The 111212-nt window shown below is 72.4% G+C and carries 113 protein-coding genes (2 of these 113 running past the window's edge); 83 read left to right on the top strand and 30 right to left on the bottom strand.

Annotated elements, in window-relative coordinates; translation table 11 throughout:
• Window positions 1-632, bottom strand: partial view of a glutamate synthase large subunit gene (gene gltB, locus EU555_RS01065; protein WP_135412596.1) — the beginning only. 4060 nt of this gene lie to the left of the window's left edge; the window shows 632 of its 4692 coding nt (coding positions 1-632); it begins with the start codon at window positions 630-632; its stop codon lies beyond the left edge, outside the window.
• A 694-nt stretch (window positions 633-1326) separates the two neighbouring features.
• Between gltB and EU555_RS01060 the strand changes: the two genes are divergently transcribed.
• Complete coding sequence (locus tag EU555_RS01060) at window positions 1327-2388, top strand: threonine aldolase family protein (RefSeq protein WP_135412595.1); 1062 nt, start codon at window positions 1327-1329, stop codon at window positions 2386-2388.
• A 29-nt stretch (window positions 2389-2417) separates the two neighbouring features.
• Here EU555_RS01060 and EU555_RS01055 read toward each other — a convergent pair whose 3' ends face one another.
• A complete protein-coding gene (locus EU555_RS01055) occupies window positions 2418-3479 on the bottom strand; it encodes an HD-GYP domain-containing protein (RefSeq protein WP_135412594.1) in 1062 nt (353 codons plus the stop codon).
• 850 nt (window positions 3480-4329) lie between these two features.
• On the opposite strand from EU555_RS01055, the gene EU555_RS01050 reads away from it, so the two are divergent.
• Window positions 4330-5703, top strand: coding sequence for an MFS transporter (locus EU555_RS01050; protein ID WP_135412593.1), 1374 nt, complete (start codon window positions 4330-4332; stop codon window positions 5701-5703).
• A gap of 22 nt (window positions 5704-5725) precedes the next feature.
• Here EU555_RS01050 and EU555_RS01045 read toward each other — a convergent pair whose 3' ends face one another.
• The 3 genes from EU555_RS01045 to EU555_RS01035 form a co-directional block, all read right to left on the bottom strand.
• The gene (locus EU555_RS01045; RefSeq protein ID WP_135412592.1) at window positions 5726-5908 is read right to left on the bottom strand and encodes a hypothetical protein; all 183 of its coding nucleotides are present in this window, start codon (window positions 5906-5908) and stop codon (window positions 5726-5728) included.
• Between the two features lie 144 nt (window positions 5909-6052).
• Window positions 6053-6451 carry an SWIB/MDM2 domain-containing protein gene (locus EU555_RS01040; protein WP_135412591.1) on the bottom strand — a complete coding sequence of 133 codons (399 nt, stop codon included), beginning with the start codon at window positions 6449-6451 and terminating at the stop codon, window positions 6053-6055.
• Between the two features lie 167 nt (window positions 6452-6618).
• Complete coding sequence (locus EU555_RS01035) at window positions 6619-7638, bottom strand: aldo/keto reductase (protein WP_135412590.1); 1020 nt, start codon at window positions 7636-7638, stop codon at window positions 6619-6621.
• A 282-nt stretch (window positions 7639-7920) separates the two neighbouring features.
• Here EU555_RS01035 and EU555_RS01030 point away from each other — a divergent pair, with 282 nt between their 5' ends.
• The 5 genes from EU555_RS01030 to EU555_RS01010 all read left to right on the top strand — a co-directional run bounded on the left by EU555_RS01030 (window position 7921) and on the right by EU555_RS01010 (window position 12032).
• Window positions 7921-9099: an MFS transporter gene (locus EU555_RS01030; protein WP_135412589.1), complete on the top strand. Its 1179-nt coding sequence runs from the start codon at window positions 7921-7923 to the stop codon at window positions 9097-9099.
• Between the two features lie 67 nt (window positions 9100-9166).
• Entirely contained in the window at window positions 9167-9823 is a 657-nt protein-coding gene (locus EU555_RS01025) for a sigma-70 family RNA polymerase sigma factor (RefSeq protein WP_135412588.1), read from the top strand.
• Between the two features lie 203 nt (window positions 9824-10026).
• Window positions 10027-10512 (top strand): DUF2721 domain-containing protein, encoded by a 486-nt coding sequence (locus tag EU555_RS01020; RefSeq protein WP_205820729.1) that lies wholly within the window; start codon window positions 10027-10029, stop codon window positions 10510-10512.
• A 78-nt stretch (window positions 10513-10590) separates the two neighbouring features.
• Window positions 10591-11025 (top strand): PRC-barrel domain-containing protein, encoded by a 435-nt coding sequence (locus EU555_RS01015; protein ID WP_135412587.1) that lies wholly within the window; start codon window positions 10591-10593, stop codon window positions 11023-11025.
• A gap of 8 nt (window positions 11026-11033) precedes the next feature.
• Window positions 11034-12032 carry a hypothetical protein gene (locus EU555_RS01010; protein ID WP_245524077.1) on the top strand — a complete coding sequence of 333 codons (999 nt, stop codon included), beginning with the start codon at window positions 11034-11036 and terminating at the stop codon, window positions 12030-12032.
• Between the two features lie 29 nt (window positions 12033-12061).
• Here EU555_RS01010 and EU555_RS01005 read toward each other — a convergent pair whose 3' ends face one another.
• Window positions 12062-12433, bottom strand: coding sequence for a hypothetical protein (locus tag EU555_RS01005; protein WP_135412586.1), 372 nt, complete (start codon window positions 12431-12433; stop codon window positions 12062-12064).
• A 169-nt stretch (window positions 12434-12602) separates the two neighbouring features.
• Between EU555_RS01005 and EU555_RS01000 the strand changes: the two genes are divergently transcribed.
• The 3 genes from EU555_RS01000 (at window position 12603) to EU555_RS00990 (ending at window position 16169) form a co-directional block, all read left to right on the top strand.
• Window positions 12603-13277, top strand: coding sequence for an HAD family hydrolase (locus tag EU555_RS01000; RefSeq protein ID WP_205820728.1), 675 nt, complete (start codon window positions 12603-12605; stop codon window positions 13275-13277).
• An 82-nt stretch (window positions 13278-13359) separates the two neighbouring features.
• Window positions 13360-14502: an alpha/beta hydrolase gene (locus EU555_RS00995; protein WP_425375065.1), complete on the top strand. Its 1143-nt coding sequence runs from the start codon at window positions 13360-13362 to the stop codon at window positions 14500-14502.
• Window positions 14503-15047: 545 nt separating this feature from the next.
• Window positions 15048-16169, top strand: a complete 1122-nt coding sequence (locus EU555_RS00990) for an adenylate/guanylate cyclase domain-containing protein (RefSeq protein WP_135412585.1) — start codon at window positions 15048-15050, stop codon at window positions 16167-16169.
• Between the two features lie 7 nt (window positions 16170-16176).
• On the opposite strand, the gene EU555_RS00985 is transcribed toward EU555_RS00990, so the two are convergent.
• Window positions 16177-17346 carry a DUF2336 domain-containing protein gene (locus EU555_RS00985; protein ID WP_135412584.1) on the bottom strand — a complete coding sequence of 390 codons (1170 nt, stop codon included), beginning with the start codon at window positions 17344-17346 and terminating at the stop codon, window positions 16177-16179.
• Window positions 17347-17735: 389 nt separating this feature from the next.
• Here EU555_RS00985 and rpsF point away from each other — a divergent pair, with 389 nt between their 5' ends.
• From rpsF to EU555_RS00940, 9 genes are all read left to right on the top strand, one after another.
• A complete protein-coding gene (gene rpsF / locus EU555_RS00980; protein ID WP_135412583.1) occupies window positions 17736-18221 on the top strand; it encodes a 30S ribosomal protein S6 in 486 nt (161 codons plus the stop codon).
• 3 nt (window positions 18222-18224) lie between these two features.
• Window positions 18225-18476 (top strand): 30S ribosomal protein S18, encoded by a 252-nt coding sequence (gene rpsR / locus EU555_RS00975; protein ID WP_012332436.1) that lies wholly within the window; start codon window positions 18225-18227, stop codon window positions 18474-18476.
• 105 nt (window positions 18477-18581) lie between these two features.
• Window positions 18582-19532, top strand: coding sequence for a DUF2232 domain-containing protein (locus EU555_RS00970; RefSeq protein ID WP_135412582.1), 951 nt, complete (start codon window positions 18582-18584; stop codon window positions 19530-19532).
• 108 nt (window positions 19533-19640) lie between these two features.
• The gene (gene rplI, locus EU555_RS00965) at window positions 19641-20213 is read left to right on the top strand and encodes a 50S ribosomal protein L9 (protein ID WP_135412581.1); all 573 of its coding nucleotides are present in this window, start codon (window positions 19641-19643) and stop codon (window positions 20211-20213) included.
• A gap of 287 nt (window positions 20214-20500) precedes the next feature.
• Window positions 20501-21988: a replicative DNA helicase gene (locus EU555_RS00960; RefSeq protein WP_135412580.1), complete on the top strand. Its 1488-nt coding sequence runs from the start codon at window positions 20501-20503 to the stop codon at window positions 21986-21988.
• 93 nt (window positions 21989-22081) lie between these two features.
• Complete coding sequence (gene alr, locus EU555_RS00955; protein ID WP_135412579.1) at window positions 22082-23179, top strand: alanine racemase; 1098 nt, start codon at window positions 22082-22084, stop codon at window positions 23177-23179.
• A 143-nt stretch (window positions 23180-23322) separates the two neighbouring features.
• Window positions 23323-24573 (top strand): acyl-CoA dehydrogenase family protein, encoded by a 1251-nt coding sequence (locus EU555_RS00950; protein ID WP_135412578.1) that lies wholly within the window; start codon window positions 23323-23325, stop codon window positions 24571-24573.
• A 157-nt stretch (window positions 24574-24730) separates the two neighbouring features.
• Complete coding sequence (locus EU555_RS00945) at window positions 24731-24985, top strand: hypothetical protein (RefSeq protein WP_245524076.1); 255 nt, start codon at window positions 24731-24733, stop codon at window positions 24983-24985.
• A 29-nt stretch (window positions 24986-25014) separates the two neighbouring features.
• Complete coding sequence (locus EU555_RS00940; RefSeq protein WP_135412576.1) at window positions 25015-25485, top strand: opioid growth factor receptor-related protein; 471 nt, start codon at window positions 25015-25017, stop codon at window positions 25483-25485.
• Here the strand turns inward: EU555_RS00940 and EU555_RS00935 are convergent.
• Together EU555_RS00935 and EU555_RS00930 are read right to left on the bottom strand one after the other, a co-directional pair.
• Window positions 25482-26744, bottom strand: coding sequence for an acyl-CoA dehydrogenase (locus EU555_RS00935; RefSeq protein ID WP_135412575.1), 1263 nt, complete (start codon window positions 26742-26744; stop codon window positions 25482-25484). The genes EU555_RS00940 and EU555_RS00935 overlap by 4 nt on opposite strands.
• A 100-nt stretch (window positions 26745-26844) precedes the next feature.
• Window positions 26845-27783, bottom strand: coding sequence for a protein-methionine-sulfoxide reductase heme-binding subunit MsrQ (locus EU555_RS00930; RefSeq protein ID WP_135412574.1), 939 nt, complete (start codon window positions 27781-27783; stop codon window positions 26845-26847).
• 112 nt (window positions 27784-27895) lie between these two features.
• Here EU555_RS00930 and EU555_RS00925 point away from each other — a divergent pair, with 112 nt between their 5' ends.
• The 10 genes from EU555_RS00925 to ugpA all read left to right on the top strand — a co-directional run bounded on the left by EU555_RS00925 (window position 27896) and on the right by ugpA (window position 38153).
• Window positions 27896-28210: a hypothetical protein gene (locus EU555_RS00925; protein WP_135412573.1), complete on the top strand. Its 315-nt coding sequence runs from the start codon at window positions 27896-27898 to the stop codon at window positions 28208-28210.
• 48 nt (window positions 28211-28258) lie between these two features.
• Window positions 28259-28786, top strand: coding sequence for a Uma2 family endonuclease (locus EU555_RS00920; protein ID WP_135412572.1), 528 nt, complete (start codon window positions 28259-28261; stop codon window positions 28784-28786).
• A gap of 40 nt (window positions 28787-28826) precedes the next feature.
• A complete protein-coding gene (locus tag EU555_RS00915; protein ID WP_135412571.1) occupies window positions 28827-29378 on the top strand; it encodes a Uma2 family endonuclease in 552 nt (183 codons plus the stop codon).
• A 75-nt stretch (window positions 29379-29453) separates the two neighbouring features.
• Window positions 29454-30449 carry an adenosine kinase gene (locus tag EU555_RS00910; protein ID WP_135412570.1) on the top strand — a complete coding sequence of 332 codons (996 nt, stop codon included), beginning with the start codon at window positions 29454-29456 and terminating at the stop codon, window positions 30447-30449.
• Between the two features lie 143 nt (window positions 30450-30592).
• The gene (gene ugpE / locus EU555_RS00905; protein ID WP_425375076.1) at window positions 30593-31408 is read left to right on the top strand and encodes a sn-glycerol-3-phosphate ABC transporter permease UgpE; all 816 of its coding nucleotides are present in this window, start codon (window positions 30593-30595) and stop codon (window positions 31406-31408) included.
• Between the two features lie 28 nt (window positions 31409-31436).
• On the top strand, window positions 31437-32489 hold the full coding sequence (locus EU555_RS00900) for an ABC transporter ATP-binding protein (protein ID WP_135412568.1): 1053 nt from the start codon (window positions 31437-31439) through the stop codon (window positions 32487-32489).
• Window positions 32490-32589: 100 nt separating this feature from the next.
• Window positions 32590-33762, top strand: coding sequence for a CaiB/BaiF CoA transferase family protein (locus EU555_RS00895; protein ID WP_135412567.1), 1173 nt, complete (start codon window positions 32590-32592; stop codon window positions 33760-33762).
• Between the two features lie 340 nt (window positions 33763-34102).
• A complete protein-coding gene (locus EU555_RS00890) occupies window positions 34103-35779 on the top strand; it encodes a thiamine pyrophosphate-binding protein (protein WP_135412566.1) in 1677 nt (558 codons plus the stop codon).
• Between the two features lie 162 nt (window positions 35780-35941).
• Window positions 35942-37261: a sn-glycerol-3-phosphate ABC transporter substrate-binding protein UgpB gene (ugpB, locus tag EU555_RS00885; protein ID WP_135412565.1), complete on the top strand. Its 1320-nt coding sequence runs from the start codon at window positions 35942-35944 to the stop codon at window positions 37259-37261.
• Between the two features lie 7 nt (window positions 37262-37268).
• Window positions 37269-38153 carry a sn-glycerol-3-phosphate ABC transporter permease UgpA gene (ugpA, locus tag EU555_RS00880; protein WP_135412564.1) on the top strand — a complete coding sequence of 295 codons (885 nt, stop codon included), beginning with the start codon at window positions 37269-37271 and terminating at the stop codon, window positions 38151-38153.
• A gap of 49 nt (window positions 38154-38202) precedes the next feature.
• Here the strand turns inward: ugpA and EU555_RS00875 are convergent, their stop codons facing one another.
• The gene (locus EU555_RS00875) at window positions 38203-38733 is read right to left on the bottom strand and encodes a CAP domain-containing protein (RefSeq protein ID WP_425375064.1); all 531 of its coding nucleotides are present in this window, start codon (window positions 38731-38733) and stop codon (window positions 38203-38205) included.
• On the bottom strand, window positions 38730-41384 hold the full coding sequence (locus tag EU555_RS00870) for a DUF3772 domain-containing protein (RefSeq protein ID WP_135412563.1): 2655 nt from the start codon (window positions 41382-41384) through the stop codon (window positions 38730-38732). The genes EU555_RS00875 and EU555_RS00870 overlap by 4 nt, the downstream gene beginning before the upstream one ends.
• Window positions 41385-41999: 615 nt before the next feature.
• Here EU555_RS00870 and EU555_RS00865 point away from each other — a divergent pair.
• From EU555_RS00865 to EU555_RS00850, 4 genes are all read left to right on the top strand, one after another.
• Window positions 42000-42548, top strand: coding sequence for an HNH endonuclease (locus EU555_RS00865; protein ID WP_135412904.1), 549 nt, complete (start codon window positions 42000-42002; stop codon window positions 42546-42548).
• 120 nt (window positions 42549-42668) lie between these two features.
• On the top strand, window positions 42669-43007 hold the full coding sequence (locus EU555_RS00860) for a hypothetical protein (protein ID WP_135412562.1): 339 nt from the start codon (window positions 42669-42671) through the stop codon (window positions 43005-43007).
• 110 nt (window positions 43008-43117) lie between these two features.
• Window positions 43118-43516 (top strand): hypothetical protein, encoded by a 399-nt coding sequence (locus EU555_RS00855; protein WP_135412561.1) that lies wholly within the window; start codon window positions 43118-43120, stop codon window positions 43514-43516.
• A 270-nt stretch (window positions 43517-43786) separates the two neighbouring features.
• Window positions 43787-44464 (top strand): DUF4142 domain-containing protein, encoded by a 678-nt coding sequence (locus tag EU555_RS00850; protein ID WP_135412560.1) that lies wholly within the window; start codon window positions 43787-43789, stop codon window positions 44462-44464.
• Window positions 44465-44586: 122 nt separating this feature from the next.
• Here EU555_RS00850 and EU555_RS00845 read toward each other — a convergent pair whose 3' ends face one another.
• Complete coding sequence (locus EU555_RS00845; RefSeq protein WP_135412559.1) at window positions 44587-45183, bottom strand: DUF4142 domain-containing protein; 597 nt, start codon at window positions 45181-45183, stop codon at window positions 44587-44589.
• Between the two features lie 281 nt (window positions 45184-45464).
• On the opposite strand from EU555_RS00845, the gene EU555_RS00840 reads away from it, so the two are divergent.
• From EU555_RS00840 to EU555_RS00820, 5 genes are all read left to right on the top strand, one after another.
• Window positions 45465-45650, top strand: a complete 186-nt coding sequence (locus EU555_RS00840; protein ID WP_135412558.1) for a hypothetical protein — start codon at window positions 45465-45467, stop codon at window positions 45648-45650.
• 83 nt (window positions 45651-45733) lie between these two features.
• Window positions 45734-46282, top strand: coding sequence for a Spy/CpxP family protein refolding chaperone (locus tag EU555_RS00835; RefSeq protein WP_135412557.1), 549 nt, complete (start codon window positions 45734-45736; stop codon window positions 46280-46282).
• A 282-nt stretch (window positions 46283-46564) separates the two neighbouring features.
• Window positions 46565-46909: a hypothetical protein gene (locus EU555_RS00830; RefSeq protein WP_135412556.1), complete on the top strand. Its 345-nt coding sequence runs from the start codon at window positions 46565-46567 to the stop codon at window positions 46907-46909.
• 240 nt (window positions 46910-47149) lie between these two features.
• On the top strand, window positions 47150-48031 hold the full coding sequence (locus EU555_RS00825) for a branched-chain amino acid aminotransferase (RefSeq protein WP_135412555.1): 882 nt from the start codon (window positions 47150-47152) through the stop codon (window positions 48029-48031).
• An 87-nt stretch (window positions 48032-48118) separates the two neighbouring features.
• The gene (locus EU555_RS00820) at window positions 48119-49216 is read left to right on the top strand and encodes a calcium:cation antiporter (RefSeq protein ID WP_135412554.1); all 1098 of its coding nucleotides are present in this window, start codon (window positions 48119-48121) and stop codon (window positions 49214-49216) included.
• 5 nt (window positions 49217-49221) lie between these two features.
• Here the strand turns inward: EU555_RS00820 and EU555_RS00815 are convergent, their stop codons facing one another.
• Window positions 49222-50757 (bottom strand): sensor histidine kinase, encoded by a 1536-nt coding sequence (locus tag EU555_RS00815; RefSeq protein WP_135412553.1) that lies wholly within the window; start codon window positions 50755-50757, stop codon window positions 49222-49224.
• A gap of 271 nt (window positions 50758-51028) precedes the next feature.
• Between EU555_RS00815 and EU555_RS00810 the strand changes: the two genes are divergently transcribed.
• Genes EU555_RS00810 through EU555_RS00790 form a run of 5 tightly spaced genes read left to right on the top strand, consistent with a single transcriptional unit; the run spans window position 51029 to window position 55542 of the window.
• The gene (locus tag EU555_RS00810; RefSeq protein ID WP_135412552.1) at window positions 51029-51484 is read left to right on the top strand and encodes a (2Fe-2S)-binding protein; all 456 of its coding nucleotides are present in this window, start codon (window positions 51029-51031) and stop codon (window positions 51482-51484) included.
• A gap of 13 nt (window positions 51485-51497) precedes the next feature.
• A complete protein-coding gene (locus tag EU555_RS00805) occupies window positions 51498-53699 on the top strand; it encodes a xanthine dehydrogenase family protein molybdopterin-binding subunit (RefSeq protein WP_135412551.1) in 2202 nt (733 codons plus the stop codon).
• 40 nt (window positions 53700-53739) lie between these two features.
• On the top strand, window positions 53740-54429 hold the full coding sequence (locus EU555_RS00800) for a uracil-DNA glycosylase family protein (RefSeq protein ID WP_135412550.1): 690 nt from the start codon (window positions 53740-53742) through the stop codon (window positions 54427-54429).
• 59 nt (window positions 54430-54488) lie between these two features.
• Window positions 54489-55199, top strand: coding sequence for an orotidine-5'-phosphate decarboxylase (gene pyrF / locus EU555_RS00795; protein ID WP_135412549.1), 711 nt, complete (start codon window positions 54489-54491; stop codon window positions 55197-55199).
• 31 nt (window positions 55200-55230) lie between these two features.
• Window positions 55231-55542 carry a DUF1330 domain-containing protein gene (locus EU555_RS00790; RefSeq protein WP_135412548.1) on the top strand — a complete coding sequence of 104 codons (312 nt, stop codon included), beginning with the start codon at window positions 55231-55233 and terminating at the stop codon, window positions 55540-55542.
• A gap of 36 nt (window positions 55543-55578) precedes the next feature.
• On the opposite strand, the gene EU555_RS00785 is transcribed toward EU555_RS00790, so the two are convergent.
• Window positions 55579-56334 (bottom strand): GntR family transcriptional regulator, encoded by a 756-nt coding sequence (locus EU555_RS00785; RefSeq protein ID WP_342636456.1) that lies wholly within the window; start codon window positions 56332-56334, stop codon window positions 55579-55581.
• Between the two features lie 160 nt (window positions 56335-56494).
• Between EU555_RS00785 and EU555_RS00780 the strand changes: the two genes are divergently transcribed.
• Both EU555_RS00780 and EU555_RS00775 read left to right on the top strand, forming a co-directional pair.
• The gene (locus tag EU555_RS00780) at window positions 56495-56698 is read left to right on the top strand and encodes a hypothetical protein (RefSeq protein WP_135412547.1); all 204 of its coding nucleotides are present in this window, start codon (window positions 56495-56497) and stop codon (window positions 56696-56698) included.
• A 343-nt stretch (window positions 56699-57041) separates the two neighbouring features.
• On the top strand, window positions 57042-57305 hold the full coding sequence (locus EU555_RS00775) for a GNAT family N-acetyltransferase (RefSeq protein WP_135412546.1): 264 nt from the start codon (window positions 57042-57044) through the stop codon (window positions 57303-57305).
• A 62-nt stretch (window positions 57306-57367) separates the two neighbouring features.
• On the opposite strand, the gene EU555_RS00770 is transcribed toward EU555_RS00775, so the two are convergent.
• Both EU555_RS00770 and EU555_RS00765 read right to left on the bottom strand, forming a co-directional pair.
• Complete coding sequence (locus EU555_RS00770; protein WP_135412545.1) at window positions 57368-58783, bottom strand: M20 family metallopeptidase; 1416 nt, start codon at window positions 58781-58783, stop codon at window positions 57368-57370.
• Between the two features lie 105 nt (window positions 58784-58888).
• Complete coding sequence (locus EU555_RS00765) at window positions 58889-59521, bottom strand: 2-hydroxychromene-2-carboxylate isomerase (protein WP_135412544.1); 633 nt, start codon at window positions 59519-59521, stop codon at window positions 58889-58891.
• A 24-nt stretch (window positions 59522-59545) separates the two neighbouring features.
• Here EU555_RS00765 and EU555_RS00760 point away from each other — a divergent pair, with 24 nt between their 5' ends.
• Window positions 59546-60997, top strand: a complete 1452-nt coding sequence (locus EU555_RS00760; RefSeq protein WP_135412543.1) for an FAD/NAD(P)-binding protein — start codon at window positions 59546-59548, stop codon at window positions 60995-60997.
• Window positions 60998-61004: 7 nt separating this feature from the next.
• Here EU555_RS00760 and EU555_RS00755 read toward each other — a convergent pair whose 3' ends face one another.
• Window positions 61005-61232: a SlyX family protein gene (locus EU555_RS00755; protein ID WP_135412542.1), complete on the bottom strand. Its 228-nt coding sequence runs from the start codon at window positions 61230-61232 to the stop codon at window positions 61005-61007.
• Window positions 61233-61307: 75 nt separating this feature from the next.
• Window positions 61308-62597, bottom strand: a complete 1290-nt coding sequence (locus EU555_RS00750) for a L,D-transpeptidase family protein (protein WP_135412541.1) — start codon at window positions 62595-62597, stop codon at window positions 61308-61310.
• 217 nt (window positions 62598-62814) lie between these two features.
• Here EU555_RS00750 and EU555_RS00745 point away from each other — a divergent pair, with 217 nt between their 5' ends.
• The 6 genes from EU555_RS00745 (at window position 62815) to EU555_RS00720 (ending at window position 68760) form a co-directional block, all read left to right on the top strand.
• Window positions 62815-63243, top strand: coding sequence for a hypothetical protein (locus EU555_RS00745; RefSeq protein ID WP_245524075.1), 429 nt, complete (start codon window positions 62815-62817; stop codon window positions 63241-63243).
• Window positions 63244-63300: 57 nt separating this feature from the next.
• Complete coding sequence (locus EU555_RS00740) at window positions 63301-64284, top strand: copper chaperone PCu(A)C domain-containing protein (protein WP_135412540.1); 984 nt, start codon at window positions 63301-63303, stop codon at window positions 64282-64284.
• A 344-nt stretch (window positions 64285-64628) separates the two neighbouring features.
• Window positions 64629-66740 (top strand): TonB-dependent receptor family protein, encoded by a 2112-nt coding sequence (locus tag EU555_RS00735; protein WP_135412539.1) that lies wholly within the window; start codon window positions 64629-64631, stop codon window positions 66738-66740.
• A gap of 321 nt (window positions 66741-67061) precedes the next feature.
• Window positions 67062-67622 (top strand): single-stranded DNA-binding protein, encoded by a 561-nt coding sequence (ssb, locus tag EU555_RS00730; protein ID WP_135412538.1) that lies wholly within the window; start codon window positions 67062-67064, stop codon window positions 67620-67622.
• 305 nt (window positions 67623-67927) lie between these two features.
• Window positions 67928-68131, top strand: coding sequence for a hypothetical protein (locus tag EU555_RS00725; protein ID WP_135412537.1), 204 nt, complete (start codon window positions 67928-67930; stop codon window positions 68129-68131).
• A gap of 251 nt (window positions 68132-68382) precedes the next feature.
• Entirely contained in the window at window positions 68383-68760 is a 378-nt protein-coding gene (locus EU555_RS00720) for a DUF4440 domain-containing protein (RefSeq protein WP_135412536.1), read from the top strand.
• Between the two features lie 247 nt (window positions 68761-69007).
• Here EU555_RS00720 and EU555_RS00715 read toward each other — a convergent pair whose 3' ends face one another.
• Window positions 69008-70672, bottom strand: a complete 1665-nt coding sequence (locus tag EU555_RS00715; protein ID WP_425375075.1) for a patatin-like phospholipase family protein — start codon at window positions 70670-70672, stop codon at window positions 69008-69010.
• Between the two features lie 375 nt (window positions 70673-71047).
• Entirely contained in the window at window positions 71048-71302 is a 255-nt protein-coding gene (locus EU555_RS00710) for a hypothetical protein (RefSeq protein ID WP_135412534.1), read from the bottom strand.
• Between the two features lie 152 nt (window positions 71303-71454).
• Between EU555_RS00710 and EU555_RS00705 the strand changes: the two genes are divergently transcribed.
• Window positions 71455-71691 (top strand): hypothetical protein, encoded by a 237-nt coding sequence (locus EU555_RS00705; RefSeq protein ID WP_135412533.1) that lies wholly within the window; start codon window positions 71455-71457, stop codon window positions 71689-71691.
• Between the two features lie 112 nt (window positions 71692-71803).
• Here the strand turns inward: EU555_RS00705 and EU555_RS00700 are convergent, their stop codons facing one another.
• Window positions 71804-72691 (bottom strand): branched-chain amino acid aminotransferase, encoded by an 888-nt coding sequence (locus EU555_RS00700; protein WP_135412532.1) that lies wholly within the window; start codon window positions 72689-72691, stop codon window positions 71804-71806.
• 192 nt (window positions 72692-72883) lie between these two features.
• On the opposite strand from EU555_RS00700, the gene EU555_RS00695 reads away from it, so the two are divergent.
• From EU555_RS00695 to nadC, 10 genes are all read left to right on the top strand, one after another.
• Window positions 72884-73525, top strand: a complete 642-nt coding sequence (locus tag EU555_RS00695) for a MarR family winged helix-turn-helix transcriptional regulator (RefSeq protein WP_205820727.1) — start codon at window positions 72884-72886, stop codon at window positions 73523-73525.
• A complete protein-coding gene (locus EU555_RS00690; protein ID WP_135412530.1) occupies window positions 73522-74253 on the top strand; it encodes a response regulator in 732 nt (243 codons plus the stop codon). Before EU555_RS00695 ends, EU555_RS00690 begins: the two co-directional genes overlap by 4 nt.
• 20 nt (window positions 74254-74273) lie before the next feature.
• The gene (locus tag EU555_RS00685; RefSeq protein WP_425375074.1) at window positions 74274-75635 is read left to right on the top strand and encodes an ATP-binding protein; all 1362 of its coding nucleotides are present in this window, start codon (window positions 74274-74276) and stop codon (window positions 75633-75635) included.
• A 99-nt stretch (window positions 75636-75734) separates the two neighbouring features.
• Window positions 75735-76751, top strand: coding sequence for a glycosyltransferase family 2 protein (locus tag EU555_RS00680; RefSeq protein WP_135412528.1), 1017 nt, complete (start codon window positions 75735-75737; stop codon window positions 76749-76751).
• Complete coding sequence (locus EU555_RS00675) at window positions 76748-77440, top strand: class I SAM-dependent methyltransferase (RefSeq protein ID WP_135412527.1); 693 nt, start codon at window positions 76748-76750, stop codon at window positions 77438-77440. Before EU555_RS00680 ends, EU555_RS00675 begins: the two co-directional genes overlap by 4 nt.
• Window positions 77437-78636: a glycosyltransferase family 87 protein gene (locus tag EU555_RS00670; protein ID WP_135412526.1), complete on the top strand. Its 1200-nt coding sequence runs from the start codon at window positions 77437-77439 to the stop codon at window positions 78634-78636. The genes EU555_RS00675 and EU555_RS00670 overlap by 4 nt, the downstream gene beginning before the upstream one ends.
• An 84-nt stretch (window positions 78637-78720) precedes the next feature.
• On the top strand, window positions 78721-79665 hold the full coding sequence (locus EU555_RS00665) for an NUDIX hydrolase (RefSeq protein ID WP_135412525.1): 945 nt from the start codon (window positions 78721-78723) through the stop codon (window positions 79663-79665).
• Between the two features lie 141 nt (window positions 79666-79806).
• Window positions 79807-80808, top strand: a complete 1002-nt coding sequence (nadA, locus tag EU555_RS00660) for a quinolinate synthase NadA (protein WP_135412524.1) — start codon at window positions 79807-79809, stop codon at window positions 80806-80808.
• Window positions 80805-82322, top strand: a complete 1518-nt coding sequence (locus tag EU555_RS00655) for an L-aspartate oxidase (RefSeq protein WP_135412523.1) — start codon at window positions 80805-80807, stop codon at window positions 82320-82322. The genes nadA and EU555_RS00655 overlap by 4 nt, the downstream gene beginning before the upstream one ends.
• On the top strand, window positions 82319-83182 hold the full coding sequence (gene nadC, locus EU555_RS00650) for a carboxylating nicotinate-nucleotide diphosphorylase (RefSeq protein WP_135412522.1): 864 nt from the start codon (window positions 82319-82321) through the stop codon (window positions 83180-83182). Before EU555_RS00655 ends, nadC begins: the two co-directional genes overlap by 4 nt.
• Window positions 83183-83384: 202 nt before the next feature.
• Here nadC and polA read toward each other — a convergent pair whose 3' ends face one another.
• Window positions 83385-86447 (bottom strand): DNA polymerase I, encoded by a 3063-nt coding sequence (gene polA, locus EU555_RS00645; RefSeq protein ID WP_135412521.1) that lies wholly within the window; start codon window positions 86445-86447, stop codon window positions 83385-83387.
• Between the two features lie 262 nt (window positions 86448-86709).
• Between polA and EU555_RS00640 the strand changes: the two genes are divergently transcribed.
• A complete protein-coding gene (locus tag EU555_RS00640) occupies window positions 86710-87183 on the top strand; it encodes a hypothetical protein (RefSeq protein WP_135412520.1) in 474 nt (157 codons plus the stop codon).
• Window positions 87183-87836 carry a ribonuclease T2 family protein gene (locus EU555_RS00635; RefSeq protein ID WP_135412519.1) on the top strand — a complete coding sequence of 218 codons (654 nt, stop codon included), beginning with the start codon at window positions 87183-87185 and terminating at the stop codon, window positions 87834-87836. The genes EU555_RS00640 and EU555_RS00635 overlap by 1 nt, the downstream gene beginning before the upstream one ends.
• Before the next feature lie 179 nt (window positions 87837-88015).
• On the opposite strand, the gene EU555_RS37440 is transcribed toward EU555_RS00635, so the two are convergent.
• Window positions 88016-88147, bottom strand: a complete 132-nt coding sequence (locus tag EU555_RS37440) for a hypothetical protein (RefSeq protein ID WP_281041265.1) — start codon at window positions 88145-88147, stop codon at window positions 88016-88018.
• Window positions 88148-88403: 256 nt separating this feature from the next.
• On the opposite strand from EU555_RS37440, the gene EU555_RS00625 reads away from it, so the two are divergent.
• The gene (locus EU555_RS00625) at window positions 88404-89249 is read left to right on the top strand and encodes a 23S rRNA (adenine(2030)-N(6))-methyltransferase RlmJ (protein WP_135412517.1); all 846 of its coding nucleotides are present in this window, start codon (window positions 88404-88406) and stop codon (window positions 89247-89249) included.
• Window position 89250: 1 nt separating this feature from the next.
• Here the strand turns inward: EU555_RS00625 and EU555_RS00620 are convergent, their stop codons facing one another.
• On the bottom strand, window positions 89251-91005 hold the full coding sequence (locus EU555_RS00620) for an SWIM zinc finger family protein (protein ID WP_135412516.1): 1755 nt from the start codon (window positions 91003-91005) through the stop codon (window positions 89251-89253).
• Entirely contained in the window at window positions 91002-92435 is a 1434-nt protein-coding gene (locus EU555_RS00615; protein ID WP_135412515.1) for an FAD-linked oxidase C-terminal domain-containing protein, read from the bottom strand. The genes EU555_RS00620 and EU555_RS00615 overlap by 4 nt, the downstream gene beginning before the upstream one ends.
• 261 nt (window positions 92436-92696) lie before the next feature.
• On the opposite strand from EU555_RS00615, the gene EU555_RS00610 reads away from it, so the two are divergent.
• The gene (locus EU555_RS00610) at window positions 92697-93053 is read left to right on the top strand and encodes a c-type cytochrome (RefSeq protein WP_135412514.1); all 357 of its coding nucleotides are present in this window, start codon (window positions 92697-92699) and stop codon (window positions 93051-93053) included.
• Window positions 93054-93177: 124 nt separating this feature from the next.
• Here the strand turns inward: EU555_RS00610 and EU555_RS00605 are convergent, their stop codons facing one another.
• Window positions 93178-93624: a PaaI family thioesterase gene (locus tag EU555_RS00605; protein ID WP_245524074.1), complete on the bottom strand. Its 447-nt coding sequence runs from the start codon at window positions 93622-93624 to the stop codon at window positions 93178-93180.
• 137 nt (window positions 93625-93761) lie between these two features.
• Here EU555_RS00605 and EU555_RS00600 point away from each other — a divergent pair, with 137 nt between their 5' ends.
• The 6 genes from EU555_RS00600 (at window position 93762) to EU555_RS00575 (ending at window position 98213) form a co-directional block, all read left to right on the top strand.
• Window positions 93762-94187, top strand: coding sequence for a PaaI family thioesterase (locus tag EU555_RS00600; protein ID WP_245524073.1), 426 nt, complete (start codon window positions 93762-93764; stop codon window positions 94185-94187).
• A 43-nt stretch (window positions 94188-94230) separates the two neighbouring features.
• Window positions 94231-94845, top strand: a complete 615-nt coding sequence (locus EU555_RS00595; protein ID WP_135412513.1) for a DUF1285 domain-containing protein — start codon at window positions 94231-94233, stop codon at window positions 94843-94845.
• Window positions 94842-95531 carry a CoA pyrophosphatase gene (locus EU555_RS00590; RefSeq protein ID WP_245524072.1) on the top strand — a complete coding sequence of 230 codons (690 nt, stop codon included), beginning with the start codon at window positions 94842-94844 and terminating at the stop codon, window positions 95529-95531. The genes EU555_RS00595 and EU555_RS00590 overlap by 4 nt, the downstream gene beginning before the upstream one ends.
• Before the next feature lie 60 nt (window positions 95532-95591).
• Window positions 95592-95849 (top strand): DUF6111 family protein, encoded by a 258-nt coding sequence (locus EU555_RS00585; protein WP_135412512.1) that lies wholly within the window; start codon window positions 95592-95594, stop codon window positions 95847-95849.
• Window positions 95846-97117 carry a CCA tRNA nucleotidyltransferase gene (locus tag EU555_RS00580; protein ID WP_135412511.1) on the top strand — a complete coding sequence of 424 codons (1272 nt, stop codon included), beginning with the start codon at window positions 95846-95848 and terminating at the stop codon, window positions 97115-97117. Before EU555_RS00585 ends, EU555_RS00580 begins: the two co-directional genes overlap by 4 nt.
• Before the next feature lie 322 nt (window positions 97118-97439).
• A complete protein-coding gene (locus EU555_RS00575; protein ID WP_135412510.1) occupies window positions 97440-98213 on the top strand; it encodes a DUF4198 domain-containing protein in 774 nt (257 codons plus the stop codon).
• A gap of 13 nt (window positions 98214-98226) precedes the next feature.
• Here EU555_RS00575 and EU555_RS00570 read toward each other — a convergent pair whose 3' ends face one another.
• Complete coding sequence (locus EU555_RS00570; protein WP_135412509.1) at window positions 98227-99834, bottom strand: GMC family oxidoreductase; 1608 nt, start codon at window positions 99832-99834, stop codon at window positions 98227-98229.
• Between the two features lie 233 nt (window positions 99835-100067).
• Between EU555_RS00570 and EU555_RS00565 the strand changes: the two genes are divergently transcribed.
• Genes EU555_RS00565 through EU555_RS00535 form a run of 7 tightly spaced genes read left to right on the top strand, consistent with a single transcriptional unit; the run spans window position 100068 to window position 104210 of the window.
• Window positions 100068-100550 carry a hypothetical protein gene (locus tag EU555_RS00565; protein ID WP_135412508.1) on the top strand — a complete coding sequence of 161 codons (483 nt, stop codon included), beginning with the start codon at window positions 100068-100070 and terminating at the stop codon, window positions 100548-100550.
• Window positions 100547-100801, top strand: a complete 255-nt coding sequence (locus tag EU555_RS00560; protein ID WP_135412507.1) for a monovalent cation/H+ antiporter complex subunit F — start codon at window positions 100547-100549, stop codon at window positions 100799-100801. Before EU555_RS00565 ends, EU555_RS00560 begins: the two co-directional genes overlap by 4 nt.
• The gene (locus EU555_RS00555) at window positions 100798-101091 is read left to right on the top strand and encodes a monovalent cation/H(+) antiporter subunit G (protein ID WP_245524071.1); all 294 of its coding nucleotides are present in this window, start codon (window positions 100798-100800) and stop codon (window positions 101089-101091) included. The genes EU555_RS00560 and EU555_RS00555 overlap by 4 nt, the downstream gene beginning before the upstream one ends.
• Window positions 101088-101333, top strand: coding sequence for a hydrogenase subunit MbhD domain-containing protein (locus EU555_RS00550; RefSeq protein ID WP_135412506.1), 246 nt, complete (start codon window positions 101088-101090; stop codon window positions 101331-101333). The genes EU555_RS00555 and EU555_RS00550 overlap by 4 nt, the downstream gene beginning before the upstream one ends.
• Window positions 101330-102106: an MnhB domain-containing protein gene (locus EU555_RS00545; RefSeq protein ID WP_135412505.1), complete on the top strand. Its 777-nt coding sequence runs from the start codon at window positions 101330-101332 to the stop codon at window positions 102104-102106. The genes EU555_RS00550 and EU555_RS00545 overlap by 4 nt, the downstream gene beginning before the upstream one ends.
• On the top strand, window positions 102103-102468 hold the full coding sequence (locus EU555_RS00540) for a sodium:proton antiporter (RefSeq protein WP_135412504.1): 366 nt from the start codon (window positions 102103-102105) through the stop codon (window positions 102466-102468). Before EU555_RS00545 ends, EU555_RS00540 begins: the two co-directional genes overlap by 4 nt.
• On the top strand, window positions 102465-104210 hold the full coding sequence (locus EU555_RS00535) for a complex I subunit 5 family protein (RefSeq protein WP_245524070.1): 1746 nt from the start codon (window positions 102465-102467) through the stop codon (window positions 104208-104210). The genes EU555_RS00540 and EU555_RS00535 overlap by 4 nt, the downstream gene beginning before the upstream one ends.
• Before the next feature lie 67 nt (window positions 104211-104277).
• Here EU555_RS00535 and EU555_RS00530 read toward each other — a convergent pair whose 3' ends face one another.
• The 3 genes from EU555_RS00530 to EU555_RS00520 form a co-directional block, all read right to left on the bottom strand.
• Complete coding sequence (locus EU555_RS00530; protein WP_135412503.1) at window positions 104278-104784, bottom strand: CYTH domain-containing protein; 507 nt, start codon at window positions 104782-104784, stop codon at window positions 104278-104280.
• Between the two features lie 107 nt (window positions 104785-104891).
• Window positions 104892-105635: a histidine utilization transcriptional repressor HutC gene (gene hutC, locus EU555_RS00525; protein ID WP_135412502.1), complete on the bottom strand. Its 744-nt coding sequence runs from the start codon at window positions 105633-105635 to the stop codon at window positions 104892-104894.
• Between the two features lie 269 nt (window positions 105636-105904).
• Window positions 105905-107263, bottom strand: a complete 1359-nt coding sequence (locus EU555_RS00520) for a formimidoylglutamate deiminase (RefSeq protein ID WP_135412501.1) — start codon at window positions 107261-107263, stop codon at window positions 105905-105907.
• Between the two features lie 112 nt (window positions 107264-107375).
• Between EU555_RS00520 and hutI the strand changes: the two genes are divergently transcribed.
• From hutI to hutU, 3 genes are all read left to right on the top strand, one after another.
• Entirely contained in the window at window positions 107376-108599 is a 1224-nt protein-coding gene (gene hutI / locus EU555_RS00515; RefSeq protein WP_135412500.1) for an imidazolonepropionase, read from the top strand.
• Window positions 108596-110131: a histidine ammonia-lyase gene (hutH, locus tag EU555_RS00510; RefSeq protein ID WP_135412499.1), complete on the top strand. Its 1536-nt coding sequence runs from the start codon at window positions 108596-108598 to the stop codon at window positions 110129-110131. Before hutI ends, hutH begins: the two co-directional genes overlap by 4 nt.
• A 402-nt stretch (window positions 110132-110533) precedes the next feature.
• A protein-coding gene (gene hutU, locus EU555_RS00505) for a urocanate hydratase (RefSeq protein ID WP_135412498.1) crosses the window boundary here: on the top strand, window positions 110534-111212 show its beginning. Its footprint extends 986 nt past the window's final position; only the first 679 of its 1665 coding nucleotides appear in the window; the start codon lies at window positions 110534-110536; its stop codon lies off the right edge, out of view.

Raw genomic sequence — 111212 nt, 5'->3', positions numbered from 1 at the left:
TCCTTCAGCCGCGCGTCCTTGAGGGTGTAGACGGCGTTCGAGATCACCTTGCGGACGAGGTAGAGCCGGCGCTCGAAGGCGTCCTGGTCGGCGCTCGAGGCCGGGCGGCCGATGAACACCTGGCGGTGGCGCGGCTCGCTCTGCCGCACGCTCTCGCCGAGGTCGCTCGAATCGACCGGCACGTCGCGCCAGCCGAGCAGCGTCAGGCCCTCGTCGGCGATCGCCTTCTCGACGATCCCGGCGACGAGCTGGAAGCCCTCCTCGTCCTGCGGCATGTAGAGCTGGCCGACGCCGTAATGGCCGGCCTCCGGCAGGCTGATGCCGAGGCGCTCGGCCTCCGCCGCGAAGAAGCCGTGCGGGACCTGCACCAGGATGCCGCAGCCGTCGCCCATCTTCGGGTCGGCGCCGACGGCGCCGCGATGGTCGAGATTCTCCAGGATCTGCAGGCCCTGCTGCACGATGGCGTGGCTGGCCCGGTTGTGCATGTCGGCGATGAAGCCGACGCCGCAGGAATCCTTCTCGCGGCCGGGATCGTACAGGCCCTGGCGCGCCGGCAGGGCGGGGTCGCGCACGACGAGGGCGGGGACCGCCTGACCGCGGGTGGGGTGCTGGGACTGGTCCGTGCCGCTCATCGTGTGGTCTCCAAGGTCTCGTCTTCCATGTGGCTCGCGGGCGAGCGCGTTCGTTCACGGCGAAGGCGACCGGGCATGCCGGCCGGACAAGGACTGCCTGCTTGGCAACCGGGCGGGCCTGCCGCAGAGGCAGGCCCGCGGTTCCGGGCAGGTATACCCGCCTCATCAGGCGGGCGAAGTGGCGCGGACGGCCGCAGGGGCGCCGCGGAGGCGCGCGCCGAGGGCACGGCCGCCGCCTCTTTGTCGTTTCAGTCCGCGGGAGGTTCGGTCGCGTCTCGCGAAGGGAGCGCCCGCACCTCGCGAGCGCCCGGCAGGCTGGGTGTCAGCCGGCGTGCGCCCGCACCGCCCGAATGGCGGCGCGTTTCCAATCTCGTTTGGCCGTCGTGCAAGCCACAAGCCAGCGCCCTTGCGACCCGGAGGCGCGGGGCCCGACCGGGAAAATGGGACAGCGGTACTGTCCTAACTCGCGGAACCTGCCAGATTTCAACCGCTCCAGCAAGAGGCCATTCGGCCGGGCCTTGTGCTTTTCTTGCGTTTCGCGGCCGCGCCCCGCAACGAAACGCCGAATCCGCGCGGGCTCGCGCATCTTTTCCCCGCCGCCGGCGCGCATGACCGGCATGAGCGGCGGCGCCTCGCGCAGGGATGGGCCGCCCGGCATGATGCACGCCACCGGGATCGAGGGAGCGTCAGTCCGATGAATTTTTCGAGCGACAACGTGGTGGGCGCCAGCGCTCCGGTCCTGGAGGCGATCGTGCGCCACAACGGCGGCACGATGCCGGCCTACGGCGCCGACCCGCTGACGCTCGGGCTGACCCCGCGCTTCCGCGACCTGTTCGAGCATGCCGACCTCGCGGTCTTCCCGGTCGCCACCGGCACCGCGGCGAACGCGCTCGCCCTCTCGGTGATGGTGCCGCCCTTCGGCCTGTGCCTCTGCCACGAGGAGGCGCACGTGATGGAGGACGAGTGCGGGGCGCCGGAATTCTACACCCACGGCGCCAAGCTCCAGGGCCTGCCCGGCCCCGGCGGCAAGATCGCGCCCGAGACCCTCGACGGCTTCCTCTCCGGCCTCACCCGCCACGTGAAGCAGATGCCGCCGCGGGCTCTCACCCTGTCGCAGCTCACCGAGAGCGGGCAGGTCTACACGGTCGAGGAGATCGCGGTCCTGAGCCGGATCGCCCACGCCCACGGGCTCACCGTCCACATGGACGGGGCGCGCTTCGCCAACGCCCTCGTGGGCCTGGGCTGCACGCCGGCCGAGATGACCTGGCGCGCCGGCATCGACATCCTCTCGTTCGGGGCGAGCAAGAACGGGGCGCTCGCCGCGGAAGCCATCCTGGTCTTCCGGCCGGACCTCGCCGAGACGCTGGAGTACCGCCGCAAGCGGGCCGGCCACATCCTGTCGAAGGGCCGCTTCCTCGCCGCCCAGCTCGATGCCTACCTGGCGGACGGCCACTGGCTCGCGAACGCCGCCCACGCCAACCGGATGGCGGCGCGCCTGGCCGCGGGCCTCTGCGAGATCCCGGGCGTGCGCCTGGCCTGGCCGGTCCAGGGCAACGAGCTCTTCCCGATCCTGCCGGCCGGCCTCGATCGGGCCCTGCGCCGGGGCGGCGCGCTCTACTACGACTGGGCGAGCCGCAGCCTGCCGGAGGGCGAGGCATTGCGCGAGGGCGAGGCGATGATCCGCCTGATCGCGGCGTTCTCGACCACCGAGGCGGAGGTGGAGGCCTTTCTCGCGCTGGCGCGCCGGGCCGGCTGAGCCCTCGCGCCGTCACCCGCGCGGCCGCCTCACGCGGCGGCCGCCATCGCCTCGCCGAAGGACTGCACCAGGCGCGCCTCCAGCTTGCCGTGCATGCCGGCCAGGATCCTCAACGCCTCGGCCATCGGCATCGGGTCCTTGTAGGGGCGGCGCTCGGTGAGGGCGGCGTAGATGTCGCAGATGGTCAGCAGGCGCACCATGTCGCCGATCGCGCCGCCGACGAGCCCATCCGGGTAGCCCGAGCCGTCGAGCATCTCGTGGTGGTGGCGGACCGCCGAGAGCGTCATCGGGTCGATCTCGCCGCCCGCGAGCAGGATCTCGTGGCCCAAGGCCGCGTGGGTGCGCATCACGGCGAACTCGTCCGGCGCGAGGCGGCCGGGCTTGTTGAGGATCTCGAGCGGGATGCGCGCCTTGCCGACGTCGTGGATCAGGGCGGCGCGCACGAAGCGGAACTGGTCCTCGTGGCGGAAGCCGAGATGCAGGGCGAACTGCGCGGCGAGGCCGGCCACCAGCAGGCAGTGCTGGTAGGTGGCGTCGTCGTGGGTCCAGACCGTGTCGAGCCAGCGGGCGAGGCCGCCTTCCTGCACCGCCGTCAGGATCGGGCCGAGGCCGGCCTCGACGGCGCCCATGCGGACCTGCTGGCCGGCCCTGGCCTCCGCCAGGAGCCCGGTCAGCGCCTCGCCGGCCCGGACCACACCCAGACCGACCGCCCGCTCCGCACTCTCCGCGAAGATGCCGGCCTGGTTGGCGAGGGCCGCCACGATGGTCTCGGGCGGCGCGTAGGCCGGCATGCACACCGTCGCCCCGAGGGTCTTGGCGTGCCGCAGGGTTTCGCGGGTCGTCTTGCGCAGGAGGCAGACCACCGGCAGGTCGCGGTCGCGGAAACGGTGCTGCAGCGCGCGCAGGCAATGGTCGGTCTCCGGCCGCGACAGCGTCACGTCGGAGATCACGCCGGCGAGGCCCCGCCGGTGCTGCCAGGTTTCGTCGGGGCCGACGACGTCGCAGGCTCCGATGACCTGCAGGGCCGCGCTGATCGCGGCACTGCGGTCCGGCCTGTCGGTCACGAGGACGAAGGTCCTCTCGTCGGGCATCGCATCCCTCCCGGCGGCCGTCCGGCCCCTCTGCATTCCCGCATTACAGCGTCACTCCCGAACAAATGCTTACGGCAAAGTCGGAGGGTCGGGACAGGTGATGCCAGGCCAAATGATGCCTGCCCACATGAACACAGCTCGAGTGAGGACGGCCGGCATGGAGGCAGAGGAAGAGAGAACGGTGATCGGCCCGGCCACCGTATTCGGCCAGTGCGGGACTTTACCCCCCGACACAGGTACAAGCCGCGAGATAAGCCGCGAGACAAGCCGCTCGTCATAACCGTAAGACGGCCGTCGCCTTCGACAGGTGACGTCCTTGGCCAGCCCCAGGGCCGGGGATCGGGCGGCGCGCAGGACGGCCCCTGGCGCCACGGGCCGGCGGTGGGCCACGGCGCCCGATAAAAGCGTCCCTTGCGAGACGCGGCCGGCCCCGACGGCGCGGTCGATCGGCCGTGAGTGCCGCTCGGCATGGGGTTGATGCCTGGACGGGGCGGCGGGGCCGAGACGGGCCGCCCCGGGCGCTCCAGACACCTCCGGAAGGGCGTGTCGCCGCATCCGCGCGTCCCGGAGGGACACCGGATCTCCGCCTGCGGCGCAGGGCCGGGATGAGGCCGGGGCCAGGTGCGACGGGCGCAGCTTTGGGCTAGGCCTCCGGCGAGCGCGCGGCGCTCGCCATGAGCGCGCGGCGCTCGCCATGAGCGCGCGGCGCTCGCCATGAGCGCGCGGCGCTCGCCATGAGCGCGCGGCGCTCGCCATGAGCGCGCGGCGCTCGCCATGAGCGCGCGGCGCTCGCCATGAGCGCGCGGCGCTCGCCACGAGCGCGGACGCGCTGGACAGGAGCGCGGGACGGATGACGGGAGCGGTGAGGCCGGTGGCGGCGGAGGTGGCCGACGGCCTGCCGGGCCGGGAGCGGCTGTGGGCGATGCTGGCGATCGGCATCGCCATGAGCATGGCGGTGCTGGACGGCGCCATCGTCAACGTCGCGCTGCCGGTGATGGCCCGGGACCTCCAGGTCGCGCCGGGTGCCGCGATCTTCATCACCAACGGCTACCAGCTCGCCGTCACCGCGGCCCTGCTGCCTCTGTCCTCGCTCGGCGACATCCTGGGCTACAAGCGTGTCTACTGCACGGGGCTCGCGCTGTTCACCCTCGCGTCGCTGGCCTGCGCGCTCGCCGGCTCGCTGCCGGTGCTGGTGGCGGCCCGCATCGTCCAGGGACTCGGCGCGGCCGGGATCATGAGCGTCAACATCGCGCTCGTGCGCTTCGTCTACCCGCACCGGATGATCGGGCGCGGCGTCGGCACCATGGCGCTCATCGTGGCGGTCGCCTCGGCGGCGGGCCCGAGCGTCGCGGCGGCGGTCCTGTCGGTGGCGAGCTGGCCGTGGCTGTTCCTCGTCAACGTGCCGCTCGGCCTGACGGCGCTGATCCTCGCGGCCCGGATGCTGCCGGTGACGCCCCGCAGCGGCGCCCGCTTCGACGGCTTGAGCGCATTCCTCAACGCCCTGTTCTTCTGCCTGCTGATCACCGGGGTGGACGGGCTCGGCGAGCCGGGCCGCAGCGGGACGGCGCTGGCCCTCCTGGCGGCGGCGGCGATCGTCGGCGGCGCCTTCGTGTGGATGCAGGCCCGGCTGCCGGCGCCGCTCCTGCCGATCGACCTCCTGCGGATCCCGGTCTTCGCGCTGTCGATGGTGAGCTCGGTCTGCTCGTTCTCGGCCCAGATGATGGCCTACGTCGCCCTGCCGTTCTACTTCCAGGACGTGCTGCACCTCTCGAGCACGCAGACCGGGGTGCTGATGACGCCCTGGCCGATCGCCATCGCGGTGATCGCCCCCTTCGCCGGGCGGCTCGCCGACCGCTACCCGCCAGGGCTCCTGGGCGGCATCGGCCTTGTCGCCCTGTCGGCCGGCCTCGCCCTGATGGCGACGGTGCCGCCGGACGCCTCGTTCCCGGCCATCGCGGCGCGGCTGACCCTGTGCGGCCTCGGCTTCGGGCTTTTTCAGTCGCCCAACAACAAGGTCATCATCACGAGCGCGCCGCGGGAGCGCAGCGGCGGCGCGAGCGGCATGCAGTCGACCGCGCGGCTGCTGGGCCAGTCCCTCGGGGCGGCCGTGGTGGCGGTGATCTTCGGCTATCGGCACACCGGCGGGACCGTCGCGGTGCTCTGGCTCGCGAGCGCCCTGGCGCTCGGCGGCGCCGTCGCGAGCGGGCTCAGGGTGCGGCGCTGACGACCTCGCCGCCGGCGAGCCCTCAGCGGGTCGTGTCGAGCGCGGCGCAGTCCCGGCGGCCGCTCATGAGGCAATCCTCGCGCACCGATTCACGCCGGAGCGTGTTGGCGAGCCAGACGCCGCCGATGACGAGGGCGGCCAGGAACAGGATGGCGGCGAGGGCGCGGCGGCGGCCCGCCTCGTCCGGATCTCGGGAAGGCGGCATCGGATCAGACCGGCGGGACGACCTCGGGCCTTTGGCGCGGCCGGCACCGCCCCCCGCTTCCGCTCCGAGCCCTCACGTCGCGAGGGCCGGTGGCCGCCCGGCGCGGGCGGCCATCCGGGGGGAGCACGGAGGAGGCCGTCCGCCCTACTTGAGATGCTGGGCGAGGTACTTGTTCATCTCGAACATCGTCGCCTTGTCCTTGCCGAAGACCTTCTTGAGCTTGTCGTCGGCCAGGATCTCGCGCTTGTTCTCCGGGTTCTGGAGCGAGTGCTTGCGGATGTAGTCCCAGACCTTGCTCACCACCTCGCCGCGCGGGATCGGCTTGTCGCCCACGATGGCGCCGAGCTCGGGAGTGGGCTGCAGCGGCTTCTGCAGGGCGTTCGGCTTGTCGCCGGATTTCGGCGCCGCGACCTTCTTGCCCTTGCCCTCGTCGCCGGCGTCCTTGGCGGCCGCCTTCTTCGGAGACGCTTCCTTGGCGGCGGCCTTCGGGGCGGCTTCGGGCTCGGCTTTCGTCTCGGCCTTCTTGGTGGTCTTGGTCGCCATGGGTCTCCTCCGGTCTGCAACCCGTCTCCCAGGGCCGAACAGTGGACATGCCTGGGCACATAGCGTCAACAACTAAGCCGTGCGCGGCGCGTTCCAAGAGGAAATCGCCATCGGGCCGGCGTCATCCACATCGGATGCGCTGTTAGCCTGACGCGACAGAGCGTGACTCAGTCGAGAGGCGCCGTCCAGGTGGTTCGCCCCTCGAGCGGGTAGGCCGGGTCGGTGTAGCCCGGGGTCGAGGGATGGCCCGCCGGCACCAGGCGGTCGACCAGGGCCTCGTCCTCGGGCGTGAAGCGGTAGGCCAGGGCCCCGGCATAGGACCGCCACTGGTCGAAGGTACGGGGTCCGGCGATCACCGCGGTGACGGCGCGGTTGTTGAGCACCCAGGCCACCGCGAAGTCGATCACCGAGGCGCCCTTCCCCTCCGCGTGGCTCTTGAGCTCCGCGGCGATCCGCAGGCTCTCGGGCCGCCACTCGGTCTGCATCATGCGGGCGTCGCCGCGCCCGGCGCGGGTGCCCTCCGGCGGTGCCTCGCCGGGGCGGTACTTGGCGGTGAGCACGCCGCGGGCCAGCGGCGAGTAGGGCACGACGCCCAGGCCGTAATGGGCGCAGGCCGGCAGGTGCTCGACCTCCGGCATCCGGTTGAGGGCGTTGTAGTAGGGCTGGCTCGCCGCCGGCCGGTCGATGCCGTGCTCGTCGCAGAGCCGGCAGATCTCCGCGACCCGCCAGGCGCGGTGGTTGGAGACCCCGAAATACCGCACCTTGCCGGCCCGGATCAGGTCGGCCATCGCCCGCACCGTCTCGGAGAGCGGCGTGTCGTGGTCCTCCTTGTGGAGGTAGTAGAGGTCGATCCGGTCGGTGTTGAGGCGCTTGAGGCTGGCCTCGCAGGCCTGCACGATGTGGGCCCGCGACAGGCCGCGGTCGTTCGGGCCCTGGCCCATGGCGTTCGCCACCTTGGTGGCGAGCACCCAGGCGTCGCGGTCGCGGGCGATGGCGCGGCCCACCACCTCCTCCGAACGCCCCTCGGTGTAGGCGTTGGCGGTGTCGATGAAGTTGATCCCCTGCTCGCGGGCATCCGCGACGATGCGCCCGGCCTCGTCGTCGGGAGTGGGACCGCCGAACATCATGGTGCCGAGGCAGAGCGGCGAGACCTTCAGGCCGGACCGGCCGAGCGTGCGGTACTCCACAGGCGTTCCTCCCCAGATGATGGCGTTTGCGTGACCGTGGCGGGGATCACGCACCCGCCCGCATACGCATTGTGGATGCCGGGGTTTTCCCCTTCTTCACCCTGTTCGGCAAGCTCGCGTTAAGCACGGAATCGCGACAGTCGCGCCATGATCATCGCAGCCCTCTCCCTCGCCTTCTGCGCCGCCGGCGCCCTCGTCCTCGGCCTCGGCGCCATCGTCACCATCGAGCCGCGGCGGGACGACCCGCACGGCGCCGGCCTGCTCTGACGCGACGGCGGCGGCGTGCCTCCCGCGCTGCCGCGCTTCCTCCTCGTCTACGCCGCGCTCTACGCCGGCTACGGCCTCACGACGCCGTTCCTGCCCGCGCTCCTGTCCGAGCGCGGGCTCTCCCCGACCGAGGTCGGCCTGGTGCTCGCCGCCGGCACCGGCATCCGCCTCGCCGCCGGTCCCCTGGCGGGCCGGATCGCCGACCGGCTCGCGGCCGGCCGGGGCGTACTCGCCGCCTGCGCCCTCCTGTCGGCGGCGAGCGCGCTCCTCTACGTCGTCGGCCACGGCTTTCCCGGGCTCCTCCTCGCCGGCCTCGCCCACGCCGCCGCGACGGCGCCGCTCGCCCCGCTCGCCGACGCCCTGGCGCTGCCGGCAGCGAGCGCGGCGCGCTTCGCCTACGGCACCGTCAGGGGGGCGGGCTCCGCCGCCTTCATCGCCGGCACGCTGGCGGCCGGGCAGGTCACCGGGCTTGCCGGCCTCGCGGCCCTGCCGCTCGCGGGCGCCGCCGCCTTCGCGGTGCTGGCCGGGGCGAGCCTGCGCCTGCCGGCCGCCGCCGCCGCGCCCGGCGCCGGGACGCCCGCCGCCGCGGGCGCGGGCGCGCTCCTCCGCTCGTCCGCGTTCCGCCGCCTCGTCGCGGTGGCGGCCCTGGTGATCGGCAGCCACGCGGTGCACGACGCCTTCGCGGTGATCCGCTGGCGCGAGGCGGGCCTCGCACCCGCGACCGCAAGCCTGCTCTGGGCCGAGGCGGTGGCGGCGGAGGTGCTGGTCTTCCTCGGGCTCGGCCCGCCCCTCGTCGCCCGCCTCGGGCCGGCGGGCGCCCTGGCGCTGGCGGCTTGCGCCGGGATCGTGCGCTGGTCGGTGGCGGCGCTCACGGTCGCGGTGCCGGTGCTCGCCGCCATCCAGGCCCTGCACGGGCTGACCTTCGCGCTCCTGCACCTCGCGGCGATGCGGGTCCTGGCCGGGACCGTGCCGCCATCGCTCGCGGCGACGGCCCAGACTCTCTACGGCACCCTCGGCCTGGGGCTCGCCACCACCCTCGCGACGCTCGCCTCGGGCCCGCTCTACGCCGCCCTCGGCCCGGGGGCGTTCTGGGTGATGGCGGGGACCTGCGCGGCGGCGCTGCCGCTGGCGCGGGGGCTCGGCGCGAGCCCGCCGGGGGACGACGGGTCCGGGCCGCCTGACCGGAAGAACTAGTACGTCGGGCTCATTGTAACGGTAGGCCGGGACGTGCCTTAAGCCGTCGGTCACCGGAGACCGCACGATGCCGCTGCCCCTGAAGGACACGGAGCGCGCCGAGGCGCCGGCCCTGCCGTCCGGCATCCAGGCCCATCTCGGGGCGGCCCTGCGCGCCGCCTACGACGAAGCCGCCGTCCCGCCCTCGGACCGCCTGCAGGAGCTGCTCGCCCGCCTCACGGCGGCGCTGGCGGGCCTCGACGCCGCGCCCGCGGAGGCCTTCCGCCGCGACCTTCTCGAGGAGGTGCCGCGGCTGCGCCGCCGCGCCCTGACCCTGTGCAACGACCGCGCCCGGGCCGACGACCTGGTGCAGGAGACCCTGCTCAAGGCCTGGGCGGCGCAGGACCGCTTCGCCCCCGGCACCCACCTGTCGGCCTGGCTCTACACCATCCTGCGCAACAGCTTCTATTCCGAGCACCAGAAGCGGGCCCGCGAGGTCGGCGACCCCGACGGGCTGTTCGCCGCGAGCCTCGTCTCCCTGCCGGCCCAGCACGGCAGCCTCGACCTGCGCGACGTCCAGGCCGCCCTCGACCGCCTGGTGCCGGACCAGCGCGAGGCGCTGCTGCTCTCCGCCGTCCACGACCTCTCCTACGAGGACATCGCGACCGCGATGGAGTGCCGGGTCGGCACGGTGAAGAGCCGGATCAACCGCGCCCGGGCGCGGCTGGCGGAACTCCTGGGCTGAGTGCGGCCTGACCCAGATCGGGCTCGACCATCCGGGCTATGCCGATCGGCTGCGGCAGGTCGCCGGCCCCCGCAGGCGCGGGCGCCGGCTGCCGGGAACCGAGGCACCCCGTCCGGGCGCGGGGGTGGGATCCGTCCCCGGGCCCTGACCGTTCGTCGGAACGACCTTCCCTCCCTCCCGGAATCCGGCACGATCCCGCCCGCATGATCCCCTCCCCGGACCCGTCCCAGGTCGATTCGACCGCCCACATCATCCAGGTCGCCCTGACGCCGGTCTTCCTGCTGTCCGGCATCGCGACGCTGCTCAACGTCTTCTCGACCCGGCACGCCCGCATCGCCGACCAGGTCGAGAAGCTCTCCGACCGCATCGCCGAGCGGCCCGGGGACCAGGCGCGGCTCCGCGACCTGCGCCGGCGCAGCCTCGCCCTCGACGTGGCGGTGGTGATCGCGGCGCTCGGCGGGGTGGCGATCTGCGGCGCGGTGCTGACCCTGTTCCTCGGCACCCTGCGGGATGCCGCGGTGGCGAGCGTGCTGTTTTCCCTGTTCGGCGCCTCGATCGTCTGCACGCTCGCCGCGCTCACCGCCTTCGCGGTCGAGATGATGCTGGCGAGCCGCACCGTGCGCACCGAGGTGGCCGAGCAGCAGCAGGAGGAGGCCGAGGGAGAGGCCGGGCGTGGCGCGGCGGGCTGAGCGCGGAACCGGCGCCGGACCGGCCGGTTCCCCAGAGACGTTCCCTCGAGCCCCTCCCCTCACGCGCCGGAGCCCGCCATGCCGACCGAACTCCCCAACGAGCGCGCCTTGCGCGAGCCCGGCTCGATGGAGCTCGACCCGTCCGGCGACGGCATCGCCCGCGACGAGACCCGCCGGCTCATCGCCTCGAACAAGGTCGAGGGCACGGCGGTCTACGACCGCACCGGCGAGCATCTCGGCAGCGTCTACAACTTCATGGTCGACAAGGTCTCGGGCCAGGTCGCCTACGCGGTCCTGTCCTTCGGCGGCTTCCTGGGCTTCGGCGAGAGCTACCACCCGGTGCCCTGGAAGGCCCTGACCTACGACCTGCGCCTCGGCGGCTACGTCATCGACATCGACGCCGACACCCTGGCGGGGGCGCCCCGCCACGGCCCGGGCGAGGACCCGTTCACCGACCCGGCCTATGGCGGGCGCCTCGACGACTATTACGGCGGCCGCGCCCCGACGCTCTGAGGCGGGCCATGTCCGACGCGGGCCAGGAGACGGACCAGGACGGAGGGACGCCGCAGGCGCCGGCCGGCGAGGTCGCCCGCGGGGCGGGCTTCGCGGTGGCGCCCGGCACCGCCAAGCGTCCCGGCGTGCTGGTGGCGATGCCGTTCGACCGCGCCCTGCTCGCCCGCTTCAAGGAGACCTTCCCGACCGCCCGCTGGCGGCGCAAGCTCCGGCGCTGGTTCGTGCCCGGCACCACCGCCGAGCAGCGGGCCGATGCCTGGATCGCCCGGGAGATCTCCGCCCTCGACGCCTACGGCGACGACAAGGGCCGCGACGCCTACGCGTTCGAGCCCCTGGAGAGCCCCTACCTGGCGGCGGGCGACGACGCGCTCGTGGTCCGCACGCCCTATTCACGCAGGGTGGTGGAGACGCTGCGCACCATCCCGTTCGCCGCCTGGGCGCCGGAGATCCGCGCCTGGCGGGTGCCCTGGCGCTCCTACGAGGCGCTGAAGGAGGTCTGGCCGATCATCGAGGAGGCGGCCATCTTGAGCGAACCGGCGGCGCGGCGGGCCCGGCGCGAGGCCGCCCGCGACCCCGCCGCCGAGGCGGAGCGTCGCCGCCGGCGCCACCCGGTGCCGCGGGGCGATCCCCCGCCGCTCGGGGCGGCGGTAGAGGTGGCGGGAGCCGGCGTCGTGGTGTTCGAGGCCCTCGACGACGCGGCCATCGCCGAGCCTGAGGCGCTCGCCCACTACCCCGCCGTCACCGCGCCGGGGCCCCTGGTCTGGGGCTGGTGGCGCATCCCGACCTTCGGGGAGGTCGCCGAGACGGTGCCGGCGGCCGCCCCCGACGCGCCCGGCCGCGGCTGGTGGCCGGCGACCCGCACCGGCCTGGAGGAGCGCCTGCGGCGCCTGCGCGAGACCGCCCGGGCTCAGGAGACCCGGGCCAGGAACGAGACCCGGCCCCGGCAGGAGGCCCGGTCCGACGCGCCCGAGGCGAAGGCGGCCGGGACGGAGAGCCGCGGGCCGTGAGGCGTCAGGGCCCCCGGGACCCGGAGGTCTCAGAACTTGCCGCCGAGCCCGACCGAGCCGCCCGACCCGATGGTGGGCGACAGGCTGCTGCCCCCGCTGCCGCTCGACCCGCCCTCGCCCTCGATGTCCTCGCGGCGGATGCGCCGGGGCGGGGCGCTCAGGGTGTCGCTGCCGGCCCGGCTGTTCGTCGGGACGTTGAGGCGCCGGGTCGGCTCGGTCGTCGCCTGGGCGAGGTCGCCGCTGCTGCGGGCCGGGGCCTTCACGTCGCCGCGCAGGGAGGGCGGCGGGCCGACCTCGCCCGCCGGGAGCACGCCGCCGACCTGGCCGAGGGGATTCTGGATGCAGCCGCCCGCGAGCGCGGCCACGGCCACGACGAGGCAGGCTCTGGACAGGACGGACATCGGCACTTCCCACGGTTCTCGTCAGGGGCGTCCCGCGCGGTCGGCGGGGACGGCGTTGACGAACCTCTAACGGCCGAGGCGCCCGAAGGCCAGCCGCCGGGGCCTCGGCCCGCGGAACCCCAGTGCTTTGCGCCGCTTTCGTGCTCGGCTGCAACAGAGGGCGCCCGCCATGATCCGCAACCTGATCTTCGACATCGACGGGACCCTGCTCGACAGCGTCGACCTGCACGCCGCGGCCTGGGCCGAGGCGTTCCGGCACTTCGGCATCGACGTCCGGGAGGACGCGGTCCGCGGCCAGATCGGCAAGGGCGGCGACCAGCTGATGCCGGTCTTCGTCCCGCCCGAGCGGCTCGCGCGCGAGGGCGAGGCGATCGAGCGCTTCCGCTCCGATCTGTTCAAACGACAATACCTGCCGCGGGTGAAGCCGTTCCAGGGCGTCCGGGCCCTGTTCGCGCGGCTGAAGCAGGAGGGGCACGTCCTGGCGCTCGCCTCCTCCGGCAAGGCCGACGAGGTCGAGCGCTACCAGGAGATCGCCGGCATCAGCGACCTCGTCGACGTGGCGACGAATTCCGACGAGGCCGAGCGCTCGAAGCCGCATCCCGACATCTTCGAGGCGGCGCTCGCGCGGCTCGGGCATCCGCATCGCGGCCAGGCGATCGTGATCGGGGACTCGCCCTACGATGCCGAGGCCGCCGTCAAGGCCGGGCTGCCGGCGATCGGCGTCCTGTGCGGCGGCTTTCCCGAGGCCGACCTGAGCGCCGCGGGGTGCACGGCGATCTACCGCGACCCGCAGGACCTCCTCGACGGCTACGCGAGCTCGATCCTGCGGCGCGGTCTGCCCTAGGGGAATTTCCCCGGTTCGCCTTGCCGGGGGGCGCGGGGCGTGCGAAGCGTGCGGCACCGATCGCAGACAGGATTCGACTCCCGTGTCCGGCCCGCGCCGCCTCGCCGCCCTGCTCCTGGTCGCCGCGTCCCTGGCCGGCCCCGCCGCCCTCGCGCAGCAGCCGGCGCCGCCGACCGCCGACGCATCGGACTTCGCCCGCCTGGAGGCGGCCCAGAACGCCGCCAACGCCAAGGCCGGCGCGCGCACCGTGCCGGGCCGGCGCATCCCGGTGCCGGAGACGGTGAGCCCGGAATTCCAGGCCACGATCGCGGCGCCCTACCGGGTGCCGTCCTGGAACGCCGACCCGGGCAGTGCGGCGGAGTGGAAGGCCCTCGTCGCCAAGCTCGCGGCCCAGACCGCCGCCCCCCTGCCGGCCCTGCGCGAGCGCCTCGGCGTGGTCTCGACCCCGGAGGTGATCGGCGGCGTCAAGGCCTGGATCATCGCCCCCAAGGAGGTGCCGGAGCGCAACCGCCACCGGCTGCTGGTCCACATCCACGGCGGCGGCTACGTCTACAACCCGGGCGAGGCCGGCACCCTCGAGGCGGTGCTGATGGCGGCCTTCGGCGGCTTCACGGTGATCTCGTTCGACTACCGCATGCCGCCGGACGCCCCCTACCCCGCCGCGATGGACGACGCGATGGCGGTGTGGAAGGCGGCGCTCAGCCTCCAGCCGGCCGAGAACATGGCGGTGTTCGGCACCTCGACCGGCGGCGGGATGACGCTGGCGCTGATGCTGCGCGCCAAGCGCGAGGGCGTGCCGCTGCCCGCCGCGATCGCGCCCGGGACGCCGTGGTCCGACCTGACCGAGACCGGCGACAGCTACAAGGCCAACGAGTGGCTCGACAACGTCCTGGTCTCCTACGACGGCTACCTGACCCGGGCCGCCCAGCTCTACGCCGCCGGCCACGACCTGCGCGACCCCCAGCTCTCGCCGATCTACGGCGACCTGCGCGGCCTGCCCCCCACGATCCTGACCACCGGCACCCGCGACCTCTTCCTCTCCAACACCGTGCGCACCCACCGCAAGCTGCGCCAGGCCGGCGTCGAGGCCTCGCTCCAGGTGTTCGAGGGCATGAGCCACGCCCAGTACCTGTTCAACCCGGACGCGCCGGAGACCCGCGAGGTCTTCGGGGAGATCGCGACCTTCCTCGACAAGCATCTCGGGACGGCGGCGAAGAAGCCATGAGGACGGGGCCGCTCTCCGGCCGGCCCGTGAAAGTGGTCCGGGGCGGTGAGCCCTCCGCGCTTGATACGGTCTTCGCTTGATCTGTTCGAAACAGGGAGAGCGCACCTCCCCTCTTCCGTCTGGGCGGTTGCATTCACACGACGCGGTCTGATTGCTCTCCCCGTTGAAGGTCGCGCGCCTCCCCTCCCCCACACCTTGCAGCGGATCCGGGCAAGCCCGGGATCGCCTGCAGAGGGGATCCCGCGCCTTGCTCGTTTGAGAACAGTTCATCCGGAAGTCGCGTGACCCGCCGCAGGCCTCGAAGGCAGCGGGACATTGCGTTGTAACGTCCCAATCACCTTGACGGCACGCTCGCCTGCCGCAGCTTACGAAGGCGGATCGCGATCCGCGCGGCACCACCGCCGGCAGCGTCGACCGAGCGGTGCCGCACGACCCCGGGACGGGCCGAGGCCGTCAGGTATCCGGGTGTCACGCTGCCGCCGTGATCGTCCGGCCTGCTCGCGCGACGGCGCGCGCGACCTTGAGTCCGCGACCTGGAGACGACGATGTCGAACGGCACCGCAACCTTCTGGGTCACGATCGCGGCGATCTGCGCCGCGTCCGGCGCCCTGCACGGGATCCTGTTCTACGACGGGCCGTCACCGATCGGGATCATCTACGGGACATGCATCGGCGTCCTGGTGATCGCGTATGAACGCGGCGTCTTCCTCGCCGGATACAGCCGGCGCCTGCGACGGCTCCCGAGCCTCGCCTACCTCGCCGCCGCAGAGATCAGCATGGTGGTGGTGATCCTCGTCGCCATGGCGCTGACCGGCGTGGTGTTCTGGGCGTTCGGCACCGTGCACAAGACGCTGCTGGAGGCCGTTACGCCCAAGCTCCACACCACCCTGTTCGCGGTGGCGGCCTCGGCGCTGATCGTCACCGGCCTGCGGGTGCGCGACCTGATCGGCAGCGAGACCTTCACGAACCTCATCCTCGGACGCTACCACCGCCCGGTCAGCGAGGAGCGGATCTTCCTGTTCCTCGATCTCGTCGGGTCGACGGCCTATGCCGAGCGCCATGGCGACCTGGCCGCCCAGGAACTGCTGAAGGCCGTGTTCGCGGCGATCGCCCAGCCGGTCCGCCGGTACCGGGGCCAGATCGACGATTATGTCGGCGACCAGGTCATCGTCTCCTGGCCGATCGCGCGCGGCCTCGACGAGGCCCGGTGCGTCGCCTGCGTCTTCGCGATCCGCCGGAGCCTCGCGGCCGATCGGGACCAATGGATCGCGCGCTTCGGCCTCCTGCCCGAGCTGCGCGCCGCGCTGCATGGCGGCAGCGTGGTCACGGCGGAGGTCGGCGTCGACCGGCACAAGATCGCGTATTTCGGGGACGTCATGAACGCGACCGCGCGGCTCGAATCCCTGTGCCGGGAGACCGGGCGCCCCGTGCTGATCTCGGACGCCGTCCTGGCCCGGCTTCCGGCGCTGCCCGCGGGCATCGACGCCGAGCCGCTCGGGTCGCACCGCCTGCGCGGGCGCAGCGAGACGATGGTCGTGCATGCCCTCGCGGAGACGGCCGCGCGCGAGACCGCCGGCGGCCGCGCAACGGCGGAAGCCGGGCTCAGGCGCCCCGTGCCGGGCGGCACGGCACGGCCGGCGATGCTCGGCGCAAAGCCGGCCGCGTGAGCGCCGCTCACAAGACGCGCGCTGCACCGAGGCGGGCGACGGGATGGTGCGCGACAGGCAGGCGGCCGGCCGCCGCCTCGCTTCTCCGCGGCGCCTCGACGGGATCGCCGAACAGGATCACGTCGCTCGGGTCCCGCTCCGAGACGGGGTTCATGACGGCCTTCGGCCGCTCGGCGACCAGGTCGCGGGCCTGCGCCACCGTCACGGCCCGGAAGTGCCGCACCGCCTCGCCGGCGGCCTCCGGGGTCAGGAGCGGGCCCGGGCGGGCGCGCAGGTAGGCGCCGAGGGTGGAGAGCCTGAGATCCGCCGCCCGCACGATCAGCGCCAGCGCCCGCAGGCCCGCGGAGCGATGCGCGGCCTGCGCCCGCGCGGCGGGGCAGCCGGCGAGATGGGCGAGGCCCAGCAGCGCCTCGGTGACACGGCCGTTGGCGAGCCAGTGGCGGAGATCCGCCTCCTCGAGCCCGAGCCGGACGCGCAGAGCCACGGCCTCGGCGGCCCGCCGCGGCGGGGCCGGAGGGCCGGAGGGCCGGGCCTGCAGGAACGCCGCGCGCTGGTGCGGCGGCAGGGTGCCGCGGGCCTCGAGCGCCGCCGCGAAGGCGGAGCGGTCCTCGACGCGCTGGGCCAGGACCGCCAGGGCGGCAAGCGAGAGCTGCGCGCCCCGGTTGCCCAGGAGCGTCGCCATCACCGCCTGGTCGCCGCGATCCGCCAGGATGTCGGCCACCCGGGCCGCGACGCGCTCGCGCCGGGCGATAGCCGCGAGATGCGCCTGGCCGCTCGTGCGGGCGACGCGCAGCAGCACCTCGTCCGGCAGGGTGGCGCAGGAGGCCAGGACCGGCACCGCCACGCCCGGGTCGGGATCGCAGGCGAGCTGGCGCGCCAGCTTGTGCGGGGGGCGGGGCAGGCCGCTCACCCGCCGGGCGAGGCGCCCGCGCGACTCGGCGCCGGCGCCCTCGGCCAGCACGGTCATGACCTCGTCGAAGGCGCTGACCTGCGGCGGCGACAGCCGCCCGGACCGGGCCACCAGCAATTCCGTGACGTCGCGCAGGGCCCGGCGCTGGCGCGCCGCATCGGTGCCGGCGACGACCCGCTCGGCCTCGTCGACGAGGTCGGCGAGCGCCGCCGCCCCCTGCCGGGCGGGCGGGAACCTGTCGAGCCGGGGGGCCGCTGCCGACGCCATCGCGATTCGACTTCCTTGCGAGAGACTGCCTGGCCGTGCGCCGGCGCCAGGATGCGCGGAACATGGTTACTCACTTCTTAGCAGCCCGCCTGAGCGGCCCGGCGGCGCCCGCAATCCGCGTTTCCGCCTTGCCGTTCCGTGAAAACCTGCTATAGGCCGCGCCTCGCGTTCGCTCCGGCCGGGGGCTGAACGGACGGTGTCGGGCCAGTCGGCCCGCCACAGGGGTCCGCCCCGTCGTCCCGTGTCTCCGCCTTCGAACAACCGCTCGGGCCTTTGCAGGCTCGAAGGGCTTGGCGCCGTGCGACGCGAGGACGAACCGGCCCGACGCTAGAACCCCGCACCCCGCGTTGTCTGGCAGCGGGCCTCTGTCTCCCTGAGAAAGGCCCATCATGGCTCTCTACGAGCATGTGTTCCTGGCTCGCCAGGACGTGACCTCGCAGCAGGTCGAAACGATGGTCGAGACCTACAAGTCCGTCATCGAGCAGAACGGCGGCAAGGTCGAGAAGACCGAGATGTGGGGCGTGAAGTCCCTCGCCTACCGCATCCGCAAGAACCGCAAGGCGCACTTCACCCTCCTCAACATCGACGCTCCCCCGGCGGCTCTCGCCGAGATGGAGCGCCAGATGCGCATCTCCGAGGACGTGCTGCGCTTCATGACCGTGCGGGTCGAGGAGCTTGAGAGCGAGCCCTCCGCGATGATGCAGAAGCGCGACCGCGACGAGCGCAAGGACCGTGAGCGCGGCCGGCGCCGGGACGACGACGGTTTCGGCGGCGGCTTCGGCGGCGACCGCCCGGAGCGCGGCGATCGCCCGGAGCGCGGCGACCGTCCGGAACGCGCCGAGCGCGCCGAGCGCAACACGAACGAGGAGCAGTAAGCCATGGCTTTCGGTGCTGGTGGCGGCGGTGGCCGTCGTCCGTTCTTCCGTCGGCGCAAGACCTGCCCGTTCTCGGGCCCCAACGCCCCGAAGATCGACTACAAGGACGTGAAGCTGCTCTCGCGCTACGTCTCCGAGCGCGGCAAGATCGTGCCCTCGCGCATCACCGCGGTGTCGGCCAAGAAGCAGCGCGAGCTCGCCCAGGCGATCAAGCGCGCCCGCTTCCTGGGCTTCCTGCCCTACGTGATCCGCTAATCCTCTGATCAACAACCCGGCGGCCGCATGCCGCCGGGTCGCTGGGGCGGATCCCTCCGCCTCTAACCCCGCCCGGACGGGCGGCGGGACAGCGGACAGGTTGCAATGGTTCGTCACACCGGCATCGGCGTCGTCGCCGGCCTCGCCTCGGCGCTCCTGATCGGGGTCGTCGTCCAGGCGACGCCGCTCGCGCTCGCGCTCTACCTGCTCGCCCCGCTGCCGATCCTGATCGTCGCGATGGGCTGGAGCCACCGGACCGGCCTCGTCGCCGCCGCCTCCGGCACGCTCGCCCTCGCGATCGTCGCCTCCCCCTTGCGCGGCCTCGCCTTCCTGGTCTCGACGGCCTTGCCGGCCTGGTGGCTTGGCTACCTGGCGCTGCTCGGCCGCGAGCGGGCGCCCGGGCAGATGGAATGGTACCCGACCGGGCGGCTCCTCGCCTGGGTCGCCGTCACCGCCGCCATCGCCCTGATCGTCGTGGTGATGCTGTCCTCGGGCGACCACGCCGCCTACCAGGAGCGGGTGCGCCGCCTCGCCCGGGCGATGCTGCAATTGCAGATGCAGGAGGCCCCCTCCCGCGGCGCCGGGCTCGAGGAGGACGACCTCGCCCGCATCAGTGAGCGCGTCGCCGGCATCGCGCCGGCCATCATGGCGACGACCTTCACGCTGCTCCTGACCTTCTATCTGTGGGCCGGCGCCCGGGTGGTGCAGATCTCCGGCCGCCTGGCCCGGCCCTGGCCGGACCTGCCCGCCACCACGCTGCCGCGCCGGGCCCTGTGGGGGCTGGCAATCGGCGGCGGCCTCACGCTCGCGCCGGGCTATGCCGGCGCCTTCGGGGTCGCGCTCATCGGCGCCTTCGCGGCCGCCCTCGCGCTCCAGGGGCTGGCGGCGATCCACGACCGCAGCCGCGGCCGGCCCGGCCGCACGCCGCTGCTGATCGGCCTCTACGTGCTGGTCTTCCTCACGCAGGGGGTGGCGCTCGCGGCACTCGCCCTCTTCGGCCTGGTCGACGCCCTCACCGGGCGGCGCCGGCCGGTGCAGGCCCCGCCGATGGCCTGACCCGAATCCCCGGTCCGCCTCAAGGGCGGTCCGGTTCCCCGACGGCGGATCTCTCTCCGCCATCACCAACCCGGGCCCCGCAAGGCCCTCAATTCTAGGACGACGACGATGGAAGTGATCCTGCTCGAGCGCGTGGCCAAGCTCGGCCAGATGGGCGAGACCGTGAAGGTGCGGCCGGGCTTCGCCCGCAACTTCCTGCTCGCCCGCGGCAAGGCGCTGCGCGCCACCGAGGCGAACAAGAAGCGCTTCGAGGACCAGCGCGCCCAGCTCGAGGCCCGCAACCTCGAGCGCCGCTCGGAGGCCGAGAAGGTCGGCGAGACCCTCAACGGCAAGAGCTTCGTGCTGATCCGCCAGGCGGGCGAGACCGGCGTGCTCTACGGCTCGGTCTCCCCGCGCGACCTCGCCGAGGTGGTGACCCAGGAGGGCTTCACCGTGAACCGCGACCAGTTCAACATCGCGCAGCCGATCAAGACCCTCGGCCTGCACACCGTCCCGGTGGTGCTGCACCCCGAGGTCGAGGTCACCGTGACGGTCAACGTCGCCCGCAGCCCCGAGGAGGCCGAGCGCCAGGCCCGCGGCGAGTCGACCACCACCCGCGAGGAGTTCAACCTCGACGACCTCGGCCTCGAGGTCGGTGCCGCCCTGGCCGAGGCCGGCCCGGACGCCGACAGCGACCGCTGATCCGTCCACCCCGATCCCGCCCCTCGGGCGGGATCGCGCGATCCCGCCCGAGGGGCGGGATAGCCGGGAGAGCGGGGACAAGCCCGCAAGCCGGGCTTGACTTGTTCTTATTTTGTTCCAGCATGACGGGGCCTGCGGCGCGAGTCGCGGGCCCCGTCGTCGTCTCGGAGGCCGGCATCGGCCCTTCGGTCAAGGTTTGGTCAACGATGCCGGTGCGATGGTCGCCGCGAGCGTTATGATCTGACACCCGACTCGCATCCTCACGAGAGAGCCCGGAGCCCCGCCGGATGGCCATTCCCAGCACCCTGACGGCGAATCTCGAGCCCGTGCCGCAGGAGTACCGCGTCGCGCCGCACAACATCGACGCGGAGCAGGCGCTGCTCGGCGCCATCCTGGTCAACAACGACGCGTTCTACCGAGTGTCGGACTTCCTGCTGCCCGAGCACTTCATGGAGGAGGTGCACCGGCGGATCTACGAGGTGACGGTCAGCCTGATCAAGGCCGGCAAGCTCGCGAGCCCGATCACCCTCAAGACCTATCTGGGCGATGCCGATCTCGGCGGCCTCACGGTCGGCCAGTACCTCGCCCGGCTCGCCGCCGAGGCCTCGACGGTCATCAACGCCGAGCATTACGGCCGCACGATCTACGACCTCGCGCTCCGCCGACGCCTGATCACCATCGGCGAGGACCTGGTCAACGGCGCCTACGAGGCCCCGGTCGAGACCTCGCCGCGCGACCAGATCGAGGCGACGGAGCGCCGGCTCTACGAGCTTGCCGAGACCGGCAAGTACGACGGCGGCTTCCAAAAGTTCTCCGACGCCCTGACGGCGGCGGTGGACATGGCGGCCAAGGCCTATCAGCGCGAGGGTCGGCTGTCGGGCATCGCCACCGGCCTGTCCGACCTCGACGCCAAGATGGGCGGCCTGCAGGCCTCGGACCTGATCATCCTGGCCGGCCGGCCCGGCATGGGCAAGACCTCGCTCGCCACCAACATCGCGTTCAACATCGCGAAGGCCTATGTCGGCGAGAAGCAGCCCGACGGCACCATCGCGACCAAGAACGGCGGCATCGTCGGCTTCTTCTCCCTCGAGATGTCGGCCGAGCAGCTCGCCACCCGCATCATCGCCGAGCAGTCGGGCGTCGCCTCCTACAAGATCCGCCGCGGCGACATCCGGCCGGAGGAATTCTACAAGATCACCGACGCCGCCCGGGACATGCAGACGATCCCGTTCTACATCGACCAGACCGGCGGCATCTCGATCGCCCAGCTCGCCGCCCGCGCCCGCCGGCTCAAGCGCCAGCGCGGCCTCGATCTCCTGGTCGTCGACTACCTCCAGCTCCTCTCCGGCGCCTCGAAGAAGGGCGAGAACCGGGTGCAGGAGATGACCGAGATCACCACCGGCATGAAGGCGCTCGCCAAGGAGCTGGCGGTGCCGATCATTGCCCTGTCGCAGCTCTCGCGCCAGGTCGAGGCCCGCGACGACAAGCGGCCTCAGCTCTCGGACCTGCGCGAATCGGGCTCGATCGAGCAGGACGCCGACGTGGTGATGTTCGTCTTCCGCGAGGAATACTACGTCAAGAACAAGAAGCCGCGCGAGGGGACGGAAGAGTTCTTCACCTGGGAGGCCGAGATGAACCGCGTCTACGGCAAGGCCGAGGTGATCCTCGGCAAGCAGCGCCACGGCCCGACCGGCACGGTCGAGCTCCAGTTCGACGCCGAGATCACCCGGTTCTCGAACCTGGCGCAGGGCGACCGGCTGCCGGACAGCCATTGACGAGCGCTTCGGCAGGGGCTGCCCGACATATCAGCCGGGCGCCCGACCGCCTCTGCCTTGGCGGGGCCCCGTTCGGGCGGTAGACCAACGGCCATGACCGAGCCCACCTCCATCGGCCATGGCGGCCGTCTCACCATCGACCTCGCTTCCCTGCGGGCGAACTGGCGGCACCTCGCCGAGGTGGCGGATTGCCCGGAGACCGCTGCGGTCATCAAGGCCGACGCCTACGGGTGCGGGATCGCGAAGGCCGCCCCGGCCCTGTGGCGGGAAGGCTGCCGCACCTTCTTCGTCGCCCACCTGTCGGAGGCGCTGACCGCGCGCGAGGCCGTGCCGGACGCGGCGATCTACGTGCTCAACGGCTTCCCGCCCGGCAGCGCGCCGGCCTACCGCAGCGCCGACCTGCGCCCCGTGCTCGGCTCATCGGACGAGATCGCCGAGTGGGCGGCAGCGAACCGCAATGAGGGCGTGATCCGCCCGGCGGCGTTCCACGTCGATACCGGCATGAACCGCCTCGGCCTGTCGGTGCCGGAGGCCCTGTCGCTGGCCGGCGACCCGGTGGTGGCTGAGGCCGGCATCGACCTCCTGATGAGCCACCTCGTCAACGCCGAGGTCGAGGGCGACCCTCTCACCGGCCGGCAGGTCGCGGATTTCGCGAAGCTGCGCGCGGCCTACCCGAACCTTCGGGCCTCCCTCGCCAATTCCTCCGGCGACTTCCTGCCCGCCTGCCGGACCGATCTGGCGCGGCCGGGCTACGCCCTCTACGGCGGCAACCCGCGACCCGGGCACGACAACCCGATGCGGCCGGTGGTGCGGCTCGACGCCGGCATCCTGCAGGTCCGCGCGGTCGAGGCGGGCGCCACCGCCGGCTACAACGCCCGCTGGACCGCGCCCGGCCCCCGGCGCCTCGCCACCCTGTCGCTCGGCTACGCCGACGGTTTTCCGCGCTCGTCCACCGGCCGCGGCGAGGCTCTGGTCGGCGGGGTGCGCTGCCCCTTCGTCGGCACCGTCTCGATGGACCTGATCATCCTCGACGTCACCGCGGTGCCGGAGCACGCCCTGTACCGCGGCGCCCCCGCGACGCTGATCGGCGATCGCCTCGACCTCGACACGGTGGGGCGCAACGCCGGCACGATCGGCTACGAGATCCTGACCGGGCTCGGGCGGCGCTACGAACGGGTGTATCGCGACTGAGGCTTCGAAAACCCGGTACGGAGCCGTTGCAGCGCATGTCTCCCGGCCCTTTCGAAAAGGCGGTTTTGCTCGCGCGCCGTTGGCGCTAGGCTGACCTGCGGCAAGGCCGGGGCGCGAGACCCCGGCCACGGGAGGACTTTCGCATGGACTTCACCCTCTCCGAGCGGCAGCGCCACTGGCGCGACCGGGTCCGGGCCTTCATGGACGAGCATGTCCGCCCCATGGTGCCGACCTACAAGGCCGAGATGGAGGCCTTCGGCACCGACCGCTGGCAGCCGGTGCCGGTGATCGAGCGCCTGAAGCCCAAGGCCCGCGAGGCGGGGCTGTGGAACCTCTTCCTGCCCCCCTCGCCCGAGCACGACGACGGCGAGTTCCGCGGCGCCGGCCTGACCAACCTCGACTACGCGCTCTGCGCCGAGGAGATGGGCCGGATCCAGTGGTCCTCCGAGGTGTTCAACTGCTCGGCGCCGGACACCGGCAACATGGAGGTGCTGCACCGCTACGGCACCAAGGCCCAGAAGGAGCGCTGGCTCAGGCCGCTCATGGCGGGCGAGATCCGCTCGGCCTTCCTGATGACCGAGCCGGACGTGGCCTCGTCGGACGCCACCAACATCGAGACCCGGATCCGCCGCGACGGCGACCACTACGTCATCAGCGGCCGCAAGTGGTGGTCCTCGGGCGTGGGCGATCCGCGCTGCGCCGTCGCGATCGTGATGGGCAAGACCGACACCAGCGCGCCCCTGCACCAGCAGCAGTCGCAGATCCTGGTGCCCCTCGACACGCCCGGGGTGGAAGTGGTGCGGATGCTGCCGGTCTTCGGCTACGACGACGCGCCGCACGGCCATGCCGAGGTGATCCTGAACGACGTCCGGGTGCCGGCCGAGAACCTGCTGCTCGGCGAGGGCCGCGGCTTCGAGATCGCGCAGGGCCGCCTCGGACCGGGGCGCATCCATCACTGCATGCGCACGATCGGCGTGGCGGAGGAGGCGCTGGAGAAGATGGCCAAGCGCCTGCTCGGCCGCGTCGCCTTCGGCAAGCGCATCGCCGACCACTCGGTCTGGGAGCAGCGCATCGGCGAGGCCCGCATCGACATCGAGATGACCCGCCTCCTCTGCCTGAAGGCGGCCGACATGATGGACAAGGTCGGCAACAAGGGCGCCAAGCTCGAGATCGCGATGATCAAGGTCGCGGCCCCGCGCATGGCGCTCAAGATCATCGACGACGCGATCCAGGCCCATGGCGGCGCCGGCGTCAGCAGCGATGCCGGCCTCGCCTACGCCTATGCCCGCATCCGCACGCTGCGCCTCGCCGACGGGCCGGACGAGGTCCACAACCGCTCGATCGCCCGGCTGGAGCTGGCGCAGTACGGCAACCGCGAGCGGCCGAAGGCCTGACGGGGCCGGCCGACATCGACAACCGCGCGGGAGGCCTGCTCCCGCGCGGGCGCCGCGCGCGCCCTGGAGCGGGACGCCGCGATGATGAAGCGCAATTTAATCGACCCGTTCCCGGGTTGACCGGATGCTGACCGCCAGACGAAACGGCGGCCCGGTCATGATTGTTCTACGCTCCTGCACGACGGCGCTGCTCCTCGCGGGCCTCGCCGTCCAGGCTGCCGCCGCGGAGGAGACGGGCCGGGCGCGGGCGCTGATCGACCCGGTCTATGTCCGGCCGATCTACGGCGCCTACCGCCAGTGCGGCGGCGCCTGCCTCAAGAGCGGCAGCCTGTCGTGGTTCTGCGGCGCGCGCCAGCAATGCAGCCTCGATTGCGCGACCGCGCCGCCTGTCCGCCGCTGCGCGACGCCATAGATCGGGAGGGGTGGCGAGAGGAGGCGGGCATGGACGAGGCGATCGCGGGACCGATCCACGCCTTTCTCGCCTCTCAGGGTCGCGACGCGCGAGGGCGGACCCTCGCGACGGTGCTGGATTTCGACGACGCCCGCATCGAGAGCACGCACGACTTCATCCAGTGGCTGTTTCCGCTGCGGGAGGCGAGCCAGGCGGTGCCGGGCTCGCCGGTCCTCGGAGAGGCGGAGGCGGAGGCGATCCGGCGCGATCGAATGGCCCAGGCCGGCCTGATGGCCGCCCGGGTCCGGATGATGCGGTTCTACGTCCTGACACGAGGATGGCTGACGGCCTTCGACCACAACCACCTGCGCATCACCCGCATCCTCACGTCCCTGCGCGACCTCGTCGGGCTGGAGGAAGCCAGGGCCTTCCTGGCGGACATTCTCCGCCTCAACGAGGCGGCGGGCTCCCCGGTGAACCCGGAGAGCCTCGCGTATTGGCGGCGCGCGGTCGAGGACTAGAAGAACGCCTGCAAGCCCGTCTGCGCCCGGCCCAGGATCAGGGCGTGGACGTCGTGGGTGCCCTCGTAGGTGTTCACCGTCTCGAGGTTCTGGGCGTGGCGCATCACGTGGTACTCGCCCATGATGCCGTTGCCGCCGTGCATGTCCCGCGCCTCGCGCGCGATCGCCAGCGCCTTGCCGCAATTGTTGCGCTTGACGAGCGAGATCATCTCCGGCGCCATCCGGCCCTCGTCGAACAGCCGGCCGACCCGCAAGCTGCCCTGGAGGCCCAGCGCGATCTCGGTCTGCATGTCGGCGAGCTTCTTCTGCACCAGCTGGGTCTGGGCGAGCGGCCGGTTGAACTGCTTGCGGTCGAGCGTGTATTGCCGCGCCCGGTGCCAGCAATCCTCCGCCGCGCCCATGGCGCCCCAGGAGATGCCGTAGCGCGCCCGGTTGAGGCAGCCGAACGGACCCTTCAGCCCCGAGACGTTCGGCAGCAGCGCCGATTCCGGCACCTCGACGCCGTCCATCACGATCTCGCCGGTGACCGAGGCGCGCAAGGACAGCTTGCCCTTGATCTTGGGCGCCGAGAGCCCCTTCATCCCCTTCTCGAGGATGAAGCCGCGGATCTGGTTGTCGTGGGCCGGGGACTTCGCCCAGACCACGAACACGTCGGCGATCGGCGCGTTCGAGATCCAGGTCTTGGCGCCCGAGAGGCGGTAGCCCCCGTCGATCTTGTCGGCCCGGGTCTTCATGCCCGCCGGGTCCGAGCCGGCATCTGGCTCGGTCAGGCCGAAGCAGCCGACGAACTCGCCCGAGGCGAGCTTCGGCAGGTACTTTTTGCGCTGGGTCTCGTCGCCATAGGCGTAGATCGGGTACATGACGAGCGAGGATTGCACGCTCATCATCGAGCGGTAGCCGGAATCGACCCGCTCGACCTCGCGGGCGACGAGGCCGTAGGCGACGTAGCTTGCTCCGGCGCAGCCATACTCCTCCGGCAGGGTGACGCCGAGGAGACCCAGCTCGCCCATGGCGTTGAAGAGCGCGCGGTCGGTCTTCTCCTCGGCATAGGCCTCGACGATGCCGGGCAGCAGGCGCTCCTGCGCGAAGCTGCGGGCGGAGTCGCGGATCAGGCGCTCATCGTCGGTGAGCTGGTCGTCGAGCAGGAACGGGTCGTCCCACCGGAAGGCGCCGCGGGTCCCCTGATTGACGGTGCCCTCGTGGGGCTTGACCGGGCTGAGGTTGGTCTGGGTCGCGACCGCGGCGGACGGGGGGTTCATGACGTCTCCTCCTTGGATTTCGGGGCGGACGTTACCTCGGGTGCGCCGCGACCGCCAGAATGCGAAACCGCATTCCGCACGCGTCAGCCATGCGGGACGGTCAGCGCGCCGGCACCGGGGGTGCGGCGGGCGCGGTGCGCCGCGCCGCAACGCCATCCTTCCTCATCCCCTTGCCGGCCCCGCGGCCCGTATCCTGGCCCCAGCCCCGCCACAGGTTGAGCGGCACGATCAGGACCACGACGCCGAGCACCCACCAGGCCGGGCGGATGTCGTAGGAGAAGTCGAGGTTCGCGGCGAGCACGGCGTCCGCCGGCACGCCGGTGGCGAGCGCGTACCAGGCCGTCTCGAGCCCGGCGGTGGCGAGGCCGGCCGCGACGCTCAGACCCAGGAGCGGCAGCGGGGCGGTCGGCACCTTGAGGTGGTGCATCAGCCGCCAGCCCATCAGGGCCAGGAACAGGCCGCTCCAGAACACCGGCTTCGAGACGTCGATCTTCGATTGCAGGAAGAAGTGCGCCAGGGCCAGCACCGTGAGCGGATAGACCAGCCGGTGCAGCCGCGGCCAGGCCTTGCCGAGGCGGCGGATCATCCCGTCGGTCGAGGTGACGCCGAGCACGACGAGGCCGAGGAGACCCGCAAAGCCGATGGTGAGATAGATGCGAAACACGATTTCGCTCGCCACCCGGGCGAGGTCGACCTTCTGATCGACGATGTAGAGCGTGAAGTGGATCAGCGCGTAGGCGAGCGCGGTGAGCCCCAGCATCCGCCGCACCAGGATGAGCTTGGGCGCGTTGGCGATGCGCCGCATCGGCGTGACCGCCAGCGACAGGATCAGGAACCGCACCGACCAGTCGCCCATGGCGTGCAGGTAGGCGGTGAGGGGCTTCGCACCCAGGAGGTCGAGGGCGTAAGCCGCGGTGAACCACAGGCCCGGTGCGAGGGCGAGCAGGAAGACCGCGAGCTTGAACCGGGACAGGCGGCCGGCGCGGTCGAGCCAGGGGTACGCGATCGAGGGATAGGCGGTGGCGGGTCGGGCGGGCATTCGGGAACCGGGTGCGGTGCGCAATGCGCCACAGATAAGCCGTGAGCGGAGGTTTGACCCGGGCGGCCAACCACACGATGGCGTGAGAGGCCGCTCGAAGGAGACCCAGCCCATGCCGCGCACAGCCCTCGCCGCCTTCCTGCTGCTGCTGTCGCCGGCAGCCCAGGCCGCCTGCGCCGCGCCCCCGGCGCCGCCCCCGGTGAGCGAGAAGCCGGCCAAGCCCGCCCTGCCCCAGAAACCCGCCTGCCTCGACGCCAAGGGCGGCTGCCCGGGCTGGGAGGCCTATACCTACAATGACGGGATCAAGGCCTACAACGCGCAGCTCGGCCCCTACCGTACCAGCGCCGAGGCCTATGCGCGCAAGCTCAAGGCCTACGCGGACGGCAGCGTGGCGTATGCGAATTGCGAGATGCAGTCGATGCAGTAGCGGCGGCGTGGTAGGCTGACGCCCATGGCCGGCCTGCCCCGATCCCGCATGGATGTCGACGCGTTCCTCGCCTGGAGCGCCACGGTGCCGGGCCGCCACGAGCTCGTTGACGGCGAGGTGTTCGCGATGGCGCCGGAGCGGGCGCGGCACGCCCGCGTCAAGTTCGCCGTCCAGGCCGCCCTCGACCGCGGCGTGCGGGCGCTCGGCTCGTCCTGCGAGATGCTGCCCGACGGCATGACGGTGCGGATCGACGCCCACACCGCCTACGAGCCGGACGCCCTCGTCTATTGCGGCCCCCGGATGGATCCCGACGCGGTCGAGGCGCCGCCGCCGGTGATCGTGGTCGAGGTGCTGTCGCCCGGCACCCGGTCGGTCGATGCGGGGGCGAAGCTCGCCGGCTACTTCCTGCTGCCGAGCGTCGTGCACTACCTGCTGGTTGATCCCCGGCGCGCCTGCGTGATCCATCACCGCCGCACCGTCGCGGCGATCGATACCCGGATCGTGACCGAGGGGAGCCTGTTTCTGGATCCGCCGGGGATCACCCTCGCGGTGGGAGATCTCTTCGGCGAAAGCTGAGCGGCGTGGTACGCTCCTCGCGACTGGCGGGTTCGGGTTGATGACGACGCTTCCGCAGGTGCGCATGAGCGTGGACGAGTATCTGGCCTGGAGCGAGGCCAATCCGGGGCGTTACGAACTCGTGAACGGCGAAGTCTTCGCGATGGCACCGCAACGGATGCTTCACGCGGAGGTCAAGGTTGCGGTCTACGATGCGCTGCGGCGCGGCATTCGCGCGGCTGCCCTGGCCTGCGAGGCGATGCCCAATGGTCTGGCCGTCCGCATCGACGCGCATACCGCCTACGAGCCAGACGCCCTGGTCTCTTGCGGCCCGCGCATCGGCCCCGACGCGGTCGAGGTGAAGAACCCGGTCATCGTCGTCGAGGTCGCATCGCCGAGTACCCGCCGGACCGACGCGAGCGAGAAGCTCACCGGCTACTTCCGGGTGCCGAGCATCCATCATTACCTGATGGTCGACCCCGACCGGCGCACGGTGATCCATCATCGCCGGGCCGTGGATGGAATGGAGACTGCCTTCGTGCACGAGGGCACGCTGATGCTCGAGCCGCCGGGCCTCGAACTTCCCGTCTCCTCGCTCTTCGAAGAACCGTGAGGCCACCGGCCCGAGCTTGACCCTCCGGGCAACGGATGTCACAGGCGGCCCAACATCTTGTCCGCGAGCCGCCGCATGACCGCCTCCCTCGACGTCCTCGTCCTCGGCAACGCCATCGTCGACGTGATGGCCCGCACCGACGAGGCCTTCCTGGTCCGGGAGGGCGTGCACAAGGGCGCGATGCAGCTCATCGACGAGGCGCGGGCCGAGCACCTGTTCGGGGTGATGGGCCCGGCCACGGTCATCTCGGGCGGCTCGGGTGCCAACACGGCGGTCGGCGCGGCTTTGCTCGGGGCGCGGGCGGGCTTCATCGGCAAGGTGCGGGACGACGAGCTCGGCCGCCTCTTCACCCACGACCTCACCGCCACCGGCGTGCGGTTCGGCGTCGCCCCGGCGACCGAGGGCCCGGCGACGGCGCGCTGCTTCGTGCTCGTCACGCCGGACGGCGAGCGCACCATGAACACCTATCTGGGCGCCTGCCAGGGCCTCTCCGCCGCGGACGTCGACGAGGAGACGGTGAAGGCGGCCCGCCACGTCTACCTCGAGGGCTACCTGTGGGACCCGCCGGCCGCCAAGGAGGCGTTCCGCAAGGCGGTGCAGATCGCCCACGGCGCCGGCAACATGGTGGCGCTGACCCTGTCGGACGCGTTCTGCGTCGACCGCTACCGCGACGAGTTCCTGGGGCTCATCCGTGACGGCAGCCTCGACATCCTGTTCGCCAACATCCACGAGCTGAAGAGCCTGTACCAGACCGCCGACGCCGACACGGCGCTCGCGGCGCTCCGCCAGGAGACGGGGCTGCTCGGCGTCGTCACCCGCTCCGAGGAGGGCGCCCTGGTGGTGTCGGGGAACGAGACCCGGTCCGTCCCGGCCTCGCCGGTGCGCGAGGTGGTCGACACGACCGGCGCCGGCGACCTGTTCGCGGCGGGCTTCCTCGCCGGCCTCGCCCGCGGCCTGGACCACGCCGATTGCGCCCGCCTCGGCGCCGTGGCGGCGGCGGAAGTGATCTCGCATCTCGGCGCCCGGCCACAGGCCGATCTCAAGGCGCTGGCGCAGCAGGCCGGCCTGTGAGGCGCACCGGGCGGGCGACGCTTCCGTCAGAGCTTGACGGCTGCTAGGAGCGTCGCACGCCCGTCACGCCGGTGCGGCACCGAGACAAGACGCCATCCGCCAGGGAGCGGGCCCCATTGGTCGAGAACCGACGCTTCGGCAACCTGATCCCCCACCTCGTGCTCTGCCTCGGGGTCGGCGTCGTCGTCTTCCCGGTCTACCTGGCGCTGATCGGCTCGACCCACGACGCCGCCACCATCGCCAACGGCCAGATGCCGCTCTGGCCCGGGAGCAACGGGCTCGAGACCTACCGGCGCGCGCTCACCGAATCCGGCATGGCCGGCGTGCCCGTCGGGCGGATGCTGATCAACAGCACGATCATGGCGCTCGCCATCGCGCTGGGCAAGATCTTCATCTCGCTGCTGTCGGCCTACGCGCTGATCTACTTCCGGTTTCCGTTCCGCCAGACCGCCTTCTGGGCCATCTTCGTCACCCTGATGCTGCCGGTCGAGGTGCGCATCTACCCGACCTACAAGGTCGCGGCCGATCTCCAGCTCCTCGACACCTATGCGGGCCTCGCCCTGCCGCTGATCGCCTCGGCGACCGCGACGCTCTTATTCCGCCAGTTCTTCCTCACGGTGCCGAACGAGCTCGTTGAGGCCTCCCGCATCGACGGGGCCGGGCCGGTGCGGTTCTTCCTCGACACCCTGCTGCCGCTCTCGCGCACCACGATGGCGGCCCTGTTCGTGATCCAGTTCCTCTACGGCTGGAACCAGTATCTCTGGCCGCTCCTCGTCACCACCCGCGACGACATGCAGACGGTGGTGATCGGCCTGCGCAAGATGACCTCGATCACCGACCAGCTCACCGAGTGGCAGATCGTCATGGCGACCGCCGTGCTGGCGATGCTGCCGCCGGTCGTGGTGGTGTTCGCGATGCAGAAGCTGTTCGTGCGCGGCCTGGTGGAGACCGAGAAGTGACCCCTTCCCAGACATTCGGGTGCCCGTGATGGCCGGCCTCGCCCTCGATCAGTTGCGAAAGACCTATGCCGGCGGCGTCGAGGCGGTGCGCGGCGTCTCGCTCGAGGTGCCGGACGGCGCCTTCTGCGTCCTCGTCGGCCCGTCCGGCTGCGGCAAGTCCACGGTGCTGCGGATGATCGCCGGCCTCGAGACCGTGACCTCGGGGGCGATCACCATCGGCGAGCGCAACGTCAACCAGGTCGAGCCCGCCGACCGCGACATCGCGATGGTGTTTCAGAACTACGCGCTCTATCCGCACATGCGCGTCTACGACAATTTGGCTTACGGGCTGCGCAACCGCGGCACACCGAAGCCCGAGATCGAGACCCGGGTGAAGGAGGCGGCCCGCCTCCTCGGCCTCGAGGCGATGCTGACGCGCTATCCGCGCCAGCTCTCCGGCGGCCAGCGCCAGCGCGTCGCCATGGGCCGGGCGATCGTGCGCAAGCCGCAAGTGTTCCTGTTCGACGAGCCCCTGTCGAATCTCGACGCCAAGCTCAGGGTGCAGATGCGGGTCGAGATCCGCCGCCTCCAGCGCCAGCTCGGCGTCACCACGGTCTACGTCACCCACGACCAGGTCGAGGCGATGACCATGGCCGACCGGCTGGTGGTGATGAATGGCGGCCGGATCGAGCAGGTCGGCAGCCCGATCGAGATCTACCGCCGCCCGGCCACCCGCTACGTCGCGACCTTCATGGGCTCGCCGCCGATGAACATCCTGGCCGCGGAAGCCGTCGCGGGGGGCGTGCGGATCGACGGCACGGTGGTCCCGGTCGCCGGGATCGCTCCCGGCACGGCGGTCGAGGCCGGCATCCGGCCCGAGGACCTGCGGATCGCCGAGGACGGGCTGCCCTTCCGCATCGCCTTCGTGGAGGAGTTAGGGGCCACGCGCCTGCTGCACGGGCCGCTCGCCGGCACCGACGTGGCGGTGCAGGTGCCGGCGGGCTCCGCGCCCCAGGAGGGCGACACGGTACGGCTCGCGATCGAGCCCGCCGCCCTGCACCTGTTCGATCCGGCCACCGGACGGCGGCTGGCGCAGGTCTGACCGGAGGCCTGCGGGCTTTCCCGCTGCCCGAGCCGCGTCGTATGCAAGGTAAGGCGCGATCCCGCAAACGGGAGGCGCAAAGATGGGAGGCTCGTTCTTCGTGCACAAACCGCTTGCCGGCATCAAGGTGCTCGAACTCGCCCGCATCCTGGCCGGGCCCTGGATCGGCCAGCTCCTCGCGGATCTCGGCGCCGACGTGGTCAAGGTCGAGCGGCCGGTCGTCGGCGACGACACGCGCTCCTGGGGCCCGCCCTTCGTCGAGGGTGCGGACGGCGAAACGCTCTCGGCCTCGTATTTCCACTCGACGAACCGCGGCAAGCGCTCGGTCGCGGCGGATTTCGAGACCGCGGAGGGACAGGCGGTGGTGCGCAGGCTCGCCACCCATGCCGACGTGGTGATCGAGAACTTCAAGGTCGGCGGTCTCAAGAAGTACGGCCTCGACCACGAGGCCTTGAGCGCCCTCAACCCGCGGCTCATCACCTGCTCGGTCACCGGCTTCGGCCAGGACGGCCCCTACGCGCCGCGCGCCGGCTACGACTTCATGATCCAGGGCCTCGGCGGGATCATGTCCCTCACCGGCGAGCCGGCGGGCGAGCCGGTCAAGACCGCAGTCGCCTTCGCGGACGTCTTCACCGGGGTCTACGGCACCGTCGCGATCCTCGCCGCCCTCCAGGGCCGGCACGCCACGGGCAAGGGCTGCCACATCGACATGGCGCTCCTCGACACGCAGGTCTCGGTGCTCGGCAACCAGGCGCTGGTCTACCTCGTGTCGGGCCTCCTGCCGCCGCGGATGGGCAACGAGCACACCAGCATCGTCCCCTACCAGGTCTTCCCGACGTCCGATGGCCACATCATCGTCGCCTGCGGCAATGACGGCCAGTTCCAGAAGCTTTGCAGCGTGCTCGGCACCACCTGGCACCTCGACCCGGACTATGCCACCAACCCGGGCCGGGTCACCCGCCGCGACGTGCTGATCCCGCTCATCGCGGCCGAGACGCGCCGCCACAGCAAGGCGGACCTGCTGGCGCGGCTCGGCGCCGTCAACGTGCCGGTCGGCCCGATCAACGACCTCGCCGAAGTCTTCTCCGACCCGCAGGTGGTCCATCGCGGCCTGCGCCTCGACCTCCCCGACCCGCGGGCGAAGGGCGGCACGATCCCGAGCGTGCGCTCGCCGATCGTCATCGACGGCGTGCCGATGGCGGCCGGGACGGCCTCGCCGCAGGTGGGGGACCATACGCAGAACGTGCTGGCGGATCCGGCCTGGGGTGGGTGACGCCGCCCCGATTCTGAGGCGAACACGACGCGTGAGCCTGTTCTCTCCTGCCCGCGACCTCATCCTGAGGTGCCGCGTAGCGGCCTCGAAGGAGGGCTCCAGAAGTCTCCGCGATCCCTGGAGCCCTCCTTCGAGGCTCGCTGCGCTCGCACCTCAGGATGAGGTCGCGGTTTGGATGGTTGTACACAACGCCAAGCATCATTCCGCCGGTCGCGAACGACCGGTGCCGAAGTGGTCATCGGTTCGGCTGCGAAAATGATGCAAAAACAAGAAACCATGCAGAGTTGCGCCATGCAACTCTGCTTAGCCAGGCTCTGAGAGATCACCGGAGGACACACCCATGACCGACGCCCCCCGCCCCCGCACCGGCGGGCAGATCCTGGTGGACCAGCTCGCCCGCCACGGCGTCGGCGACATCTTCTGCGTCCCCGGGGAGAGCTACCTCGCGGTGCTCGACGCGCTGCACGACGCTGAGATCCGCCTCACGGTCTGCCGGCAGGAGGGCGGGGCCGCGATGATGGCGGAGGCGCACGGCAAGCTGACGGGCAAGCCCGGCATCTGCTTCGTCACCCGCGGGCCCGGCGCCACCAACGCGGCGCCCGGCCTGCACATCGCCCGGCAGGATTCGACCCCGATGATCCTGTTCGTCGGCCAGATCGAGCGGGCGGCGCGCGAGCGCGAGGCATTCCAGGAGCTCGACTACCGGGCGGTGTTCGGCACCATCGCCAAGTGGGTGACCGAAATCGACAGCGCCGACCGGCTGCCGGAGCTCGTCGCCCGCGCCTTCCACGTCGCCACCGCCGGACGGCCCGGCCCGGTCGTGATCGCGCTGCCCGAGGACATGCTGACCGAGACCGCGACGGTCCCGGACGCCCCCGCCTTCCGGCCGGTCGAGACCCATCCGGCGCTGGCCCAGATGGTCGAGCTCCAGAACCTCCTGGCCCGGGCCGAGAAACCCTTCGCGATCCTGGGCGGCAGCCGCTGGTCGGAGCAGGCCGTGCGGCGCTTCGCCCGCTTCGCCGACCTCTTCTCGCTCCCGGTCGCCTGCTCGTTCCGGCGCCAGGGCACCATCCCGGCCGACCACCGCTGCTACGCCGGCGACCTCGGCCTCGGCGTGAACCCCAAGCTGCTCGCCCGGATCAAGGAATCCGACCTCCTTCTCCTCGTCGGCGGGCGCCTGTCGGAGATCCCGTCGCAGGGCTACACGCTTCTCGATATACCGGGCCCGCGCCAGACGCTCGTCCACGTCCACCCGGATCCGGAGGAGCTCGGCCGCGTCTACAGCCCGGCGCTCGCGATCAACGCCAGCCCGACCGCCTTCGCGGCGGCGATCGAGACGGTGCAGCCGCCCCGCGCCCTGCCCTGGGCCGCAGGCACCGAGGCCCTGCATGCCGATTACCTGACCTGGAGCGACCCGACCCGGATCACCACCCCGGGCACGCTCCAGATGGGCGGCGTGATGGCCCATTTGCGCGAGGCGCTGCCGGCCGACGCGATCCTGTGCAACGGGGCGGGCAACTTCGCCACCTGGGTCCACCGGTTCTGGCCGTTCCGCGCCCATGACGGCCAGCTCGCCCCGACCTCGGGCTCGATGGGCTACGGCGTGCCCGCCGCCATCGGCGCCAAGCGCCTCAAGCCGGAGCGCACCGTGGTGGCGGTGTCGGGCGACGGCGACTTCCTGATGAACGGCCAGGACTTCGCCACCGCCGTGCAGTACGACCTCCCGGTCATCATCATCCTGGTCGATAACGGCATGTACGGCACGATCCGGATGCACCAGGAGCGGGACTATCCCGGCCGGGTCTCCGGCACCGCCCTGCGCAACCCCGACTTCGCGGCCTACGCCAAGGCCTTCGGCGGCTACGGCGAGCGGGTCGCGCGCACCGAGGACTTCCCGCCGGCCCTGGCGCGGGCGATCGCCTCCGGCCTGCCGGCGATCCTGCACTGCCCGATCGACCCCGAGGCGATCACCCCGACGACCACGATCCAGGCCCTGCGGGACAGGAAGCGGCCGTAGCCCCGACACCCTCTCTTGTCCGGCGGGCACGGCTGTGCTTAGCCAGCGAACAACAAGCGCCCGCCACCGAGACGGTGCGGGCCGCGTGTGCCCCGGCCGTCTGTCGTCGGAGTGTCACGCGGGCCCCGCATGAGAGGCCGCGCAAGAGGAGAGGACACTTCGATGGCCCCCACCACGACCATCCGCATCGCGCTCGCCGGCCTGGGGCTGGCGGCGGCGACCCCGGCGCTCGCCGTGACCGAGCTGCAATGGTGGCACGCGATGACGGGCGCCAACAACGACGCCGTCAACCGCCTCGCCGAGGAGTTCAACGCCGCGCAGGGCGACTACAAGGTGGTGCCCACCTACAAGGGCAATTACGGCGAGACGCTCAATGCCGGCATCGCGGCCTTCCGGGCCGGCACCGCGCCGCACATCATGCAGGTGTTCGAGGTCGGCACCGCCACGATGATGTCGGCCAAGGGCGCCGTGAAGCCGGTCTACCAGCTGATGAAGGACGCCGGCGAGCCCTTCGACCCGAACGCCTACCTGCCGGCGATCACCGGCTACTACTCGACGACCAAGGGCGAGATGCTCTCGTTCCCGTTCAACTCGTCGTCGATGGTGATGTGGGCGAACCTCGATGCCCTGAAGGCGATCGGCCTCAGCGAGCCGCCGAAGACCTGGCCGGACCTGTTCGCGGCGGCCAAGAAGCTGACGCAGAACGGCTTCCCGAATTGCGGCTTCTCGACCACCTGGGTCACCTGGCTCAACATCGAGCAGCTCTCGGCCTGGCACAACCTGCCGGTGGCGACCAAGGCCAACGGCATGGACGGCCTCGACACCACGCTCGAGATCAACGGCCCGCTGCAGGTCAAGCACATCGGCAACCTTGCGGAAGCCCAGAAGGACAAGACCTTCGACTATTCGGGCCGCTATGACAGTGGCTTCGGCCGCTTCACCGCCGGCGAGTGCCCGATCATGTTCGGCTCGTCGGGCTCCTACGGCAACGTCCGGTCGGCGGCCAAGTTCGCCTGGGCCTCGGCGCCGATGCCCTACTATCCCGACGTGCCGGGCGCGCCGCAGAACAGCATCATCGGCGGCGCCTCGCTGTGGGTGATGGGCGGCAAGAAGCCCGACGAGTACAAGGGCGTGGCGAGGTTCTTCACCTTCCTGTCCGACACCGACCGGCAGGCCAAGCTCCACCAGACCACCGGCTACATGCCGATCACCAAGGCGGCCTACGAGAAGTCGAAGGCGGACGGCTTCTACGACAAGAACCCGGCCCTCGAGGTGCCGATCAAGGAGCTGACCAACAAGCCGCCGACCGAGAATTCCCGGGGCCTGCGCCTCGGCAACCTGCCGCAGATGCGCGACCTGTGGGCCGAGGAGATCGAGGCGACGCTGGCCGGCAAGAAGACCGCCAAGCAGGCCCTCGACGAGGCGGCGAACCGCGGCAACGCGATGCTGCGCCAGTTCGAGAAGCAGGCCGGCGGACGATAGGACGGTCATGAGCCCCGAGCGCGTCACCTTCGGAGGCCGGCTGCTGCCGGCGGCGCTGATCGCGCCGCAGCTCCTGATCGTCGGCCTGTTCTTCTACTGGCCGGCCGTCCAGGCGGTCTGGCAGTCGTTCCAGATGCAGGACGCGTTCGGGCTCTCGACCGAGTTCGTCTGGTTCGAGAACTACCGGGCCCTGTTCACGGATCCGGGCTACTACCAGGCGCTCGCCACCACGCTGGTCTTCGCCGCGGCGGTGGCGGGTCTCTCCCTCGGCTTCGCGCTGCTGCTGGCCGCGATGGCGGACCGGGAGATCCGGGGAGCCGGGCTCTACCGCACCCTCCTGATCTGGCCCTACGCGGTCGCTCCCGCGGTGGCCGGCGTGCTGTTCGGCTTCCTGTTCCAGCCCGGCCTCGGGCTGATCGCCCGCGGCCTCAACCAGATCGGCATTCCGTGGAACCCGCTCCTCGACGGGAACCACGCCATGATCCTGGTGGTGATGGCGGCGGCCTGGAAGCAGGTCTCCTACAATTTCCTGTTCTTCCTCGCCGGCCTGCAGGCGATCCCCGGCAGCGTGATCGAGGCGGCGGCGATCGACGGCGCCCGCCCGTTCCGGCGGTTCTGGACCATCGTCTTCCCGCTGCTCTCGCCGACCACCTTCTTCCTGATGGTGGTCAACGTCGTCTACGCCTTCTGCGAAACGTTCGGCGTTATCGACGTGCTCACCCACGGGGGCCCCGGCCGGGCGACCCAGACGCTGGTCTACAAGGTCTACCAGGACGGCCGCATCGGCGCCGACCTCGGCGGCTCGGCGGCGCAGTCGGTGGTGCTGATGGCGATCGTGATCGGGCTGACCGCGATCCAGTTCCGCTACGTCGAGAAGCGGGTGGCGTACTGAGCCAAGCGAAGCGCATTCTGGCAACCGGCCCCGCTCGCGGCTGTGTCGCCTACTTCGCCACCAGCAGCGCCCAGTACACCTTGTACTTCGAGCCGGGCGCGTAGGCGGTGGCGATCCCCATCCGGGTCGCCGTGGGATCGAGCATCACCGCGTTGTGGGCCGGGCTCTCGCGCCAGCCGGAAAACGCCTCCGCGAGGGTGTGGTAGCCGGCCGAGAGGTTGGCGCCGGGCTGCGGAAAGCCCATCCGGGCCGCCACCGACTTGACGATGTCGGCCTGGCTCGGGCGGCCGGCGGCGGCCATCGCGGCGGTCTCGGTCTCGGCCAGGCGCTGCAGGCCGGGATCGAGGGCGAGCGGGGCCAAGCCCTTGTTGCGGCGGTAGGCGGCGATCATGTCGCGCGCGGCGCCCGCGTCGATCTGCGCGCCGGCGGCCGTCATCGGCCAGTACAGGCTCGGTCCCGCCGGGCCGACCGGCGCCCGCGTCGCCTCGGTCGCCGAGCAGGCGGCGAGGCCGGCGGGCAGGACCAGCAGGGCCACGCGCTTCAGGGCGAGGCGCTTTCGCACGGCGGGACGGGTCTTCACGGCACGGTCTCGGGGGTTCGGCGACGCTCGGCCTCGGGCTCGTGACGGGCTTCGGGGCGGAAGGCGGCAGGGCTCGCCATACGGGCGATCTGCCCCATGGCGTCCTGCATCGCGTCCAGCCCCTGAACCGTGACGATGCTCGCTCCTGGCCCGAGATTGGGGATGAGACCCTCCTCGGACAAGGTCTTGAACACCGCAAAGTTGAGGTCGCTCTGAACCTTCAGCTGCGACCCGACGTCGGTGATCATCGCGATCAGCTCGAATTCCAGGAAGGGATCGCCGATCTTGCGGAAGACCACCCGCGGCGGCGGCTCCTTGAGGATGTCGGGATGGGCCTTGGCGCAGCCGACGATCAGCTCGGCGGCGTGGACCGGGTCCTGGTTGCGCAGGACGCTGACGGTGATGGCGACCCGGCCGGTGCGGTCGCCGCGCACCCGGTTCTTCACCACGCCGGAGATCAGGTTCGAGTTCGGCACGATCACGGCCGAGCGGTCGAAGGTCTGGATCTCGGTCGAGCGCACGCTGATGCGGCGGACATAGCCCTCGTTGTCGCCGATCACCACGAGGTCGCCGACCCGGATCGGCCGCTCCCAGAGCAGCAGCAGGCCGGAGACGAAGTTGTTGACGATCGATTGCAGGCCGAAGCCGATGCCGACCGACAGCGCGCCGGCCACGATGGTGAGCTTCTCGAGGCTCAGGCCGAGGTAGGAGAAGGCGAGCGCGAGGGTGAGCAGGAAGCCGACATAGCCGCTCACCGTCGAGATCGAGTTGCGCAGGCCCGGATCGAGGTCGGTCGCCGGCAGGTAGGTGTTCTCGAGCCAGCGCTGCACCGCCTTGGTGATGACGAGGCCGAGCGTGAACAGCCCGACGGCGATCGCGATCGTCGAGAGCGAGATCGTCACCCCGCCGACCGTGAAGCCGAAGAACGCGGCCTGGGCGGAGGCGTAGATGTCGGTCGAGTCGACGCCCCAGGAGGCGAGCAGCAGCACCCCGGCGGCGGTGAGCAGCACCACCCGGACGAAGCCCGAGATCAAGACCGCGATCTGGTTGAGCGAGCGCTTGCGCAGGCCGGTATTGGCCTGGAGCGCGGTGGCGATGCGGGACTCGTCCTGCAGCGCCGAGCTCACCACGGCATCGACGCTCGAGATCGCCAGGTAGAGCATGGACGCGGCGATCGCCGTCCACATCAGCTGGTCGATCAGGAACGACGACAGGGCGATGTAGCCGATCAGCGCCGAGGTCGCGATCGCCGCCACGACGATCCAGCCGAGGATGCGCAGCGGCCCGCCGATGCCGCTCGAGGCGTCGGCCGCCACGTAGGGGCCGAGGCAGGCCTCGTCGGTCTCGGCGCGGGCCGCGAACCGGCGCAGGCCCTCGGCCAGCACCACCGCGACCACGGCGGCGAACACGCCCTTGGTGACGATGGTGATCGGCAGGCTGACCGAGATGCCCTCGTTCAGGCCCTCGATGGTGCGGCCGACCGCGATCACCGAGGCGATGGCGAGGACCAGGCGGTTCAGCCGCTCGGCGGTGGCGTCCGTCATCGCGACGAGGCGCCAGGCCGGCCGGTCGGGCGAGAGCAGGGCGTCGGCCATCGCCTCGACCACCGCCACGAAGGCGAGGGAGGCGACGATCCGGTGGGCGACCGGGAGCAGCCGGACCGGCAGGAGCCCGGTGACGTCGAGGGTGTAGCCGACCAGGAAGCTGCCGAGCACCGCCGGCACGGCGCCGACCAGAAAGACCCGCCAGGCCGCCAGCACCCGGGCGTAGCGCGTGGGCTGCGCGGCCTTCGACGAGCGGTGCCCGACCCGCGGGGCGATGTGGCGCCGGCCGACATAGAGCGCCACCGACACCCCGATCGCCAGGGCGAGCAGGAGCAGGTTGAGCGGCGTGCCCCGGCGCTGGACCTGGGTGACGGAGTCGTCGACGGAGCTCGTCAGCGCCCGCAGGTCGCGGTCGAGATCGTTGGCGGCGCGCAGCCACAGATTCGGGCTGACGAGGCCGTCGGTGCGCTCGAACAGCGCCCGGGTGAAGGCGGAGCGGCGCCGGTTGCTGATCTGGTCGGTGATCTGGTCGCTCTGGACCAGGAGCGAGCGGGCGAGCCGGAGCGTGTCGTCGATCTCGGCGACGCCGGCCTCGCGCTGGGCCCGCTCCTGGGCCACGTCGGCCCCTTCCGGCTCCTTCGGCTTCGGGCCGAGCTGGGTCAGCCGCTCCTTGGCGGCCTCGAGCCGGGGGCCGAGATGGTCGACGACCTGGCGCAGCCGGTCGGCGACCGGGGGGATGCCCTCGCGCAGCATCGCGAGGTCGTCCTTGTTCAGCTCGCGGTGCGTCAGGGCCTGCTCGCGCTGGTCGAGGTCGGCCTTCTCGGCGTCGAGCTGGGCGCGGATCTGCTTGATCTGCTCGGAGATCGGGGTCTGGGGCGGGGGCTTCGGGGGCTCCTTGGCCGCCTCGGCCGGCGCCGCGGCGGCGGCGGGCTTCGCGTCCCCCTTCGCGTCCCCCTTGGCATCTCCCTTGGCCTCGCCCTTCGTCGCGGCCGGCGCCTGGGCGACGACCGCCCGCTCCGGTTTCGCCGCGGCTCCCTGGGCCGCCGCGAGCCCGGGGCTCAGCAGGGCGGCCACCAGGGCGATCGTCCATCGGCGAAGCTGTCTCATGCGCAATCCTTCTCACCCGCGTATCAGGCTCGTCCCCCGGCGGCCCGCGGGCCGTGACGGGATCATGGCGGGGCGGCCCGGCCCGGCGGCCGGCTTGCCCAGCGTCGATGGTCGGTTCGAGCGGTCTACCTAGGTCATCCGCCCGGAAGGGGGAACGAGGCGAGACGCGGGATCGCGGATCAATGGGGCGAAAATCGGGGGCGAAAATCGGGGGCGGCCATCGGTGCCGGTCCGCCCTGCCGGGGCCGCCGGGGGCCCGCGGGCGGCGGATTCGTGTGGGGCGTGACGAGACGCCCCGGCCCGAAACCTTCACAACCCTGTCATGCTGCTATTAGACTAAGCCCCAATGGACACGGCCTTTTCGTACTGCTGCGGGAGGATGTCGGTGATCGTCCCTCATCAGCAGCCCAGACGGCGCCCGGATCGCATCCCGGCCGCGCCCCACGGCGTCCGCTCCCCGAGCGGCCGTGGCGGGCATCCGCCGTGTCCCCCCACTCTCCCCGACCGGCTCGGAGGATAGGCGATGGCCCCCATCCCCTCTCCTGGCGAGCGACGCGAGGACCGGCATGGCGCCGGCTCCCCTCGTGGCGGTCGGCCCGTCGCCAGGGCAGGATGATGCTGGATCTTCAAACCCTCGTGCTCAACGCGGATTATCGGCCCCTCTCCTACAATCCGCTGTCGCTGTGGTCGTGGAAGGATGCGTTCACGGCCCTGTTTCTCGATCGCGTCACGCTGGTGGCGAGCTACGACGTCGAGGCGCGCTCGCCGAGCCGCTCGCTGAAGGTGCCGAGCGTGGTGGCGCTCAAGAGCTACGTCGCCATGGCGCGCAGCCCGGCCTTCACCCGCTACAACATCTACCTGCGCGACACGTTCTCGTGCCAGTATTGCGGCCTGCGGCTGCCCTCCGGCGGCCTGACCTTCGACCACGTGGTGCCGCGCTCGCGCGGCGGGCTGTCGAGCTGGGAGAACGTCGTGGCGGCCTGCAGCCCGTGCAACCTGCGCAAGGCCAACCGCACGCCCGAGGAGGCCGAGATGCCCCTCCTCAACGAGCCGCGCCGGCCGAGCCGCTACGAGTTGCACCGCCGCCAGCCGGAATTCGACCACCGCCAGTACCACCACACCTGGATCGACTACCTGTACTGGGACAGCGAGCTCGAGACCTGAGGCGCGCCACGCGCCGGGGCGCCGCCGCGCGGCGACGGCCCCGGCTTGCCCTCTCCTCGCGCGTCGGACGAAGGAGCGTGCCGAGCGCCGCGCTCGGGCGCGAAGCCCGGATACGACGCCTTGCTCGAGGGCAAGCGGTTCACCGACGCCGCCTGCCTGCTCGCCGAGATCGTCTCGATCACGGACGAGGACCGGACGCCGGTCAGCGGCGAGCGCTGGATCGACGTGAAGGTCCGGCTCTACCGGGAACACGGGCCCTGCGAGACCATGGTGGTCGCCGAGCAGGAGCGGGTGCACGTGTCGGTGTATACCCGGGATGCCGGCGGCTGGACGTGCCGGGTGCTGACCGACCTCGAGGCCGATCTCGCGATCCCCGCGGCCGGCCTCGCCTGCACGGTCGGCGACCTCTACCGGGACACGCGCCGGCGGCCGCGCCCGGGCCGCGACCGCCGGCCCTGACCTCAAGGAAACCCGACGGCCCTGGAGACGGCGGGGCGGATTGCGCTACACGCTGGAGGCTTGACCCATAAGGCCGCGCCGTCGCGCGGCCGGCCAGCGCCGTGACCCGCATGACGCACTCGACCGCGACCGCCACCGCGCCTGAGCGCACCCGCACCGCGCCTGCGCGCACCCGCCGGGACTGGCCCGGACTGTTCCTGCGCGCCGTCCTCTCGCTGTTCCTCGGCCTGCCGCTCGGGGGCCTGCTCTTCGGCCTCACCGGGCTCGGGCTCGCCTTCGTCAACGACGACCCGATCCTGCAGCACCCCTGGCTCCTCGCCTTCCGCACTCTGGCGGCCGCCGTGTCCTACGTCTTCCTCGGCGGCTTCGCCTGGACGCCGGACGGGGGCTACGCCAGCCTGCACGGCTGGTACGCTGCCGGGGTGGTGCTCGCCTTCGGGCTCCTGAGCCGGCCGTGGCGGCGCTGGACGCAGCGGGTCCGGCCGGAGCCGTGGCCGCGGCGGGGCTGAGACCGCCGGGCCTTCGAACGGACTCGTTCGCAGGCGCTGGCTGCGCCCGAACGGATTCACGCCGACAGGCGCCAGGCGCTGATGCGCCGAACGCCTTCGCAGCGATGCGTCGACGCGACGGCGCAAGGGCATGGGACCCCGAACCTGCGCGTTAGTGCCGCGGTTGCGGACCGGAGGGCCAAGGAACGTCGATGGGGCGAGAAAATTACTCCCCCCAAGCATCCAGGCCCGCGAGTGCCGGGATGCGTGCCCTCCATCGGAGCCACATCCATGCATCGTCGCGACGTCCTCGTCAGCATGCTCTCGGCCACCGCGGCCCTCGCGGTCACCCGCACCGCGGTCGCCCAGCCCACGCCGGCCGGCGCCATGCCGACCCCCGTCTACCTGGCCATGGCCACCAGGGGCGGCCTCTTCCTCGAGAACACCGCGCGCGACGCCTTCGCCAAGACCGGGAACCCGCGGGTCAAGCGGTTCGCGCGGGCGGAGGTGAACGAGCAGGTCAACCTCGCCAACAAGATCGACGCGGTCACGGGCGGCAGCGTGCCGGTGGCGGGCGGTCCGGGCGGACCCGGCGGCCTCGTCGGCGGCCTGGTGACCGCCCCCCTCGCGGTCGCGGGCGGCGTGGCGGGCGCGGCGGTCGGGACCGTCGGCGGCGTGCTCGGCGCGCCGGGTGCCGGCGGCCCCGGCGGGATGACCTCGGACGAGCAGAAGGCGCAGATCCTGGCTCAGATCTCCGGCCTGCAGGGCGGGCCGCAATACGACGCCACCTTCGTCAGCGCCTCGCTCCAGGGCCATCGGGAGGCGCTGACGATCCACGGCTCCTACGCCCAGAGCGGCGAGGACCCGGCCCTGCGCCGCGTCGCCCGGGGCGCCATCCCGCTGATCCAGCTGCACATCTCGCAGCTGAGCCAGATGCAGCGAATGATGGGCGGCGCCGCCGAGGGCTGAGGCCAGGCCGGAGCGGGCCCCGGCCACGAGAGGCCGGGGCGCTTCATCTGGGGTGCTTCACGCAGAATCGTCATCGGAACGCCGTCGCGCCCTCGAACACCGTTCGAGGGCGCTGTCCTTCGTCAGTCCTTCAGATCCTTCTCGATGTCGGCGAGCAGCGCCAGGTGCTCGCGGATCTGGCCGCGGGCGAGCTTGGCGACGCCGAGACTCTCGCGGTCCTTGCCGGTGGCCAGGTAGGCCTCCTGGATCTTCAGCAGCGCCTGGTGGCCCTCGATCTGGCCGCGGATGTAGTCGAGGTCGAAGGCCTTGCCGGACCTGGCCTGGTCGAGCTTGTCGAGCATCGCCCTGCCCTTCGGGTCGAGCTGGCCGGTGACCTCGGGATCGGCCGGCGGCTTCACCTGGCCGCTGGCGGGCTGGGCCGGATCCCGCATCGCCTTGAGCACGTCGGCGATGGTCTCCTGCTCGGCGACCTCGAAACGGGCGAACTGCTTCACGTCGTCGTCGGACGCCTTGGTCAGGGCGACGCGGCTCGCCGCCAGGGAGGCCGACCCGGCCGCGAGGGTGTCGGCGGCGTACTTGGCCTCGGCCTCGCCCATCCGGGCGCCGCTGTTGCCCGTGGCCGCCGCGGTCGGGCCGGCCTGCTGCGCGAAGGCCGCCGTGACGAGGGACGGGATCGCCACGGCCGAGGCGATGGCGGTCAGTGCGAGACGACGATGCATGGGAAAACCTCGACGGAGACGCGGTGGGGGCGCCGGAGCGCAGGCACTAACGCCGCCGCGAAAGACGGGGTTTCAGCGTCGCCTTTCGGGAATCGCGACGGTCCCGACCAAGGACGATCGCGGCCGGGGACGATCGCGGAAAAGTCCGCGTGGTGCCGCCCCGCACCGATCGCGCCGGCCTCCTACCGCTATCGGAGAGCTTACGGCGGCCGGCGCGACCGTGTCGTCTGCTCGCGGCAGCGGGACTGCCCGGGCGCCGGCGGCCGTCACGGAGGCGGGAGATGACCACGATCTTCTTCGGAACGCTCCGGGCGGCACCGGGCGCCGCGCCGGTCTCCTGCTCGGCGATCGTGGTCTGCCACGTCGCAGGCAGCTCCGCCGGGCAGGTCTTCGGTCATGTCGCCGGTCATGTCGCCGGTCGTGGCGCCAGCCCGTTCGCGGCCCGGCGCCGCGTGACGAATCCGTAATCCTCCGGCGAGGTCCGGGCCATCCGGCGGCCCGCATTCTCCTGCCTCGGCGGCCCGGCACGCGGCCGCGCGAGGACCGTGTCATGCGACGCACGCTCACCATCGGCGCCCTGGGGATCTTGAGCGCGGGGCTGCTCGGCACAGTCCTGGCCGCGAATGCGGCGCCGGCCCAGGCACCGGACGGGCCGCGGCCGATGCAGGTGGCCCATGCGGGCGACGGCGAGCGCATGGACGGCCGGCGCCGCCTGAGCGCCGAGGACATCCAGGCCTTCACCGATGCCCATATCGCCGCCCTGCATGCCGGCCTGAAGCTCACCCCCGACCAGGAGAAGCTGTGGCCGCCGGTGGAGGACGCGATCCGCAGCCTCGCCAAGCTCACCCGCGACCAGCACGAGGCCCGGCGCGGGCGCGACCGCGATCCCCTGGCCGAGACCGCCCCGGAGGCGATCCGCGCCCGGGGCGACGCCCTGACGGCGCGCGGGGACGCCCTGCGCAAGCTCGCCGACGCCTCGCAGCCGCTCTACGCCACCCTGGACCAGGCGCAGAAGCAGCGCGCCGCGCTGCTGAGCCGGCCGATGGGCGGGCCGCGCGGCCCGCATCCGGGGATGCACCGGCACCACCACGACGACTGAGCACCCGCGCCTTCTCCGCCCTCCCGGTCTTTCGCCGCCCCGGCTCCCGCCGCGGGCGGCGCTGCCGCATGCAGCCGGCGCAACATTCCGCGCAATCCGCACGCAATCCGGCCATGCGATACCAACCTTCGCGGTGACGCCCGGCCCCCGGGCCACCGCGGAGGAAACGCGCCGCGGAGGGGGCGCTCGCAGCCGATCCGGGCTCATCACGCCCGGCGATGCGAGCGGCCCGACCGCAAGAGCAGCGATGGCAGATTGAGCGGCATCCAGCGGGAGAGGCAGATGGACAACGTGATCCGTCCGGATTTCCGTCGTGCGGCCACGATTCGCGCCGGCAAGGATCGTGACGCCAAGCACCGTGAGGCCAAGAGGCGCGCCAGCCCGGCGCAATACGTCAAATCCTACGGCGAGATCGGGCACCACGCCGTCTCGCTGGTGCGCGAGCGGTCGAGCCCCCAGGGCGACGTCTACAAGGTCGTGATCGACAGCCTGGGCGGCCGGTCGGAGCCGGTCGGGGTCGAGCCCGCGACGCCCGACGGCCTGTTCGACGCCGATCTCGTCGGCATGGCGGTGGTCCGCACCCTCGAGATCCTGGCCCAGCGCTCCGGCGACTTCGACGTCGCCTGAGCAGGTTTCGCGGAAGCGGCCGCCGGTTCTGCGATGAAAAGCCTGCGGCGGAACGAGAGCCCTGAGCGGACGAAGCGTTGGCGTGCCGATGCGAGTCCGCTTGGGCAAGTCCGCTTGGGCAAGTCCGCTTGGCACGCGGCGGGCTCAACCCTCCCTCGACGCCAGCGACGGCCTCCGCGCATGGACTCACGGCGCCGGCCCGCGCCATCATGCGGGCGGACCGACGGGGAGGAGCGCGCGATGGCCGAGGCGAGGGGTGCGGAAGAGACTCGGGCCGAGGACACCTGGACCTACTTCGAGGGCGCCTGGCACCCGGGCAACGTGCGGATGATGGGGCCGCGCACCCACGCCGCCTGGCTCGCCTCGACGGTGTTCGACGGTGCCCGGGCCTTCGAGGGGGTGACACCGGACCTCGACCTCCACCTCGCCCGGATCAACCGCTCGGCCGCCGCCTTCGGCCTCGAGCCGGTGGTGGCGGAAGGCACCTGGGCCGAGCTGGTCCGCGACGGCCTGAGGCGGTTCGCGCCGGACGCGGCGCTCTACATCCGGCCGATGTACTGGGCGGAAGGGGGCCTCGGCGGCGCGGTGCGGTTCGACCCGGCCTCGACCAACTGGTGCCTGTGCCTCTACGAGGCGCCGATGCCGCCGCCGACCGGCTTCACCGCCACCCTGTCGCCGTTCCGGCGCCCGACCCCGGACGCCGCGCCCCTCGACGCCAAGGCCGGCTGCCTCTACCCCAACAGCGCGCGGGCGATCGCGGAGGCCGCCTCCCGCGGGTTCGGCAACGCCCTGATGCGGGACGCGCTCGGCAACGTCGCGGAGTTCGCCACCGCCAACGTGCTGATGGCCCGCGACGGCGTCGTCTACACGCCGGTGCCGAACGGCACGTTCCTGGCCGGCATCACCCGCGGCCGGGTGATCGCGCTCCTGCGCGAGGCCGGGGTCACGGTGGTGGAGGCGACGCTCACGGTCGACGACCTGATGGGCGCCGACGAGGTCTTCTCCGTCGGCAACTTCGCCAAGGTCGTGCCGGTGACGGCCCTCGACGGGCGCACCTTCGGGCCCGGGCCGATGTTCCGGAAGGCGCGCGAGCTCTACTGGGCCTTCGCCCATCGGGGCTGAGCCGCCTTTCCGCACGTCGCCCCCTGCCCGCCCCCCTCCCCTGCCCTACCCTTGAGGCAGCGAGGCGGTGCAGGGGGCAGCAGGCTCATGATAATCGTGCGGTTGGCGGTGGCGTGGGCGACGGTCGCGGCCTTCGCGGTGTTCGGCGGCGGGTGGCTCGGCGGGCTCGCGGCGCCGCTGGTGGCGGCCGGGCTCTTCGCCTGGCTCTTCGCGGTCATCCTGTGGTCGGCCTTCGGGGTGGTGCACGAGGCCGAGGAACTCGCCCACCGCCTCGGCGAGCCCTACGGCACCCTGGTCCTGACGCTCGCCATCGTGATCATCGAGGTGGCGCTCGTCGCCGCCGTGATGCTGGGGGCCAAGGCGGCGCCGACGCTCGGGCGCGACACGATGTTCGCCGTCATCATGATCGTGATGAACGGCCTCGTCGGGCTCGGGCTGATCCTCGGCGGCCTGCGCCACCACCGCCAGAACTACAACCTCGACGGCGCCGGCGCGTATCTGGCGGCGATCATCCCGCTCACCACCATCGCGCTCATCATCCCGAACTTCACCCGCTCGACCCCGGACGGCTCGCTGACGACCCTCCAGGCGGTGGCCTTCTCGGTGCTGACGGTGGTGCTCTACGGCATCTTCCTGCTGCTCCAGACCGGCCGGCACAGCGACTTCTTCACCGATGCGGCCAAGCCCGGCGATCCCGTCACGCAGGCGGCTCCCCACCCGGATGCGGGCCGGGGGGCGATCCTGCGCCATGCCGGGCTCCTCATCGTCAGCCTGGTGCCGATCGTGCTGCTCTCGAAGAGCCTGGCGGCGATCCTCGACCACGGCATCGCGGCCCTCGGCGCCCCCCCGGCGCTCGGCGGCGTCATCATCGCCGCCATCGTGTTCACGCCGGAGGGCATCAGCGCCCTCAAGGCGATCCGGCGCGACCAGCTCCAGCGCGCGATCAACCTCTGCCTCGGCGCCGTGACCTCGACCGTCGGCCTCACCGTGCCGGCGGTGCTCGGCATCGGGCTCCTGTCGGGCCAGCGGGTGGTGCTGGGCCTGGCGCCGGCCGAGATGGCGGTGCTCGCCATGACGCTGCTCCTCAGCGTCATCACCTTCTCGCGCCAGGGCACGACGGTGCTCGAAGGTGCGGTCCACCTCGTGGTGTTCCTGACCTACCTGACGCTGATCTTCAGCCCCTGAGCCCGTCAGGCCGCCCGCACCGGCCGGGCCGGGGCGACGCCCTCCTCGGCCACCGGCGGCAGGGCGTCCATCACCCGCGTCGCCGGGAAGGTCACGATCACCTCGGTGCCCTCGCGCGGCCGCGACTTCAGCTGGAAGCCGCCGCCATGCAGGTCGACCAGGCCCTTGACGATCGGCAGGCCGAGGCCCGAGCCCTGCTCGGCGGTCTTGATCGCCAGGGACCCGCGGCCGAAGGACGACATCACGGTCGGGATCTCGTCCTCCGGGATGCCCGGGCCGGTATCCTTCACGCTGACATACTGGCCACCGGACGAGGTCCAGCCGACCTTGATGGTGATCTCGCCCCCCGGCGGCGTGAACTTGATGGCGTTCGACAGGATGTTGAGGACGATCTGGCGCAGCGCCCGCTCGTCGGCCCAGAGCCGCGGCAGGGACGGGTCGATCAGCTCGCGGAAGGTCTGGTTCTTGGCCCGCGCCCGCAGCGCCATCATGTGCCGGCCCTCCTCGACCACGTAGGCGAGCTGCAGGGCCTCCTCGTTGAGCTCGTAGCGTCCCGCCTCGATGCGCGAGAGGTCGAGGATCTCGTTGATCAGGTTGAGGAGGTGCAGGCCGCTGTCGTGGATGTCGGTGGAGTATTCCCGGTAGGAGGCGGAGGAATGGGGGCCGAACACCTCGTTCTTCATCACCTCCGAGAAGCCCAGGATGGCGTTGAGCGGCGTGCGCAGCTCGTGGCTCATGGTCGCGAGGAAGCGGGACTTGGCGAGGTTGGCCTCCTCCGCACGCCGGCGCGCCTCGTCGGAATTGGCCTTCGCCTGCTCCAGCTCGCCGAAGATCGCGTCCTTCTCGGCGCGCGACTGCAGCGCCGCGACCGTCGAGGCGTGCAGGTGGTTCGACAGGAACAGGAAGAACAGCTGCGCGCACACCGCCATGCCGACGAGGAGCACCGTCTCGGCCTCGCGCGACAGGACCAGGAGGGCGGCGGTGGCGGCGCTGAGCGGCAGCAGGCCCGCATAGGCGCCGAGCGGCACGGTGGCGGCCAGCATCGTGGTCACGGCGGCCACGATGACGAGGACGAACATCACGAAGGTGCGGGCGTTCGCCGCCTCGACCTGGACCAGCATCAGCACCAGGAGAGCCCAGGCGATGCTCTGGACGATCTCGCCGGCGATCACCCGCCGGCGCGAGACCCTGAGCGAGATCGCGTCCGGATCCTGGCGCAGGAAGGCGCGCGAGAGCGCAGTGTTGCCGGCGACCGCGACGAGCACCGCGGCGCACCAGGCCCCGCTGAGTATCACGGGAGCCCAGAACACCGACGCCGCGGCGATGCAGCAGGCGAGGAGCACGAGCGGCAGGAAGGCGCCGAGCCGGTACTGGGCGTAGACGCGCAGCAGCTCGTAGTCGAAGGCGCGCTCGAGCCCGATCGACGAGGTCAGCCGTTCGCGGGCGGAGCGGACGTCCCGCGCGACCTTGCGCCGCCGGGCCACCTCCTCCGCCGTCGGGCCGCGCCCGCGCTGCACCATCTGTGCCGTGACTTCGGACATCGCGATCGGGTCGTGCCGCTCCCTCGCCGCCGCGGACCGTCGGCCGGTCCGGGAAAGGCTCGCCGAAATTCGTTAAGGTCCCCCTGCCGCGATCCCGCGAATGCGACGCATCGGGCCGTCCGGCCTGCCGCTGCGGCACGCGAGGGCGGGTGCGCTGGCGCACATCGGCCCCGCTTGCCGGCGGTGCAGGAGCGGACGAGACCTGTCGGGCTGGAACCGCTCCAGCCTCTCGTCCCCGCCTCTCGTTTCCGCCTCTCCTGGGAAGCGCACGATGACGAAGCTCACCCTCAACGGCCGGACCTACGAGGTCGACGCCGATCCCGAGATGCCGCTCCTCTGGGCGATCCGCGACCACCTGAACCTCACCGGCACGAAGTACGGCTGCGGCATCGCCCAGTGCGGCGCCTGCACGGTCCATCTCGACGGGCAGCCGGTGCGCTCGTGCCAGACCCGCCTCGGCGATGTCGGCGACGCGAAGATCACCACCATCGAGGGGATCTCCGGCCCGGTGGCCGAGGCGGTGCGCACCGCCTGGCGTCAGCTCGACGTGGTGCAGTGCGGCTACTGCCAGTCGGGCCAGATGATGTCGGCGATCGGGCTCCTCTCCGAGAACAGGAAGCCGAGCGACGCCGACATCGACGCCGCCATGGACGGCAACGTCTGCCGCTGCGGCACCTACCAGCGCATCCGCGCGGCGATCCACGACGCCGCCCGCTCCCTCGCCTGACCGGGACGCCGCCATGCTGAACCGCAGCCTCAAGATGCGCGACCGCGCCGTGACCTCCCGCCGCGCCTTCCTGCGCGGCACCGCCGCCGCCGGCGGCGCCCTGGTGATCGGGCTCCACCTCGAGAAGGGCGCCCGGGCCGCGGGCGGGCCCGACTTCTCGAAGGTGCCGGCCAGACCCAACGCCTTCGTGCGCATCGCCGCCGACGACACCGTCACGGTGGTGATCAAGCACCTCGACATGGGCCAGGGCAACACGACCGGGCTCGCCACCATCGTGGCGGAAGAACTCGACGCCGACTGGGGGCAGATGCGCGCGGACTTCGCGCCGGCCGATGCCAGCCTCTACAACAACCTCGCCTTCGGGCCGATCCAGGGCACCGGCGGCTCGACCGCGGTGGCCAATTCCTGGATCCAGCTGCGCAAGGCGGGTGCGGCCGCCCGCGCGATGCTGGTCGCGGCGGCGGCCCAGGAATGGAAGGTGCCGGTCGGCGAGATCACGATCGAGAAGGGCGTGCTGCGCCATCCGAGCGGCAAGGAGAGCCGGTTCGGCGCCTTCGCCGCCAAGGCGGCGACGCAGGCCGTGCCCGAGAACCCGACGCTCAAGGACCCCTCCGCCTTCCGGCTGATCGGCACCAGGCTGCCGCGGCTCGATTCGAAGGCCAAGACCGACGGCAGCGCGCAATACGCCCTCGACGTGCGCCGGCCGGGCCAGCTCACGGCGCTCGTCGCCCGCGCGCCCCGCTTCGGCGCGACGCTCAAAAGCGTCGACGACTCGGCCGCGAAGGCGGTGCCGGGGGTCGTGCAGGTGGTGCGCATCCCGAGCGGCGTCGCGGTGGTGGCGCGTGACACCTGGTCGGCGATGAAGGGCCGCGAGGCCTTGACGCTCACCTGGGACGATGCCGGCGCCGAGCGTCAGTCGACCGAGTCGCAACAGGCCACCTACAAGGCGATGGCCGACAAGCCCGGCCTCGTCGCCTCGAAGCAGGGCGATGCGGCGGGCGCCATCAAGGGCGCCGCCAAGGTGCTGGAGGCGGAGTTCAACTTCCCCTACCTGGCGCATGCGCCGATGGAGCCGCTCAACGCCACGATCGAGCGCGCCGGAGACGGGTCCTACGACATCTACGCCGGCTCGCAGTTCCAGACCATCGAGCAGGCGGTGGCCGCCGGCATCCTCGGCACCACCGCCGACAAGATCCGCATCACGACCCTGTGGGCCGGCGGCTCGTTCGGCCGGCGCGCCACGGCTTCGGCCGACTACATCGCGGAGGCCGCCGCGATCCTGAAGGCCACCGGCGAGAAGGCCCCGATCCACCTCGTCTGGACCCGCGAGGACGACATCACCGGCGGCTATTACCGCCCGGCCGCCTATCACCGCATCCGCGCCGGCCTCGACGCCAAGGGGGCGATCACGGGGTGGGAGCACCGCATCGTCGGCAAGTCGATCATCATCGGCACCGCCCTCGAGGCGATGATGGTGAAGGACGGGGTCGACGCCACCACCGTCGAGGGCGCGTCCGACACGCCCTACGCCCTGCCGGCCTACCGGTTCGAGGTCCACAACGCCCGCGAGGGCGTGCCGGTCCTGTGGTGGCGCTCGGTCGGGCACTCGCACACCGCCCAGGCGATGGAGGTGTTCATCGACGAGCTGGCGCATGCCGCCGGCCAGGACCCGGTGGCCTACCGCCTCGGCCTCCTGAAGCAGGCTCCGCGCCTCTCCGCGGCGCTGACGCTCGCCGCCGAGAAGGCGGGCTGGAACGCCCGCGCGCAGAAGCCAGGGCGCGGCTACGGCGTCGCCGCGCACGAATCGTTCGGCTCCTACGTGGCGATGGTGGCCGACGTGACGGCGGAGGCCGGCAAGGTGAAGGTGAACCGGATCGTCGCGGCGGTCGATGTCGGCGTGGCGGTGAACCCGGACATCATCCGGGCTCAGGTCGAGGGCTCGGTCGGCTTCGCGCTCTCGGCGGTCCTGCGCAACAGGATCACCTTCAAGGACGGCGAGGTGCAGGAGAAGAACTTCGACGCCTACGAGCCGACCCGGATGAGCGAGATGCCGAAGGTCGAGGTCCATATCGTGCCCTCCGCCGCCGCCCCCACCGGCATCGGCGAGCCCGGCGTGCCGGTGCTGGCCCCGGCGATCGCGAACGCGGTCTTCGCCGCCACCGGCCAGCGCCTGCGCTCGCTGCCCCTCGACCTCACGGCTTTGCGCGGCGTGTGATCGCGCACCACACGCTTAACCACCGCCCTATATGGAGGGGATGACTTCCAGTTTTGGACCCGAGACGACTTCAGGGTGCGGCGCGAGCCGCACCCTTTTTTCATCCGCGCCCCCGGACTTCGCCGCGACGGCCGAGCGGGTGCGCGCCTGCCGGCTCTGCCGCGAGGCGCCGCGCCACGGCCCTCCCCTGCCGGTCGAGCCGCGGCCGATCGTGCAGGGCACGTCGCGGGCCCGGATCTGCATCGCCAGCCAGGCCCCGGGCAACCGGGCGTTCCAGAGCGGCGTGCCGTTCCAGGACCCCTCGGGCAAGCGCCTGCGCGCGTGGCTCGGCCTCGACGAGCCGGCCTTCTACGACCCCGACCTCGTGGCGATCGTCCCGATGGGCGCCTGCTTCCCGGGCCACGATGCCAAGGGCGGCGACCTGCCGCCGCGGCGCGAATGCGCCGAGACCTGGCGCGCGCCGCTGCTCGCCGGGCTGCCCGACCTGGAGCTGATCCTGCTGATCGGGCAGTACGCGCAAGGCTGGCATCTCGGCCGCCGGCCCGGCGGCCTCACCGGCACGGTGGCGGGCTGGCGGGAGATTGTTTCGCAGGAGCGGCGCCCCCGGCTGCTGCCGCTGCCCCACCCGTCCTGGCGCAACACGCCGTGGCTGAGGAAGCACCCGTGGTTCGAGGCGGAGCTGCTGCCGGTGCTGCGGGCCGAGGTGGCGCGGCTGGCGGAGCGGGCTTGATTCCCGGGCACGGTCCCGTGATGGGGATGCAGACGACATATCTGCGTGACGGAGGTCCCGTGCCCGAGCCCATCAGCCCCCGCGACCGCCTGATCGTCGCCCTCGACATGGCGGGCACCGACGAGGCCGAGCGCCTGATCGAGCGGATTGGCGACGCCGCGAGCTTCTACAAGATCGGCTACCGCCTCGGCTACGCCGGCGGCCTGAACCTCGCCGAGCGGCTGGTGCGGGGCGGGCACAAGGTCTTCCTCGACCTCAAGCTCCACGACATCGGCAACACCGTCGAGGAGGGCGTGCAGTCGCTGGCCGGGATCGGCGCCACCTTCCTCACCGTGCACGCCTATCCGCAGACGATGCGGGCGGCGGTAAGCGGGCGTGACAAGGCGGGCGGCGGCCTGAAGATCCTCGGCGTCACGGTGCTGACCTCCTACGACGATGCCGACGCGCGCGAGGCCGGCTATGCGCTCGGCGTGGCCGACCTCGTCGCCGTGCGGGCCGCCGCCGCCCGGGCGATCGGCATCGACGGCATCGTCTGCTCGGCGGCCGAGGCCGCGCAGGTCCGGGCGGTCGTCGGGCCGGACCGCCTGATCGTCACCCCGGGCATCCGCCCGGCCGGCGCCGAGATCGGCGACCAGAAGCGGGTCGTGACCCCGGCCGAGGCGATGCGGGCGGGCGTCGATCACGTCGTGGTCGGCCGCCCCATCACCGCCGCCGCCGACCCGCGTGAGGTCGCGCGCCGCATCGTCGACGAGATGGCGGCGGCGCTCTAGAAGGCAAAGCCTGACAACACGGGAGGACAGGATGGCGAAGGGATACTGGGTCGGCCGCGTCGACGTGACGAATCCGGAGGCCTACAAGAACTACGTCGCGGCCAACGGCGTCGCCTTCGCCAAGTTCGGCGGGCGATTCCTGGTGCGCGGCGGCACCTTCGAGGCGGTCATCGGGTCGAGCCGGGCCCGCAACGTGGTGATCGAGTTCCCGAGCTACGACCAGGCCATCGCCTGCTGGCACTCGCCCGAGTACCAGGCCGCCCGCGCCAAGCAGGAGGGCGGCGCCGAGATCGATCTCATCGTGATCGAGGGGTATGACGGGGTGCAGCCCGGCGGCGCGTAGAGGCGCGAGGCCGAGTCCCCCAAGGGCGTGCGGGCCTCACGGGCGCGGCCCGGCCGCCCGGCCGATGCCCTCGAAATAGTCGGGGTTGAGGTCCGCGATGTCGTCGAGATCGGCAAGCAGCGCGCCGACATGGGCGCCCATCCGGCGCGCCGCCGCCTCGGGATCGCGGGCCGCGATCGCGTCGCGCACCGCCCCGTGCTCGTCGATGACGCGGGCGAGGCGGCCGGCCTGCGGCAGGGTGAGCCGCCGGAACCGGTCGACCTGCACCTTCACCTGCTGGACCAGCCGCCAGATGCCCGGATAGCCGGCGGCCTGGGCGACGCGGGCGTGAAACGCCTCGTCGGCCTGGTGGAACGCCTCGCGGTCGCCCGCCCGGGCCGCCCGGGCCAGGGCCTCCATCGCGCGATCGATCGCCGCGAGGCCCGCCGTCTCGCCGCGCTCGGCCGCCAGGCGCGCGCTCGTCTCCTCCAGCGAGCGGCGGACGATGATCGCCTCGGGCAGGTCGGCATAGGGGATCAGGGCCACGAAGGTCCCGGATTGCGGGAAGATCGCGACCAGGCCCTCCTCGGCGAGCTTCAGCACCGCCTCGTGCACCGGCGTGCGGCTGACGCCGTACTGGCGCGCCAGCGTCTTCTCGCTGATCGGCTCGCCCGGGCGCATCGCGAGCGAGGCGATGCGCGCGCGCAGCTCCTGCCGGATCACTGCCGAGGCCGGCGGCGGCCGCTCGGGGTCGCGGCGCGGCATACGGGTCTGCGCCTTGCGCAGGCCGGTGTGGATGGCGTCCATGCTCATGCCCCTCACCCGCGGCGCGTTGAGCTCGCACCCGTCCCGGAGGGCCTTCCCGAATCCTACCATATGTTGATATATCAGCCCTGCAAAGGCACTCGTCCGACGCGGCGGATGATCGGTCGCGACGACGTGGCGGCCCTCACCACCAGGCGCTGAGGGGACGATGGCGACGGGCAGATCATCTGGGTGGGGCTGGCGCAGGATCCTGCGCCTCGTCCTCACGGTCGTGCCGCCCCTCGTCGGGGTGGTGCTGATCGGGCAGGCCGTCGTGGTGTCGATCGGCGGCGACATCCGCCGGTGGCAGTTCGTGCTCGGGGCGATCTGCCTGTGCCTGACCTTCGCCGGACGGTTGGTGCCGGAGGAGTGAGGGTGCGTCAGCGCGATGCCGCATCGTAAAATGAAACGCGGGATCCCCTCTCCCGTGTGGGAGAGGGGTAGGGGTGAGGGTGGCTCGGCTTCCGCAATGACCATGAACCGTCGAGCTGCGAAGCTCGACGCTTGGTGTCTCATCCGGAACCCGAGCCACCCTCACCCCCGACCCCCTCTCCCACACGGGAGAGGGGAGAGACCTGCGCCTCGACCTCGGATGTTGGCGTGAATCTGAAGCCGAGGTGACGGAATGGCATCGGGGCATGCACGGATTCGAAAGCGGGAACCGCCCCGACCTCCCGCCTCTTGCCCTTCCACAGCCCGCAACCCGAAGGTCCCCCATGCGCGACAACCCGGAGCGGAGCCGGTTCGAGCTCGAGGTGAACGGCGAGGTCGCCTACGCCGATTACCGCCGCCAGCCCGGCACCCTCGTCATCGCGTACGTCTACGCGCCACCGGCCCTGCGGGGCACCGGTACCGCCGACCGGCTGATGCAAGGCGTCGCCGAGGCCGCCCGGGCGGAGGGCGCGCGCATCCGGCCGCTCTGCGGCTACGCGGCGACGTGGATGCGCCGCCACCGCGAGCATCGCGACCTGCTGGGGTGACCGAAGCCGCACTGTCACCCCGGCAAGCCATCACCCGGCCAAACCACTACCCGGCCAAACCACTACCCCGCCATGTCGAGCGGCGGGGCGAGCCCCGCCGGCAGCGGGCTGACATAGGGCGTGCGCGCCAGGCGCTCGGCGTGGTCGGCCTTGGCGCGGGCGAGGAGGTCGGGGTCGCGCAGGACGTCGACGGCGGTGCCGGCCATCGCCTTGGCGACGTGGATCATGCCCTTGTGGGCCGCCGGGGTCTTGCCCTGCGCGGTCATCTGCCAGGAGTGACCCGGCGTGCCGATGGCGTAGGTGGCGCCGCGGGCCTGGACCGTCGGCACCGCCCAGCTCACGTCGCCGACATCGGTCGAGCCCATCATCCGCTCGCCCTGCGCGCGCAGCGGCACGACCGTGTCGCAGAGCGGCGCCTCGGTCACCGGCACGCCGAAGCGGCGATGGGCCGAGACGATGTCCTCGCGGGTCAGCGTCGCCCGGATCTGCTCCGCGAAGGCGCGGTCCTCGGCGTCGAAGGGCGGGGGACCGAGGCGCATCAGGTTGGCGTGCAGCGCCTCCTCCAGCGGCGGGTTCGCCAGGAGGTTCGACATCGCGCTCACCACCTGGCTCGTCACCGTCGTCTCGGTCATCAGCGCGGCGCCCTGCGCGATCTTGCGCACCCGCTCGGCGAGGTCGAGGAGGCCGGGCAGGTCGGCGGCGCGCACGAGGTAGCGCACAGTGGCGGCGGCCTGGACGACGTTCGGGGCGATGCCGCCCGCGTCGAGATAGGCGTAGTGCACCCGCGCGTCGCTCGGCATGTGCTCGCGCAGGTAGTTGACGCCGACATTCATCAGCTCGACCGCGTCGAGGGCCGAGCGCCCGAGATGCGGGGCGGCTGCCGCGTGCGAGGCCTTGCCGGCGAAGGTGAAGTCGAGGAGCTGGATCGCCAGCGACAAAGGCTCCCAGATCGCCGCGAACGGCCCCGGATGCCAGGTGATCGCCACGTCGACGTCGGAAAAGACGCCGTCGCGCACCATGAAGGTCTTGGCGGCGCCCCCTTCCTCGGCCGGGCAGCCGTAGTAGCGCACGCGGCCGGGCACGCCTTGCGTGGCGAGCCAGTCCTTGACGGCGGTGGCGGCGAGCAGCGCGCCGGCGCCGAGCAGGTTGTGGCCGCAGCCGTGGCCCGCGCCCTCGCCGGGACGGGGCCGGTGCTCGGCAACGCCCGCCTCCTGGCTCAGGCCCGGCAGGGCGTCGTATTCGCCCAGGATCGCGATGACGGGACCGCCCTCCCCGGCCTCGCCCATCATGGCGGTCGGCATGCCGTCGATGCCCTCGGTCACCCGGAAGCCCTGCGCGCGCAGCATCGCGGTGTGCTCGGCCGCCGAGCGCGCTTCCTGGAAGTTGAGCTCCGGCGTCTCCCAGACCCGGTCCGAGAGGGCGACGAACGCGGGCGCGTGCTCGTCGACGTGCCGCCAGATGGCCTCGCTGTTGTGCATGTTTCCTCGCGCGTTCGGGGTCTTGTCAGGCTGTGAGTCCCCACCCCTTGTCGCACGATGGGGGCCGGGCGCCATGCGCCCGGATCGGCTCAGGGCTGCGCCGGGTTAGACCCTGGCGGCCACCGAAAGCCGCGCCAGCGCCCGGTCGACGAAGTCGAGCCGGTCCTGGCCCCAGAAGAGCTCGCCGTCGAGGACGATCGTCGGCGAGCCGAACACCCCGAGGGCCTCTGCCTCGGCGCCGTTGCGGCGGTACTCGGCCTGGACGGCCTCGCTGCCTTCGGCGGCCACCAGGGCGGCGCCGGGAAAGCCGTTCTCGTCCGCGATGGCGCGGCGCACCTCCGGATCGGCGATGTCGCGCTCCTCGGCCCACAAAGCCCGCAGGATCGCGTGCGAGAGCAGGAACGCGTCGAGGCCCCTCTGCTGAGCCGCGATCACGGTCCAGCCGGCATGCTTGTTCCAGTTCGGCGCCGGGTTCTGCATCGGGTAGTGGCGGGGCGTCACGTTGAGCGGCAGGCCGAGATAGTCGCGCCAGCGGGCGAGCTCGACGGCATGATAATCGCGACGCGGCTGCGGCCGGGTCCGGATCGGCACGCCGCCGGTCCTCGGCACCACCTCCTGGAAGTCGAAGGGCTTCAGCACCAGCCGGGCGCGGTGGCGGCGCACGATGTCCTGGAGCTTCGGCCCGCCGAGATAGGCCCAGGGCGAGGACAGGCTGTAGAAGCAGGACAATTCGACCATCGGGTGCCTCCGGAAGGGACGGGCATGGATATCCACCAGGACAGCGCGGCCGTGAAGGGTCTGACGGCGTTGGCGGCGGAGGTGCGGCGCGACCTCGCCCGGCTCAACCACCCGCCGGCGTCCTGGACCCTGCCGGTGGAGGGCCCGGACGGGCGCCCCACCCTCGACGTGCTGGTGGTCGGGGCCGGCATGTGCGGGCAGACCGCGGCCTTCGCGCTCCTGCGCGAGGGCGTCTCGAACATCCGGGTCATCGACCAGGCGCCCCGGGGCGCGGAGGGGCCGTGGGGCACCTTCGCCCGGATGGAGACCCTGCGCTCGCTCAAGCACCTCACGGGCCCGGACCTCGGCATCCCCTCCCTCACCTTCCGGGCCTGGTGGGAGGCGCAAGGCGGCGAGGAGGGCTGGCGCAGCCTGTACAAGATCCCGCGCCTCGACTGGCTGCGCTACCTGCTGTTCGTGCGCGACACGGTCGGCGTGCCGGTCGAGAACGACACGCGGCTCGCGCGGCTGTGGCCGGCCGGCGGGCTGATCGGTGCGGCCATCGAGGGCCCCGGCGGCCCCGAGACGGTCCATGCCCGCAAGGTGGTGCTGGCCTGCGGCCGCGACGGCTCGGGCGGGCGGCGGATGCCGCCCTTCGCGACGGGGGCCGAGGGCCGCCTGTTCCACTCCTCCGACGCCATCGACTTCTCGCGCTTTCGCGGCGGCCGGGTCGCGGTGCTCGGCGCCTCGGCCTCGGCGATCGACAATGCCGCCACGGCGCTCGAGGCCGGCGTCGCGGAAGCGACGCTGTTCGTGCGCCGTGCGCATTTCCCGCAGGTCAACAAGTCGAAATGGGCCGCCTTCCCGGGCTTCCTGCGCGGCTACGCCGCCCTCGACGACGCGCGGCGCTGGGCCTTCACGCAGTACATCATGGGCGAGGGCACGCCGCCGCCGCACGAATCGGTGTTGCGCTGCACCCGGCACCCGGGCTTCGCGGTGCGCTTCGGCGAGGGCTGGACCGGGATCGAGGAGCGGCCGGACGGTCTCGTGATCGAGACACGGAAAGGACGCTACCCCGTCGACGCCGCCGTGGTGGCGGTGGGCTTCGACGTCGACCTCGTCCGGCGGCCGGAACTCGCGGCATTCCGCGACGCGGTGCTGACCTGGGGCGACCGGGTGCCCGCCGCCGAGGCCGAGGCTCACCCGGAGGCCGCCCGCTTCCCCTATCTGGGCGACGGGATGCAGATGCTGGAGCGCGTGCCCGGTCAGTTGCCGGAGCTGACCCAGCTGCACGTCTTCAACTGGGGCGTCACGCTCAGCCACGGCGCGCTCGCCGGCGACATCCCGGGCCTCGGCATCGGGGCGACGCGGCTCGCCCACGCGCTGGTGCGCGACCTGTTCGTCGCGCAGGCCGACGCGCATTTCCCCCGCATGGTGGCGCACGAGGACGCGGAGCTCGCACCGACGCCGTACTTCGTGCCGCGGGAGGCGCGATGACACGCCCTCAGTAATGCGGCGGCGGGGGCTCGTCTTCGGCTCCGGCCGGGCGCTCGGCCATCTCGCGCACCCGCTCGCGCAGGGCGGCGACGTGGCGCGTCAGGACGTCGAGGGCGCTCCACTGCTCGGTGACGATCCGGTTCAGGTCCTCGATCGTCGCGTCCTGGTGGGCGATGCGGGCTTCCAGCGCGTCGAGGCGGGATTCGGGATCCGGAGTCACGGGATCCGGGGTCATCGGGGGCCTCCGCTCACGCGAAACGGCCCGGGCGCGGGCCCGGGCCGTCGTCACAGCGCGAAACGCGCGCGGCGATCAGTTGGTCTGGTCGTCGTCGGCGTCGGGGTTGAAGTTGCGCGGGCCGGCGGCGGCGGCGGCCATCGAGGCGGTCGGGGCGCCGGCGCCGTCGCGCTTGTAGATGTCATCGCGGAACTGCACGAGGCCGTCCGGGGTCGACCAGGCGGTGATGTAGGTCCAGTAGACCGGGATCGGCGCCACCGGGCGGGCGTCAACCCGCTGGCCGCTCTGGATGATCGACTCGATCGTCTCCGGGTTGGAGTTCGGCGTGCCCTGCAGGATCCAGGACACGTAGTCGCGCACGTTCTGCACGCGCACGCAGCCCGACGACACGAAGCGGAAGTCGTCGCCGAAGATGCCCTTGGCGGGCGTGTCGTGCATGTAGACGCCGTGCGGGTTCGGGATGTTGATCCGCACGAAGCCCATCGAGTTCAGGTCGACCCCCGGATCCTGGCGGAAGCGGTAGCGGGTCGCCTCGTCCGAGTGCCAGTTGACCTGCGACGGCGGGATCTCGCGGTCGCCGTTGAAGATGCGGATCTTGTTGTCCGTCAGGTAGGACGGATCCTTCTGCATCTTCGGGATCAGGTCCTTCTTGATGATCGAGGCCGGCACGGTCCAGTAGGGGTTGAAGTTCACCTCCTGGATCTTGGCGTTCATGATCGGCGACTGGCGGTCGATCTTGCCGACGCCGGCGGCGTGGCGGGTCGCGACGTGGTCGCCCTCGACCGTCTCGACCAGGGCCGCCGGGATGTTGACGATGACGTAGCGCTCGCCGAGGCTGCCCGAGTAGGAGCGCAGGCGCACCGCGTTCAGCTCGAGCTGGCGCAGGCGCACCTCCGCCGGGACGTTCATCGCCTGCACGGTGGTGATGTTCATCGCGCCGGTCTGGTTCAGGCCGTGGCGGGCCTGGAAGCGGCGCACGCCGGCCTCGACGTAGGAATCGTAGACCGGCGAGGAGCCGGCGGCCGGGTCGAGGTCGCCCGAGGCGATCAGGCGCTGGCGCAGGGCCGTCACCGCCGGGTTCTTCGTGCCGACGCGCAGGCGGTCGGCGCCGGAGAGCGGCTGCCAGCCGCCGCGGGCCACGATGTCGCGGTAGCGCTCGACCATCTGCTCGGTCGCCGCCAGGGTCTGGGGCGACAGGATCGGCGTGTTGGAGCGCTGGACCCGCATGGTCGCGGCGGAATCATAGTTCTGCGCCCACTCGGCCTGGGCGAGCGCGCCGCCCCGGTCCTGCGCCAGGGCCGGGAGGACGGCGGTGGCCAGGAGAGCGAGGCCGAGCGAACCGGTGAGGGAAACGCGTGTCAGCATGGGAGATATGCTCTCGAACCTGTGAGGCGCGGGACTGCGAACGCGGCGGATCACTCACGCCGCCGCGTTGCGCCCCATTCTATGGCCCGTGACGGTGCCGGGGTGCGGTTAAGACTCCATGAGGAGCGGGCCAGATTGTGGCGCCGGGCGGGCGCTGCTGTGGAGCCTGCAGCTGGGCTGTGGACTGCGGCAATTCTGCAACGCGCGCGGAGCCGCGATGCCCCCGCGGATCATCGCGCCCGTAGCGGAACCGGGCCGCCTCGGCTATGTCTCGGGCATGAGCGATCGGCGGCACGAATCGGGCAGGAGGACGGCGCGCTGGCGCGCGGCCGCCGCCGTGCTGTCGCTCTACGGGCTCCTGCTTCAGGCCTTCCTGGTCGGGCTCAACCCGGCTCCCGTGATGGCGGGCGCCGGCATCATCTGCCAGTCCCACCAGGATGCCGGGACGGGGAGCGGGGCGCCCGCCCACGGCCATGCCTGCTGCACGGTCGCCTGCCCGGGACCCCTCGCCCCGCCGGAGCCGGTCGCCGGCCCGGGCTGGCCGCCCCGGGCCGCGATCGGCCTGTCCTGGCGCATCGACGCGGCCGCCCCGCCGCGCGGGCCGCCCAGCCGGCCCTCCTCCGCCCGCGGTCCACCGGCCGCGTGACGCGCCTTGCGGGCGGCCCTGCCGCCCGTCCCCGTCACGCCTCCAGGACCCGACACCATGACGCTCCCGCTCCGCGCCGGCCTCGCCGCCGCCCTCTCCTTGCTTGCCGCCCCCGTCTTCGTCTCACCCGCCTCGGCCCACGCCGTCCTCGCCGTCACGCAGGCGAGCCCGAACCAGGGCTATCGCGGCGTGGTGCAGATCGGCCATGGCTGCGACGGCCGGGCCACCACCGCCGTCACGGTCACGATCCCCGAGGGCGTGATCGCCGCCAAGCCGATGCCGAAGCCCGGCTGGCAGCTCGCCACGGTCAAGGGCGCCTATGCGCGGGCCTATCCGTCCTACCACGGCACGGTCGCGGAGGGCGTGAAGGAGATCACCTGGAAGGCCGGCTCCCTGCCGGACGACCAGTACGACGAGTTCGTGTTCCAGGCCCGGATCACCGACGCCTTCGCGCCCGGCGCCACGGTCTACTTCCCGGTCCGGCAGGATTGCGACGGCGCGGTCGCCGACTGGCGCGAGGTGCCGGCGGCCGGCCAGTCCGCCCGCGACCTGAGATCGCCCGCCCCGGGCGTGCGCATCGTGGCCGCCGCCGGGCCCGCGCCGGCCGCCTCCACCGGCGCCGTCGTGAAGGCCGGCGACCTGACCATCGCGAGCCCCTGGATCCGCGCCACTCCCGGCGGCGCCAAGGTGGCGGGCGGCTACCTGCAGGTCACCAACACCGGCACCGAGCCCGACCGGCTGGTCTCCGCCGCGATCCCCCTCGCGGCCCGGGCCGAGGTGCACCAGATGTCGATGGACAACGGCGTGGCCAAGATGGCGCCGGTCGAGGCCGGCCTCGTCATCAAGCCCGGCGAGACCGTGGTGCTCAAGCCCGGCGGCTACCACCTGATGTTCATGGATCTGAAGGGCCCGGTGAAGGCCGGCGACGCGATCGAGGGCAGCCTCACCTTCGCCCGCGCCGGCACGGTGCCGGTTCGCTTCGCGGTCGGTGCCATCGGGGCCTCGGCCCCGGAGGCCGGGGGCGGGCACCAGCACCATTGATGGGCTGGGCGGGGACGCGCGCCTCCCGCCGCTCCGTGCGAGCCGACCTCTCAAGGTGACCCGTGTCCCCCCTCTCCCGTGTGGGAGAGGGGCTAGGGGTGAGGGTGACACGCTTCAGTATGAAGCACTGGGCGTCGCGCGGGCAGCGGGACCGTCGGAGCTAGAGTCAGAACCGTAGCACCCTCACCCCTGCCCCTCTCCCACACGGGAGAGGGGATCCCGCGCTTTGACTTGAGATGTCGGCTCGCCTCGACCGAGCCGCATCACCGTCGAATTCAAAAAATCTTTTCTCGTCCGCGCCGTCGAGCCGCCGCGTGCTCCGGCCTGCGAAAGGTCGCATCGTCATGTCCCGTGTCCATCGCGGCAGCCCCGCGCTGCCGGCCCTCCTCGGGGTCCTCCTGCCGCTCGCGGCCGGCGCGCAGGAGGCCGGCACCATCGCCCTCGAGCAGATCGACGTGGCGGGGCCGGCCGCCGCCAAGCCGGCTGCCGGCTCGCTCACCGTTCCGGGCATCCCGGAGCAGCGGCGCGCGCTCGTCCAGACCGTCGGCTCCGTCGCCTTCGTGGACGCGGCCGACATCCAGGACCGCTACGCCAACACCCTGCGCGACGTGCTGAAGGACGTGCCGGGCGTCACCGTGCAGGAGCGCTACGGCCAGGAGCTGCGCCTGTCGGTGCGCGGCTCCGGCGTGGCCCGCGGCTTCCACCTGCGCGGGATCGAGCTGTTGCAGGACGGAATCCCGCTCAACCTCGCCGACGGCAGCGGCGATTTCTACCAGGTCGACCCGCTGAGCCTGCGCTCGGTCGAGGTCTACAAGGGCGGCAACGCGCTCACCTTCGGGGCGACGACCCTCGGCGGGGCGGTCAACCTCGTCACGCCGACCGCCCGGACGGCGCTGGCGCCGACCATCGTGCGCATCGACGGCGGCAGCTTCAACGCGGTGCGCGAGAACGTCCAGGTCTCGCGGGTGAGCGGCCCGGCGGACTTCCTGGTCAACGGCACGATCACCAACGCGGACGGCTTCCGCCAGCACGAGGTGCAGCGGACGCAGAACGTCAACGCCAATCTCGGCTACCAGATCGCACCGGGCATCGAGACCCGGTTCTATGCCGGGATCTATCTCACCGACCAGAAGCTGCCGGGTGCCCTTACCTTAAGCGAATCCCTGACGACGCCGCGGATCGCCAACCCGGCGGCGATCACCGGCAACCAGTCGCGCCAGGTCGCGACCGAGCGCATCGCCAACCGCACCTCGTTCCTGCTCGATGTCGGCAAGCTCGACATCGATTCCTGGGCGATCCACAAGTCGCTCTACCACCCGATCTTCCAGGTCATCGACCAGGACGGCTGGACCTACGGCGTCGCGCCGCACTGGGCCGGCACCTTCGACGTCGCGGGCTTCCGCAACGACGCGATCCTGGGGTTGCGCGCCTATGCGGGCCAGAACACCGCGCTGCAGTTCATCAACGTTGCGGGCAACCGCGGGGCGCAGACCCGCAACAGCCTGCAGAGCGCGTCGAGCCTCGAGGCCTATGGCGAGAACCGGTTCTGGTTCCTGCCCGAGGTGGCGCTGATGACCGGCGCCAAGCTGTTCTCCGCCAACCGGACCTACAGCGACAAGGGCGGCCTGCCCGGGAACCTCGGCGCCCAGTTCGCCAACCGCACCTACGAGGGTGCGAACCCGAAGATCGGCCTCCTCTGGCAGCCCCTGCCCGACCTCCAGGTCTTCGGCGACGTGACCCGCTCGCGCGACGTGCCGGACTTCTCCGACCTGGTGCAGACGAACCTGAACAGCACCACCTTCGTGCCGCTCCAGGCCCAGCGCGCCTGGACGGTCGAGGCCGGCACCCGCGGCCGGATCGACCGGCTGGCCTTCGACGTCACCCTCTACCGGGCGGAGGTGCGCGACGAGCTCATCAACTTCTCGACCAATGCCGGCCTCGGCATCCCGGCCGCGACCTTCAACGCGCCCCGCACCCGCCACCAGGGCGTCGAGGCCGCCATCTCGCTCGACCTCGCGCGCGACCTCACGGGTGCGGGCGACACCCTGACCCTGGCGCAGGTCTGGACCCGCAACGACTTCCGCTTCGTCAACGACCCGGTCTACGGCAACAACCGCATCGCCGGCCTGCCGCGCGACATCCTGCGCACCGTGCTGACCTATGCCCGCGGCTCCGTCACGCTGGCCCCCTCCCTCGACTGGGTGCCGCGCGGCGCGTTCGCCGACCACGCCAACACCCTGCGGGCCCCGGGCTACGCGCTCGTCGGCCTCCAGGCCTCGGTCGGCCTCGATCCGGGCCTGACCCTCTTCCTCGATGCCCGCAATCTCACCGACGCCCGGTACGTCTCCGACGTGTCGGCGGTGACCAACGCCGCAACCCTCACCGGCAGCGCCGCCCGGATCTTCTACCCGGGCGACGGGCGCAGCGTGTTCGCGGGGCTGCGGGGCACCTTCTGAGGACGCGTCCGCCGTCCGGCCCCACCAATGCCCGTCCGATCCACGTGGTCATCCCGGAGACCGCCCCAGGCGGGAGACCGGCGAGACGCTGGAAAGACCCCGGGGTGGCCGGCGAGACGGTGTGCCCCTCGAGACGATGCTTGCCTCACCGCTCGAACAAATGTAGAACACACTCCGGCCCCGGCATGTGTGTAGCGGGAACAAGGTGCCGCTTGCCCTTGCCGGTCCCGGCCGGTTCGGCCCAACTCGCGAGACCGAAGCGGTGGTCCGCGGCGTCGGCCGGGCGTGCGCCCGAGTGAGATGGAACGAGAGGAGAGCGTGATGGCGGGCAGCGTGAACAAGGTGATCCTGGTGGGCAATCTCGGGCGCGACCCCGAGACCCGCCGGCTGGCCTCCGGCGATCCGGTGGTGAACCTGCGCCTCGCGACGTCCGAGTCCTGGAAGGACAAGGCGACCGGCGAGCGCAAGGAGAAGACCGAGTGGCACTCGGTCGTGATCTACAACGAGAACCTCGCCCGCGTCGCCGAGCAGTACCTGCGCAAGGGCTCGAAGGTCTACGTCGAGGGCCAGCTCCAGACCCGCAAGTGGCAGGACCAGTCCGGCGTCGAGAAGTACACGACCGAGGTGGTGCTGCAACGCTTCCGCGGCGAATTGACCATCCTCGACGGCCGCGGCGGCGGGGCCGAGGGCGGCATGGCCGAGATGGGCGGCGACGACATGGGCCAGATGGGCGGCGGCCAGATCAGCCGCGGCAGCGACTACGGCGGCGGCGGCCGCAGCAGCGGCGGCCGGTCCTCTTCCGGCGGCGAGCGGCGCCCGGCCCCGTCGGGCGGCGGCAACCAGAAGCGCTACGACGACCTGGACGACGACATCCCGTTCTAGGGTTGCGACCCTCCGACCCTGACGCGTCGCGGACGGCCCGGATCGCCCGATCCGGGCCGTCCGTCGTTTGCGGCAGGGTGGGGTCACCGCGGACAGGTGGACACCTCTGCATCATTCCGCCGGCCACGAACGACCGGTGCCGACGCGGTCACCGGCTCGGCGACGAAAACGGCGCAAAGACAAGGAGTTCGGCCGGGTCGTAGCGTGCGACTCCGCCGCGCCGCTGACCACAGCCGCAGCAGGGCGCAGGCCGCAGAACCGGCACCGGGTGGCAAGGAGCCGCCTCGATGCCTATATCCCTCCTCATGCAAGACACCACTGCCACTCCCTACACGATCGAAATCTCTCCCATCACCAAGCCGGGCGGCCAGTACCAGTGGGCCATCCGCAAGAACGGCAAGCTCCTCGAGCGATCCGATCGCCCGCACCCGACCGAGGCCAAGGCCGAGGCCAGCGCGCTCGCCGCCCTCGAGCGGAGCATGCACGCCGCCCCTGGCGGGCGCTGGTAGGCGCGTCGCCGCGATGGCCAGCCATCGCCGCGATGCTTGAGCATCGCCGCGATGGTGCCCATCCTTGGACCAGATCTCCAGCCGTCGCGGCGAACGAGTGCGGAATGCACGCGCGACGTTGCGCCTCGGCACGGCCGGACGATCCGTAAATTGATGATCCATGACTTGATGATCCATCACTTGGATCGGCTCTGACCTGGAACGATCGCATCCTCACGGTCTTCTCTGACGCGAGACGAGAGGAGAACGCGATGGATGACGATCGGGTCTGGTCCTTCGAGAAGAGCCTGTGGACCGGTGATGCGGATCACTACCGGGACCTCGTCGACGATGCGTGCCTGATGGTGCTGCCGCAGCCGCCATTCGTCATGAGCGGGAAGCAGGCGATCGAGGCGGTGGCCCATACCCCCCGATGGTCGGACATCGCGATCTCACAGGAGCAGATCGCGCGACCGCAGGAGGGGCTGATCGTCATCGCCTACCACGCGAAGGCCTCGCGCGGGGGCGAGGCGTATGAGGCTCGCTGCACCTCCACCTACCGGCGGCTCGCGCACGACACGTGGCGCGTCGTGCAGCACCAACAGACACCGCCCATCGTGAGCCGCCCCGCCGTGGAAGCGGCGGGGTGACGCCGACGACGCCCCCTTGCACGCAGGCCGGTCGGCCCGGAATCCGATCGATCGCTTCGCGATGCGGCTTTCGGCTTCGCTCAGGCGTGCGGAGCGAAGCTCCGCCGTCGCGGGCTGGTGAGACCGGATCCGGCATCCCCGTCAGCATGGAAGCCCGGGTGTCATCCCAGTCTCTCGACGCCCGACCCGAGGCGACCGGCTTTCGCTCGACCGGGATCGCTTCTCGGCCCCGGCCGCGGGACCGTGCTCAGCCCGAGGGAGGATCGAGCCAGCGCGCGAGCGCCCCGGCCGCGATGCTCGTCCGCGTCTCGCGATAGCCGAGCTCGGCCGCTTCCTGGAAGCGGGACCACGCCCGCAGGTCGATGCTGGCGAGCGGCGGCTTGAGCACGGCCGTGGCGGAGGCCGCCGCCATCAGGCTCTGGGCGTCCCCCGACACGGTGGCGGCGCGCAGGAGCAGCGGCGCGAGCCCCGGCATCGCCGGCGGCGATCCGATCAGCCTGCGCACGAGCCGGGTGCTCCAGCCCCGCACCGGCATGGTCTGGAAGGCGCGGTCGGTGCCGACATCGATGGCCAGGACCGGCCCGCGCTTCAGCCCGGCGGCGATATCGGCCGGAAGGTTGTTCATCATGCCGCCATCGACCAGGACGCCCTCGTCGCACAGGACCGGCGGCAGCAGCCCGGGGATCGCGATGCTGGCGCGCAGGGCCGTCGCCAGGTCGCCCGACCGGTGGACCATGGTGTTGCCGGTGGTGAGGTTCGAGGACACGCAGAAGAACGGCAGCCACAGATCCTCGATGCGCACGCCGCCGAAGCGCGCGGCGAGGCCGGCATCGACCTTCGCGCCGCGGGTCAGGGCATGGAACGGCAGCGTGTAGTCGTTGATCGGGTTGCTGGCGAAGAACCTCTCGATCTGCGCCTGGATCTCGGCGGTGCTCCACCCCATCGCCAAGCTCGCCGCCACGATCGCCCCCATGCTGGTGCCGCCGACGAAGTCCGGCGGGCAGGCGACCTCGTCGAGGGCCCGCAGGACCCCGAGATGGGCGAGGCCGCGCGCCCCGCCTCCACCGAGCACGAGGCCCCGGGCCGTGCCGCTGACGAGCCGGGCCAGCCGGTCGAGATCCGCCTGCCGGCCGTCGCGAACGTGGATCCGCATGGCCACCGGGAATGCGGTCATCGCGGGATGCGGAGGCTTCGGGCGCCGCGCCCCGGCACTCTGCCGGATCACCAGGTCCATGCGGATCCAGTCGGAGCGCACCTGCTCGAGCTGCGCCCCGATCCCGGGCCGCGGCGGCGCGCCGGGTTCGGCGAGGAGGAGCACGTGATCGCCCCAGCGGTGGCGCGGCGGAGCCGGGGGAGCGTTGATCCCGCGGGCGGCGAAGATCGTGCGCGCGTGCCGGCCTTCGAAGGCCTGGAACCACGCTTCGTCGGCGCCCTCCGGCCATTCCGTGAGGCAGCCGGTCTCGCCGGGCAGGATCGCGTCGAAGGCGGCCGCGAGCCGCCGGGCGAAGAGCTCCGGGTCGGGGCCCTCGGTGACCGCCAGGATCGTGAAGATCCGTGGCCCGTGGTGCAGCAGGTGGCCGTCGTAGATGGCACGCAGGCGGTCGGCGAGCATGCGGGCGAAATAGAGGAGCGCGCGCGGATGCTCGGCGGTGACCGCCTCGAAGGCGTCGCGGGTCAGCGTCAGCAGCTGGGAATCGCGCAGGGCCGTCACGGTGGCCGCCCTGGGCGCCCCCGACAGCAGGGCCATCTCGCCGAAGACCTCGGGCGGGCGCAGCCGGGCGATGCGCGTCACGACCCCGGCGGCGTCGCGCGCCGAGACGCCGACCGCCCCGGAGACGAGCAGGTAGAGCGCGTCACCGGCCTCGTCCTGCGCGAACACCGTCTGGCCGCCCTGTACCGCGACCGGCACCATGCGGGCGCGCACCGCCTCGATCACCAAAGGGTCCAGCCCGGCCAGGAACGGGATCACGTGTGTCGTCACTCCCCACGCCGCCGGAACCAAGCCGTCGGAACCACAGGCCCTCTCTCATGGTGCGGCCGTGTGCGTGGACAAGGGCCGGGTCTCGTCCGCCCGTTCGGCGCCGACGGGCGGCACGGTCCACGACACGGCCGAGGCCCGGAGGCCCGCATCCCTCCCACCCTGGACCTCGTCCCGAGGTGCCGGCGATCGACGATCGCAGACGGAAAGGAGCCTCGAAGGAGGGTTCCAGATACCGCAGTGATTGCTGGAAGCCCCCTTCGAGGTCAGTCGATCGGTAATCGCGCGCTCTCCCCGATCGCCGACACCTCAGGATGAGGTTGAGGGTGGGATGAATGTGCCAGGCACGTCAAACAGGCTCTGAGTCATCGGGCGGGCCTGCAGGACGGCGAAGGCTTCGTCGGTGTCGGTGTGGCGCTCTCGACATGAAATACGGGTGCGCTGCCGCACGACGAAACAATTCGCGTTGCCGCACAACACACGCACGCAATCATCGATGGGTACGAACACGCCCATCGCCGGCTGAACGCAGTCGCACTCGTCTTCGGGGGCTTCCATGATCACGTCGAACCAGTTCCGCCGCATGGCCGTCGCCGCCTTCGTCCTCGGCCTGGCGCTGGCGCCGGTGCTCAACCCGCTCCTGCCCTGATCCGGAAGCGCCGCACCGTGGCGGGGGCGCACTACCGGGCCGAGGCCCGGGGCGGATACAAGCGGCCATGCTCTGCGTCCTGAAGCACGTCCTGATCGAGTACGGCCCCGACCGCGAGGCGCATATCGATGCGGCGGCCCGCGCCATCCTGGAGGCCTTCCCGGAGGCGACGCTCGAGGTCGCGCAAGGCCTGCTCGACGACGATCTCCTGATCGAAGCCCGGATCCCGCTGCGCCGCGCCGGCGAGTGGCCGGCCGTGAGCCGGCGCGCTCACGCCCTGCAGTTCGACACCCTCGCGGCGTAGCCGTCGGCATGATGGGCGCTGCCGGGACGGTGCCGGGGCACGCTCATGACAAAGGCCCCGGGCGGTCTCCCGCCCGGGGCCTTTCGCGTCGCATCACCGCGCGGGCGGTGGCTCAGGCGGCCTTGGCCCGCGGCTGCACCTCGGCGCTGTAGTCGTCCATCAGGGTCTTGGTCATCGCGGCCGGCGTGAAGCGGTACTGGGCGACCTCCGAGACAGGGGTGACCTCGGCGGCCGAGCCGGTGATGAAGCACTCGGAGAAGCCCGCCATCTCCTCGGGACGGATGCGCCGCTCGACCACCTCGTAGCCGCGCCGCCGCGCCAGCTCGATCACGGTCTGGCGGGTGATGCCGTTGAGGAAGCGGTCGGCCGCCGGGGTGTGGATCACGCCGTTCTGGATGAAGAACACGTTGGCGCCGGTGCACTCGGCGACGTTGTCCTCCCAGTCGAGCATCAGGGCGTCGGCGTAGCCCTTGTTCTCGGCCCGGTGCTTGGAGATCGTGCAGATCATGTAGAGGCCCGCCGCCTTCGAGGCCGACGGCGCGGTGCGGGGATCGGGCCGGCGGTACTCGGCGAGGTCGAGGCGGATGCCCTTCATCTTGGTCGCCGGGTCGAAGTAGCTCGGCCACTCCCAGGCGGCGATGGCGAGATGGATGGTGTTGGCTTGAGCCGACACGCCCATCATCTCCGAGCCGCGCCAGGCGACCGGGCGCAGGTAGGCGTCCTTGAGGCCGCTCTCCTTCAGGACCAGCCGCTTGGCGGCGTCGATCTCGGCCACCGCGTACGGGACCTCGAAGTCGAGGAGCTCGGCCGAGCGGCGCAGGCGGACCGAGTGCTCGGTGCACTTGAAGATCTCGCCGCCATAGGCCCGCTCGCCCTCGAACACGCAGGAGCCGTAATGCAGGCCGTGGCTGAGTACGTGAATCTTCGCGTCCGCCCACGGCACCATGCGGCCGTCGAACCAGATGTGGCCTTCACGCTGGTCGAAGGGAATGACGGACATGACGATGATCCTCGTATGCGTTCGTTTCCGCCAGGCTGGTTCTCGCGCAACGTTCGTGCTTGAGCGGGGCGCGGGGCGTACGTTCGTTTCGCCGGCGGGGTTGACGCGTATCAACGGGGCTGAGATATGTCAACAAGACTGACATAAATCACGAGGGCCCCGGCGGGGCCCGATTCCGTGGAGGTGCGACCCGTGACCCAGGCCGCCCGGACCCGTCCGGCCCCCATCCCGGACGCCGCCAACGAGGACGCGCCGATCGGAGACTCGCCCGTCGGAGATTCGCCCGTCAGAGACCTGCCGGAGGCAGGCTACTCCCAGGAGAGGCCGGATCAAGAGCCGAACTACGACCTGATCGAGCTCCTGTTCTTCGCCTACCGCGACTTCGTCGCCGATCCGGACCGGATCCTCGCCGAGTACGGCTTCGGCCGCGCCCACCACCGGGTGCTGCATTTCGTCGACCGCCATCCCGGCCTCACCATCGCCGAACTCCTGGATATCCTGCGGATCACCAAGCAGAGCCTCAACCGGGTGCTGAAGGAATTGATCGAGCAGGGCTACATCGCGCAGCGGACCGGCACCAGCGACCGCCGCCACCGCCTCCTCACCTGCACGCCGGAGGGCCGGAGCCTGGCGCAGCGCCTCGCCGGCGTCCAGGGCCAGCGGGTCCGCCGGGCGCTCGCCGAGGCCGGCCCTGCCTTGCGCGGGCCGGCGAGCCGCTTCCTCCTGGCGATGATCGAGCCGCAGGAGCGCGAGGCGGTGAGCCGCCTCATCGCGGGCGGCGAGCCCGCGGCCGACGCGGCCGGCGGAGCCCACGCGGGCGGAGCCCGCCCGTGAGCGCCGGCGCCGCCATCGCCCCCCGGGCGGAGCTCCCCGACCACGCCCCCCACATCCTGGTCGTCGACGACGACCGCCGCCTGCGCGACCTGCTGGCGCGCTTCCTCGGCGAGAACGGCTACCGCGTCACGGCGGCCGCGAGCGCCGCGGAGGCGCGGGCGCGCGGGCGCAGCCTCGTCTTCGACGCGGTGGTGCTCGACGTGATGATGCCGGGCGAGACCGGCTTCGACTATGCCCGCCAGATCCGGCAGACCTCGCAGGTGCCGATCCTGATGCTCACCGCCCGCTCGAACCCGAACGACCGGGTCACCGGGCTCGAGATCGGCGCCGACGACTACCTGCCCAAGCCCTTCGAGCCGCGGGAGCTGATCCTGCGCCTCAACAACATCCTGCGCCGCAACGCCCGCGGGCCGGGAGAGGGCGGGGCCGCCCCCCTCGACGCGGTGCGCTTCGGGCCGTTCCAGTTCCGCATCGAGCGCGGCGAGCTCACCCGCGACGAGGAGGTGATCCGCCTCTCCGAGCGCGAGCGCGAGATCCTGACCATCCTGGCGCTCGCCCGCGGCGGCAACGTCGAGCGCGAGGCGCTCACCGGCGCCAACGGGGCGGCCAACGAGCGCACCGTCGACGTGCAGATGAACCGCTTGCGCCGGCGCATCGAGGACGACCCCGCCAACCCGCGCTACGTGCAGACCGTGCGCGGCGTCGGCTACCGGCTGGTGCTGGACTAGGCGCCGTGCCGGCTCCGCCCCTGCCCCTCGCCGGGCCGCTGCCGACGCCCCGGCGCGCCTGGCGCCGGCTCGGGCGCATCATCGGCGACCGGCTGCCGAAGGGGCTCTACGCCCGCTCGCTCATCATCATCATCGCCCCGATGGTGCTGCTGCAGTCGGTGATCGCCTACACCTTCATGGAGCGGCACTGGCAGCTGGTGACCCGGCGCCTGTCGGCCGCGGTGACCGCCGACATCGCCGCCCTCATCGACATCTACGAGAGCTACCCGAAGGAGAAGGACACCGAGACCCTGGAGCGGATCGCCGGCGAGCGCCTGAACCTCGACATCGACGTGCTGGAGGGGGCCAGGCTCCCCCCGCCGGGCCCGCGCCCGTTCTTCTCGCTCCTCGACGAGGCCCTGTCCGAGGAGATCCGCCGCCAGATCAACCGGCCGTTCTGGATCGACACCGTCGGGCGCTCGAGCCTGATCGAGATCCGCATCGAGATCCCGGGCGGGGTCATGCGGGTGATCGCCCGGCGCAGCCAGGCCTACGCCTCGAACTCGCATATCTTCCTGCTCTGGATGGGCGGCTCGTCGCTGGTGCTGCTCGGCGTCGCGATCCTGTTCCTGCGCAACCAGATCCGGCCGATCCTGCGCCTCGCCGACGTCGCCGAGAGCTTCGGCAAGGGCCGCGAGCTCGATTTCCGCCCCCGCGGCGCCCGCGAGGTGCGCAAGGCCGGCCACGCCTTCATCGAGATGAAGCGGCGCATCGAGCGGGCGATGGAGCAGCGCACCACGATGCTCAACGGGGTGAGCCACGACCTGCGCACCATCATCACCCGCTTCCGCCTCTCCCTGGCGCTGCTGGAGCAGAATCCGGAGATCGACGACCTCCTGCGCGACGTCGACGAGATGAGCCGGATGCTCGAGGCCTACCTCGCCTTCGCGCGGGGCGATTCCGGCGAGCCGGCCGCGGCCATCGACCTCCGGGCGCTGCTCGAGGACGTGCGCACCGACGTCGAGCGCTTAGGGGGCCACGTCTCGGAGGTGACGCTCGAGGGCCAGGCCACCGTGACGGTGCGGCCCGACGCGTTCCGGCGCTGCCTGTTCAACCTCGCCTCCAACGCCGCCCGCTACGGCGACACCATCGCGATCACCGCCCGCCAGGAGGCGCGCTGGCTCGCGGTCTCGATCGACGACGACGGGCCGGGCATCCCGCCCGAACTGCGCGAGGAGGTGTTCAAGCCCTTCGTGCGCCTCGACGACGCCCGCCAGGATGCCGGCGGCTCGGGCCTCGGCCTCGCCATCGCCCTGGACATCGCCCGCGCCCATGGCGGGGACGTGGCGCTCCACGATTCACCCCTCGGGGGCCTCAGGGCGACGGTGCGGGTGCCGGCCTGATCGAACATCCCTCGAGACGAAACCGCCCGTTAAGGGCATGATCCTTAACGTTCCGCCAGGGGCCTGGCGCATGCGCGCGCCGCCCCGGCGGGAACGTCCATGAGTCAAGCCGCCCGAATCCAGGAATCCCAGCTCCGCCGCGAGCTGATGGACCTGCTGCCGCAGGCCACCCTCGTGCGCAACCGCGCCATCGCGGTGCTGCTGCCCTGCCTCAACGAGGAGGCGACGATCGGGGAGGTGGTGGCGGAGTTCCGCCGGGTCCTGCCCGGCGCCACGGTCTACGTCTACGACAACAACTCCACCGACCGGACCGCCGCGGTCGCGGCGGCGGCGGGCGCCGTGGTGCGGCGCGAGCGGCGGCCGGGCAAGGGCAACGTCGTGCGGCGGATGTTCGCCGACATCGAGGCCGACCTCTACGTGCTCGCCGACGGCGACCTGACCTACGACGCCGCCGCCGCCGGCCGGCTGATCGACGCGCTGGTGACCGAGCAGGTCGACATGGTGGTGGGCGCCCGCGAGGGCGCGGCCGGCGCCTTCGCGCGCGGCCACCGCTTCGGCAACTGGCTGTTCAACCGGCTGGTGATGCGGCTGTTCGGCGACGGCTTCACCGACATCCTGTCGGGCTACCGCGTCGTCTCGCGGCGCTTCGCCAAGTCCTTCCCGGCCTCGTCGTCGGGCTTCGAGATCGAGGCCGAATTGTCGGTCCACGCCCTCGACCTGCGGCTCGCCACGGTCGAGATAAGCCTGCCCTACCGGGCGCGGCCGGAGGGCTCGGCGAGCAAGCTCAGCAAGTGGCGCGACGGGGCGCGGATCCTCGGCAAGATCGCCCTGATGTACAAGGCGGTGCGGCCGCTGCGCTTCTTCAGCGCGCTCGCCGCGCTGATGGCCGCCATGGGCCTCGCCCTCGGCCTGCCGGTGGCGGCGACCTTCCTGGAGACCGGCCTGGTGCCGCGGCTGCCGACCGCCGTGCTTGCCGCCGCGCTGATGCAGCTCGCCTTCATGAGCCTGACCTGCGGCATCGTCGTCGACGCGGTCGGGGCGAGCCAGCGGGAATTCAAGCGCATGCGCTACCTCGACCTGCCGGCGCCGGAAGCCCCGCGGGAGGCCCAGCCGTGAGCGCCGACGCCGCCCTCGACCGCAAGTACTACGAGGCGGCGGCCCCCCGCTCCCTCGGCGAGCGCCTGACGGCCGCCGCCCGCGACCGGATCTACGCCGACTTCCTTCGCCTCGCCCGGCCCGGCCCGGACACGACGCTCCTCGACATCGGCGTCTCCGACGTGGTCAACGACGCCGCCAACGTCCTCGAGCGCCGCTACCCCCACCCGCACCGGATCACCGCGGCGGGCCTGGGCACCGCCGAGGATTTCCGGACCGCCCATCCGGCGGTGGCCTACCGGCAGATCGCCGCCGATTGCCGGCTGCCCTTCCCCGACCGCAGCTTCGGCATCGCCACCTCGAACGCGGTGCTGGAGCATGTCGGCAGCCCCGACAACCAGCGCCTGATGCTCGCCGAGATGCTGCGGGTCGCCGACAGCGTCTTCCTGACCGTGCCGCACCGCTACTTCCCGGTCGAGCACCACACCGCGATCCCGCTGCTGCACTGGAGTGACGTTGCGTTCCGCCTCGCCTGCCGGCGCCTCGGCAAGGCGGAGTGGGCCGAGGAGCGCAACCTGATCCTGATGACCCGGGCCCGCCTCGCCGCCCTGGTGCCGCCGGGCCGGCGGGCGCGGATCGGGTGCACCGGCCTGCCCCTTGGGCCGTTCAGCTCGAATCTCTACCTCCACGTCGAGGCCCTCGCCCCGTGACGCGCCGCCTGCCCTCGGATGCGGTGCTCCTCGTCGCGGCCGGGCTCCTCGCCGTGCTGCCGATCCTCGCCGTCTTCTACCGGCCGGACGGCACGACGGGGCTCGACGTCACCGGCCACCCGATCGGCCGCGACTTCATCAACATGTGGGTCGGGCCGCGCCTCGCCTTCTCGGGCAGGCTCGCCACTCTCTTCGACCTCGACGCCTACCACGCGGCGATCGGCATCGAGTTCGGGCAAGCCCTGCCGTTCCACAACTGGGGCTACCCGCCCTTCACGCTGCTGCTGCTGCGGCCGCTCGGCGGCCTGCCCTACGTCGCGGCGCTCGCGCTCTGGACCGCCGGGCTGTTCGCGGCCTTCGCGGGCGTGACCCTGAGCCAGGTGCCGCCCGAGCGACGGCGTGCGGCGCTCCTGGCGCTGGCGCTGGCGCCGGCCTGCCTCATCAACGCGGCCGGCGGCCAGAACGGCTTCCTCACCGCCGCCCTGCTCATCGGCGGCCTCCTCGCCCTCGACCGGCGGCCGGTCCTCGCCGGGATCCTGTTCGGGCTCCTCACCTGGAAGCCGCATCTCGGCCTCGTCCTGCCGCCGGTGCTGATCGTGCTGGGGGCCTGGCGCACGATCGCGGCGGCGGTCGCGACCACGCTCCTCCTCGTCGCCGCGTCGGTCCTGGTGCTCGGGCTCTCGCCCTGGCAGCATTTCCTGACCGAGACCAGCGCCTACCAGTACGCGCTGCTGCAGCAGTTCCGCGGCTTCTATCCGGTGATGATGGCCTCCGCCTTCGTGGATGCGCGCAATCTCGGCCTGCCGATGGGGGCGGCCTGGGGCCTGCAGCTCGCGGTCGGCCTGCCGGTGCTGGCCGCCGCAATCTGGGCGGCGCACCGCGCCCGCGATCCCGTGCGGCGGGCCGGCGTGATCGCCACCGCGGCGCCGCTGCTGACGCCCTACGCCTTCAACTACGACCTGACGGGGGTCGCGGCGGTGCTGGTCTGGCGCCTGTTCGCCGCGCCGCCCCGGACGGCGCCGATCGTCGTCACGGCCCTCGCCTGGACGGCGCCCGCCCTCCTGATGCTGGTGCGCTTCGCCGGCGGCGGCGGCGCCTGGCTCGTGGTCCTGGCCCTGTTCGCCGTGCTGGTGCGCGAGGTCGCCGCGGAGGCGCCGGCCCGGTCAGGCGCCGGCGGGCTGGCAGCGGCGGAATGAGGCCCTGACGACGGCACTCGCGGTCGCGGCCGGCCGTGCTAAAGCCCCGGCGGACCGGGGAGAGGAGCCGGAGAGAGAGAGGCGATGAGCGAGGGGGCGTCGGCACCCATGGTCGGCCTCGCGGCGGTGATCCTGGCGGCCGCCCTGGACTCGACCTCGGTCGAGCCCCGCGTCCTCACCGTGCCGGTGGCGGGCCAACCCGCCGGGCATGGCGAAGGCCTGCCGGCCGGCCCGCTCGAGCCGGCGCACCCGACCTTGGAGCGGGGCCTGCGCGCCTGGGTCGAGCGCCAGACCGGCCAGAGCCTCGGCTATGTCGAGCAGCTCTACACCTTCGGCGACCGCAACCGCCGGCCCGGCGGCGACGGGGAGCGGCACGCCCTCTCGATCGCCTACCTGGCCCTGGTGCGGGAGGCCCGGCCCGCCGCCGATTCGGCCTGGCAGAGCTGGTATCGCTACTTCCCCTACGAGGACCGCCGGGCCGGCCGGCCGGCCGCCCTCGAGGCGATCGCGGAGCGGCTCAACGCCTGGGCCCGCGCCGCGCCCGGCCCCGACGCGCAGCGCCGCCGCCTCGACCGGATCGGGCTCACCTTCGGGGCGCCCGGGAGCGGCTGGAACGAGGAGCGGGTGCTGGAGCGCTACGAGCTCCTGTTCGAGGCCGGCCTCGTGCCGGAGGCGGGAGCACCCGATACCCTCGCCGGCCAGCCGATGGCGCTCGACCACCGCCGCATGCTCGCCACCGCCCTCGGGCGGCTGCGCGGCAAGATCAAGTACCGGCCCGTCGTGTTCGAGCTGATGCCGCCGGCCTTCACCCTGGGCCAGCTCCAGCGCGTGGTCGAGGCCCTGTCGGGCATCGTCCTGCACAAGCAGAACTTCCGCCGCCTCGTCGCCCAGCAGGGCCTCGTCGAGGAGACCGACGCGGTCACCGCGGAGACCGGCGGCCGGCCCGCCCGCCTGATGCGCTTCCGCCGCGAGGTGCTGCTCGAACGCCCCGCCCCCGGCCTGCGCCTCTCCCCGGGCCGGCTCGCCTGACCTGAGTCCGCCGCTCCATTGCCCGCCTAATGCGGCGCGATGCCGCACTTATGCTCAATCGCAGCATATCTGGACAGGCGCGCTGTCGCGGGATTAGCCTAGCCGGGTAAATGCTCATCTTGAGCATAAATGGAGGCTTGGATGGACGCGGCGATCCGAGAGGCGGGCGAGCGATTGCCCCTGGCGGACATCCACGCCCGGGTGCGGCATCACGTGCCGGCGGCCGAGTGGCCGGCGCTCGCCGGCGACGTGGCGGCGATCCAGGCGCTGAAGCGGGCGCGCAACGCGGTGGTACTGGCCCACAACTACCAGGCGCCGGAGATTGTCCACACCGTGGCGGACATCGTCGGCGACAGCTTGGCTCTCGCCCGGGAGGCCGCCCGCACGGACGCCGACGTGATCGTGCTGGCGGGCGTGCACTTCATGGCCGAGACCGCCAAGATCCTGAATCCCGACAAGACGGTACTGATCCCCGATCCGGCGGCCGGGTGCTCGCTGGCGGACTCGATCACCGCCGCCGACGTCCGGGACTTGCGCCGCCGCTACCCGGGCGTGCCGGTGGTGACCTACGTCAACACCTCCGCCGCCGTGAAGGCGGAATCAGACATCTGCTGCACCTCCGGCAACGCGAAGGCGGTGGTCGAGTCCCTCGGCGCCAAGCGCGTGCTGATGATCCCGGACGAGTACCTGGCGCAGAACGTCCAGGCCGAGCTGCCGGGGATCGAGATCCTGACCTGGGCCGGGCATTGCGAGGTGCACGAGCGCTTCACCGCCGCGGACATCCGGGAGGCGCGGGAGGCCTATCCGGGCGTGACGGTGCTGGCCCACCCCGAATGCCCGCCCGCCGTGGTGGCGGAGGCCGATTTCGCCGGCTCGACCGCGGCGATGCAGGCCTATGTCGAGGCGCGCCGGCCTGCGCAGGTGGTGATGATCACCGAATGCGCCATGGCCGACAACCTCGCGATCCGCAATCCGGACGTGGCGTTCGTCAAGCCGTGCAACCTCTGCCCGCATATGAAGCGGATCACCTTGGGAAAAATCCGGCGCAGCCTGGAGACCCTGACCCACGAGGTCACGGTGCCGGACGACCTGATCGCCCCGGCCCGTCGCGCAGTCGCGCGTATGCTGGCGGTGCGGGCATGAGCCCGGATCGGGTCGTCGTGGTCGGGGCCGGCGTCGCCGGCCTCGCCACGGCCCTGCGGCTGGCGCCGCTGCCGGTCGTGCTGCTCACCGCCGCGCCCCTCGGCGAGGCGACCGCGACGGGCTGGGCGCAGGGCGGCATCGCGGCGGCGCTCGGCCCCGACGACGCGCCGGCCCTCCACGCCGCCGACACGCTCAGCGCCGGCGCCGGCCTCACCGACCCGGAGGTCGCGCAGGGCGTCGCCGCGGCCGGCCCCGGCCTGGTGGCGTGGCTCGCCGGGCTCGGCCTCGCCTTCGACCGCGGGCCCGACGGCGCCCTGGCGCTCGGCCTCGAGGCGGCGCATTCCCGCCGCCGCATCGTGAGGGCGGGGGGCGACGCCACCGGCGCCGCTGTGCTGCGAACCCTCGCCCGGGCGGTGGCGGCCTGCCCGTCGGTCACTGTCGTGGTCGGGCGGGCGACGGGGCTGATGCAGGACGGGAACCGCCGGGTGACCGGCCTCGCCGCCCGCACCGAGACGGGCACCGTTGACGTGCCGGCGCGGGCGGTGGTGCTGGCGACCGGCGGCCTCGGCGGGCTCTACCGCGCGACCACGAACCCCACTGGCGCGGTCGGCTCGGGCCTGGCACTCGCGGCGCGGGCCGGGGCGGTGATGCGCGACGTCGAGTTCGTGCAGTTCCACCCGACCGCGATCGCGCTCGCGACGGAGGGTCCCCTGCCGCTCGCGACCGAGGCCCTGCGCGGCGAGGGCGCGATCCTGGTCGACGCCAGCGGCGGCCGGGTGATGGCCGGCATCGCCGGGGCCGATCTGGCGCCCCGCGACGTCGTCGCCCGGGCGATCGCGGCGCGCACGGGCCGTGGCGAGGCGGTCTTCCTCGACGCCCGCCGCCTCGACGTCGCGCGCCGCTTCCCGACCGTCGCCGCCCTCTGCCACGCCGCCAGCCTCGACCCGGCGACCGCGCCGATCCCGGTGCGGCCGGCCGCCCACTACCACATGGGCGGGATCCGGGTGGATCAGCACGGGCGCAGCGTGCTCCCCGGCCTCTGGGCCTGCGGCGAGGTCGCCGCGACGGGCCTGCACGGGGCCAACCGCCTCGCCAGCAACTCGCTCCTCGAGGCGATGGCCTTCGCCGAGCGGATCGCGGCGGACATCGCCGGCATGGAGCGGTGCGCCACGGGTCCGGGCCGGGCCTCGGAGCCAACCCCGGGCCCGGACGCGCTGCCGGAGATTCGCGCCCTGATGGAGGCCGAGGTCGGCCTGGTGCGCCACGCGGCCGGCCTGGCGCGAGCGGCCGTGCGGCTCGCCGCCCTCGCGCGGGCGGGCTCGGCGGAGGCGGTCGCGGGCCTGCTCGTGACGGCCTCCGCCCTCGCCCGCCGGGAGAGCCGCGGCGCCCACTGGCGGGCCGATTGTCCGCACCAGACCGAACCCCGCCACAGCGAGATCACCCTCGACCAGGCCCTGGCGGCGGCGGACGCCGCTCGGGATCGCACTGCTCTCGTTCTTCAGGATGCCCGATGACCGACCTGCAGACCCTCCCTCCCCTGCCCCGCCTCCTGGTCGAGCCGGTCGTGCGGGCCGCCCTTCTCGAGGATCTCGGCCGCGCCGGCGACCTCACCACCGACAGCATCGTGCCGGCCGGGGCGCGCTTCTCCGGCGCGATCGTCTCGCGCCAGGCCGGCACGGTTGCGGGCACGGAAGCCGCTTCGCTCGCCTTCGGGCTCCTCGAACCGGAGGTGACGGTCCGGGTGCTGCGCCCGGACGGCAGCGCGGTCGCCCCGGGCGAGGCGGTGATCGCCCTCGAGGGCCCGGCCCGGGCGATCCTCTCGGCCGAGCGCGTCGCCCTCAACCTCCTCTGCCGGCTCTCGGGCGTGGCCACCGCGACCGCCGCGCTGGTCGAAGCGGCCCGCCCGCGTGGGCCGGCGCGCATCGTCTGCACCCGCAAGACCACGCCGGGCCTGCGGGCGCTCGAGAAGCACGCGGTGCGGGCGGGCGGGGGCGCCAACCACCGCTTCGGCCTCGACGACGCGGTGCTGATCAAGGACAACCACGTCGCGGTCGCCGGCGGCGTCGCTCCGGCGGTGCGGCGCGCCCGCGCCGGAATCGGGCACCTCGTGACAATCGAGGTCGAGGTCGACACCCTGGCGCAGCTCGAGGAGGCCCTGGCGGTCGGCGCCGACGCGGTCCTCCTCGACAACATGACGCCCGAGACCTTGCGTCAGGCGGTGGCGATGATCGACGGGCGTGCGGTGAGCGAGGCCTCGGGCCGGATCAGCCGCGAGACGGTCGGCGCCGTCGCCGCGTCGGGCGTCGACCTGATCTCGGCCGGGTGGATCACCCACAGCGCGCCGATCGTGGATCTGGGGCTGGATGTGGCGTGAGGACGATCGTGTGAGCCTGAGTACGGGAGCTCCGCACGACCGGCTCCGGCACATTTGACAAGCACCCCGTCGTTCCGGGGCTCGCCGAAGGCGAGAGCCCGGAATGACTATGGTGGGTCGAAGTAAGGCAACTCTTTTCCCTACCCGCGGCCTCATCCTGAGGTGGTGGGTGGGATCAACAAACGATGGCGGGGAGGCGCCCTCAATGCGCCTCCTGCCAGTTCGTCGCCGCCTTGGCCTCGACGGCGAGCGGCACCCGCAAGCTCACCGCCGGGTGGGGCGCCTCCTCCATCACCCGGGCGATGATCGGCAGCGCCCGCTCGACCTCGTCGTCGGGCGCCTCGAACACCAGCTCGTCGTGGACCTGGAGCAGCATCCGGGTCGAGAGGCCGGCATCGGACAAGGCGCCCTCCATCCGGGCCATCGCCCGGCGGATGATGTCGGCGGCCGTGCCCTGGATCGGCGCGTTGATCGCCTGGCGCTCGACCGAGGCGCGCTCCTGCGGGTTGTTGGAGCGGATCTGCGGGTAGTGGCAGACCCGACCGAACAGGGTCGTGACGTAGCCCTTGTCGCGGCAGAGCTTCTTGGTGTCGTCGATATAGGCGCGGATGCCGGGGAAGCGCTCGAAATACTGCTTGATGAAGGCCGAAGCCTCGCCCTGCGGGATGCCGAGCCGGTCGGCGAGGCCGAAGGCCGAGATGCCGTAGATGATGCCGAAATTGATGGTCTTGGCACGCCGCCGCAGGTCCGGGGTCATCTGGGACAGCGGCACGCCGAACATCGCCGAGGCGGTGGCGGCGTGAATGTCGATGCCGTCCTCGAAGGCCTGGCGCAGCTGCGGGATGTCGGCGATGTGGGCGAGCAGCCGCAGCTCGATCTGGCTGTAATCGGCCGAGATCAGCTTGTGGCCGGCATCGGCCACGAAGGCCTGGCGGATGCGCCGGCCCTCCTCCGTCCGGATCGGGATGTTCTGCAGGTTCGGGTCCGAGGAGGAGAGCCGCCCGGTGGTCGTCGCGGCGAGCGCGAACGAGGTGTGGACCCGGTCGGTGCCGCGGTCGGCATGCTCCTGCAGGCTGTCGGTATAGGTCGATTTCAGCTTCGAGAGCTGGCGCCATTCGAGGATTCGGCGCGGCAGGTCGTGGCCCTGGCCGGCGAGTTCCTCCAAGAGGGTCGCGGGCGTCGCCCACTGGCCGGACGGGGTCTTCTTGGCGCCCGGCAGGCCCATCTTGCCGAACAGGATGTCGCCGATCTGCTTCGGGGACGAGACGGAGAACTTTTCCCCCGCCATCTCCTGGATCTCGTCCTCGAGCCGGGCCAGCGACTGGGCGAAGTCGCCCGAGAGCCGGCTCAGCATGCCGCGATCGACCTTGATGCCCTCGCGCTCCATGCGGGCGAGCACCGGCACCAGCGGCCGCTCCAGGGTCTCGTAGACGGTGGCGCGGCGCTCGGCGGCGAGCCGCGGCTTCATCAGCCGCCACAGCCGCAACGTCACGTCGGCGTCCTCGGCCGCGTAAGCCGTCGCCTTGTCGAGGGCGACGCGGTCGAAGGTGACCTTCTGGCGCCCGCTGCCGGCGACGTCCGCGAAGGTGATCGGCTGGTGGCCGAGATGGCGGCGGGCCAGTTCGTCCATGCCGTGCGAGCCCTTGCCGGCATCGAGCACGTAGGAGATCAGCATCGTGTCGTCGAAGGGCCGGACCTCGATGCCGTGGCGGGCGAGCACCAGCCAGTCGTACTTGATGTTCTGGCCGACCTTGAGCACCGACGGGTTCTCGAGGAGCGGCTTCAGCCGCTCCTTCACGGCCTCCCAGGACAATTGCCCCGGCAGCAGGCCGCCGCCGAACAGGTCCTCGCTGCCGCGGTGGCTCAACGGGATGTAGGCGGCCCGCCCCGGCGCGGTGGCGAGCGACACCCCGACCAGGTCGGCCTTGTTGGCGTCGAGCGCCGTCGTCTCGGTGTCGACCGCGACGATTCCGGCCTCCACCGCCTCGGCGATCCAGGCCTCCAGGCTCTCGACCGTGGTGACGGTCTCGTAGGCCGCGGTGTCGAAGGGCTTGACCGCCTCGGCCGCACGTGCCGCCACGAGGGTCGTCGGCGTCGCCTCCGCCGGGGGCTTGCGCTTCGGGGGAGCATCCGGCAGGTCGAGGTCGGCGAAGGGATCGACCTCGGCCTTCGCCTCAGGCAGCGCGGCGTCCGGCGCATCGCCGAAGAACGGCGTCACGTCGCTGCCGCCCTTCTCGTTCGAGAAGCCGGTATCGGCGCCCTCCGGCAGCAGGGCGGGATCGGGCCGCACCGCCTCGGGGTCGACGTGCAGCATCTGGGCGATGCGGCGCGTCAGGGTGTTGAACTCCATCGCCTTGAGGAAGCCGACCAGGCGCTCGGGGTCGGGCTTCGGCAGGCCGAGATCGTCGAGGGGCACCGGCACCGGCACCTGCTCGTCGAGGGCGACGAGGCGGCGCGACAGACGGGCCTGGTCGATATGGCCGAGCAGCGTCTCGCGGCGCTTGGGCTGCTTGATCGTGTCGGCCTTCTCCAGCAGCGCCTCGAGGCTGCCGAACTCCTTGATGAGCGCCGCGGCGGTCTTCAAGCCGATGCCCGGCACCCCCGGCACGTTGTCGGAGGTGTCGCCGATCAGCGCCAGCGCGTCGCCGATCTGCTCCGGGTTCAGGCCCTCCCAGCGCTCGACGATCGCCGCCCGGTCGAGGTTGCGCTCGGGCCGGTAGCCCGGCTTGCCCTTCTGGCCCGATTCGAAGTCGTAGAAGCGCACGAGGTCGCCGACGAGCTGCATCAGGTCCTTGTCGGACGAGACGATGATGACGCCGGCCCCCCGCGCCTCCGCCTGGCGGGCATACGTCGCGATCAGGTCGTCGGCCTCGTAGCGCTGCAATTCGATCGGGTGCAGGCCGAAGGCCCGCACCGCGTCGCGCATCAGCGGCATTTGGCGCTTGAGGTCGTCGGGGGCATCCGGGCGGTGGCCCTTGTAGTCCGGAAAGATCTCCTTGCGGAACGAGCCCTCGGACTTGTCGAACACGATGCCGAGATGGGTCGGCATCACCCCGGCGGCGCCCTCCTGCACGAACTGCGCGAGCTTGGCGCAAAAGAGCCGCACCGCCCCGGTCGGCAGCCCGTCGGAGGGCCGGAAGTTGTAGCGCTCGGGCTGGTTGATCGACTGGAAGTAGGCCCGGAAGATGAAGGACGAGCCGTCGACCAGGAGCACCTGATCGCCGGGGCCGACGGGCTTCGTCTCGGGGGCGGTCTCGGTGCTCATGCGGGGGCGTCTGTTCCGGGGGCGTGTGAGACCCGTCTTAGTGCGTCGCCGGGGCGAGGCAAACCGCGGCCGAGGCGCGCTCCCCGGGGATCGGGTGTGCCCCCGGCACACCAGGCACCGCGAAAGCGCCGGGCTGCGGGCGCCAAAGCTTGACTTGGCGCGGGCGGGAGCCTGGTGTCGGGGCAGAAGAGCAACCGTCATTCGCTCAGGGACCGGACGCCGCCTTCGCGGGCCGGCGCCGCCCGGGCTCAAGGACCGGCCCATGCGCAAGACACCCCTCCTCGCCACCCTCCTGCTCGGTCTCGCCACCGCCGCCGGCCTATCCGCCGCGCAGGCCCGCTCCGCCCGCCAGGAGATCGCCCCGGCCGAGGAACGCGAGTTCCCGTTCGACGCCCAGATCCCGGGCTGCCAGGATGCCGGCGTGCTGGAGAAGATCACCTACCAGTTCGCCGAGAAGGAGGCGAAGTTCTGGAACTCGACGCTGACGATCACCGCCTATGACAGCATCGAGCGCACCGCCTGGCGGCCCTGGGGCCTCGACTTCTACCCCCGCCGCTTCTGCTCGGCGGTCGCCACCACCTCGGACGGCGTGCGCCGGCGGGTCGACTACTCGGTGCGCGAGAGCCTCGGCATCATCGGGGCGACCTACGGCGTCGAGTTCTGCGTCCACGGCCTCGACCGCAACCTCGCCTACGCCTACGCCTCGGCCTCGTCCTGCCGCGAGGCCCGGCCCTGATGCGTGCGCTGGTCGGCGCCGTCCTGGCGGCGGCCGTCGCCGCCGGCCCGGCCGCCGCGCAGGGCCGCGGGGGTGGTGAGCCCGGCGCCTTCGACTTCTACGTCCTGGCTTTGTCCTGGTCGCCGACCTACTGCGCGCTCACCGGCGAGCGCCGCAACGACCGCCAATGCGACCCCGGCCGCAACCCGGGCTTCGTCGTCCACGGCCTGTGGCCGCAATACGACCGCGGCTTCCCGAGCGAGTGCGGCGCGTATTCCCGCAGCCCGAGCCGCCCCGCGCTCGCCGAGGCCGAGGGCGTCTTCCCGAGCGAGGGCCTGGCCCGCCACGAGTGGCGCCAGCACGGCACCTGCTCGGGCCTCGACCCGGCCGCCTACTTCCGGGCCGCCCGCCGCGCCCGCGACGCGGTGACGATCCCCGCCGCCCTGTCGGGCCCGTCGCAGCCCTCGCGCGCCGCGCCCATCGACATCGCCCGCCAGTTCGTCGCCGCCAACCAGGGGCTTCGGCCGGACATGATGGCGGTGACCTGCAAGAGCGGGCAGCTCGAGGAAGTGCGGATCTGCTTCTCCAAGGACCTGCGCGGCTTCACCCCGTGCCCGGAGGTGGCGCGCCAGAACTGCCGCGCCGGGGAGGTGACGGTGGGGGCGGGGCGGTAACACACGCCTTCGAGAGCCGCACCGACATTCATCCCATCTCCGACCTCATCCTGAGGCGCCGGAGCGAAGCGGAGGCCTCGAAGGAGGGCTCCAGGGATCTCGGTGATTTCTGGAGCCCTCCTTCGAGGCCCACTGACGTGGGCACCTCAGGATGAGGTCCGTGGTAGGATCAATGTATTTCAAAACACCCTGACCGCGTCCCGCTCGATCCGCGGCCGCAAAAGCGGATGCAGGCCGCTGCGCGTGCCGCAATCCAGTCGGGAGGCCTCTTGGGCGCCCGCCGCGGCCTCGATCACCTCGTAGGCCGCCATGAACGAAGGTAGGCCGAACGCGACACCGGGCGCGGGATCGACGAAGACGTCGATGTCCGAATCGTCGCGGGCCTCGTCCCTCGCGTGGGAGCCGAACAGGGTGAGCGCGGCGACCCCGCTCGCCCGCAGGGCGGGCTCGGCGGATTTCGGGCGGGCCAGGATCTCCAGGCAAGGACCTCGTCGCGGCGCATGCGTTGATGATAGGGCCTCTCGCGCCGATTCTCTCGCGGGACGGCGAGACGAGGACCTGCGATCCGTGAATTACCGCCACGCCTTCCACGCCGGCAACCACGCCGACGTGCTCAAGCACTGGGTGCTGACCCGGGTGCTGGCGCATCTCCAGCGCAAGGCGACGCCGTTCCGGGCGATCGACACCCATGCGGGCCTCGGCTTCTACGACCTGACCGCCGACGAGGCCGGGCGCACCGGCGAGTGGCACGACGGCATCGGCCGGCTCGATGCGCCGTTCTCCGAGGACGTCGAGGCCCTGCTCGCCCCCTACCGCGCGGCTCTGGCCTCCGTGCGGGCGCGCCACGGCGACACGATCTATCCGGGCTCGCCGGCGCTGGTCCGCGAGTTCCTGCGCCCCGGCGACCAGGGCGTGTTCGTGGAACTCCACCCGGCCGACGGGGCGGTGCTGCATGCCCGCTACAACCAGGACCCGCGCACCAAGGTGCTGGCCCTCGACGGCTGGACGGCGCTCCCCGCCCTGATCCCCCCGAAGGAGCGCCGCGGCCTCGTCCTGATCGACCCGCCCTACGAGGTGCCGGGGGAGATCGAGCGCCTCGGCCGCGAGCTCCTGAAGGCGGTGGGGAAGTGGGCGACCGGCACCTACCTCGCCTGGTACCCGATCAAGGACGCCGCCGCGGTCGACCGCCTCGCCGCCAGCCTCGACGCCGCCCTCCCCCGCCCGGCCCTGCGCCTCGACCTGCTGATCCACCGGCCCGACCCGACGCGCCTGAGCGGCAGCGGCCTCATCGTGGTCAACCCGCCCTGGACCCTGCGCGAGGAGGCCGACATCGTGCTGCCGGCTTTGGCCGAGCGCCTGGCGCAAGCAGGCTACGGCGCCTTCCGCTGCGCGCCGCTGGGACCGCCGGCCTGACCTACCGCAACGCCACCAGCAGCGGCTTGAGCGTGTGGCGCCGCTTGTGCTCGGTGATCAGCGCCTCGATCCGCGCCGCCCATTCCGCCTGCCGGCCCTGCGCCAGGTAGGCCGTCCGGGCATGGGCGAGCCAGGCGGCGGCCTGCTCGTAGGGGCGCCGCGATCCGGCGGTCAGGAGCGGCGCCGCCCGCGCTTCGGCGAAGCGGGCGACCCAGGCCGGGTCGCGCTCCAGCGCCGCCTCGGCCAGGCGGTGCAGCACCGCCTCGTCGATCATGTGCGCGCGGTTGAACTCGGCCGCCTGCATGGCGTCCCCGACCAGCCCCTCCTCGAGCAGGATCGCGATCCGGTCACGGGCGAAATCGGACTTGGCCAGGATCGTCAGGAGGTCGTCGCGCACGGGCTCCCAGCCCTTGCCGGCGATCGTCCGGGCGGCCCGGTAGTCGTCGAGGGCGCGGCTGTGCGCGAAGGCGGCGCGGGCCCCTTCGAGGGCGAGGTCCCGGCTCTTGAGCGCGGCGGCCTCGTCGCGCAGCCAGCGCGCCAGGGCGCCGGCGCCAGCCTCCGGATCGCCGCGTCGAAGGCCGGACCGCGCGAGGGCGAGCGCCTGGTCGGGATGCTTGGCCTCGCGCAGGCGCCGGGCGAGGGCCAGGATCTGGTCGGCGCGCGCGACGTGCGTCTCCGCGTGGGCGACGGCCTCGTCGGCCCGGCCGAGCTGCACCAGCATGCCGGCGACGGCCGCCCCGTCCCCGGCGGCACGCGCGAGGTTCAGGTATTCCTCGGTGCGGCCGGTCGCCGCGAGGACCCGCAGTCGCACGGCGACGAGCCCCGTTTCCCGCTCGGTCTCCGGCAGGGACGCCGTCTTGCCGGCGAGCACGGCCTGGAGCGCCGGCGTGTCCCAGCCGGCGGCGAGCGCCGCGGCGACGAGGGAGAATCCGTCGGGCCCGTAGTCGCTGAGCTCCGCCTGCCAGCCCTCGACCGTCTCGAACAGGTCGTTGCGCTCGTCCTCCGAGAGGTCGCTCATCAGGACCGCCTCGGCCATCATCCGCCCGAGATCCTCGAACAGGAGGTACATCTCCTCGTCGGTCTCGGCCATCTCGCCGAGCCACTCCTCGATGAAGGGCTCGGCCACCGCCACGAGGACGCGCAGGGCGTTCCGCCCGTCGCCGGCCTCCAGGTACGGCACCGCCTTCTCGGCCAGGGCCTGCAGCTCGTCGGAGGGACCGGCGGAGTCGTAGTCGTCCCAGTAGGTCCGCGCCCTGCGGGCAAGAACGGTCCGGGCCTGGGCGGCCACCGGCGCCGGATCGGCCACGTCGCGGCCGGGCGCGGTGGCGAGCTCGACCTCGATCCAGCCCGGAAGGTCGGGGTCGCTCCCGGCGCGGCGCAGAAGCAGGTCCGTCAGGGCCTCCCGGGACAGGCCGTCGAGGAGCGCGCGCAGCGGCGGCCGCTCGGCCACCGCCCCGGGCTTGGCGGAGGCCAGCAGCGTCGCGACGACGTGCTTGCAGGCCCCGCCCCATTCATAGGGGCAGGTGCAGCGGAACTCCGCCACCTCGCCGCCCTTGAGGTGGACCGTGACCCGGTAGGGCTCGTCCGCGCTGCCCGCGACCGCGGCGGTGAGCGTGTCGCCGCGCCGCACGAGGTCGGCGACGGCGCCCGAGCGCGCCACCTCCCGGCCGCGCTCGACCACCTTCGGGTCGGCGAGGGACCGGAGGACGGCCTCGCCGGGCAGGCCGGTCGCCCCGGCGCCGCCCCGCCGGCTCAAGCCGCGATCCGCCCCTCGAGCGGGAAGACCTTGGCGGGGTTCATCAGCCAGGACGGGTCGAACACCGCCCGCACCCGCATCTGCTGGTGAAGATCCTGCGGCGCGTACTGGTAGGTCATCAGGTCGCGCTTCTCGATCCCGACGCCGTGCTCGCCGGTAAGGCAGCCGCCGACCTCGACGCAGAGCTTCAGCATCTCCTCGCCGGCGGCTTCGGCCTTCTCCATCTCGCCGGGCGTGTTGATGTCGAACAGGATCAGGGGGTGCAGGTTGCCGTCGCCGGCGTGGAAGACGTTGGCGCAGCGAAGACCGTAAGCCTTGGTGATCTCGCCGATGCGCTCCAGCACCCGCGGCAGCTGCCCGGTCGGGATGGTGCCGTCCATGCAGATGTAGTCGGAGATGCGGCCCGTGGCGCCGAAGGCCGACTTGCGGCCCTTCCAGATCGCGGCGCTCTCGGCCTCCGACTGCGAGACCTTGAGGCTCGTCGGGTTGAAGGGCCTGGCGATCTCGACGATGCGGGCGAGCATCGCGTCGCACTCCTCCTTGCAGCCCTCGACCTCGATGATCAGCATCGCCTCGGCGTCGAGCGGGTAGCCGGCATGCGCGAAGGCCTCGCAGATCGTGATCGCCTCGCGGTCCATGTACTCGATCGCCACCGGGATGATGCCGGCGCCGATGATCGCGGCCGTGCAGGCGCCCGCATCCTCGACCGTGCCGAAGCCCATCAGCGCCGGGCGCGCGCCTTCCGCGGCGCGCAGGATCCGCACGGTCGCCTCGGTGACGATCCCGAGCTGGCCTTCCGAGCCGCAGACGAGGCCGAGCAGGTCGTAGCCGGCGGAATCGAGGTAATCGCCGCCGATCTCCACCACGGTGCCGTCGACGAGGACCAGGGTCACGCCCATCAGGTTGTTGGTGGTGACGCCGTATTTGAGGCAGTGGGCGCCGCCCGAGTTCATCGCGATGTTGCCCGCGATGGTGCAGGCGAGCTGGCTCGACGGGTCGGGGGCGTAGAAGAAGCCCTCATGCGCCACCGCCGCGCTGATCGCCAGGTTGGTGATGCCGGCCTGGACCCGGGCGGTGCGGTTGGAAAAATCCACGTCGAGCACCCGGTTCATCTTGGCGACGCCGAGGATCACCGCGTCCTCCTGCGCGATCGCGCCGCCGGCGAGCGAGGTGCCGGCGCCGCGGGGCACCACCTTGACCCCGGCCTCGTGGCAGTAGCGCATCACCGCCGCGACCTCCTGGGTCGTCGAGGGCAGCACCACGGCGAGCGGCATCTTGCGGTAGGCGGTGAGCCCGTCGGTCTCGAAGGCCCGGCGCTCGTCCTCGCTGGTCACCAGGGCCTCGGGCGCCACGAGGCCGCGCAGGCCGTCGAGGATCGCGTCGCGGCGGGCGAGGATCGCGGGGTCCGGGGGCGGGAAGGCGATCGTCATGGCGTGTCCTCGGAGTCCTCTTCGTCGTTCGGTCGACCGGCGGGCGGTCGTTCGGTCGCGCCATCATACCGGAGGCGCGGGAGCGCGCCCATGCGACGGGCGACCCGCACCTTGGTCGGAATGCGCCCGGGCTTTCGCAGAGCTTCGTTTCGTCGCATGTGACCCGGCGCGAAGCGTCTGCGTTTTTAACTGTACCAAGCTGCAGGCTGGGCCATATGCCCATGGCCCGTCGCACGAACGACGTCCGTTGGAGGGAACCTCATGCGTCAGCTCATCCTCGGTGCCGCCCTGGCGGCGCTCCTCCCCTTCGCCGCCCAGGCCCAGGACGCGGCCGCCGGCGAAAAGGCGTTCGCCCCCTGCAAGGCCTGCCACGCCTTCGGCAAGAACGGCGTCGGCCCCGACCTCAAGGGCGTCATCGGCCGCAAGGCCGGCACCCACGAGGGCTACAACTACTCGGCCGCGATGAAGAATTCCGGCCTGACCTGGGACGAGGCGACCTTCCGCGACTACATCCACAACCCGAAGGCCAAGGTGCCCGGGACCAAGATGATCTTCGCCGGCATCACCGACGACAAGAAGGTGTCGGACCTGATCGCCTATCTCGAGACCCAGAAGTAAGGCAGTCGGGACCCCGGCGGCGTCCGCCGGGGTCCTGCGGCCGTTCGGGGGCATGGGCTCGAGCCGCACGGTCCTCCGGTCGCCCACGCTCGGCGTCATCCCGGGGTCCCTGCAAGGACCTCTCTCAATCCCCGACACCCTCCCGCCCCTGCACCGCCATCAGGGTCGCGGTGAGGAGCGCGATCAGCCTCTCGCCCCCCTCGCTCCCCTGCGAGAAGACCTCGGCCTGGGCCAGCGTCAGGGTGCGGCCGGCCTTGATCACCCGTCCGCGGGCCAGGATGCGCGCCCCGGCCGCCGGGGCCATCAGGTTGATCTTGAACTCCGCCGTCAGCACCCCGGCGCCCGGCGGCATCAGGGTCAGGGCCGCGTAGCCCGCCGCGCTGTCGGCGATGGCGCTCACCGCGCCCGCATGGACGAAGCCGTGCTGCTGCGACACGGCCGGGCCGGGCACCAGCGCGATCTCGACCGCGCCGGGCGACACCGCGACGAGCGTCGCCCCGAGGGTGTGCATCAGGCCCTGCTTGTCGAAGCTGGCGCGCACGCGCGCCTGGACCTCTTCGCCGGCGCGCACGCGCGCTTGGACCTCCTCGGAAGCGTGTGTCTGGTCCGTCACGGGCGCGGGGCCTCCCTCCGGTGATTGTCCTGTAGGAGAACCTTGAGGCACGGCCGCGGCCGCGCTGTCCAGAACCCCGAGAGCCCCGGAGCCCCATGACCATCCCCGATTCCGACGCGGCCGGCTGGCGCCCCTTCGACGATCCGGGCTTTCTCACCCTGGTCGGCCCGGTCCTGCTGCGCGAGGAGGGCGAGGCGGTGAGCTTCGCGTTCCGGGCCGAGCCCAAGCACGCCAACCTGATCGGCGTGGTGCAGGGCGGCATGATGATGACCTTCGCCGACCGGGCGCTCGGCTTCTGCGCCATGCGGGCGGCGGGCGGGGCGAACTGCGTCACGGTGCAGTTCGAGATGCAGTTCGTGGCGGCCGGCCGCATCGGCGAGACGATCACGATGACGCCCGAGGTGGTGCAGCGCACCAACAGCCTGGTCTTCCTGCGCGGCGACGCCCGCAGCGGAGGCCGCATCGTCGCGACGTCCACCGGCGTGTGGAAGATCCTGCGCCGCCGGCCCGACGGCGCCTGACGGGCCCGTACACAAGCCGCCCCGATCCGCTATGTAGAGCGGGATGACGCACGATCCGAACGGCGCCCCGCCCGGCGGGGTCCTCGAACGACTGACCGCGGCCCTCGGCGCGGAGGGCACGCGGCGCGGGCCGCCGCCGGTCGAGCGCTGGAACCCGGATTACTGCGGCGAGATCCCGATGCGCATCGCCCAGGACGGGACTTGGCACTACAACGGCAGCCCGATCACCCGGCCCGCCCTGGTCCGGCTGTTCGCCTCGATCCTGCGCCGCGACCCCGACGGGCGCACGGTGCTGGTGACGCCGGTCGAGCGGGTCGGGATCGAGGTCGAGGACGAGGCCTTCCTGGCGGTCGAGATGGCGGTGGAGGGCGAGGGCGTGACCCGCGCCATCGCGTTCCGCACCAACCTCGACGACGTCGTGCCCCTCGACGAGGCCCACCCGTTGAGCTTCGAGCGCGACCCGGAGGGCGGGTTCAAGCCCGCGATCGCGGTGCGCCACGGCCTGCGGGCCCGGCTCACCCGGGCGCTCGCCTACGACCTCGTGGAGCTCTGCGAGGAGCGCGAGGAGGCGGGCGAGCGCTGGTTCGGGCTGCCCGCCGCCGGGCGCTTCCACCGCATCGCAAAGTCCGCCGAACTCGGGGCGGCCGAGCTGTCGTGACCGATCTCGCCGCGCCGCAAGTCCTGGGTTCTCCTGCTCTCGACGCCTTCCTGGAGCGCGCCAGGACGCGCCTGCGGCCCACGCCGCCGGGCCCGCAGGACCAGACCGCGAACCCGCCCGCCGCGCCCCCGCGGGGCGACCACGACCTCGAGCCCGACGTGCTGGAGGCGGCGCTCGCCCGCCCGCCGCGGCTCGCCGCCGTGCTGGTGCCGGTGGTGCCACGCGACGACGGCGTCTCGGTGCTGTTCACCGTGCGGGCCTCGCACCTGCGCGACCATTCCGGCCAGATCGCCTTCCCGGGCGGCAAGATCGACCCCGCCGACCCGTCCCCCCTGGCGGCGGCCCTGCGGGAGGCCGAGGAGGAGATCGGCCTCGACCGGGCGGCGGTGACGCCCATCGGCTACCTCGACGCCTACCTGTCGGGCACCGGCTTCCTGGTGACGCCGGTGGTCGGGCTGGTGGCGCCGGACGCGCGTCTGAGCCTCAACCCGCACGAGGTGGCCGAGGCCTTCGAGGTGCCGCTCGACTTCCTGATGGATGTCGCCAACCACGCCCTGCACAGCCGGGAATGGCGCGGGCGCCAGCGGCGCTACTACGCGATCCCCTTCGGCGAGCGCTACATCTGGGGCGTGACCGCCGGCATCGTGCGCAACCTCTACGACCGGCTCCGCGACGCGGACGGGTGATCCCCAAGTGATCCCCAGGTGATCCCATCGAGAGAGGCCCCTCTTCATCAAGAGACATCCATGGCCCGCGCGCTGATCGACGACCTCCTGCTGTTCCTGCTGCCCTTCGCGGTCTTCGGCGTCTGGCTGGTGCTGCGCCAGCGCAGCCCCCTGCGCTGGCTGCACTGGAGCGACCACGCCGCGCGCCTCGCCATTGCGGGCGTCGCCCTGGTGATCGCCTCGTTCGTGGTGGCGGCGCTGACCGCCGAGCGGCACCGGGACGGCTTCGTGCCGACCCATATCGAGAACGGCCGGGTGGTGCCCGGGCAGTTCCGGTGAGCCGCACCCTCGACGAGGCCGCCCTGCGGGCGGTGCTGGCGCAGCCGCGCCTTACCCGCGTGATCGAGGCGCTCGCCGCCCCGGGGGAGGAGACCCGCCTCGTCGGCGGCGCGGTGCGCGACGCGCTGCTCGGCCGCCCGGTCGCCGACATCGACCTCGCCACCACGCTCCTGCCCGACGAGGTGGTGCGGCGCGCGAGTGCCGCGGGCCTCAAGCCGGTGCCGACCGGCATCGAGCACGGCACCGTGACGGTGGTGGTCGAGGGCGAGCCGTTCGAGGTCACGACCCTGCGCGAGGACATCGAGACCGACGGGCGCCACGCCGTGGTGCGCTTCGGCCGCGATTTTTCGCGCGACGCCGCCCGGCGCGACTTCACCATCAACGCCCTCTCGGTCACGCCGGACGGGCAGGTGCACGACACGGTCGGGGGTCTCGCCGATCTTCGCGCGGCCCGCGTGCGCTTCATCGGCGAGGCGCGCCAGCGCATCCGCGAGGACTACCTGCGGGTCTTGCGCTTCTTCCGCTTTCACGCCCGCTACGGCGCCGGCGCCCCCGATCCGGAGGGGCTCGCCGCCTCTGTCGCGGCGCGGGACGGGCTGGCGCTCCTCTCCCGCGAGCGGGTGCGGGGGGAGATCCTGAAGCTCCTCGTCGCGCCGGGGGCGCCCGCCGTCACCGCCGTGCTGTCGGAGACCGGCCTGCTGCAGCGGCTGATCGGCGGCCTCGGCGATCTCGGCCGCCTCGCCCGCCTCGCGGCGTTGGAGACCGAGCCGGATCCGGTGCGCCGCCTCGCCGCCCTGGCGGTGCGCTCGGGCGCCGACGCGGAGCGCCTGCGCGAGGCCTTGCGCCTGTCGAAGGCCGAGCACGCGCGCCTCGCGGCCTATGCGGGCGCCGAAGCCGCCCTGCACGGTGCGCTCGACCCGCTGAGGCCAGCGGAGGTGCGGCGCCTCGTGGCGGTGCACGGCGCGCAAGCCGCCGCCGATGCCGCCCTGGTGCTCGCGGGGGAACCGCGCCCCGTGCTCACGCCCGAGGGGGCCGAGGCGCTTGCCCGCTTCGCCGACGGCCGCGAGCCGGTGCCGGTCCTGCCCGTCACCGGCGCCGCCCTGGTGGCGGCGGGCGCCCGGCCGGGCCGGGGCCTCGGCCGGGGCCTGGCGGCGGCCCGCCGGGCCTGGCTCGCGGCGGGCTGCCCGACCGACGCGGCGATGCAGGCGCAGCTTCACGCCCTGGCCCTCGCGGCGGCGCTCGGTACCGGCTCCGCGGCGGCGCACTGAACCGGCGGCGCTCGGAACCCGCGTGGCCGCTGCCGGTTCACACCGCACCGGGACCGCTCGACGCCGGCCCGGCCGCTGTCGCGCCGCCTGAGCCGACTTGCGTCGGCGTGCCGACGCTTCGTCCGCTCAGAGTCTCGCTGTGTCGCAGGTTTTCGTCGCAGAACCGGCTGCCACTTCTGCGGAACCTGCTCGGGGGGATCGGTTCGGCGCCGAATGGGTTATCATGCCTTGCCGCCGCGGGCCCGCGGCGCGCCTCGCATCCGCCTGCGCGAGGCGCCTCCGGCCTTACGGCCGAGGCGTTGCCCGAGGAGTTCGACCGCCGATGCTGCCCCTGCTCCGCACCGCCCTGGCCGCCGCCCTCGTCCTCGGGGCCTCGCAGCCCGGCCGGGCGCACGAGCTGTGGCTGACGCTCAGCACCGTCGAGTCCGTCCCCCAGGTCCGGGTCAATTACGGCCACGCCTCGAAGCGCGAGGCGCCGGGGTCGGCGCAGCTCATCGAGCTCGTCGCCCTGACGCAGGACGGCAGCGCCAGCCTGCGCGGCAGCCTCAAGCCCGCCCCGCCGGAGGTGCCCCCGGCCCTCCTGGCGCCGCTCTCCGGGAAGCCCGGCCGGACGCTGGTCGCGGCGACCTACGATGCCGGCTACTGGACGACCCTGCGCGACGGCACCCGCCTCAATGCCAGCCGGCGCCTGGTGCCGGATGCCCGCGCCGGCCGCTGGTCGGTGAAGTACGCCAAGGCCGCCTTCGGCCCCGGCGCGCCGTGGCTGCGGGTGGTCGGCCACACCCTCGAGATCGTGCCGGTCGAAATCCCGGGTCCGACCGCCGGGGCGATCCGGGTACGGGTGCTGTTTCGCGGCGCGCCGCTGCCGGGAGCGGACCTCTATTACGGCGACAGCGGCATGGAGCCGGAGCGGGGCGGCGTGCCGGCCTACACCACCGATCCGGACGGCATCGCCACGGTGCCGATCCGCAAGGCCGGCAGCCAGGTGCTCACCGTGACCCAGACCGTGAGCCCGTCCGCCACCCCGACGCTGGCCGACGAGGACGTCTACACGGCGACCTTCGCGTTCCGGCTCGACGAGCCGTCGGTCAACTGATCAGCGCAACTGATCAGCGACTGTCGGCCCGCACCAGGTCCGCGCCCTTTTCTGCGACCATCATCACGGCGGCCTGGGTGTTGGCCGAGACCTCGGTCGGCATCACGGCGGCGTCGATCACGCGCAACGAATCGAGACCGCGCACCCGCAGGCGCTCGTCCACCACCGCCTCCGGGCCCTGGCCCATGCTGCAGGTGCCGACCGGGTGGTAGATGGTCTGGCCGTTGCGGCGGGCGAAATCGAGCCACTCGTCGTCCGTCTGCACGCCTTCGCCCGGGTTGAGCTCGTGGGCGCGGTAGGGATCCATGGCGGGCTGTTCGACCACCCGCCGGGCGATGCGCATGCCCTCGATCAGGGCTTCCTGGTCGCTGCGCGCGCTCAAAAAATTCGGGCGGATCGCCGGGGGGCGCATGGGGTCACCTGAGACCGCGTGGATGGTGCCGCGGGAGTCCGGCCGCAGCTGCGTCACGCCGATCGTCATGCCGGGCTCGCGGTCGAGGGTGCGGTCGGCGGCGTTGGCGTAGCTCGCATGCATGAAGAAGTACTGCACGTCGGGCCCGGCGAGGTCCGGCCGCGTGCGCACGAAACCGTGGGCGAGCCCGGTGCCGAGGGTCAGGATGCCGCGGCGGGTGAGGAAATACTGCCCGACCGCGAGGCCGAGGCGCCAGCCGCGGGTCAGCTCGTTGAGGGTCACCGGAAGCTTGACGCGCCAGTTCATCCGGGTGGCGTAGTGGTCGCGGTAGTTCTCGCCGACCCCCGGCAGGGCGTGGCGCAGCGGGATGCCCGCCTGCGCCAGCACCTCGGGCCGGCCGATGCCGGAGAGTTCGAGCAGGTGGGGCGACTGCACCGCGCCGGCCGCCAGGATTACCTCGGCGCGGGCGCTCACCCGCTCCTCGCGCACTTCGCCTTGCCCTTGGCGGCGATAGGTGACGCCGGTCACGCGGTGGCCGTCGAGGTCGAGGCGCAGGACATGGGCGTTGGTGCGCACGGCGAGGTTCGGGCGTGAACGCGCCGGCTGCAGGTAGGCGTCCCGCGCGCTCCAGCGCCGGCCCCGCCGCTGGTTGGCCTGGTAGTAGCCGAAACCCTCCTGCGAGGCGCCGTTATAGTCGGGGTTCTCCGGGTAGCCGGCCTCGGTCCCGGCCCGGATGAAGGCGTCGGCGAGCGGGTTCTTCACCCCGACCCGGGTGACGTGGAGCGGGCCGCCGCGGCCGCGCAACGCCGGGTCGCCGCCCTCGAAATGCTCGAGCTTGCGGAAATAGGGCAGCACGTCGGCCCACGACCAGCCGCGGTTGCCGCTCTGGGCCCAGGTGTCGAAGTCCTGCGGCTGGCCGCGCACGAAGATCATGCCGTTGATCAGCGTCGAGCCGCCGAGCCCCTTGCCGCGCGGCACCACGATGGCGCGGTCATGGGTGTTCGGCTCCGGCTCGGTGGCGAAGCGCCAGTTGAACGCCCCGCCGGTGAGGAGCTTCGGGAAGCCGGCCGGGATGCCGACCCAGAACCCGGTCCCCTCCCCGCCCGCCTCGAGCAGCAGCACTGTGGCGCGGCCATCCTCGCTCAGGCGGTTGGCCAGCACGCACCCCGCCGTGCCCCCGCCGACGATGACGAAGTCGAACGCGTCCATGATCCTCCCTCGGGTGGTGCCGGTGTGACCGCGAAGGCCCGCGACGGGACACCCCGGGCAGGGATAGCCGCTTCGCCGGGCGGCCGGAAGGGCGCGAGCGGCGGCGCATCGCGACGAGCGTTGCGCAGGGCGGGCCCCCGGCCAGCACCGGGCGAGCACTGCGCCCGGACAACCGCGCGAACGCGGCAGCCGCGACGGCGTTAGAGCCTGGCGAACACCGGAGACCCTCGACGATGCTCCGCCTTCCCCTCGTCTGGCTCGGCACGCTCGCCCTCTACCTCCTGCTCGCCGGCGGGGCCGGGCTGCACGAGGCCGCGACCGGGGCCGTCGTGGCGGGTCTGCTGGCCGCCTGGGACTGGCGGATCCGCGCCCGGGCGGAGCGCCGCTTCGCGGTCTCGCGCGCCCATCTCGCCCCCTGGGGCCGGGCGCTCGCGGGTCTGGTGCCCGCCACGCTGCGCACCGGGGTCGCGCTCGCGCGGGCGATTCCCGAGGGCGGGCATTCTGGGAGCAGGCATCCTGGCCACGCCCACCGGAGACCCTTTCGGCGCGGGCCGGAGGACGAGCCGGGCGAGCGCGGCCGGCGGGCCGGCGCGGTGCTCCTCGCCTCGCTGGCACCGGACAGCTTCGTGCTGCGCGCCGATCCGGGCCGCGACGAGGTGCTGATCCACGCGCTGGGTCGAGAATCCCCGCCCGCCGATCCGCGGTGGCTGGCATGACGGAACTCTGGCTCGCCGCCGCCTTGGCCTTGCTTCCGCCCCTCGGCCTCGCGGTCGTGGCGGCGGCCCGCGGCGCCCTGGCCTTCCGCCTCGTCGCGGTGCAGCTCGCCACCTCGCTCGCGGTGCTGCTCCTCGTCGCGATGAGCTTCGCCCTCGACCAGCCGGCCGTGATCGATCTCGGCCTCGTCCTCGCGGTGCTGACCCTGCCCGGCACGCTCCTCTTCGCGGTGTTCCAGGAGCGCTGGTTATGACTGCGCTGGTGGTGAGCGTCCTCCTCTGCCTCGGCCTCGCGGTGCTCGCCGCCTGGATCGCCACCCTGGCGCTCTGGCGCCTCGTCACCCCGCTCGAGCGCCTGCACGCCGTCACCTTCGTCAACGTGGCGGGCGGGGCGGGTCTGGTGCTCGCCGCCTGGCTCACCGACGGAGCCTCGCCGCGGGCGCTGAAATGCACCGCGATCTGGCTGGCGACGCTGCTCATCGGCGCGCTCCTGTCGCACGTCACCGGCCACGCGCTGCACATCCGGGACGGGGAGCGGCGATGAGCGGCCTCGTCGCCAGCCTCCTCGTCCTGTCGGCGCTCTCCGGCCTGCTCGTCGTGCTCACCCGCGATCCCCGGCGCCAGGTCTACGCGCTCGCCGGCAACGGCCTCGTCCTCGGGCTGCTCTTTCTGGCGCTCCAGGCGCCCGACGTCGCCCTGTCGGAGATCGCCGTCGGCACGGCGGTGACGCCGTTCCTGTTCCTGGCGGCCCTCGCCGCCATCGCGATGGACAGGGCCGGGCGATGAGCGTGCGGCTCCGCCTCGTCCTCCTCGGCCTGGCGCTCCTGGCGCTCGCCCCGGCGGTGATCCACGTCGCCCTCGCCCTGCCGGGCTTCGGCACGCCGACCTCGCCCTACGGCCAGACGGTGAACGTCCTGCTGCCGGACCTGCGCCACGTCACCAACATGGTTGCGGCGGTCAATTTCGACGTCCGCGGCATCGATACGCTGGGCGAGGAATGCATGCTGCTCTGCGCGGTGACCGGCGCGACGGTGCTGCTGCGCGGCGCCCGCGGCGAGGGCGAGCGCGAGAAGGCGGGCCACGTGCCCGGGCGCCCGGTGACGCCGCGGGCCGACGCGACGGTGCTCGCCTGCCGGATCGCCGCGAGCCTCACCCTGCTCGTCGGGATCTCCGTCGCCCTCCACGGCATGACGACGCCGGGCGGCGGCTTCCAGGGCGGGGTGATCGCGGCGTCGAGCCTCCTGCTCCTCTATCTCGGCGAGGGCTACGCGGTCTGGCGCTCGCTGGTGCGCGGGCCGGTGCTGGCGCTGCTGGAGGGCGGCGGCGCGCTCCTCTATGGGCTCGCGGCCTTCGTGCCTCTCACCCTCGGTCGCCCCGCGCTCCAGAACATCCTGCCCTTCGGCACCCTCAAGGACCTCTATTCCGGCGGGCTGATGATCGTGGTCAACGCCGCGGTCGCGCTCTCCGTCACCGGCAGCTTCGGGCTCCTGCTCCTCGAATTCATGGAGGAGACCCGCGTGCCCTCGGACGAGTCCGTGCCCGACGAGGAGGGACGATGAGTACCTTGCCGTGGTTCGTCGCCGCCTGGCTGTTCGCGGTCGGGCTCTATGGCCTCGTCACCTCGCGTCATGCGGTGCACCTCGTCGGCTGCCTCACCGTGTGCCAGTCGGCGACCTACGTGCTGCTGCTCGGCCTCGGCTTCGTGAACGGCGCCGGCCCGCCGATCTTCTACGACCACCCGCCCGGCACGCCGGCGGTCGACCCGGTCGTGCAGGCGCTGGTGCTCACCGACATCGTGGTCGGGGCCGCGGTCTCGGCCCTGCTGCTCGCCATCGCCGTCCAGGTGCAGAAGCGCCGGCACACCCTCGATCCGCAGGCCCTGCGCCCCCTGCGCCCGTCCGAACCAGCGCCCGACCGGTGAGCCCCGACGCCCTCCTCCCCCTCACGGTCCTCCTGCCGCTCGGCGTCGCGACGCTGATGCTCGGCCTCGCCCACTGGCTGCCGCCGCGCCTGCCGAAGGCGGTGGCTTTCGTGACCGCCCTCGCGGTCTTTGCTCTCTGCGCCTGGCTCGCGCGCCACAGCCTGGAGGGGCCGGTGCGGCACTGGTTCGGCGGCTGGACGCCCGACGCCGCGCATCGGCCCGGCGTGGTGCTGGGCATCGGCTTCCAGGCCGATCCGGCGAGCGCGGCGCTCGCCGCCTTCTGCGGCCTGCTGTTTGCCGCCACCTTCATCTTCGCCTGGGGCTACTTCGACGCCGAGCACGCGCATTTCCAGGTGCTGATGCTGCTCTTCCTGGCGGCGATGGTCGGCTTCTGCCTCACCCGCGACCTGTTCAACCTGTTCGTCTGGTTCGAGCTGATGAGCGTCGCGGCCTTCGCGCTCACCGCCTACCCGCTCGGCAGCAGCGCGCTGGAGGGCGCGTTCACCTTCACGGTCTCCAACGCGCTGGCGAGTTTTTTGATGCTCGCCGGCACCGGGCTCCTCTACGCCCGCACCGGCACCCTCGATTTCGCCGCCATGGGGCAGGTGGTGGCCGGGCTCGGGGCCGACCCGGTCGTGACCGGCGGCTTCGTGCTGGTGGCCGGCGCCCTCCTCACCAAGGCGGCGATCCTGCCGTTCCACCTCTGGCTCGCCGACGCCCACGCGGTCGCGCCGAGCCCGGTCTCGGTGATCTTCTCCGGCGCGATGGTGAGCCTCGGCCTGTTCGGCCTCGCCAAGCTGGTGGCGCAGGTCTTTGCGGGTGACCCTGCCGTGATGAGCCTGGTGCGCGGGCTGATGCTGTGGCTCGGCCTCGCCACCGCGATCGTCGCCGGCCTGACGGCCTTCGCGCAGCGCCACCTCAAGCGGCTGCTGGCCTTCTCGACCATCGCGCATCTCGGCATCATGCTGACGGCGCTCTCGGCCGACACGGACACGGCGCGGGCGGGGCTCCTCCTCTACATGGTCGGCCACGGCCTGGTGAAGGGCGCGCTGTTCATGGTGGCGGGCACGCTCCTGGCGCTGCGCCGCTCGGCCGACGAGATCGTGCTCTACGGCCAGGGACGGGACTTGTGGCCCCCGGCCCTGGCGATGGGGCTCGGCGGCCTCCTCCTCGGCGGCCTGCCCTTGGGGCTGATGCACGGCGCGACCGGGCTGATGGAGGACGCGGCCGGCCCCCTGGTCACCGCCGGCACGAGCCTCGCTACCGCGCTCACCGGCGCCGCCGTGTTGCGCGCCGCCGCCCGGATCTTCCTGCGCGCCAGCGGCGTGCCCGGGCCGGAATTGCTCGCCCCGACCGAGCGCGAGCGCGAGAAGCCCGACCGCCCGCTCTGGCTGATGGCCGCGCCCTCCCTCGCCCTCGTCGCCCTGGCGCTCGCCCCCTTTGAGGCCGTGGCGCCCTTCCTCGGCACGGCCGCGTCGCGCCTCGCCGATCCGGGCGCGGCCCCCGTCGCCCTGCCGCCATCGGCACTCGGCAACCTCGCGCCGATCGGGCTGACGCTGGCGTTCCTGGCCCTCGCCCTCACACGCCGGCGCGCCCTGACGCGAGCCGCGCGGCGGGTCACCCGCACCGAGCGGGCGGGGTTCGCCGCGCTCCAGGCCCTGCATAGCGGCCTCGTCGGCGACGTCGTGACCTGGATGGCGGTGGGGCTGGCGCTGTTCGCGGTGGCTAGCGCCTTGGCCTGACCAGATCGATCGAGAACGGACGCAGTCCCCTCCCGGCCATGGGCCGACGAGATCCGCACCGAGGGTCTCACATCGGCGCCGCCAGCACCTCGCACAGTGTCACCGGGCGGCCCGCCTCGCGGGCGAGGCGCAGGAGCGTCGACTGGCGGAAGCGGGGATCGGCCGTGACCTCGCGGCCGAGCCAGGCGGGCAGCGCGACGGCCTGCGCCTCGTGCTCGAGTTCGATCTCGGCCAGGACCATGCCCGACAGCGCGCCGCCATACTCGTCGACCGACCAGACCATGCCGTCATGCGGCACGCAGTGGCGGGTCTTCTCGATCCGCCACGTCTCGCAGACGAGGCGCAGCATCGCCTCGGCGTCGGCCCGCGGGATCTCGTACTCGAATTCCGGTCGCGCCAGGCCCTCGCGCCGGCCCTTGACGGTGAGCGTGGCCCGCTCCTCGTCGAGCCGCACCCGGACCTTGCCGCCCGCGAACTCGCCGATGAGCCCGTCCGTGAGCCGGCGCCGGCTCACCGCGCCCGCGCGCCAGCCCGCATCGGCCACCAGGAACTTCCGCTCGACCTCGTACCGCATCGGCCTCGACCGCCCCTGTCCCGGCTTGCGGGCCGCGGGCGATGATCGTCGCGACCGCGCGAGCGGGCTGATAGCCGATGCCGGCCGCCCGGGCCAGGGCCCTTGCGTCAGCCCTGCGGGGGCGCGAAGCGGGCGACGAGCTCGTGCGCCTCGCCCGGATAGGTGAGCCGCACGACGGTGACGGGGCGCCCGGCGCTCCAGGTCCGGCGCTCGACCACGAGGCAGGGCGACCCCGGGGGGCAGGCCATGGCGGCGGCGAGAGCGGCGTCGGCGCTCCGGGCGCGGATACGGTGCTCGGCCGCGGTCCAGGGCACGTGGTGGACGAGCCAGGCGCCCGGCGGCTCGGCGGCGAAGTCCTGCGCCTCGGCCTCCGGCACCGCCGCGAGGTGGATCAGCCGCTCCTCGAGGCAGAACGGGCGCGGGCCCGCATCGTGCCGGACGGTGAGCGCCAGGACCGGGGCCGGCGCCTCGAGCCCCAGCGCCCCGCGGTCCGCCGCCGTGCTCCGCCGGCGCCGGCGCTGCAGCACGGCGAAGCGGTAGGGCAGGCCGAGCGCCTCGACCTCGCCGCGGATCTCCGGGATCTCCAGCACCGCCGATTGCGAGTGCGGCTGGCGCACGAACGAGCCGACCTTGCGCCGTCGCTCGATCAGCCCGGCGGCGGCGAGCTGGGTCAGCACCTTGTTGACCGTCATGCGCGAGCAGCCGAACTGCGCCGTCAGCTCGTGCTCGAAGGGGATGCGGTGGCCGGGGGGCCAGCGGCCCGACAGGATGTGGCCCTGAAGCTCGGACAGGATCTGCTGGTGCAGCGAGATCGGCCGGGCCTCGGGACGGGCGGGATCGTGCGCCGTCATCGCTGGGTCGGCCCGCTCAAGTGATCACGCTCGCCCACGCCGCCTCCGCTCGCCGCCGGCGTTCCGAGTGGGCCGGGCCGTTTCCTCATACCCGAGCTTGGCGCGGCATGCCGCATCACGAATGCCTCTCGGCTCCACGCAAGGCCAGGAAGTCGCGGGATCCCCTCTCCAGGCGATGCCGGGCTTGCCCAGTATCGCTGCAAGGTGTGGGAGAGGGGAGACGCGCTCGACTTCGGAATGCTGGGGGTTTCCAACAGGTATTCCGTGCCTCACTCCACCATCAACCGCCTGAGCACCGCCGCGAACCGCGCCCCGACCGCCTCCCTGGCGACGTGCCGCCCGCCCGCGACCACCTGGCGGCCGTCTACCCACACCGCGTCCACTGCCCGCGAGCCGGCGGCGAAGATCCAGCCGTCGAGGAGGGAATCGCCCTGCCGCGCGATCAGCGCCGGATCCGCCCCGTCGAGGGCGACGCAGTCGGCCGGGGCCCCGACGGCGAGGCCGCCGCCTTCCGCCCCGAGCGCCTGGATGCCGCCGGCGAGCGCGACCGTGAACAGCGCGCGCCCGGTCGAGGCGCCGGGGGCGGCCAGGACGTTGCGCTGGCGATGGCCGAGGCGCTGGGCATATTCGAGCTGGCGCAGCTCGTCCGCCGCACCGACCAGCACGTTCGAATCGGTACCGACCCCATAGCGCCCGCCGGCCGCGACGAAGCCCGGGGCGGGGAAGATGCCGTCGCCGAGGCTCGCCTCCGTCACCGGGCACAGGCCCGCGACCGCGCCGCTTCCCGCGAACCGGGCGGTCTCGTCGGGATTCATGTGGGTGGCGTGGATCAGGCACCAGCGCGGATCGAGCCCGGCCTGGTCGAGGAGCCACTGCACCGGGCGGGCGCCGGACCAGGCGAGGCACTCCTCCACCTCCCGCACCTGCTCGGCGGCGTGGATGTGGACCGGCCCGCCCTCGGCGAGGGCGACCGCGGCGGCCAGGTCCCCCGGCGTCACCGCCCGCAAACTGTGGGGGGCGACCCCGAGCGTCGCGCCGGGCAGGTCCCGCACGGCCGCGCGGGATTCGTCGACCATGCGGGCGAACAGGTCGAGGTCGCTGACGAAGCGGCGCTGGCCCTCGGTCGGTGCCGCACCCCCGAAATTCGACCAGCGGTAGAGCACCGGCAGCAGGGTGAGGCGCAGGCCGGTCAGCGCCGCCGCCGCGGCGATCCGCTCCGCCATCTCGGCGACGTTGGCGTAGGGGCGCCCGTCCGGTGCATGGTGCAGGTAGTGGAACTCGCCGACGCGGGTGAAGCCCGATTCCAGCATCTCCATGTAGGCCTGCGCCGCCACGGCCTCGGCCTCGTCGGGCGTCATCCGGAGCGCGAAGCGGTACATCGTCTCGCGCCAGGTCCAGAACGTGTCGGCGGACGGGCCCCGCCGCTCGGCGAGCCCCGCCATGCCGCGCTGGAAGGCGTGGCTGTGCAGGTTCGGCAGCCCGGGCACCAGCACCGCCACCCGCACGTCCCCGGGCTCGGGCGCCTTGCCGGCCTCGACGGCCGAGAACCGCCCCGCCTCCAGGGTGAGCCGGACATCGGCCTGCCAGCCCGTGGGCGTCAGGGCCTGAGCGGCGTGCAGCACGGTCATCGGCGCATCTCCTGCATGGCGCGGCGACGGCCCGCGCTCGCGATCATGTCTATACAAATCGTCTCACTCATGTCTATACATGTGAGCGAATCGGGAACGGGAGGGCGCGAGCATGAGCGAGACGGGAGACCCGCCCCGGGTCTGGCGCAACGTCCGGCTCGCCACCTTCGCGGCCGGGCTCCCCGGGATCGGCGCGGTGGAGGCCGGCGCGCTGGCGATCCGCGACGGCCGCATCGCCTATGCCGGACCCGAGGCCGACCTTCCGGGGGCGGCGCTTGCCGGGGCCGAGATCGTCGACGGCGAGGGCCGCTGGATCACCCCGGGCCTGATCGACTGCCACACCCACCTCGTCTGGGCCGGCGACCGGGCGCACGAGTTCGAGCTGCGTCTGGCCGGCGCCTCCTACGAGGAGGTGGCGCGGGCCGGCGGCGGCATCGTCTCGTCGGTCGCGGCCTTGCGCAAGGCCGGCGAGGACGAGCTGGTGCGCCAGACCCTGCCGCGGCTCGACGCGCTGATCGCCGAGGGCGTCACCACCGTCGAGGTGAAGTCCGGCTACGGCCTCGACTTGGCCAGCGAGCGCAAGGCTTTGCGCGCCGCCCGCCGGCTCGCCGATCTGCGCCCGGTCGGCATCCGCACCAGTTTCCTCGGCGCCCACGCCCTGCCGCCGGAGGCCGGCGGCGACAAGGACGCGTTCATCGCGCAGGTCGCCGACGCGATGCTGCCGGCGCTGGCCGCGGAAGGCCTCGTCGATGCCGTCGACGCGTTCTGCGAAGGGATCGCCTTCTCGCCCCAGCAGGTCGCGCGGGTGTTCGACCGCGCCAGGGCCCTCGGCCTCCCGGTGAAGCTCCACGCGGACCAGCTCTCGAATCTCGGCGGCGCCGCGCTCGCGGCGCGCTACGGCGCCCTCTCGGCCGACCACCTCGAGCATACCGACGAGGCCGGGGCGGCGGCCATGGCGCGGAGCGGCACCGTCGCGGTGCTGCTGCCCGGCGCCTACTACTTCATCCGCGAGACGAAGCTGCCGCCCGTCGCGCTCTTCCGGCAGCACGGAGTCCCCATGGCGGTGGCGACCGACGCCAATCCCGGCACCTCGCCGCTGACCTCGCTGCTGCTCGCCATGAACATGGCCGCGACGCTGTTCCGCCTCACCGTCGACGAGTGCCTGGCCGGGGTCACCCGCGAGGCCGCCCGCGCCCTCGGGCTCCTCGCCGAGGTCGGCACCCTCGAGGCCGGCAAGCGGGCCGACCTCGCGGTCTGGTCGGTCGAGCGGCCGGCCGAGCTCGTCTACCGCATGGGCTTCAACCCGCTCCACGCCCGCATCCGGGGGACGCGATGACCGAGACGATCACCCTGGTGCCGGGCGCGGTGCCACTGGGCCACTGGCGCGCGATCTATCGCGGCGCCCCCGCCGCCCTCGATCCGGCCTGCGCCCCGGCGGTGGCCGGGAGCGCGGCGGCGGTCGCCCGCATCCTCGCCCGGGGCGAGCCGGTCTACGGCATCAACACCGGCTTCGGGAAGCTGGCGAGCGTGCGCATCGACGCCGCCGACCTCGCGACGCTCCAGCGCAACATCGTGCTCTCCCACGCCGCCGGCGTCGGCGAACCGAGCCCCGTGCCGGTGGTGCGGCTGATGCTGGCGCTCAAGCTCGCGAGCCTGGCGCAGGGCGCCTCGGGCGTGCAGCCGGCCAGCCTTGACCTCCTCGGGGCGATGCTCGCCCGCGACGTGATCCCGGTGGTGCCGTGCCAGGGCTCGGTCGGGGCGTCGGGCGACCTCGCGCCGCTCGCCCACATGGCCGCGGTGATGATCGGGGTCGGCGAGGCGGACACGCCGGCCGGCCGCCGGCCCGCCGCCGCGGCGCTCGCGGCGGCGGGCCTCGCCCCGGCCATCCTGGGACCGAAGGAGGGGCTGGCCCTCCTCAACGGCACCCAGTTCTCGACCGCCAACGCGCTGGCCGGTCTGTTCGAGGCGGAAGGCCTGCTGCGCGCGGCCCTGGTGGTCGGGGCGCTCGCCACCGACGCGGCGCGGGGCTCCGACGCCCCGTTCGATCCGCGCATCCACGCGCTTCGCCGCCATCGCGGCCAGATCGAGACCGCCGCCGCCTTGCGCGAATTGATGGCCGGCAGCGGCATCCGGGCCTCGCACCTTACCGGCGACGAGCGGGTGCAGGACCCCTATTGCCTGCGCTGCCAGCCGCAGGTGATGGGCGCCTGCCTCGACCTGCTGCGCCAGGCCGCCGAGCTGCTGGCGACCGAGGCGAACGGCGTCTCCGACAACCCGCTGATCTTTCCCGAGACCGACGAGGCCCTGTCCGGCGGCAACTTCCACGCCGAGCCGGTGGCCTTCGCCGCCGACATGATCGCCATGGCGCTCTGCGAGATCGGCTCCCTGTCCGAGCGGCGCATCGCCATGCTGGTCGATCCCGCCCTGTCGGGCCTGCCGGCCTTCCTGACGCCGAAGCCGGGGCTCAATTCCGGCTTCATGATCCCGCAGGTGACGGCCGCGGCCCTCGTCTCCGAGAACAAGCAGCGGGCGATGCCGGCGAGCGTCGATTCGATCCCGACCTCCGCCAACCAGGAGGACCACGTCTCGATGGCCGCCCACGGCGCCCGCCGCCTCATGCCGATGGCCGAGAACGCCGCGGCGGTCGTCGCCATCGAGGCGCTGGCGGCGGCGCAGGGCTGCGACTTCCACGCGTCGCTGACCTCGAGCCCGGCGCTGGAGGCGGTGCGGGCGCGCCTGCGGGAAAAGGTACCCCGCCTCGACGACGACCGGCACTTCCATCCCGACATCGCGGCGGCCCTGGCGCTGGTGCGCGACGGGAGTCTGGTTGCGGCGGTGGGCGAGGTGCCGCTGCCGGCGCTGGGTTGATGTGATTTCCGCTTGGTCCGTTCGAATAAGGATAGAGCGAGATTCCCCTCTCCCGTGTGGGAGAGGGGCTAGGGGTGAGGGTGCTACGGTTCTGATTAGGACTCAGACCGTCGTGCTGGCAGCGGAACGTTCAGAGTCTTATCCGGCACCGTCTCCACCCTCACCCCTAGCCCCTCTCCCACACGGGAGAGGGGATCCCGCGCACTATTCATATCAGGACAGATCAAGCGGAAAGCATATGAGAAACTGATTTGTAGAAACAGAACTGACACCCACCGATTCATTTCGGGCTCCGCTGCGCGGCCCCGGACTGACTGCGCGGGGGTCAGTTCTGCCAGTCCAATCTCGCAGGCCATCGAGCCGAATCTCTCCTGAATTCTCCCTTCCGCCGGAGCCCCCTCCATGACCCGCATCGACAACGCCCGCATCATCCGCGCCCCCCACGGCCCCACCCTCACCGCCAAGAGCTGGCTCACCGAGGCGCCGCTCAGGATGCTGATGAACAATCTCGACCCCGACGTTGCCGAGCGGCCGGGCGAGCTCGTGGTCTATGGCGGCATCGGCCGGGCGGCGCGGGACTGGGCGAGCTTCGACCGCATCGTCGCCGCGCTCAAGGACCTCGACGAGGACCAGACCCTGCTGGTCCAGTCCGGCAAGCCGGTCGGGGTCTTCCGCACCCATGCCGACGCCCCGCGGGTGCTGATCGCCAACTCGAACCTGGTGCCGCACTGGGCGACCTGGGAGCATTTCCACGAGCTCGATCGCAAGGGCCTGATGATGTACGGCCAGATGACGGCCGGCTCCTGGATCTATATCGGCAGCCAGGGCATCGTGCAGGGCACCTACGAGACCTTCGTGGAGATGGGCCGCCAGCATTACGGCGGCGACCTCGCCGGCCGCTGGATCCTCACCGCGGGACTGGGGGGCATGGGCGGTGCGCAGACGCTCGCCGCCACCATGGCGGGCGCCTCCTGCCTCGCCGTCGAGGCGCAGGCCTCCCGGATCGAGTTCCGGTTGCGCACGGGTTACGTCGACGTCCAGGCCCGCGACCTCGACCACGCCCTGGCGCTGATCGAGGAAT

This window comes from Methylobacterium nonmethylotrophicum (genome assembly GCF_004745635.1).
Lineage (GTDB): Bacteria > Pseudomonadota > Alphaproteobacteria > Rhizobiales > Beijerinckiaceae > Methylobacterium > Methylobacterium nonmethylotrophicum.
Note: the sequence above shows the minus strand (reverse complement) of the source record. Positions and strands in the feature narration are given on the sequence as shown.

Coding starts and splice junctions, on each gene's coding strand:
- EU555_RS01060 (WP_135412595.1), top strand. CDS start 1,327: ATGAATTTTTCGAGCGACAACGTGGTGGGCGCCAGCGCTCCGGTCCTG.
- EU555_RS01055 (WP_135412594.1), bottom strand. CDS start 3,479: ATGCCCGACGAGAGGACCTTCGTCCTCGTGACCGACAGGCCGGACCGC.
- EU555_RS01050 (WP_135412593.1), top strand. CDS start 4,330: ATGACGGGAGCGGTGAGGCCGGTGGCGGCGGAGGTGGCCGACGGCCTG.
- EU555_RS01045 (WP_135412592.1), bottom strand. CDS start 5,908: ATGCCGCCTTCCCGAGATCCGGACGAGGCGGGCCGCCGCCGCGCCCTC.
- EU555_RS01040 (WP_135412591.1), bottom strand. CDS start 6,451: ATGGCGACCAAGACCACCAAGAAGGCCGAGACGAAAGCCGAGCCCGAA.
- EU555_RS01025 (WP_135412588.1), top strand. CDS start 9,167: ATGCCGCTGCCCCTGAAGGACACGGAGCGCGCCGAGGCGCCGGCCCTG.
- EU555_RS01020 (WP_205820729.1), top strand. CDS start 10,027: ATGATCCCCTCCCCGGACCCGTCCCAGGTCGATTCGACCGCCCACATC.
- EU555_RS01015 (WP_135412587.1), top strand. CDS start 10,591: ATGCCGACCGAACTCCCCAACGAGCGCGCCTTGCGCGAGCCCGGCTCG.
- EU555_RS01010 (WP_245524077.1), top strand. CDS start 11,034: ATGTCCGACGCGGGCCAGGAGACGGACCAGGACGGAGGGACGCCGCAG.
- EU555_RS01005 (WP_135412586.1), bottom strand. CDS start 12,433: ATGTCCGTCCTGTCCAGAGCCTGCCTCGTCGTGGCCGTGGCCGCGCTC.
- EU555_RS01000 (WP_205820728.1), top strand. CDS start 12,603: ATGATCCGCAACCTGATCTTCGACATCGACGGGACCCTGCTCGACAGC.
- EU555_RS00990 (WP_135412585.1), top strand. CDS start 15,048: ATGTCGAACGGCACCGCAACCTTCTGGGTCACGATCGCGGCGATCTGC.
- EU555_RS00985 (WP_135412584.1), bottom strand. CDS start 17,346: ATGGCGTCGGCAGCGGCCCCCCGGCTCGACAGGTTCCCGCCCGCCCGG.
- rpsF (WP_135412583.1), top strand. CDS start 17,736: ATGGCTCTCTACGAGCATGTGTTCCTGGCTCGCCAGGACGTGACCTCG.
- rpsR (WP_012332436.1), top strand. CDS start 18,225: ATGGCTTTCGGTGCTGGTGGCGGCGGTGGCCGTCGTCCGTTCTTCCGT.
- EU555_RS00970 (WP_135412582.1), top strand. CDS start 18,582: ATGGTTCGTCACACCGGCATCGGCGTCGTCGCCGGCCTCGCCTCGGCG.
- rplI (WP_135412581.1), top strand. CDS start 19,641: ATGGAAGTGATCCTGCTCGAGCGCGTGGCCAAGCTCGGCCAGATGGGC.
- EU555_RS00960 (WP_135412580.1), top strand. CDS start 20,501: ATGGCCATTCCCAGCACCCTGACGGCGAATCTCGAGCCCGTGCCGCAG.
- alr (WP_135412579.1), top strand. CDS start 22,082: ATGACCGAGCCCACCTCCATCGGCCATGGCGGCCGTCTCACCATCGAC.
- EU555_RS00950 (WP_135412578.1), top strand. CDS start 23,323: ATGGACTTCACCCTCTCCGAGCGGCAGCGCCACTGGCGCGACCGGGTC.
- EU555_RS00945 (WP_245524076.1), top strand. CDS start 24,731: ATGATTGTTCTACGCTCCTGCACGACGGCGCTGCTCCTCGCGGGCCTC.
- EU555_RS00940 (WP_135412576.1), top strand. CDS start 25,015: ATGGACGAGGCGATCGCGGGACCGATCCACGCCTTTCTCGCCTCTCAG.
- EU555_RS00935 (WP_135412575.1), bottom strand. CDS start 26,744: ATGAACCCCCCGTCCGCCGCGGTCGCGACCCAGACCAACCTCAGCCCG.
- EU555_RS00930 (WP_135412574.1), bottom strand. CDS start 27,783: ATGCCCGCCCGACCCGCCACCGCCTATCCCTCGATCGCGTACCCCTGG.
- EU555_RS00925 (WP_135412573.1), top strand. CDS start 27,896: ATGCCGCGCACAGCCCTCGCCGCCTTCCTGCTGCTGCTGTCGCCGGCA.
- EU555_RS00920 (WP_135412572.1), top strand. CDS start 28,259: ATGGATGTCGACGCGTTCCTCGCCTGGAGCGCCACGGTGCCGGGCCGC.
- EU555_RS00915 (WP_135412571.1), top strand. CDS start 28,827: ATGACGACGCTTCCGCAGGTGCGCATGAGCGTGGACGAGTATCTGGCC.
- EU555_RS00910 (WP_135412570.1), top strand. CDS start 29,454: ATGACCGCCTCCCTCGACGTCCTCGTCCTCGGCAACGCCATCGTCGAC.
- EU555_RS00900 (WP_135412568.1), top strand. CDS start 31,437: ATGGCCGGCCTCGCCCTCGATCAGTTGCGAAAGACCTATGCCGGCGGC.
- EU555_RS00890 (WP_135412566.1), top strand. CDS start 34,103: ATGACCGACGCCCCCCGCCCCCGCACCGGCGGGCAGATCCTGGTGGAC.
- ugpB (WP_135412565.1), top strand. CDS start 35,942: ATGGCCCCCACCACGACCATCCGCATCGCGCTCGCCGGCCTGGGGCTG.
- ugpA (WP_135412564.1), top strand. CDS start 37,269: ATGAGCCCCGAGCGCGTCACCTTCGGAGGCCGGCTGCTGCCGGCGGCG.
- EU555_RS00870 (WP_135412563.1), bottom strand. CDS start 41,384: ATGAGACAGCTTCGCCGATGGACGATCGCCCTGGTGGCCGCCCTGCTG.
- EU555_RS00865 (WP_135412904.1), top strand. CDS start 42,000: ATGCTGGATCTTCAAACCCTCGTGCTCAACGCGGATTATCGGCCCCTC.
- EU555_RS00855 (WP_135412561.1), top strand. CDS start 43,118: ATGACGCACTCGACCGCGACCGCCACCGCGCCTGAGCGCACCCGCACC.
- EU555_RS00850 (WP_135412560.1), top strand. CDS start 43,787: ATGCATCGTCGCGACGTCCTCGTCAGCATGCTCTCGGCCACCGCGGCC.
- EU555_RS00845 (WP_135412559.1), bottom strand. CDS start 45,183: ATGCATCGTCGTCTCGCACTGACCGCCATCGCCTCGGCCGTGGCGATC.
- EU555_RS00840 (WP_135412558.1), top strand. CDS start 45,465: ATGACCACGATCTTCTTCGGAACGCTCCGGGCGGCACCGGGCGCCGCG.
- EU555_RS00835 (WP_135412557.1), top strand. CDS start 45,734: ATGCGACGCACGCTCACCATCGGCGCCCTGGGGATCTTGAGCGCGGGG.
- EU555_RS00830 (WP_135412556.1), top strand. CDS start 46,565: ATGGACAACGTGATCCGTCCGGATTTCCGTCGTGCGGCCACGATTCGC.
- EU555_RS00825 (WP_135412555.1), top strand. CDS start 47,150: ATGGCCGAGGCGAGGGGTGCGGAAGAGACTCGGGCCGAGGACACCTGG.
- EU555_RS00820 (WP_135412554.1), top strand. CDS start 48,119: ATGATAATCGTGCGGTTGGCGGTGGCGTGGGCGACGGTCGCGGCCTTC.
- EU555_RS00815 (WP_135412553.1), bottom strand. CDS start 50,757: ATGTCCGAAGTCACGGCACAGATGGTGCAGCGCGGGCGCGGCCCGACG.
- EU555_RS00810 (WP_135412552.1), top strand. CDS start 51,029: ATGACGAAGCTCACCCTCAACGGCCGGACCTACGAGGTCGACGCCGAT.
- EU555_RS00805 (WP_135412551.1), top strand. CDS start 51,498: ATGCTGAACCGCAGCCTCAAGATGCGCGACCGCGCCGTGACCTCCCGC.
- EU555_RS00800 (WP_135412550.1), top strand. CDS start 53,740: ATGACTTCCAGTTTTGGACCCGAGACGACTTCAGGGTGCGGCGCGAGC.
- EU555_RS00790 (WP_135412548.1), top strand. CDS start 55,231: ATGGCGAAGGGATACTGGGTCGGCCGCGTCGACGTGACGAATCCGGAG.
- EU555_RS00785 (WP_342636456.1), bottom strand. CDS start 56,334: ATGAGCATGGACGCCATCCACACCGGCCTGCGCAAGGCGCAGACCCGT.
- EU555_RS00780 (WP_135412547.1), top strand. CDS start 56,495: ATGGCGACGGGCAGATCATCTGGGTGGGGCTGGCGCAGGATCCTGCGC.
- EU555_RS00775 (WP_135412546.1), top strand. CDS start 57,042: ATGCGCGACAACCCGGAGCGGAGCCGGTTCGAGCTCGAGGTGAACGGC.
- EU555_RS00770 (WP_135412545.1), bottom strand. CDS start 58,783: ATGCACAACAGCGAGGCCATCTGGCGGCACGTCGACGAGCACGCGCCC.
- EU555_RS00765 (WP_135412544.1), bottom strand. CDS start 59,521: ATGGTCGAATTGTCCTGCTTCTACAGCCTGTCCTCGCCCTGGGCCTAT.
- EU555_RS00760 (WP_135412543.1), top strand. CDS start 59,546: ATGGATATCCACCAGGACAGCGCGGCCGTGAAGGGTCTGACGGCGTTG.
- EU555_RS00755 (WP_135412542.1), bottom strand. CDS start 61,232: ATGACCCCGGATCCCGTGACTCCGGATCCCGAATCCCGCCTCGACGCG.
- EU555_RS00750 (WP_135412541.1), bottom strand. CDS start 62,597: ATGCTGACACGCGTTTCCCTCACCGGTTCGCTCGGCCTCGCTCTCCTG.
- EU555_RS00745 (WP_245524075.1), top strand. CDS start 62,815: ATGCCCCCGCGGATCATCGCGCCCGTAGCGGAACCGGGCCGCCTCGGC.
- EU555_RS00740 (WP_135412540.1), top strand. CDS start 63,301: ATGACGCTCCCGCTCCGCGCCGGCCTCGCCGCCGCCCTCTCCTTGCTT.
- EU555_RS00735 (WP_135412539.1), top strand. CDS start 64,629: ATGTCCCGTGTCCATCGCGGCAGCCCCGCGCTGCCGGCCCTCCTCGGG.
- ssb (WP_135412538.1), top strand. CDS start 67,062: ATGGCGGGCAGCGTGAACAAGGTGATCCTGGTGGGCAATCTCGGGCGC.
- EU555_RS00725 (WP_135412537.1), top strand. CDS start 67,928: ATGCAAGACACCACTGCCACTCCCTACACGATCGAAATCTCTCCCATC.
- EU555_RS00720 (WP_135412536.1), top strand. CDS start 68,383: ATGGATGACGATCGGGTCTGGTCCTTCGAGAAGAGCCTGTGGACCGGT.
- EU555_RS00715 (WP_425375075.1), bottom strand. CDS start 70,672: ATGGTGCCGGTCGCGGTACAGGGCGGCCAGACGGTGTTCGCGCAGGAC.
- EU555_RS00705 (WP_135412533.1), top strand. CDS start 71,455: ATGCTCTGCGTCCTGAAGCACGTCCTGATCGAGTACGGCCCCGACCGC.
- EU555_RS00700 (WP_135412532.1), bottom strand. CDS start 72,691: ATGTCCGTCATTCCCTTCGACCAGCGTGAAGGCCACATCTGGTTCGAC.
- EU555_RS00680 (WP_135412528.1), top strand. CDS start 75,735: ATGAGTCAAGCCGCCCGAATCCAGGAATCCCAGCTCCGCCGCGAGCTG.
- EU555_RS00665 (WP_135412525.1), top strand. CDS start 78,721: ATGAGCGAGGGGGCGTCGGCACCCATGGTCGGCCTCGCGGCGGTGATC.
- nadA (WP_135412524.1), top strand. CDS start 79,807: ATGGACGCGGCGATCCGAGAGGCGGGCGAGCGATTGCCCCTGGCGGAC.
- EU555_RS00655 (WP_135412523.1), top strand. CDS start 80,805: ATGAGCCCGGATCGGGTCGTCGTGGTCGGGGCCGGCGTCGCCGGCCTC.
- nadC (WP_135412522.1), top strand. CDS start 82,319: ATGACCGACCTGCAGACCCTCCCTCCCCTGCCCCGCCTCCTGGTCGAG.
- polA (WP_135412521.1), bottom strand. CDS start 86,447: ATGAGCACCGAGACCGCCCCCGAGACGAAGCCCGTCGGCCCCGGCGAT.
- EU555_RS00640 (WP_135412520.1), top strand. CDS start 86,710: ATGCGCAAGACACCCCTCCTCGCCACCCTCCTGCTCGGTCTCGCCACC.
- EU555_RS00635 (WP_135412519.1), top strand. CDS start 87,183: ATGCGTGCGCTGGTCGGCGCCGTCCTGGCGGCGGCCGTCGCCGCCGGC.
- EU555_RS37440 (WP_281041265.1), bottom strand. CDS start 88,147: ATGGCGGCCTACGAGGTGATCGAGGCCGCGGCGGGCGCCCAAGAGGCC.
- EU555_RS00615 (WP_135412515.1), bottom strand. CDS start 92,435: ATGACGATCGCCTTCCCGCCCCCGGACCCCGCGATCCTCGCCCGCCGC.
- EU555_RS00610 (WP_135412514.1), top strand. CDS start 92,697: ATGCGTCAGCTCATCCTCGGTGCCGCCCTGGCGGCGCTCCTCCCCTTC.
- EU555_RS00600 (WP_245524073.1), top strand. CDS start 93,762: ATGACCATCCCCGATTCCGACGCGGCCGGCTGGCGCCCCTTCGACGAT.
- EU555_RS00595 (WP_135412513.1), top strand. CDS start 94,231: ATGACGCACGATCCGAACGGCGCCCCGCCCGGCGGGGTCCTCGAACGA.
- EU555_RS00585 (WP_135412512.1), top strand. CDS start 95,592: ATGGCCCGCGCGCTGATCGACGACCTCCTGCTGTTCCTGCTGCCCTTC.
- EU555_RS00575 (WP_135412510.1), top strand. CDS start 97,440: ATGCTGCCCCTGCTCCGCACCGCCCTGGCCGCCGCCCTCGTCCTCGGG.
- EU555_RS00570 (WP_135412509.1), bottom strand. CDS start 99,834: ATGGACGCGTTCGACTTCGTCATCGTCGGCGGGGGCACGGCGGGGTGC.
- EU555_RS00565 (WP_135412508.1), top strand. CDS start 100,068: ATGCTCCGCCTTCCCCTCGTCTGGCTCGGCACGCTCGCCCTCTACCTC.
- EU555_RS00560 (WP_135412507.1), top strand. CDS start 100,547: ATGACGGAACTCTGGCTCGCCGCCGCCTTGGCCTTGCTTCCGCCCCTC.
- EU555_RS00555 (WP_245524071.1), top strand. CDS start 100,798: ATGACTGCGCTGGTGGTGAGCGTCCTCCTCTGCCTCGGCCTCGCGGTG.
- EU555_RS00550 (WP_135412506.1), top strand. CDS start 101,088: ATGAGCGGCCTCGTCGCCAGCCTCCTCGTCCTGTCGGCGCTCTCCGGC.
- EU555_RS00545 (WP_135412505.1), top strand. CDS start 101,330: ATGAGCGTGCGGCTCCGCCTCGTCCTCCTCGGCCTGGCGCTCCTGGCG.
- EU555_RS00540 (WP_135412504.1), top strand. CDS start 102,103: ATGAGTACCTTGCCGTGGTTCGTCGCCGCCTGGCTGTTCGCGGTCGGG.
- EU555_RS00530 (WP_135412503.1), bottom strand. CDS start 104,784: ATGCGGTACGAGGTCGAGCGGAAGTTCCTGGTGGCCGATGCGGGCTGG.
- hutC (WP_135412502.1), bottom strand. CDS start 105,635: ATGACGGCGCACGATCCCGCCCGTCCCGAGGCCCGGCCGATCTCGCTG.
- EU555_RS00520 (WP_135412501.1), bottom strand. CDS start 107,263: ATGACCGTGCTGCACGCCGCTCAGGCCCTGACGCCCACGGGCTGGCAG.
- hutI (WP_135412500.1), top strand. CDS start 107,376: ATGAGCGAGACGGGAGACCCGCCCCGGGTCTGGCGCAACGTCCGGCTC.
- hutH (WP_135412499.1), top strand. CDS start 108,596: ATGACCGAGACGATCACCCTGGTGCCGGGCGCGGTGCCACTGGGCCAC.